Source organism: Pontibacter toksunensis, from assembly GCF_042686245.1.
GTDB classification, from domain to species: domain Bacteria; phylum Bacteroidota; class Bacteroidia; order Cytophagales; family Hymenobacteraceae; genus Pontibacter; species Pontibacter toksunensis.
Genome location: NZ_JBHUOX010000002.1, coordinates 346029 through 461371, shown reverse-complemented (window position 1 = coordinate 461371; position 115343 = coordinate 346029). Strand labels below are relative to the sequence as shown.

Annotated in this window: 97 protein-coding genes, 3 pseudogenes and 2 riboswitches (2 of these 102 cut by a window edge); of the genes and pseudogenes, 61 read left to right on the top strand and 39 right to left on the bottom strand. The window is 48.9% G+C overall.

Annotated features, from left to right (window positions below):
- The 4 genes from ACFS7Z_RS04760 to ACFS7Z_RS04745 form a co-directional block, all read left to right on the top strand.
- Positions 1-758 carry the final stretch of a DUF7133 domain-containing protein gene (locus ACFS7Z_RS04760; RefSeq protein ID WP_377481702.1) on the top strand. The gene continues 1573 nt to the left of window position 1, outside the view, so only the last 758 of its 2331 coding nucleotides appear in the window; its start codon lies off the left edge, out of view; the stop codon is at positions 756-758.
- A 10-nt stretch (positions 759-768) separates the two neighbouring features.
- Positions 769-1611 (top strand): formylglycine-generating enzyme family protein, encoded by an 843-nt coding sequence (locus ACFS7Z_RS04755; RefSeq protein ID WP_377481699.1) that lies wholly within the window; start codon positions 769-771, stop codon positions 1609-1611.
- 24 nt (positions 1612-1635) lie between these two features.
- Complete coding sequence (locus ACFS7Z_RS04750; protein WP_377481696.1) at positions 1636-2343, top strand: 3-keto-disaccharide hydrolase; 708 nt, start codon at positions 1636-1638, stop codon at positions 2341-2343.
- 167 nt (positions 2344-2510) lie between these two features.
- On the top strand, positions 2511-3320 hold the full coding sequence (locus ACFS7Z_RS04745) for a carboxylesterase family protein (RefSeq protein WP_377481693.1): 810 nt from the start codon (positions 2511-2513) through the stop codon (positions 3318-3320).
- 156 nt (positions 3321-3476) lie between these two features.
- On the opposite strand, the gene ACFS7Z_RS04740 is transcribed toward ACFS7Z_RS04745, so the two are convergent.
- The 6 genes from ACFS7Z_RS04740 to ACFS7Z_RS04715 all read right to left on the bottom strand — a co-directional run bounded on the left by ACFS7Z_RS04740 (position 3477) and on the right by ACFS7Z_RS04715 (position 10278).
- Entirely contained in the window at positions 3477-4871 is a 1395-nt protein-coding gene (locus tag ACFS7Z_RS04740; RefSeq protein ID WP_377481691.1) for an alkaline phosphatase family protein, read from the bottom strand.
- On the bottom strand, positions 4816-6099 hold the full coding sequence (gene eboE / locus ACFS7Z_RS04735) for a metabolite traffic protein EboE (RefSeq protein WP_377481688.1): 1284 nt from the start codon (positions 6097-6099) through the stop codon (positions 4816-4818). Before eboE ends, ACFS7Z_RS04740 begins: the two co-directional genes overlap by 56 nt.
- 73 nt (positions 6100-6172) lie before the next feature.
- Positions 6173-7363 (bottom strand): 3-dehydroquinate synthase, encoded by a 1191-nt coding sequence (locus ACFS7Z_RS04730; protein WP_377481685.1) that lies wholly within the window; start codon positions 7361-7363, stop codon positions 6173-6175.
- Between the two features lie 127 nt (positions 7364-7490).
- Positions 7491-8399 (bottom strand): UbiA-like protein EboC, encoded by a 909-nt coding sequence (gene eboC / locus ACFS7Z_RS04725; RefSeq protein WP_377481682.1) that lies wholly within the window; start codon positions 8397-8399, stop codon positions 7491-7493.
- Positions 8399-9343 (bottom strand): TatD family hydrolase, encoded by a 945-nt coding sequence (locus tag ACFS7Z_RS04720; protein ID WP_377481679.1) that lies wholly within the window; start codon positions 9341-9343, stop codon positions 8399-8401. The genes eboC and ACFS7Z_RS04720 overlap by 1 nt, the downstream gene beginning before the upstream one ends.
- A 44-nt stretch (positions 9344-9387) precedes the next feature.
- Positions 9388-10278 (bottom strand): EboA domain-containing protein, encoded by an 891-nt coding sequence (locus ACFS7Z_RS04715; protein WP_377481677.1) that lies wholly within the window; start codon positions 10276-10278, stop codon positions 9388-9390.
- 295 nt (positions 10279-10573) lie between these two features.
- Here ACFS7Z_RS04715 and mug point away from each other — a divergent pair, with 295 nt between their 5' ends.
- The gene (mug, locus tag ACFS7Z_RS04710; RefSeq protein ID WP_377481674.1) at positions 10574-11131 is read left to right on the top strand and encodes a G/U mismatch-specific DNA glycosylase; all 558 of its coding nucleotides are present in this window, start codon (positions 10574-10576) and stop codon (positions 11129-11131) included.
- 512 nt (positions 11132-11643) lie between these two features.
- Positions 11644-11928, top strand: a complete 285-nt coding sequence (locus ACFS7Z_RS04705) for a hypothetical protein (protein WP_377481672.1) — start codon at positions 11644-11646, stop codon at positions 11926-11928.
- A gap of 148 nt (positions 11929-12076) precedes the next feature.
- Here ACFS7Z_RS04705 and ACFS7Z_RS04700 read toward each other — a convergent pair whose 3' ends face one another.
- Positions 12077-14563, bottom strand: a complete 2487-nt coding sequence (locus ACFS7Z_RS04700; RefSeq protein WP_377481669.1) for a TonB-dependent receptor domain-containing protein — start codon at positions 14561-14563, stop codon at positions 12077-12079.
- 527 nt (positions 14564-15090) lie between these two features.
- Positions 15091-15192: riboswitch (SAM riboswitch) on the top strand.
- Between the two features lie 505 nt (positions 15193-15697).
- Between ACFS7Z_RS04700 and ACFS7Z_RS04695 the strand changes: the two genes are divergently transcribed.
- The 5 genes from ACFS7Z_RS04695 (at position 15698) to ACFS7Z_RS04675 (ending at position 22246) form a co-directional block, all read left to right on the top strand.
- Positions 15698-17830 carry a nitrite reductase gene (locus ACFS7Z_RS04695; protein WP_377481666.1) on the top strand — a complete coding sequence of 711 codons (2133 nt, stop codon included), beginning with the start codon at positions 15698-15700 and terminating at the stop codon, positions 17828-17830.
- A 135-nt stretch (positions 17831-17965) separates the two neighbouring features.
- A complete protein-coding gene (cobA, locus tag ACFS7Z_RS04690; protein WP_377481663.1) occupies positions 17966-18799 on the top strand; it encodes a uroporphyrinogen-III C-methyltransferase in 834 nt (277 codons plus the stop codon).
- A 29-nt stretch (positions 18800-18828) separates the two neighbouring features.
- The gene (locus ACFS7Z_RS04685; RefSeq protein WP_377481660.1) at positions 18829-20379 is read left to right on the top strand and encodes a TSUP family transporter; all 1551 of its coding nucleotides are present in this window, start codon (positions 18829-18831) and stop codon (positions 20377-20379) included.
- 95 nt (positions 20380-20474) lie between these two features.
- Complete coding sequence (locus tag ACFS7Z_RS04680) at positions 20475-21641, top strand: trans-sulfuration enzyme family protein (protein ID WP_377481657.1); 1167 nt, start codon at positions 20475-20477, stop codon at positions 21639-21641.
- A gap of 158 nt (positions 21642-21799) precedes the next feature.
- On the top strand, positions 21800-22246 hold the full coding sequence (locus ACFS7Z_RS04675) for an OsmC family protein (protein ID WP_377481654.1): 447 nt from the start codon (positions 21800-21802) through the stop codon (positions 22244-22246).
- A gap of 293 nt (positions 22247-22539) precedes the next feature.
- Here ACFS7Z_RS04675 and ACFS7Z_RS04670 read toward each other — a convergent pair whose 3' ends face one another.
- The 8 genes from ACFS7Z_RS04670 to ACFS7Z_RS04635 all read right to left on the bottom strand — a co-directional run bounded on the left by ACFS7Z_RS04670 (position 22540) and on the right by ACFS7Z_RS04635 (position 29925).
- Positions 22540-23820, bottom strand: a complete 1281-nt coding sequence (locus ACFS7Z_RS04670) for a sulfate adenylyltransferase subunit 1 (RefSeq protein WP_377481651.1) — start codon at positions 23818-23820, stop codon at positions 22540-22542.
- A gap of 1 nt (position 23821) precedes the next feature.
- The gene (gene cysD, locus ACFS7Z_RS04665; protein WP_377481648.1) at positions 23822-24730 is read right to left on the bottom strand and encodes a sulfate adenylyltransferase subunit CysD; all 909 of its coding nucleotides are present in this window, start codon (positions 24728-24730) and stop codon (positions 23822-23824) included.
- A 141-nt stretch (positions 24731-24871) separates the two neighbouring features.
- Entirely contained in the window at positions 24872-25591 is a 720-nt protein-coding gene (locus ACFS7Z_RS04660; protein ID WP_377481644.1) for a phosphoadenylyl-sulfate reductase, read from the bottom strand.
- Between the two features lie 344 nt (positions 25592-25935).
- Positions 25936-26038: riboswitch (SAM riboswitch) on the bottom strand.
- 146 nt (positions 26039-26184) lie between these two features.
- Positions 26185-26904 (bottom strand): hypothetical protein, encoded by a 720-nt coding sequence (locus ACFS7Z_RS04655; protein ID WP_377481641.1) that lies wholly within the window; start codon positions 26902-26904, stop codon positions 26185-26187.
- A gap of 121 nt (positions 26905-27025) precedes the next feature.
- The gene (locus tag ACFS7Z_RS04650) at positions 27026-27577 is read right to left on the bottom strand and encodes a hypothetical protein (RefSeq protein ID WP_377481638.1); all 552 of its coding nucleotides are present in this window, start codon (positions 27575-27577) and stop codon (positions 27026-27028) included.
- 27 nt (positions 27578-27604) lie between these two features.
- Entirely contained in the window at positions 27605-28849 is a 1245-nt protein-coding gene (locus tag ACFS7Z_RS04645) for a hypothetical protein (protein WP_377481636.1), read from the bottom strand.
- A gap of 146 nt (positions 28850-28995) precedes the next feature.
- Positions 28996-29304, bottom strand: a complete 309-nt coding sequence (locus ACFS7Z_RS04640) for a winged helix-turn-helix domain-containing protein (protein WP_377481634.1) — start codon at positions 29302-29304, stop codon at positions 28996-28998.
- Between the two features lie 6 nt (positions 29305-29310).
- Positions 29311-29925, bottom strand: coding sequence for a hypothetical protein (locus ACFS7Z_RS04635; RefSeq protein WP_377481631.1), 615 nt, complete (start codon positions 29923-29925; stop codon positions 29311-29313).
- Between the two features lie 507 nt (positions 29926-30432).
- Here ACFS7Z_RS04635 and ACFS7Z_RS04630 point away from each other — a divergent pair.
- The 4 genes and pseudogenes from ACFS7Z_RS04630 (at position 30433) to ACFS7Z_RS04615 (ending at position 35470) form a co-directional block, all read left to right on the top strand.
- Positions 30433-33819 carry a ThuA domain-containing protein gene (locus ACFS7Z_RS04630; protein WP_377481628.1) on the top strand — a complete coding sequence of 1129 codons (3387 nt, stop codon included), beginning with the start codon at positions 30433-30435 and terminating at the stop codon, positions 33817-33819.
- Positions 33820-34006: 187 nt separating this feature from the next.
- Positions 34007-34159: pseudogene (locus ACFS7Z_RS04625) on the top strand (SDR family oxidoreductase); the annotation flags it as partial.
- Positions 34160-34322: 163 nt separating this feature from the next.
- Positions 34323-34913, top strand: a complete 591-nt coding sequence (locus tag ACFS7Z_RS04620) for a DsbA family protein (protein ID WP_377481625.1) — start codon at positions 34323-34325, stop codon at positions 34911-34913.
- Between the two features lie 197 nt (positions 34914-35110).
- Positions 35111-35470 carry a DUF1801 domain-containing protein gene (locus ACFS7Z_RS04615; protein ID WP_377481622.1) on the top strand — a complete coding sequence of 120 codons (360 nt, stop codon included), beginning with the start codon at positions 35111-35113 and terminating at the stop codon, positions 35468-35470.
- A 497-nt stretch (positions 35471-35967) separates the two neighbouring features.
- Here the strand turns inward: ACFS7Z_RS04615 and ACFS7Z_RS04610 are convergent.
- Positions 35968-36749: pseudogene (locus ACFS7Z_RS04610) on the bottom strand (cation diffusion facilitator family transporter).
- Between the two features lie 275 nt (positions 36750-37024).
- Between ACFS7Z_RS04610 and ACFS7Z_RS04605 the strand changes: the two are divergent.
- The 4 genes and pseudogenes from ACFS7Z_RS04605 to ACFS7Z_RS04590 all read left to right on the top strand — a co-directional run bounded on the left by ACFS7Z_RS04605 (position 37025) and on the right by ACFS7Z_RS04590 (position 41487).
- Positions 37025-37705 (top strand): response regulator transcription factor, encoded by a 681-nt coding sequence (locus tag ACFS7Z_RS04605; protein WP_377481618.1) that lies wholly within the window; start codon positions 37025-37027, stop codon positions 37703-37705.
- Positions 37705-39087 (top strand): sensor histidine kinase, encoded by a 1383-nt coding sequence (locus ACFS7Z_RS04600; RefSeq protein WP_377481615.1) that lies wholly within the window; start codon positions 37705-37707, stop codon positions 39085-39087. Before ACFS7Z_RS04605 ends, ACFS7Z_RS04600 begins: the two co-directional genes overlap by 1 nt.
- Positions 39088-39227: 140 nt before the next feature.
- Entirely contained in the window at positions 39228-40793 is a 1566-nt protein-coding gene (locus tag ACFS7Z_RS04595) for a SulP family inorganic anion transporter (RefSeq protein WP_377481612.1), read from the top strand.
- Between the two features lie 151 nt (positions 40794-40944).
- Positions 40945-41487, top strand: a pseudogene (locus tag ACFS7Z_RS04590) (carbonic anhydrase).
- 77 nt (positions 41488-41564) lie between these two features.
- On the opposite strand, the gene ACFS7Z_RS04585 reads toward ACFS7Z_RS04590, so the two are convergent.
- Together ACFS7Z_RS04585 and ACFS7Z_RS04580 are read right to left on the bottom strand one after the other, a co-directional pair.
- Positions 41565-42176, bottom strand: coding sequence for a porin family protein (locus tag ACFS7Z_RS04585; protein ID WP_377481609.1), 612 nt, complete (start codon positions 42174-42176; stop codon positions 41565-41567).
- A gap of 221 nt (positions 42177-42397) precedes the next feature.
- Positions 42398-43447 carry an SWFGD domain-containing protein gene (locus ACFS7Z_RS04580; RefSeq protein WP_377481606.1) on the bottom strand — a complete coding sequence of 350 codons (1050 nt, stop codon included), beginning with the start codon at positions 43445-43447 and terminating at the stop codon, positions 42398-42400.
- 516 nt (positions 43448-43963) lie between these two features.
- On the opposite strand from ACFS7Z_RS04580, the gene ACFS7Z_RS04575 reads away from it, so the two are divergent.
- On the top strand, positions 43964-44368 hold the full coding sequence (locus ACFS7Z_RS04575; protein ID WP_377481604.1) for a hypothetical protein: 405 nt from the start codon (positions 43964-43966) through the stop codon (positions 44366-44368).
- Positions 44369-44486: 118 nt separating this feature from the next.
- On the opposite strand, the gene ACFS7Z_RS04570 is transcribed toward ACFS7Z_RS04575, so the two are convergent.
- Complete coding sequence (locus ACFS7Z_RS04570) at positions 44487-46940, bottom strand: type IA DNA topoisomerase (RefSeq protein ID WP_377481601.1); 2454 nt, start codon at positions 46938-46940, stop codon at positions 44487-44489.
- A 227-nt stretch (positions 46941-47167) separates the two neighbouring features.
- Here ACFS7Z_RS04570 and ACFS7Z_RS04565 point away from each other — a divergent pair, with 227 nt between their 5' ends.
- From ACFS7Z_RS04565 to ACFS7Z_RS04525, 9 genes are all read left to right on the top strand, one after another.
- Positions 47168-47389, top strand: a complete 222-nt coding sequence (locus ACFS7Z_RS04565) for a DUF2905 domain-containing protein (protein ID WP_377481598.1) — start codon at positions 47168-47170, stop codon at positions 47387-47389.
- Positions 47390-47545: 156 nt separating this feature from the next.
- Positions 47546-48310 (top strand): YdcF family protein, encoded by a 765-nt coding sequence (locus tag ACFS7Z_RS04560; protein ID WP_377481595.1) that lies wholly within the window; start codon positions 47546-47548, stop codon positions 48308-48310.
- 368 nt (positions 48311-48678) lie between these two features.
- A complete protein-coding gene (locus ACFS7Z_RS04555; protein WP_377481592.1) occupies positions 48679-49233 on the top strand; it encodes an RNA polymerase sigma factor in 555 nt (184 codons plus the stop codon).
- On the top strand, positions 49226-50056 hold the full coding sequence (locus tag ACFS7Z_RS04550; RefSeq protein ID WP_377481589.1) for an anti-sigma factor: 831 nt from the start codon (positions 49226-49228) through the stop codon (positions 50054-50056). The genes ACFS7Z_RS04555 and ACFS7Z_RS04550 overlap by 8 nt, the downstream gene beginning before the upstream one ends.
- Before the next feature lie 172 nt (positions 50057-50228).
- Positions 50229-50951: a TIGR04282 family arsenosugar biosynthesis glycosyltransferase gene (locus ACFS7Z_RS04545; RefSeq protein WP_377481586.1), complete on the top strand. Its 723-nt coding sequence runs from the start codon at positions 50229-50231 to the stop codon at positions 50949-50951.
- Between the two features lie 194 nt (positions 50952-51145).
- A complete protein-coding gene (locus ACFS7Z_RS04540; protein WP_115564614.1) occupies positions 51146-51481 on the top strand; it encodes an arsenosugar biosynthesis-associated peroxidase-like protein in 336 nt (111 codons plus the stop codon).
- A gap of 3 nt (positions 51482-51484) precedes the next feature.
- On the top strand, positions 51485-52552 hold the full coding sequence (gene arsS / locus ACFS7Z_RS04535; RefSeq protein WP_377481583.1) for an arsenosugar biosynthesis radical SAM (seleno)protein ArsS: 1068 nt from the start codon (positions 51485-51487) through the stop codon (positions 52550-52552).
- Between the two features lie 100 nt (positions 52553-52652).
- Positions 52653-53165, top strand: a complete 513-nt coding sequence (locus tag ACFS7Z_RS04530; protein WP_377481580.1) for a rhodanese-like domain-containing protein — start codon at positions 52653-52655, stop codon at positions 53163-53165.
- The gene (locus tag ACFS7Z_RS04525; RefSeq protein WP_377481577.1) at positions 53162-53752 is read left to right on the top strand and encodes a TIGR04282 family arsenosugar biosynthesis glycosyltransferase; all 591 of its coding nucleotides are present in this window, start codon (positions 53162-53164) and stop codon (positions 53750-53752) included. Before ACFS7Z_RS04530 ends, ACFS7Z_RS04525 begins: the two co-directional genes overlap by 4 nt.
- Before the next feature lie 31 nt (positions 53753-53783).
- Here ACFS7Z_RS04525 and ACFS7Z_RS04520 read toward each other — a convergent pair whose 3' ends face one another.
- Complete coding sequence (locus ACFS7Z_RS04520) at positions 53784-54968, bottom strand: L,D-transpeptidase family protein (protein ID WP_377481574.1); 1185 nt, start codon at positions 54966-54968, stop codon at positions 53784-53786.
- 237 nt (positions 54969-55205) lie between these two features.
- Here ACFS7Z_RS04520 and ACFS7Z_RS04515 point away from each other — a divergent pair, with 237 nt between their 5' ends.
- Positions 55206-55886 (top strand): DUF2461 domain-containing protein, encoded by a 681-nt coding sequence (locus ACFS7Z_RS04515; protein WP_377481571.1) that lies wholly within the window; start codon positions 55206-55208, stop codon positions 55884-55886.
- A gap of 15 nt (positions 55887-55901) precedes the next feature.
- Here ACFS7Z_RS04515 and ACFS7Z_RS04510 read toward each other — a convergent pair whose 3' ends face one another.
- The 3 genes from ACFS7Z_RS04510 to ACFS7Z_RS04500 are packed head-to-tail and all read right to left on the bottom strand — an operon-like array spanning position 55902 to position 59443.
- Positions 55902-57263 carry a hypothetical protein gene (locus tag ACFS7Z_RS04510; RefSeq protein ID WP_377481568.1) on the bottom strand — a complete coding sequence of 454 codons (1362 nt, stop codon included), beginning with the start codon at positions 57261-57263 and terminating at the stop codon, positions 55902-55904.
- Positions 57263-58741 carry a cellulose synthase family protein gene (locus ACFS7Z_RS04505; protein ID WP_377481565.1) on the bottom strand — a complete coding sequence of 493 codons (1479 nt, stop codon included), beginning with the start codon at positions 58739-58741 and terminating at the stop codon, positions 57263-57265. The genes ACFS7Z_RS04510 and ACFS7Z_RS04505 overlap by 1 nt, the downstream gene beginning before the upstream one ends.
- Before the next feature lie 9 nt (positions 58742-58750).
- Positions 58751-59443, bottom strand: a complete 693-nt coding sequence (locus tag ACFS7Z_RS04500) for a glycosyltransferase family 2 protein (protein WP_377481562.1) — start codon at positions 59441-59443, stop codon at positions 58751-58753.
- A 133-nt stretch (positions 59444-59576) separates the two neighbouring features.
- Here ACFS7Z_RS04500 and ACFS7Z_RS04495 point away from each other — a divergent pair, with 133 nt between their 5' ends.
- Complete coding sequence (locus ACFS7Z_RS04495) at positions 59577-60080, top strand: peroxiredoxin (RefSeq protein ID WP_377481559.1); 504 nt, start codon at positions 59577-59579, stop codon at positions 60078-60080.
- Between the two features lie 73 nt (positions 60081-60153).
- On the opposite strand, the gene ACFS7Z_RS04490 is transcribed toward ACFS7Z_RS04495, so the two are convergent.
- The 5 genes from ACFS7Z_RS04490 to ACFS7Z_RS04470 form a co-directional block, all read right to left on the bottom strand.
- Positions 60154-60720, bottom strand: coding sequence for a hypothetical protein (locus tag ACFS7Z_RS04490; RefSeq protein WP_377481557.1), 567 nt, complete (start codon positions 60718-60720; stop codon positions 60154-60156).
- 43 nt (positions 60721-60763) lie between these two features.
- Positions 60764-61726 (bottom strand): alpha/beta fold hydrolase, encoded by a 963-nt coding sequence (locus tag ACFS7Z_RS04485; RefSeq protein WP_377481554.1) that lies wholly within the window; start codon positions 61724-61726, stop codon positions 60764-60766.
- A 12-nt stretch (positions 61727-61738) separates the two neighbouring features.
- Entirely contained in the window at positions 61739-62794 is a 1056-nt protein-coding gene (locus ACFS7Z_RS04480; RefSeq protein WP_377481552.1) for a patatin-like phospholipase family protein, read from the bottom strand.
- Between the two features lie 97 nt (positions 62795-62891).
- Entirely contained in the window at positions 62892-63110 is a 219-nt protein-coding gene (locus ACFS7Z_RS04475; protein ID WP_377481549.1) for a hypothetical protein, read from the bottom strand.
- A gap of 682 nt (positions 63111-63792) precedes the next feature.
- The gene (locus ACFS7Z_RS04470) at positions 63793-65178 is read right to left on the bottom strand and encodes a neutral/alkaline non-lysosomal ceramidase N-terminal domain-containing protein (RefSeq protein WP_377481546.1); all 1386 of its coding nucleotides are present in this window, start codon (positions 65176-65178) and stop codon (positions 63793-63795) included.
- A gap of 392 nt (positions 65179-65570) precedes the next feature.
- Here ACFS7Z_RS04470 and ACFS7Z_RS04465 point away from each other — a divergent pair, with 392 nt between their 5' ends.
- Positions 65571-67826: a Tex family protein gene (locus ACFS7Z_RS04465; RefSeq protein ID WP_377481544.1), complete on the top strand. Its 2256-nt coding sequence runs from the start codon at positions 65571-65573 to the stop codon at positions 67824-67826.
- A 57-nt stretch (positions 67827-67883) separates the two neighbouring features.
- Here the strand turns inward: ACFS7Z_RS04465 and ACFS7Z_RS04460 are convergent, their stop codons facing one another.
- Positions 67884-68771, bottom strand: a complete 888-nt coding sequence (locus tag ACFS7Z_RS04460) for a phosphatase PAP2 family protein (protein ID WP_377481541.1) — start codon at positions 68769-68771, stop codon at positions 67884-67886.
- Positions 68772-69011: 240 nt separating this feature from the next.
- Between ACFS7Z_RS04460 and ACFS7Z_RS04455 the strand changes: the two genes are divergently transcribed.
- The 7 genes from ACFS7Z_RS04455 (at position 69012) to ACFS7Z_RS04425 (ending at position 75926) form a co-directional block, all read left to right on the top strand.
- Positions 69012-70193 carry a PQQ-dependent sugar dehydrogenase gene (locus ACFS7Z_RS04455; protein ID WP_377481538.1) on the top strand — a complete coding sequence of 394 codons (1182 nt, stop codon included), beginning with the start codon at positions 69012-69014 and terminating at the stop codon, positions 70191-70193.
- Positions 70194-70478: 285 nt separating this feature from the next.
- Positions 70479-71180 carry a porin family protein gene (locus tag ACFS7Z_RS04450; protein WP_377481535.1) on the top strand — a complete coding sequence of 234 codons (702 nt, stop codon included), beginning with the start codon at positions 70479-70481 and terminating at the stop codon, positions 71178-71180.
- A gap of 255 nt (positions 71181-71435) precedes the next feature.
- A complete protein-coding gene (locus tag ACFS7Z_RS04445; RefSeq protein ID WP_377481532.1) occupies positions 71436-72140 on the top strand; it encodes a porin family protein in 705 nt (234 codons plus the stop codon).
- A 147-nt stretch (positions 72141-72287) separates the two neighbouring features.
- Entirely contained in the window at positions 72288-73040 is a 753-nt protein-coding gene (locus tag ACFS7Z_RS04440) for an SRPBCC family protein (protein ID WP_377481529.1), read from the top strand.
- 42 nt (positions 73041-73082) lie between these two features.
- Positions 73083-74252: a zinc-dependent alcohol dehydrogenase gene (locus ACFS7Z_RS04435; RefSeq protein WP_377481526.1), complete on the top strand. Its 1170-nt coding sequence runs from the start codon at positions 73083-73085 to the stop codon at positions 74250-74252.
- A gap of 421 nt (positions 74253-74673) precedes the next feature.
- Positions 74674-75267 carry a hypothetical protein gene (locus ACFS7Z_RS04430; RefSeq protein WP_377481523.1) on the top strand — a complete coding sequence of 198 codons (594 nt, stop codon included), beginning with the start codon at positions 74674-74676 and terminating at the stop codon, positions 75265-75267.
- Between the two features lie 35 nt (positions 75268-75302).
- Positions 75303-75926 (top strand): hypothetical protein, encoded by a 624-nt coding sequence (locus tag ACFS7Z_RS04425; protein WP_377481520.1) that lies wholly within the window; start codon positions 75303-75305, stop codon positions 75924-75926.
- 6 nt (positions 75927-75932) lie between these two features.
- Here the strand turns inward: ACFS7Z_RS04425 and ACFS7Z_RS04420 are convergent, their stop codons facing one another.
- On the bottom strand, positions 75933-76388 hold the full coding sequence (locus tag ACFS7Z_RS04420) for a hypothetical protein (protein ID WP_377481516.1): 456 nt from the start codon (positions 76386-76388) through the stop codon (positions 75933-75935).
- A 120-nt stretch (positions 76389-76508) separates the two neighbouring features.
- Entirely contained in the window at positions 76509-77900 is a 1392-nt protein-coding gene (locus ACFS7Z_RS04415; RefSeq protein WP_377481513.1) for a sodium:solute symporter family protein, read from the bottom strand.
- A gap of 189 nt (positions 77901-78089) precedes the next feature.
- On the opposite strand from ACFS7Z_RS04415, the gene ACFS7Z_RS04410 reads away from it, so the two are divergent.
- From ACFS7Z_RS04410 to ACFS7Z_RS04370, 9 genes are all read left to right on the top strand, one after another.
- The gene (locus ACFS7Z_RS04410) at positions 78090-79007 is read left to right on the top strand and encodes a membrane-binding protein (RefSeq protein ID WP_377481510.1); all 918 of its coding nucleotides are present in this window, start codon (positions 78090-78092) and stop codon (positions 79005-79007) included.
- A gap of 128 nt (positions 79008-79135) precedes the next feature.
- Positions 79136-79849 (top strand): head GIN domain-containing protein, encoded by a 714-nt coding sequence (locus tag ACFS7Z_RS04405; RefSeq protein ID WP_377481507.1) that lies wholly within the window; start codon positions 79136-79138, stop codon positions 79847-79849.
- Between the two features lie 19 nt (positions 79850-79868).
- Entirely contained in the window at positions 79869-80450 is a 582-nt protein-coding gene (locus tag ACFS7Z_RS04400) for a hypothetical protein (RefSeq protein ID WP_377481504.1), read from the top strand.
- A 258-nt stretch (positions 80451-80708) separates the two neighbouring features.
- Entirely contained in the window at positions 80709-80918 is a 210-nt protein-coding gene (locus ACFS7Z_RS04395; RefSeq protein ID WP_377481501.1) for a hypothetical protein, read from the top strand.
- A 58-nt stretch (positions 80919-80976) separates the two neighbouring features.
- Positions 80977-81891 carry a M28 family peptidase gene (locus ACFS7Z_RS04390; protein ID WP_377481498.1) on the top strand — a complete coding sequence of 305 codons (915 nt, stop codon included), beginning with the start codon at positions 80977-80979 and terminating at the stop codon, positions 81889-81891.
- A 203-nt stretch (positions 81892-82094) separates the two neighbouring features.
- A complete protein-coding gene (locus tag ACFS7Z_RS04385; protein WP_377481495.1) occupies positions 82095-82856 on the top strand; it encodes an outer membrane beta-barrel protein in 762 nt (253 codons plus the stop codon).
- Positions 82857-82983: 127 nt separating this feature from the next.
- Positions 82984-84006, top strand: a complete 1023-nt coding sequence (locus ACFS7Z_RS04380; protein WP_377481492.1) for an SDR family NAD(P)-dependent oxidoreductase — start codon at positions 82984-82986, stop codon at positions 84004-84006.
- 313 nt (positions 84007-84319) lie between these two features.
- Positions 84320-84835 (top strand): NUDIX domain-containing protein, encoded by a 516-nt coding sequence (locus tag ACFS7Z_RS04375; RefSeq protein ID WP_377481489.1) that lies wholly within the window; start codon positions 84320-84322, stop codon positions 84833-84835.
- Positions 84836-85173: 338 nt separating this feature from the next.
- Positions 85174-86310, top strand: a complete 1137-nt coding sequence (locus ACFS7Z_RS04370) for a serine hydrolase domain-containing protein (RefSeq protein ID WP_377481486.1) — start codon at positions 85174-85176, stop codon at positions 86308-86310.
- 168 nt (positions 86311-86478) lie between these two features.
- Here the strand turns inward: ACFS7Z_RS04370 and ACFS7Z_RS04365 are convergent, their stop codons facing one another.
- On the bottom strand, positions 86479-87354 hold the full coding sequence (locus tag ACFS7Z_RS04365; RefSeq protein WP_377481483.1) for an AraC family transcriptional regulator: 876 nt from the start codon (positions 87352-87354) through the stop codon (positions 86479-86481).
- Positions 87355-87957: 603 nt separating this feature from the next.
- Here ACFS7Z_RS04365 and ACFS7Z_RS04360 point away from each other — a divergent pair.
- The 5 genes from ACFS7Z_RS04360 (at position 87958) to ACFS7Z_RS04340 (ending at position 95198) form a co-directional block, all read left to right on the top strand.
- A complete protein-coding gene (locus ACFS7Z_RS04360) occupies positions 87958-89124 on the top strand; it encodes a glycoside hydrolase family 26 protein (RefSeq protein WP_377481480.1) in 1167 nt (388 codons plus the stop codon).
- 92 nt (positions 89125-89216) lie between these two features.
- A complete protein-coding gene (locus ACFS7Z_RS04355; RefSeq protein ID WP_377481477.1) occupies positions 89217-91088 on the top strand; it encodes a sodium:solute symporter family protein in 1872 nt (623 codons plus the stop codon).
- A 138-nt stretch (positions 91089-91226) separates the two neighbouring features.
- Positions 91227-92435, top strand: coding sequence for a glycoside hydrolase family 130 protein (locus tag ACFS7Z_RS04350; RefSeq protein ID WP_377481474.1), 1209 nt, complete (start codon positions 91227-91229; stop codon positions 92433-92435).
- A gap of 13 nt (positions 92436-92448) precedes the next feature.
- Positions 92449-93672 (top strand): AGE family epimerase/isomerase, encoded by a 1224-nt coding sequence (locus ACFS7Z_RS04345; RefSeq protein WP_377481471.1) that lies wholly within the window; start codon positions 92449-92451, stop codon positions 93670-93672.
- Between the two features lie 176 nt (positions 93673-93848).
- On the top strand, positions 93849-95198 hold the full coding sequence (locus ACFS7Z_RS04340; RefSeq protein WP_377481468.1) for a sialate O-acetylesterase: 1350 nt from the start codon (positions 93849-93851) through the stop codon (positions 95196-95198).
- 357 nt (positions 95199-95555) lie between these two features.
- On the opposite strand, the gene ACFS7Z_RS04335 is transcribed toward ACFS7Z_RS04340, so the two are convergent.
- On the bottom strand, positions 95556-96593 hold the full coding sequence (locus ACFS7Z_RS04335; protein WP_377481465.1) for an SDR family oxidoreductase: 1038 nt from the start codon (positions 96591-96593) through the stop codon (positions 95556-95558).
- 180 nt (positions 96594-96773) lie between these two features.
- Here ACFS7Z_RS04335 and ACFS7Z_RS04330 point away from each other — a divergent pair, with 180 nt between their 5' ends.
- The gene (locus tag ACFS7Z_RS04330; RefSeq protein WP_377481462.1) at positions 96774-97253 is read left to right on the top strand and encodes a vitamin K epoxide reductase family protein; all 480 of its coding nucleotides are present in this window, start codon (positions 96774-96776) and stop codon (positions 97251-97253) included.
- 199 nt (positions 97254-97452) lie between these two features.
- Here ACFS7Z_RS04330 and ACFS7Z_RS04325 read toward each other — a convergent pair whose 3' ends face one another.
- Complete coding sequence (locus ACFS7Z_RS04325) at positions 97453-98088, bottom strand: hypothetical protein (RefSeq protein WP_377481459.1); 636 nt, start codon at positions 98086-98088, stop codon at positions 97453-97455.
- 187 nt (positions 98089-98275) lie between these two features.
- Here ACFS7Z_RS04325 and ACFS7Z_RS04320 point away from each other — a divergent pair, with 187 nt between their 5' ends.
- From ACFS7Z_RS04320 to ppk1, 6 genes are all read left to right on the top strand, one after another.
- Positions 98276-99889, top strand: coding sequence for a vitamin K epoxide reductase family protein (locus ACFS7Z_RS04320; RefSeq protein WP_377481456.1), 1614 nt, complete (start codon positions 98276-98278; stop codon positions 99887-99889).
- Between the two features lie 241 nt (positions 99890-100130).
- The gene (locus tag ACFS7Z_RS04315; RefSeq protein WP_377481453.1) at positions 100131-100352 is read left to right on the top strand and encodes a hypothetical protein; all 222 of its coding nucleotides are present in this window, start codon (positions 100131-100133) and stop codon (positions 100350-100352) included.
- A 597-nt stretch (positions 100353-100949) separates the two neighbouring features.
- Entirely contained in the window at positions 100950-101774 is an 825-nt protein-coding gene (proC, locus tag ACFS7Z_RS04310) for a pyrroline-5-carboxylate reductase (RefSeq protein WP_377481450.1), read from the top strand.
- Positions 101775-102159: 385 nt separating this feature from the next.
- A complete protein-coding gene (proB, locus tag ACFS7Z_RS04305; RefSeq protein WP_377481447.1) occupies positions 102160-103251 on the top strand; it encodes a glutamate 5-kinase in 1092 nt (363 codons plus the stop codon).
- 3 nt (positions 103252-103254) lie between these two features.
- Positions 103255-104502: a glutamate-5-semialdehyde dehydrogenase gene (locus ACFS7Z_RS04300; RefSeq protein WP_377481444.1), complete on the top strand. Its 1248-nt coding sequence runs from the start codon at positions 103255-103257 to the stop codon at positions 104500-104502.
- A 510-nt stretch (positions 104503-105012) separates the two neighbouring features.
- Entirely contained in the window at positions 105013-107115 is a 2103-nt protein-coding gene (ppk1, locus tag ACFS7Z_RS04295; RefSeq protein ID WP_377481441.1) for a polyphosphate kinase 1, read from the top strand.
- 224 nt (positions 107116-107339) lie between these two features.
- Here ppk1 and ACFS7Z_RS04290 read toward each other — a convergent pair whose 3' ends face one another.
- Both ACFS7Z_RS04290 and ACFS7Z_RS04285 read right to left on the bottom strand, forming a co-directional pair.
- Positions 107340-108239: a Ppx/GppA phosphatase family protein gene (locus ACFS7Z_RS04290; protein WP_377481438.1), complete on the bottom strand. Its 900-nt coding sequence runs from the start codon at positions 108237-108239 to the stop codon at positions 107340-107342.
- Between the two features lie 167 nt (positions 108240-108406).
- The gene (locus ACFS7Z_RS04285) at positions 108407-109765 is read right to left on the bottom strand and encodes a peptidoglycan DD-metalloendopeptidase family protein (protein WP_377481435.1); all 1359 of its coding nucleotides are present in this window, start codon (positions 109763-109765) and stop codon (positions 108407-108409) included.
- Positions 109766-109934: 169 nt separating this feature from the next.
- Here ACFS7Z_RS04285 and ACFS7Z_RS04280 point away from each other — a divergent pair, with 169 nt between their 5' ends.
- A complete protein-coding gene (locus tag ACFS7Z_RS04280; RefSeq protein ID WP_377481432.1) occupies positions 109935-110768 on the top strand; it encodes a murein L,D-transpeptidase catalytic domain family protein in 834 nt (277 codons plus the stop codon).
- On the opposite strand, the gene ACFS7Z_RS04275 is transcribed toward ACFS7Z_RS04280, so the two are convergent.
- The 3 genes from ACFS7Z_RS04275 to treY form a co-directional block, all read right to left on the bottom strand.
- On the bottom strand, positions 110765-111325 hold the full coding sequence (locus tag ACFS7Z_RS04275; RefSeq protein WP_377481429.1) for a thioredoxin family protein: 561 nt from the start codon (positions 111323-111325) through the stop codon (positions 110765-110767). The two genes, ACFS7Z_RS04280 and ACFS7Z_RS04275, sit on opposite strands and share 4 nt — an antisense overlap.
- Before the next feature lie 103 nt (positions 111326-111428).
- On the bottom strand, positions 111429-112952 hold the full coding sequence (gene malQ / locus ACFS7Z_RS04270; protein WP_377481426.1) for a 4-alpha-glucanotransferase: 1524 nt from the start codon (positions 112950-112952) through the stop codon (positions 111429-111431).
- Positions 112949-115343 carry the 3' portion of a malto-oligosyltrehalose synthase gene (treY, locus tag ACFS7Z_RS04265; RefSeq protein ID WP_377481423.1) on the bottom strand. Its footprint extends 314 nt past the window's final position, so the window shows 2395 of its 2709 coding nt (coding positions 315-2709); its start codon lies off the right edge, out of view; the stop codon is at positions 112949-112951. Before treY ends, malQ begins: the two co-directional genes overlap by 4 nt.

Sequence of the window (115343 nt, the reverse complement as noted above, 5' to 3'; positions counted from 1 at the left end):
TTTTGTTCCAGGCATTGAACGACGCTGACCCCGACATCAGGAAGACGGCGGTTTGGATGAGCGAAATGTATATCAGTAAAAATGATAGGGAGGTGATAGAGAAGCTCAGTGCGATGCAGAATGACCCAAGCCCGGATGTGCGTATTCAGCTGATGCTGTCTTTGCGCGGGAATGAGACAGGTAAGGCCCAGGAAACTGTGAAGGCGCTGTTGGCAGCCAACCCGCAGAATGAAGTGATGCAGGCTTCTTATAAATCATTTATAGATACGCGTGAGAAGAGAGCAGCAGAGCAGGAGCGGATCAAGAACATCAGCCCCGAAGATAGAGTGCTTATCACGAAAGGAGCCGTTATCTACAAGCAGCTTTGCGCCACCTGCCACGGTCCGGATGGTAAGGGAAGGCAGTTGGGCGGAGGCCAGATGCCAGCTCCGCCGCTTGCCGGTTCGCCACGCTTGCAGGGCACCGACAGAATAATGCCTATAGAGATCATGCTGCACGGACTGAAAGGGCCTATAGATGGCAAAGAATACCCGGACATAATGCCCTCCATGGCAGGCCAGAGCGATGAATGGATTGCCGCAGTGCTCAGCTATGTGCGCAACAGCAGCGACTTGGGCAATAATGCCTCTGTGATAAAACCGGAAGAGGTGAAGCAGGTGCGGGAGCGAATAAAACTGATTCCTGGTGGAGCCACCATGCAGTATCTGGAGGTTCACAAAGGGTATCGCAATACACAACGTAACTGGGTAGAACAATAAAGCAGCGTTCATGAATAGAAAACTAACATACTTCCTGCTGCTGTTGCTCTTTGTTTCATCTGAAAAGGAGCTCCTGGCCCAGGAGGCGACAGTGAAAAACAACATCGGGATGGAATTTGTGCTGATAAAGCCGGGCAGCATGGTGGTAGGGAAGTACCAGCCTACGGTAAGCGCCTATGTGCCGCCAAAAGAAGATCCCGATGGTAAGGCCAGAAAGGTGTTGCCTAGATCGGCTTATAAGGTAGCAGAGAAAATGGCCGAAGATGCTTCTATGCCAGGTTTTAAGGTAAGTATAGAGCATCCATATTACATCGGCAAGTATGAAGTAACGCAGGAACAGTGGAAGAAGGTAATGGGCAGCAACCCGTCCTTCTTCCAGGGCGGCAAAGTAGAGGGAGACTCCAGGCAGCACCCTGTGGAGAATGTGACATGGAAGGAGGCACAGGCATTTATTAAAAAGCTGAATAAGCTGGACAAACAATACACTTACCGCCTGCCAACGGAATTCGAGTGGGAATATGCTGCCCGGGCAGGAGCAGAAGATGACATTCCGTGGGGGGAGGCACGTACGATGGCTGTGTTAGGTGGAACCACTACCAGTGCCATCGGGCAGAAGGAGCCGAACGCCTGGGGGGTATATGATATGCTGGGGAATGTGTGGGAGTGGGTGCAGGATTACTACAACGAGGAGATCTTTGCCGATCCGGTACCGCCACGTTCAGGAGAGCAACATGTACTCAAAGGAGCTTCCTTTACGGGCGATGCCAAAAACGCCACCTATATGACGCACGCCGCTGGCCCTGGGAATGGGTTCGATGTTGGCTTCCGCGTGGTGATGGAAGCCAGAAAATAGGTATAAACCTGCTAAAATGAGCTTATGCAGCTAAAAAATATACTACCATTTTTACTGTTCACTTTTTTACTCCATGCGGCGGCTGCGCAGATTCCGGAAGGGTATAAGCCTATCTTCAATGGCAAGAACCTGAAAGGCTGGCACATTAGCCGTACCACCCACCAGGGAACAACACCGGATGTAAAGGTGGAGGATGGTGCCATTGTGCTGAGACAGAACCCTTACGGACAGGGAGGCGTGCTGCTATCAGATAAGAAATACAAGAACTTCGACCTTTACCTGGAAGCAAAGATAGACTCTTTCACGAACGGCGGTATCTTTCTTCGTTCCTCCGAAAGCGGCATCGCCTACCAGATTGAATTGGATGATGCTGCCCAGAGCACTGGCAACCTCTATGGAGAGCGTATGCCGGTCAGTGAAGTTGCCTTAGCGACAGACCGGGAAAAGGTATGGAAGCCAAACGACTGGAACTCGTTCCGGATACGCATGGTAGGCGAAGTGCCGCGCGTCACACTTTGGATAAATGGGGTGCAAATGTGGGACGTGGTTCAGCCCAAAAACGATTTCATCGCTGGCGCAACCGAAGGTATGATTGGCTTGCAATCGCACTGGACCTCCTTGTTCTCGCCCACTGCCGGCGACTGCTGCGGTTTAAACTCCTGGGCACCAGGAGCAGCACATCGATTTCGTAATATTGCCATAAAAGAGCTGGATGATGACTTGAAAGAATAGTTCTGTCCGATGCTCAGCTTGCGGTCCAGCTCCAATCTTATTTATATCTGTAGGCTTCTTAAGATTAAACTCCTATTTTGTGCCTGCTAACAGCGGTGTTCATAGCTGATGTGAATAATTAAAAAGCTGATGGAATAATGAAATTTATGTTAAGGTAAAGAGAAGTAATGCTACCATCGCAAAAATACAGGAGGCTTTCTAAAGTAGTGCTGGCCTTTCTGCTTATTACGGCAGCTATTTCAACGAAAGCACAGGGAAAGCTGGAGGCTTACGAGCGAAAGCTGTACATCCAGAACAACGACACGCTGCCGTACCGCATCCTGTATCCCAAAAACTTCGACTCTTCAAAAGAATACCCTCTCGTACTGGTGCTGCACGGTGCCGGCGAGCGTGGTGATAACAATGAGGCGCAACTGGTGTATGGCGCTGATTTGTTTTTGGAGAAACAGGAGGAGTATCCGGCCATCGTGGTTTTCCCACAGTGCCCAAAGGATTCCTATTGGTCTAATGTAAACATTGTTCCAGATGAGAATGGCAAGCGCATGTTCAACTTTCGGAGAGGCGGCAAACCCACAGCAGCCATGGATAACCTGCTGGGCCTGCTAGGTGACTTAAAAGATGCTGATTACGTGGATAAGGAACGCATCTATGTAGGTGGCCTTTCGATGGGCGGTATGGGTACTTTTGAGATACTGCGCCGCAAGCCAAATACCTTTGCCGCGGCTTTCCCGGTTTGTGGCGGAGCCGCTCCAGCAACAGCGAGGAAGTTTGCGAAGAAGGTACCGCTTTGGGTTTTCCATGGAGAAGTGGATAGTGTGGTGCCGGTGGAGCATTCTCTTGTGATGGCAAAAGCAATAGAAAAGGCAGGCGGTGAGGCAAAGCTAACTGTTTATCCGGGGGTAGACCATAACAGCTGGGTAAACGCATTTAATGAGCCGGAGCTGCTGCCGTGGCTATTTACTCATCAGAAGAAATAGTGTGTTTTAACGCCCTGGTTCGTCACTTGCCGGTATTCCAATGCTCTTTAGCTCTGCTAGTATAAGCCAATACCGGTACGCTTGAAGCTGTTTATGACTTGAAGAGGCCTTTTAAATAAAAGAGAAGGGACCGCAAAGCATGTGGTCCCTTCTCTTTTATTTAAAAGCTATTTCCTGCTTCTGCACCTGGAGATGTGACAGGATAACATTGTACACATCGACTGCCAGTATTTCCTGTGGCAGCTGCTGCTTGTTCTTGGTGAGCAGCACCGGCCATTCGCTTTTGTCTTCAGGTATGCGCCCGTGCGAGCCTTTGATAAGGGTAGCATCCAGCGGGATAATGTCCATCACCATCCGGAATCCCAGCTTTTTCTTCAGAACTTTACCCGCCACTTTCGGTATCAGGAACTTGATTTTTGGGTCTGCAAACATTTCTACCGGATCAAAACCTGGCTTTTTGTGGATGTCCACCATGCGGGCATAGTCCGGTGCTTTGCTGTCGTCGAGCCAGAAGTAGTAGGTAAACCAGGAGTTCTGATCGGCCACCACCACCAGTTCACCACATCGTTCGTGCGCCAGTCTATACTTATTACGCTCGTCGCCAGCCAACACCTCCTGCACCCCCGGCACCTGTTGCAGCAGCTTCTGCACCGCCGCTATATCAGCAGGGTTATGAATGTAGACATGTGCTATCTGATGGTCGGCCATGGCAAAAGCCTTGCTCATGGCCATGTCCAAAAGTTCCGTTCCTCGTTCGTTGCGGACAGCAATGTAGCCGTTCTTGCGCAGCACCCTGTTCAGGTGCACCGGCTGGCTCACATCCGAGATACCATACTCAGACAGCACAATCACCTGCGCACCCTTCGCCTCATAAAACTGAATCAGGTCACCTACCACGGCATCAATTTCCTGCAGGTCTTTCGCAACGCGCGGGTCACTGGGGCCGAAGCGTTGCAGGTTATAGTCCAGGTGTGGCAGGTAAATGAGCGTGAGCGTCGGGTTGTACAAGTCATCTGTTATTTTACTCGCGTCCGCTATCCACTTGCTGGATTTAATAGAGGTTTTCGGGCCCCAGTAGTTGAACAACGGGAAAGTGCCCAGCTTCGCCTGCAGCATGTCCCGCAGATCAGCAGGCTGTGTATAGCAGTCGGGCATTTTACGGCCATCGGCCAGGTACTGCGGGCGCGGCGTCAGGGTATAGTCGGCGGAGGTGTTCATGTTGTACCACCAGCCCATGTTGGCGACGGTGAAGTTGGGGTCCTTTGCGCGGGCTACTTCCCACACTTTCGGCGCCTGCACCAGCTTGTTCGACTGGCGCCACAGCTTCACTTCATCCTCGTCCCTGAAATACCAGCCGTTGGCTACAATGCCATGCTCTTCCGGCCATTTGCCCGTAAGGTAGGTGGATTGCGCCGTGCAGGTAACAGCGGGCAAAACAGGATGCACCACTGTGTTCTGCGCTTCTGCTGCCCATTTTGCCAGAAAAGGCGTGTTTTTACCGAGGAGTGATTGTGTGAGCCCGACTACGTCCAGCACTACCGTCTTCTGCATTTTCAGTGGTTTTTATGGTTGCAAGAACCCACTCCAGCTCCCGCTGGATAGATTCTGATAGGTCTTTTTTCATATCCTCCGGCAGTACGTCCCAGGTATAGGTCTCTACCTCGAGGTGAGCGGTCAGCTGCTTTTGCTGCATTAGCCTGAGTACCTCCGTAATATCCTCCTGAGTAGACTGAAGGCCCCCGTACTGTTGTGTGAACAGCGGCACATGGAAATGCATGCGCCACTCCGTAGCATTCGGCTTGCGGATGTGCTGCAGCGCGAAGGTCAGGTCGGGATAATGCGTCAGTTCGCCGTCTTCATCAAGTTCCACCACCTGGTGCAGGTAAGTGGATTCTGCAAAGCAGGCAAACGTTTCTGCCAGCTTGCCGCGGGTTACCACATCGTTTTTCGGTAAGCTTGTTTTGAGGGCTGCGCTGAGCTGTATTTTCCCTACTTTGATGCCGGCATGAGTGAGTTTTGCAAAGGCCTCGGCAGGTTTTTCATAGGCCAGCGCAAAGTGGCACACGTCGTAGCAAACCTGTATGTGGTGTAGCACTGCCTCCCGCGCATCGTCCTTGCTGAGCCCCTCCAACTCGTGCAGGGCCTTTACGCCGGCAGGAATAAGCCACTCCTGATAGAAGTTGATAACCTCTTTGCTGTTTTCCAGCAGTCCGTCCGGCTCCGGTTCTATATCTATATGGATGGTCTTGCCTGTTTCCTGCTTCAACTGTAACAGTTCAATTACCAGGGATACAAGCTTCTCTGTCGACTGGTTGAAAACAGACTTCACTTTAGAATCATCTGACTCTAAAAACCAGGGCTTGTAAGAAAGAGGAGAGGTAGAGATGCCACCCTCCATGCCATCCGGCAGGAGCTCTGCCAGAATGCGGGCCAGGCGCACCGTGTACATCAGTCGTTCGTTCGTAGTCCAATCCGGCTTGTGCACGTCGTCTTTCACTGATTGCTTATGGAAGCCACCGTACGGAAAGCCGTTCATCGTGAACACATACAAATCCTGATCTTGCAGCCACTGCTTAAACTCGTTCAGGTTATTTCCCTCCAGAATCTGCTCACTGGCTTTGTTCGAGAGGCGCAAACCAATGCCGAAACGCTGGTCCGGGGACAGCTTTTTCTTGAGTGGCGGGAAGTAAGTTTGAAGCTGTTGGAATACATCTTCCCAAGTTTCGCCAGGGTGAATGTTGGTGCAATAGGTAAGGTGATGACCTGTGTTCAGATACATGTTTTGCCAAGTTAAAGTAAGAAAACAGCAGCCTACAAACCATAAAATGCTGCTGTTTACTTAAGGATTTTGCTTAAGCCGCAGGCTGAGGGTGGTGGCGCTTTTTTAATTCTTCTACGGCCTGTAGCAAGAGCGGTTCTTCCATGTGGTGTACTTCCACACCTTCGCCTATTTTGTTCAGCAGCATGATCGTAAGCTTGCCACCCAGGTGCTCCCTGAATTCCTGAAGCCCCTTCCATATACTAAGTTGCTCAATACCTGGTTCCTGCTGCGACAGCTGCGGCACGTACAACTCAAAGCCCAAGCTTTCCAGTAGTTCCAGCACATTTTCATGTTCCTCCCTTGTTAGCATGCCTTTGAGCATAGAGTAGGTGGTGTCGAGGGCAATGCCAATGGCCACTGCCTCACCGTGGCGCAACTCATAGTTGGTGAGTTGCTCCAGCTTATGGGCAGCCCAATGGCCAAAGTCGAGTGGCCGTGAGGAACCTGACTCAAAAGGATCTGCTCCGCCAATGTGCTCCACGTGCATTTCTGCACATCGGTGAATAAGCCGCTGCATGGCAGGCATATCGCGCTGCGCCAGCTTGGTAGCATCCTTTTTTATCTCCTTGTAAAAAGCAGCATCCTTTATCAGAGCCACCTTTACGGCTTCAGACATGCCGGCCCTCCAGTCGCGGTCGTGCAGCGTGAGCAGGAAATCACTGTCGTTGATGACCGCAAAAGGAGGGACAAAAGTACCGAGGAAGTTCTTTTTGCCAAAGAAGTTGAAGCTGTTCTTTACACCAACCGCAGAGTCGTCTTGCGCCAACACGGTGGTGGGGATGCGGATATGACGGATGCCCCTGTGCGCAATAGCCGCCGCAAAACCAGCCATGTCCAGTACTGCGCCTCCACCCACTGCAATAAAGTAGGAATGGCGGTCGATGCGGTGGTTGTTTACAGCCTCCAATAGCTTTTGCAGCAGTTCAGTACTGTTTTTCACTTCCTCACCACCCTTAATCAGCATCGGCTCAGCCAACAGTTTCATTACGTCCTTGTGGCGGGATGTATAGTTCTTTATGTCTTCTACAAGGTGCGGGTGAGCGTCTGCCACACCACTGTCTATCACGAAAAACACTTTGCGGGGGGCAGTGCCTTTGTCCTGCTGCAGTACCTCCGAGAATAAGTTATTCTCAGGCTCAAAGAGGCCTTTGGTAAAGTAAATTCCATACCTGTACTGCACTGAAAAGGACTGCTCAATCGCCTTCATATCTTTTTGAAGCATCTAATTATCGAGTTGATGAATTCTCCATCTTGCATGGCAAAGTAGGAATTCAATTTCATTTTGGCCTAAATAGTATCCAATTTACGCCTTCTTTACATTTAGAACACCGGGTAAGGCTTAACAATTCTCAGGTAACAGCAAATTTCTTTGCAACATAAATCGAAACCGGTAAAAGGAGCAATACCAGTAGCCCATACTGCCAGCCGGCAAAGCCTGCGGCCATACTGGCGTTCATCACAATCAAGGCCAGAATACCGGCTTTAACCGCTTTTATTATAAGCTTCGGCTCTCTGGCAGGCATCGCTTTAACGAGCGGCGGAATAATGAGGTAAGCGAACAGCAGTAAAAAAGGAATGCTGTACCACAGGTTAAAGTGCGGCAACAGCGACAGGCTAATGATACCGGCAAACACCAACGCATACATAAACGCAGCTCCCTTCAGAGCTGCTGTGTTACCACCATGCACCTCTCCACGGCTCACCATCGTGATGGCAGCAATGTAGACAATAGGAATGAGTGCCATAAACCATAGTTGCCCTACAGCAGCAGGCACAGCACTTATCCCAAGAAGTAGGTTGCCACCCCGGCACGCTCCCATGTTGATAGGGCCTAGTAGCGTGTTATGCTTGCCCTGGTAATCATAGAGCAAAGCGAGAAAGGCTATGGCCAGCGCAATAACAGCACTAAGCAGCGACACCTGCCAGGCTGCCAGCACACCACTCAGTAACAGCAGCGCCCCTAAAGTAGCGGCTCCTGCTACAGAGGCTTTTCCACTTGGGATAGGCCGCTCCGGGCGCTCCACCCGGTCTAGCTCTGCATCAAACACATCGTTAAACACCACACCGCCGCCATACAAACCAATCGTGGAAAGCACGAGCCAGCCCAGTGGCTGCAGCGTTTCAGCATTCAAGCTACCCTCCCAGAATGGGCGCGAAAGTATAGCACCTGAGGCTGCAAAACCCATCATGATATCCGCGATAGCAGTAATGATATTAGCAGGGCGCATGAGCCGCAGGTAAGCCCAAACTTGCGTCATTAGCGTACAATGTTAGAGCCGAACTCTCCCTCGTCAGCACCCATGTCACCGACTTTAGGTGTTTGTCCTCCTCTTAAAACAGAATTGTCTGAGAACTTCTCGCGCTGGTCTACATTATTTGGTGTAAGCCAATCAGATTCATGCATCTGGCCGCTCTTGCCAAAGGCATCGAGGGCGTTCTGGTAACAAGTTTTGCGTACATCTTCTAAGGAAATACCACGCTCCAGCATCAGGGAGGCTGTCTTTGGTACAGAAAGCGGGTCACTGATGCCCCAATCTGCGGCGCTGTTCACAATAATGCGCTCAGAGCCGTACTGCTTCACGATTTCAACCATGCGCTCGTTGCCCATTTTAGAGTTCGGGTAGATGGTGAAGGCACACCAGAAGCCCCTGTCCAGCACGTCTTTCACCGTTTCCTCGTTGTTGTGGTCCACAATCACCATGTCCGGGGCAATGCCATGCTCCAGGCTCACCTCCATGCTTCGGATGGTACCGGATTTCTTGTCGCGGTGCGGCGTATGGATCTGCACCGGCATGTTTGTTTCCTTTGCCAGTTCCAGTTGCAGACGGTAATATTTATCCTCGGCTTGTGTCTGGTCGTCGTAGCCTATTTCGCCAACACCTACCACACCCTCTTTATAGACGAAGAGCGGCAGCAGCTCCATTACCTGCTCTGCCAGGGCTTCGTTGTTTGCCTCTTTTGAGTTAAGGCCGATAGTGCAGTAGTGCTTGATGCCGAACTGGCTTGCCCTAAAACGTTCCCAACCTACCAGGCTGCTGTAGTAATCTTTAAAAGAGCCGACCTCTGTGCGGGGCTGGCCCAGCCAGAAAGCAGGTTCTATAATAGCCACGATCCCCGCTTTGCGCATGCGCTCATAATCGTCGGTGGTGCGGGAGGTCATGTGTATGTGCGGGTCAATCAGCATCAGGTTCTGGGTATCCATAGGTTTTATTTTTTTGATGATGTCTTCGTTTTTCTGTTTTTACGCTAAGCCAGGGCTTTGCTGCCAATCTGGCTCCAGTTTATCTCGCCGTTCTTTACTTTATGCTTCAGCTCAGGGTGTGCCTCCAGGAGTTCTCTGGCTGGCCCGTAGCTGCTGTGTGCGCAGGCCAGTGCGGCTGCTTCACGCTCTGTCTCATTTGGTTGAGAGAACAGCTTTTGAATATCTTTGATATTAGTTTCATCTATGAAAGGACCCACCGGGCGCCATAGCTCCGGAGATACCGGACGGCCAGCTGCCCACCGCTCATGGGCATAGTCTGAAAGCATACGTGTTAGTTTCGGATTACTGCGCGAATCGATGCCGTAAATGCGATAGAGTGGCTTTCCAACAAATAGTGTCTTCAGCACCAGTTGGTTCCAGGGGTCTTCCTCCATAAACTCGGCAGGGTACGGGTTCTCCAGCGCTACGGCTTCATATACGTCGCCCATATTGGTGCGCACGCCTTCGGCTGCTCTTTCCCTGAACTTATCCGGGTAAGGCAGCAGCGGCAGGCTGCCATACAATGCCACCAGTTCTCCCATGTCGGCGGTACTAAACAGCGTCTCTACCTTCTTTACAAAAGCATCGGCGTCCTGAGCAGGTAGCGAAAGTAGCAGGAGGGTACGGGCAGCCTGGTCGGCAGTCCAGCGGCTTGGGTTAAAGCCCTTGCGAATCGTATCGGCCTGTTTTAGGTCTTCCTCATTTACGTAAAGTGTCTCTTTCCCGACAAAGCGCGTAGCAGCGCTGAAAGCAAGAAACAGGTCTTTGTCTTTAGCGGAATCAGAAGCTAGCTGGTTCATCTTTTGGGTGAGCCATTCCATGCCCTGGTCCGAAGTGCTGTTCGCGAGAAGTTTTTTAAGAAAAGCTTTGCCTGCGTTTATGTCTGCCTGATACACGAGCGTATAGTTTAAGATAAACAATTTTGAACCTTATTCTTTGGGTACTACAGCCGGTCTGTTAAGACTGCTTTTGTCCTGTTAATGCCTTTACGCTTTTAACGTTGCAGGAACCATATGTTCAGCTTTACAAAAACTGAATAGTGTGTACACTGCAACAGGAGGCAGTGCTGAGCCAGCATTAAGTTTAAACATCTTTTTTCTGTTGAACAGGAAAAAGGAGCGGCAGAGGGTGCGGCACCAGCATGCCAGCCTCCATACTGCAACAAAACACCCAGAGGTAAAGGTAAAAAGAATGATGCATATATATAAACCTTCAAAAGAGGAAATATTGGCTGCAGCAGGAAAGACTGTGCGGGATGTAATAGCACCCGATTTACTGGTGCTTTTCTGCGGCATTAACCCCGGCCTCTATACGGCAGCGACCGGCTATAATTTCGCTCGGCCCGGCAACAGGTTCTGGCCTACTTTGCATGCCGCAGGCTTTACGCCGCGCCTTTTAAAGCCGCAGGAGCAGCAGGAACTCCTTACTTACGGCTGTGGCATCACCAACTTTGTAGCGCGCGCCACAGCCACAGCGGCAGAACTCAGCACGGAAGAACTGGTAGAAGGAGGGAAGCTGCTGAAAGAAAAGGTGCTGCAGTACAAGCCGCAGGTGGTCGCTTTTCTTGGTATTACGGCTTATCGAGGTGCGTTTAGTTTGCCTAAGGCTATACTGGGGCCGCAGCCGGAAACCATAGGAGAAACCCAAGTTTGGGTATTGCCCAACCCAAGTGGCTTAAACGCGCATTTTCCTCCGGCCGCGCTGGCACAGGTGTTCCGCGAGTTGCGGGAAACGTTAAGTATGAAATAAAGCAGCATTAGTATGAGGCTGACAAGGAGTATGTTGTACTCAAGTTTCTTCTCCTACTACTGGCATAGTCCTTTCGATCTATACTCTGGCTTTCATTCGGAACTATGTTCTAAAATATATTCGCCACAAGTCGTTTTTGTAAGTGGTTGCTAGATGAAAGCAGGTGGAAAAATTGGGTGGAGGGGAAAATAAGTTTTTCCCGAAAAAATATTAACCTAAAATCTAACCTTATTAATAGAATGGGCGTAATAGGCACCGGAGCCTTTATATAGTAAATATTATATGTATTAAAGACTTAACGATCAGGTAAAAAATCTGCTGTGTAGATTAATGATACATATTTATAAAACACTCGTTTACCCTTGATATAGTGCTGTTTACACTATTATTGAAAATAATTGCAGTTATTGAGTATACTTTTGAACTATAAGACTTTGCAAATTGTCAACCCAATATAACTGAAACCTCAGAACCAAAATCAAACCTAAAAGCAAAGAACTGTAAAAAACACTATGAAGGATTATTTAGAGAGATTAGAGAGCGGACTTAATAAAAGCAAAACTTTACTTTATAAGCCTGATCAAACTGGCTTAGCGTGTTCCTTTGTAAATGGTGGATTGGTGGTAGATACTTTCATCATAGAAGATGATGTGATTGCCGATGCACTTTCCAAGAAAGGATTGAATGGTGTGGTGGAAGGTTCTAATTTTGAGATGCTGAAAAGTAATTACTCCTGGTTCTCACTGCATGTTAAAACAAAGCAGGTATACCGCGAGCTTGAAAAAGAGACAGTATAAATAAATACCAGTAGACTTTATATACAGCCTCTCCAGACAACCTTAAACAGGAAGTTTGGAGAGGTTTTTATGTACCTCATATATAATCATCAACAGAAAAGCCTCTCCTGATCAGGAGAGGCTTTTCTGTTGATGATAAAAAATAATTTTACTGTACACCACCGGCACCATTGCCGTCGCCTTGCTTCGCATCGTCGTTGCGAATGCTTTTCTTGCGCTTCGGTGCTTTCTTCTGGTCTAACTTGCCAAAGCGGTAGTCGAAGGTAACGCGGGCACCACGGTTGTAGTTGTTGATGCGGATATGCTGCTCATAGTCGATGGCATTCACATCAATTTTCATGATCATACTTTCACGGAAAGGGTTATCCAGGCCCAGGCTGATACCGCCTTTTCCAGCGAACAGTTCCTTCTTGAAAGCCAGCGTGTGGTAAGAGAAAGAGGCAAAGTTACCCTGCAACTGCACTCTTCGTGAGTTAAAGCCACCGTTGAACTGAGCACTGAATCCTTTTCCTAAAGTATAAGACGAGTTCATGTTAATGTTATACATCCAGCCGCTATTCTCATACTGGCTGCTCTTCAGGTCCACGAAATAAACGTTAGAGCTACCCCCGATGGTCCAAGCTTTCACGGGCTTCACAGATCCGAAAAGACTCATGCCATAGGTCTTGTTCACTGCCACGTTTGCAAATGTCAGCACAGTGGTGTTTCCTTCCAGTTGCGGCAGTGTTTCAATGGCATTGTCAGTCTCGCGCATATACAGGTTGGCGCTGATAGAGGAAGTATTGAAAAAGGTGCTGTACCCCAATTCCACCAGGTTCGTTAATTCGGCATCGAGGTTTGGGTTGCCACGTACTACAGTGCCTGGTGCCTGCTCCTGATCATAAGGGTTCAGGTAGAACAGCGACGGGCGCTGAATGCGCTGCGTGAAGTTTGCCTTTAGCGTGTGCTTTTCCTTTAAGGTGTAAGAGAAGGCAATGCTCGGGATAAAGTTTTCATAGTTATCAGAGAAGGCCTGCCCGGCGGTGATGAGATCAGCATTGATTTCCGTGTGCTCATAACGGCCACCCAGCTTCACGTTCAGCTTCTTCTTCACAGTAAAGCCATAGGTCAGGTACGAGGCGAGTACATCTTGCCCGTATTCAAAGACCTCCCGCTCGGTTTCTTCTGTGTCAGGATAGATGGCCTTGTAGAAGGCATCGCTGCTTACATCTCTGAAGATGGATTTTGCCCCCACTTCCAGCGTCGTCTTGTTCTCAAACGGGTGCACATAGTCTAGTTGAAAAGTGAGTTCGTCGTTGCCGCCGTCGTTGTTGTTGCGCTGCAGGTAAAAAGGAGCCTCGCCGGCGTTGTAACGATCCTGGTAGTTGCGTGTGTCGGCATCCGTGACAGAGTACTGCGACAGGAAAGTAAGTTCCTGCTGCGGCTTGTTAAAAGTGTGCACAAAGTCCAGGTTCAGGTCAGTGCCCTGGCGCTTGTTACGATTCTCAACGTCAGTATTGAAGGTGAGGTCATTCACGGGCACACCGTTGGTGGTGAAGACCTGGCGTTGGTCGTTCTTCATCCTGAACTCTCCACAGTTTCGGCGTATGCTACCTGAAAGGCTGTTTTTTGGCGTAATATCATATTCAAAGCCAAGTTGGGCATTCAGGAAGCCGCCACGCATTTTGGTGTCGCCGAGTTGCTCCCGTATGCTTCGGTTATCAGACGCAGTACTATACTTTGGCAGGATGGTGATGTTGGTCATATCGCCATGGTTGTAGAACTGCACTGTGCTGGCGTTGGCGTTGATGCCGAACTTGCCGTTGCGCATGTTCAGGCTGCCATTCCCGTTGCTGGAGCGTGTACCTGCTGTCGCACTCACAGAACCGTTTACCCCCTGTAGTCCGCTATTTTTTTTCGTGATGATGTTGATGATACCTGCTGTTCCTTCTGCATCATACTTGGCAGACGGGCTGGTGATTACTTCCACGGACTTTATCATATCTGCCGGAATCTGTTTCAGTGCATCTGCCACATTGCCTGCCATAATAGAGGAAGGCTTGTTGTTGATAAGCACGCGTACGTTGGAGCTTCCGCGCAACTGCACGTTTCCATCGGTATCCACACTCAGCGACGGTACCTTCTGCAGCACATCAGCTGCGTTTCCGCCTGCGTTGGTGATATCTTTCTCAGCGTTATATACTGTGCGGTCAATCTTTTCCTCCACGAGTGGCTTTTCGCCCGTTATCACCACTTCGCTCAGCTTCTTCACATCGGAGGCAAGGCTAACTGTTCCGATGTTCACTTCGGCATTGTCGTTGGCTATTGTAACGTTCTCGACAGTTCGGAGCTGGTAACCCAGGAAAGACACGTTGATTTTGTAATGACCGGCTGCTACTTTCTGTATTGTGAAGCGGCCTTTATCATCCACCATCGCACCATCAACTGGCTTGTCCGTGCTCAGGCTGATGAGAGCTACTGTGGCAAACTCAATGGGCTGCTTTGTTTCGGCATCCAGTACCATGCCGCTTATTGTCGCATTACCCTTAGCAGGTGCAGCCATTTGTTTCTGTTGCAGGGGGCCGCTTTGAGGTGCCTGGGCCAGCACTGTGGTGGTGCTCAGACCCAGTAATATAATGAGTAGATTCTTCTTCATAGTTTAGATAAGATGGTCTTGTGAAAAAACAGGTAAAGTGGGTGTGATGGGGTGCGTGGTCATTATTTTTTCTAGTCAGGCACAAAGTAAACCTGCTTTTCCTGACTGCTGAAACAGATTATACCAATGCATCTCATTTCTATATGAATAGGCAGGAGTTAACGACAAGTCATTCGTCGTTAGAAAGGGCTGCTTTATCGGGGTTTAAAAAGAACAGTATAAACAGCACCGGGAAAGTATAAAATCCGGAGCGGCAAAGAGAAGGCAGAGAAAGCGCGGGGCGTGCAGGCCACACCGCTATACATTAGATTGAAACAAGAACGAGTTGCGGCTGTTTATAGACTTTCAGGACCTGCTAGCGCTAAAAGAATTCAGGTAGTCAGGGCCTTATACAGCTGCCTGTGCTGCAAGGGAACTTTGGGGGCCTGACTGTTGTATAGAAAATAATCTCACATATTTGGCAATATGGTATACTATGTGAGATATATTTTCTATTTTTGCAAAGAATACTATTGCTATCCGCAAGAAATTTATAGACGAAGAGGCGAGAGAACAGGCTCCCAGACCCTCTGGCAACCATCCGAATGGAAAGGTGCCAAGTCCTGCCCAACGAAGGGGAAATATAAATTAAAGAACCATGAACAAGACATCAGGCATATTACAACCCACCAGTTTAGTACTTTATTCTGACAGCTTTACCCCATCCCTGCCTGAGATGCGCTGTTGTTGCTGTTGTTCCTGTTAAAGGATACACCCTCTCTTTCCTTAACCAGGCTGACATAGCTTTTGGCGGTTTTATAGGAACAGTCATTCTTCTTGAACTTTAATAGCGCAGTCTGCGGCATATCAGGTATATGTACCGTTAGCTGATTTGCAGAGCAACAGGTTTATGTCTTTTACCACTACTTCATATTTAACATACAGGGCCATCACGCTTTTAAAAGGTGCCTTTACCAGCAGTATTCCTTCTGACAGGAGGCACTTACGCTGTTGTTGCGCGTGGGCATGATGAATCACCCTCCTTTTGTGCAGTTTTTCTGCCCTGTGCAGCAGCTGTTGAACGTATAAACTAATTCATCACTTAATTATTGAGCAGAAGCCTTTACAGGCTCTCCCATAAAACAAAACATTTGTATGCAAAGCTTTAGATCTGAAATAGAGAACCCGATAGTAGAAAAGGATATCATTGACCTGGAAAAGAAAATCAGGTTATACCGTGAGGGCAAGTTGCAGGAAGATAAATTCAAGAGCCTGCGCCTGGCCCGTGGCGTTTACGGGCAGCGTCAGCTGGGCGTACAGATGGTGCGTATCAAGCTGCCGTTTGGCAGAATGACCACACAGCAGTTGGTGCGCATTGCCGCTATTTCTGATGAGTACTCTACCGGGAACCTGCACCTGACCACGCGCCAGGACATCCAAATACACTTTGTGAGCCTGGACAGAACGCCTGAGCTGTGGGCAAACCTGGAGAAGGACGATATTACGCTGCGCGAAGCCTGCGGTAACACGGTGCGTAACGTGACAGCTTCACCGGAGGCGGGGATAGACCCGGAAGAGCCATTTGATGTGTCGCCTTATGCCGATGCTACTTTCCGCTATTTCCTCCGCAATCCTATTTGCCAGGACATGGGCCGGAAGTTCAAGATCTCTTTTTCATCCAGCGACTCCGACACGGCTATGTCTTACATGCACGACCTTGGCTTTATACCGAAGGTGAAGGAGGAAAACGGTGAAACTATCCGTGGCTTTAAAGTAATGATTGGTGGCGGACTCGGTGCGCAACCTGCACTGGCACACACAGCATATGAGTTCCTTCCGGAAGACAGGGTGATTCCGGTGATTGAGGGTGTGCTCCGCATTTTTGACCGCCATGGTGAACGCAACAACCGTAACAAAGCCCGTTTTAAATACCTCATTGGCAAACTAGGTCTGGAAGAGGTGATGCGCCTGGTGAACGAAGAGTACAATGCCCTGAAGTCGCATTCTTTTGAGATTGACAAGAATGTCAGCTTTGAACCGGCTTTGCCTGAAGTAAAGGAAATTCCTGACTATGTTATCGAAGACACAGATAAGTATAACAAGTGGCTGAAGACGAATGTGTTTCAGCAAAAGCAGGAAGGCTACTACGGGGTGTATATCAAAGTGCTTATCGGAGACATCAGCAGCGATGCAGCAAGGGAACTGGCTCCTTTGGTGCGCGATTTTTCGGCCGATGAAATCAGGGTAACGCAGGGGCAGAACCTGTTACTTAAGTACGTGACAAAAGAGGCGCTGCCTTACGTTTACGCAAGGCTGGATGAGATAGGGCTTGCTGAGCCGGGCTTCAACAGCGTGGCGGACATTACTACCTGCCCGGGTACTGATACCTGTAACCTTGGTATTTCTAACAGTATGACCACAGCCAAAGTGCTGGAGAATGTTATTATCACAGAGTACCCGGAGTTGCTGTTTAACACCGATATCAAAATTAAGATAAGCGGCTGTATGAACTCCTGCGGCCAGCATGGTATGGCCAACCTGGGCTTCCATGGTTCTTCCCTGAAAAGCGGAAAGAGCGTATTGCCAGCCCTGCAGGTGCTACTAGGCGGAGGCACGGTGGTGAACGGAGAAGGCCGTATTGCGCAGAAAGTCCTGAAGGTACCGAGCAAGAGAGGGCCTGAAGTGGTGCGCCTGGTGATAAACGACTACCTGGCGAACAAGGAGGAAAACGAGCGCTTTAACGAGTACTTCGACAGAAACGGCAAGGACTATTTCTACCAGATGCTGAAGCCGCTTGCTGACCTGACCACCATTACGGCAGATGACTTTGTAGACTGGGGACACCAGGAGCAGTTTGAGACTGCCATTGGTGTGGGTGAGTGTGCCGGTGTCATGATTGACCTGGTGGCGACGCTGCTGTATGAGTCGGATGAGAAACTGGAGTGGGCGGCCGAGGCAATGGAAGACAAGCGCTATGCTGATGCCATCTACTATGGCTATGCTTCTTTTGTGAGCACTGCCAAAGCACTCCTGCTGGATAAAAATGTGAAGTGCAACACCCAGGCAGGCATCATTCAGGATTTTGACACACACTTTGTGTCAGAAGGACTTTTCAACTTTGCCCCTGACTTTAAAACAGAAGTGCTGCAGATAAACCAGCATAAACCGGGCGAAGCTTTTGCAAAAGAATACCTGAACAAAGCCTTACTGTTCCTGCAGGAAGCCACCCAGTACCGAAAAGAGCAGCGTGACTTAACTGCTCCTGCCAGGCTAAAGCACGAGGCGTAGAAAACGAATTTTGAATAGCTGAACTATGAATAATTGAATAGGTGCGGGAGTGAGTTCAACAAGTATACATGAACTCCTCTTGTACTTAAATCATCTTCAGAACCCAATTATTCATTTATTCATAATTAAATCAAGATGACATTCAGAAATAAAGAAATAAAGCAGGAGAAAGGGCATGTACTAGCGGAGACGGCAGCACAGAAGCAGCCGAGGCTGACGCTGGTTGGAGCCGGACCCGGCGACATAGACCTGATTACCCTGAAGGCAATAAAAGCGCTGCAGCAAGCCGATGTGGTGCTGTATGATGCGCTGGTTAATCCGGAGTTACTGCAGCATGCACCTGCCGACGCACCAAAGCTATTTGTAGGAAAGCGCGCCGGGGCACACAGCCTGAAACAGGAGGAGATAAACGAATTAATATTGGAGTCTGCCCTTGCTTACGGACACGTGGTGCGGCTGAAAGGCGGCGACCCCTTTGTGTTTGGCCGTGGGTATGAGGAACTGGCGTATGCCGATAAGTATACTATCCCGACAGCAGTAGTACCGGGTATCTCCAGTGCTATCGCGGTACCGGAATTGCAGCAGATTCCGCTGACGATACGGGGCGTTAACGAAAGCTTCTGGGTGATAACAGGCACAACTAGGTCTGGTGATATCTCCGCAGACATCCAGCTGGCGGCACAATCCAGTGCCAGTGTTATCATTCTGATGGGAATGGGTAAGCTCGCGCAGATTGCTGAAATCTTTACCGCTACCGGCAAGGCCGACACTCCCATCGCTGTTATCCAGAACGGCTCGCTGCCTGACGAGAAGATTGTGTTCGGCAACGTGCATAACATCGTGGAGCGGGTAGAGACAAAAGGCGTGGGTGCACCAGCCATCATCATTATCGGAGAGGTGGTTTCTTACCATCCGTCGCTGCGCTACACCCTGGATCTGCAACAGGTGCAGGAACTGGTAAAAGCGTAGGCCTATATTCCTGAAGCATCGAAAAATAAATGAGTAGCTCCCCGAACACAACCACTATTCCTCCCGCTGCAACAACACCAAACGCTACGAATCCGCTATTCCCGGTTTTTCTAAAGCTGGAGCAATTGCAGACATTGGTAGTAGGCGGAGGCTATGTAGGCCTTGAAAAGCTTTCGGCCATTCTAGCCAACAGCCCGCAGGCGCAGGTGGTGCTGGTTGCCCCTGAAATTCGTCCTGAAATAGTAGAACTGGCCGCCAGCCACCCCTTGGTGACACTGGTAAAGCGTGAGTTCCTTGAGGAAGACCTGGCTGGAAAGGACATCGTACTAGTTGCCACTAACGATAATGTCCTCAACGTAGCCATACGTGACCTGGCAAAATCGCATAAAATATTAACCAACGTAGCCGATACACCGCAGCAGTGCGATTTTTACCTTGGCTCCATTGTACAGAAGGGAAGCCTGAAGCTGGCTATCTCCACCAACGGCAAATCCCCAACGGTAGCCAAGCGCATAAAGCAGGTGCTGAACGAGGGCCTGCCTGAAGAACTGGAGCAGGTGCTGGACAAAATGACGCAGCTACGGGCTACACTCAAGGGCGACTTTGCCTATAAAGTGAAGCGCCTGAACGAGGCAACCGAAGTACTCGTGGAGCCAAATGTTGCGACTGCTTCTGCCGTTAGGGAGAAGAAAAAGAAAGGAAAGTACAGCCTGAAAGTAGTGCTGATGCTTCTGCTCGCATCACTCTCTCTCATGGTGACGGGCCATATTCTCTTCAGCTATATTCCGTTCAGCACCATTGGTGCAGTGGCACTGGATGTGGCCGGACAGGTGGACAGGGAAATTTTGATTTTTATACTGGCTGGCTTTGTAGCACAGATGATTGATGGTGCCCTTGGCATGGCTTATGGTGTGAGTGCCACGACGTTCCTGCTCAGCTTTGGCGTATCGCCGGTAGCGGCGAGTGCGAGTGTGCACGCCTCCGAAATATTCACCTCCGGCGTTTCCGGCTGGATGCACCTTAAGTTTGGTAATGTAAACAGCAAGTTGTTCAAAACCATTGTGTTTCCCGGTGTTTTAGGAGCCATTGTGGGTGCTTTCCTGCTTTATACCCTGGAGGAATACGTCTACCTTATTAAGCCGCTGGTGGCCTGCTATACCTTGTTCCTGGGTATTCTGATTATCCGGAAGGTGCTGAAGAAGCACGTAAAGAAGAGCCCTGTAAAAAGGCTGGGCATGCTGGGTGCTGTCGGTGGCTTTATGGATGCGATTGGCGGTGGTGGCTGGGGACCCATTGTTTCCTCCACCCTGATAGCGAAAGGCAGACACCCGATGTATACTGTGGGTTCAGTAAACTTAGCGGAGTTCTTTGTGTCCTTTGCCAGTTCCGTTGCATTTATCTCCCTTATAGGTATCACGCACTGGCAAATAATCATAGGTCTAATATTAGGCGGCACAATTGCAGCCCCTTTAGGAGCGCTGCTGGCCAGAAAGCTGCCGGTTAAAACTATGATGATTATTGTCGGTATTGTCGTTATCATCGTCAGCCTGCGCCTTATCTTTATGGCCTTCTTTATGTAATAAGAGGACACCGGATTTTAAAACATTAATAGTTGATACGGCTTGTAGTTGCCTATAGAATCAACTACCAACGCAGCAAGCAAGAATTATTTAACATGTCTGATAAAGAAACAAAAGCCATCAGGTTGCAGGCAAAGCGCAGCCATAACCGGGAGCACTCGGTGCCACTATACCTTACCTCCAGTTTCACCTATGAAAGTGCCGAGCAGGCACGGGCAGTATTCGCCGACGAAGAGGCAGGCAATATCTATTCCCGTTTCTCTAACCCGAACGTGGATGAGTTGGTGGAGAAAATGTGCTATTTAGAGAAAGCGGAAGATGGGTTTGCTTTTGCCACAGGCATGTCGGCGGTATTCACGAGCATAGCTTCGTTGCTGAGTGCAGGAGACCACATATTGGCGGGTCGCGCTGTTTTTGGCTCTACGCACCAACTGCTGACTACCATTCTGCCGCGCTGGGGCATCACCCATTCCTACGCCGATGCCAGTAAGCCCGAAGATTGGGAAAAACGCATCACACCGCAAACGAAAATGATTCTGGTAGAGACACCCTCTAACCCAGGCCTGGAGCTAATTAACCTTGAGTTTCTGGGGGAGCTGAAGCGGAAGCATAACCTGCTTTTAGTGGTAGATAATTGCTTCGCCACACCACTTCTCCAAACTCCTGTCGACTATGGTGCTGACCTTGTTGTGCATTCTGCCACGAAGTACATTGATGGCCAGGGACGCGTATTAGGCGGACTAGTAGTGGGCAGAGCCGACTTGATAAAAGAGATTCGCTTCTTCTCGCGCCACACAGGTCCTGCTTTGTCCCCTTTCAATGCCTGGGTGTTGTCCAAGAGTTTGGAAACGCTTTCGTTGCGCATAGATAAGCATTGCGAGAACGCACTGAAGCTGGCACAAACGCTGGAAGGTAACCCGGCGCTGGAGGTGGTGAATTATCCTTTCCTGCCGTCTTTTGCGCAGTATGAGCTGGCGAAGAAGCAGATGAAGCAAGGCGGTGGCATCGTCACTTTTGTGGTAAAAGGCGGTTATGAAGCTGCAACACGCTTTATCGATAGCCTGAAGATAGCTACCATCACCTCCAACTTAGGTGATACCCGCACCATCGTCACGCATCCGGCTTCCACCACACACTCAAAACTCTCCCCCGAAGAAAAGGCGGCTACAGGAATTTCCGAAGGGCTTATTCGTGTATCAGTTGGCTTAGAGAGTCTGCAGGATATCATTGAAGATATAGAGCAGGCGTTGGCGGAGGTGTAATTGTTTGTTCCTATTCGAACAGCTGATTTTTGCAGTTGCGGGTCTGCACTTCAGTAGGAGGGTGGAAACAGCTGGGCATTCATCTTTTTGCATATAGCATATCAAACCAGTTACCTGAACCCTTTGTGGATTCTGAGTACTATATAAAATCAAAACACATGGAAGTAAATTTAACGCGCGTCGATCAGGATTTTCATTTTGCAGCTAAAGGTGCCTCTGGCGTGGAGGTGCATATAGACGGGTCTCCAGAGATTGGCGGCCACAACGCAGGTGCCAGACCAATGGAAATGCTGCTCATGGGCTTAGGTGGCTGCAGTGCCATCGACATTATTCAGATTCTGAAAAAGCAGCGCCAGCAGATAGATACATTCGATATAAAAGTAACAGCAGAACGGGTGCCGGGAGAGGTGCCGTCTTTATTCAAGGACATCCACGTTCACTTTATACTAGGAGGGCCGCTGGATGAGGAGAAGGTGCAGAAAGCAATAAACCTTTCGATGGACAAATACTGCTCCGTAGCAGCCATTCTATATAAAACATCCACCATCAGCCATGCCTTTGAATTAACTGCCGGAAAGCTTGGCATGCCTGGTGATTTGGTGTAAGATGTAGATTGTGCAGGATAAAACACACTTCCTGCCCTGCTGTGCTTAACGAGTAGCAAGCTGTTGGTGAAAACACACAACAGCGGCGTTTTGAGGAGAAAATCAGCTAATTGAGATACAGCTGTAGTTCCAGCGAGTCTGGAGACTCGCACCCATAAAATGTCACGGGATAGATTCCCGCCAGGTTTAAAAAAGGAACAGCCGCTGCGGGTATACCCGCAGCGGCTGTTCCTTTTTTAAATTACTATAGTATCAGAAAGTATTATGTCTTACGTCCTGATACTTGTGTGTTTTTATATCATGTAATTCAGTTCACTCTCGTGGGTTATGCTTTCAACCATGCCAGCGCCAACCGTCGTGAACGAAGTTTCATCAATTAAGATAAAGCCGCCATTTGCGCGGTTGCTCTCATACTTGTCCAGCAGCAGGGGGGTAGCCGTCTTAATCTGCACACGGCAGATATCGTTTAGCTGTACCTGGTCTGCATCCAGAATATTGTCCAGCGAGTTAACATCCACTTTATACTGTATCTGTCTTACAACCGCACGTGTTTCGGTGGAATTGTGGCGCAGCAACAACTTGGCACCCGCCTTAAGCGGCTTGTTGTTCATCCAGCAAATAAGTGCTTCAAACTCTTTCGTTACGTCCAGGTCTTCCTCCTGCTTCACAATTACATCACCACGGCTGATGTCTACATCATCCTCTAACTGCAGTACCACAGACATAGGCGCAAAGGCTACTTCCAGTTCCTTGCCACCTAACTCTACTGATTTAATAGTAGAAGTCTGGCCGGAAGGCAGCACCGTAACATTGTCACCTTTGCTGTATGTGCCGCTGATTATTTTACCGGCATAGCCTCTGTAATCGTGGTGCTCATAGGTATGAGGGCGGATAACGTACTGCACCGGGAAACGGGCATCGTCCAGGTTGAAGTCGTTGGATACCGGCACCTTCTCTAAATGCTCCAGTAGGTTAGGTCCTTCGTACCAGGGCATGTGCTCCGATCTATCTACTACGTTATCCCCTTTCAGGGCGCTGATTGGAATAAAGGTAATGTCTTTAACATTTAACTTGGAGGCGGCGAACTGCTTGTAATCTTCTACAATCCGGTTAAAAACGTTTTCATCGTAACCTACCAGGTCCATTTTGTTGATGCAGATAACTAGGTGCGGAATACCCAGCAGCGAAGAGATAATAGAGTGGCGGCGGGTTTGCTCCTGCACCCCATTCCGGGCATCTACTAGAATAATAGATAGGTTAGAGTTGGAGGCTCCCGTTACCATGTTGCGGGTATATTGGATATGACCAGGGGCATCGGCGATGATGAACTTGCGTTTTGGTGTGCTGAAGTACTTGTAGGCCACATCAATCGTAATACCCTGCTCACGCTCGGCCTTCAAACCGTCCGTCAGCAGCGACAAATCTACCTGCCCGTCTTCGTTTACCCTGCCGGAGCTTTCAATAGCCTCCAGCTGGTCGATGTAAATCTGGTTTGTATCGTACAGCAACCGGCCAATGAGAGTGCTTTTACCGTCGTCTACGCTACCTGCTGTTATAAATCTTAATATATCCATGTTAAAAGTATCCTCCTTTCTTGCGGTCTTCCATGGCAGTCTCCGATAACTTATCGTCGATGCGGGTAGCGCCGCGCTCACTTATTTTTGAATCGATGATTTCAGCAATCACAGAGTCTATGTCATAGGCCACCGATTCCACGGCAGCGGTACAGGTCATATCGCCCACGGTTCTGAAACGTACATTTCGTTTCACGATTTCATCTTCCGGGTCGCGGTAAATAAAGTCTGAAGTGGCCATCAGCTTTCCATCGCGGATGAGGCACTCCCGCTCATGGGTAAAGTATATGTTGGGAAGAGAGATTTCCTCCCGCTTGATGTAGTTCCATACATCAAGCTCCGTCCAGTTGCTGATAGGGAAGGCGCGTACGTTTTCGCCTAAAGAAATGCGACCATTGTAGGTGTTCCAAAGCTCCGGGCGCTGGCGTTTCGGGTCCCACTGACCAAATTCGTCTCTTACTGAAAAGATCCTTTCTTTTGCACGAGCCTTTTCTTCGTCACGGCGGGCACCGCCAATACAGCAGTCAAATCCGAATTCCTCTATCGTCTCCAGCAAGGTATAGGTTTGCAGACCGTTGCGGCTGGCGTAGCGGCCGGTTGGCTCCGAGAGGTTTTGCTTTTTGATCGTATCTTCTACGTTGCGTACAATCAGCTTCTCACCTAGTCGATCAGCCAGTTCGTCGCGGTACCGGATAGCTTCCGGGAAGTTATGCCCCGTATCGATGTGCACCAGCGGGAACGGGAACTTGCCCGGGCGGAAAGCCTTTTCAGCTAAACGCACCAGGGTAATGGAATCTTTACCGCCCGAAAACAGTAAGGCCGGCTTTTGGAACTGGCCTGCTACCTCGCGCATGATATGGATGGCTTCCGCCTCCAGCTGGTCGAGGTAATCAAGGTATCTTTTAGTCATTTCTTGTATTGTTTATTCAAATCGTGTTTCAGCGAAACGATTTTAAATTTGGGTGCAAAATTAAGGGAACTTAATAGTAAAAGCATGATTTAAATCAATTCTTTGCATCTGAAGAACAAATTTAAATCATGCTTTATGTTTTTACCTGGCGTGCAGTCCGCACTCTTTCTTAGAGTTGCTCTCCCACCACCAGCGGCCTGCCCTAAAGTCTTCGCCTTCGGCAATGGCGCGGGTACAAGGGGCGCAGCCAATGCTAACGAACCCTTTGTCGTGCAGCGGGTTGTAAGGGATGTTGAGTTGGCGCACGGCCTCACGAACCGCGTCCAGCGACCAGTTCTTGAGCGGGTTGTACTTGATAACCTGAAAACCCGGGTCCCACTCAATCAATTGTAAGTTCTGACGTGCATCAGACTGCTCGGCCCTGATGCCTGTTATCCAAAGCTGTACCCCCTGCAGTGCCCGCTTCAGGGGCTCTACCTTGCGTACAAAGCAGCACTGCTTGCGGTCTTCCACAGAGTTATAGAAACTCAGGGTGCCTTTTTCAGTCACCATCTGCTCCACAGCCTCATGCTTCGGGAAGAGTACTTCTATTTTTTTGCCGTAGTGCTGGTTGGTTTTATGCAGCAGGTTATATGTCTCGTTAAAAAGACGGCCTGTGTCCAGCGAGAAAACGCGGATAGGCAAGTTATTTTCAAATATATAATGCGTTACAAGCTGATCTTCGATGCCAAGGCTGGTAGAGAAGGCAACATGCCCCTCAAATTGTGAGGCCAGCAGTGCCAAGCTTTCTTCAATGCCTTTACCCTCCAGAAGGGCAAGCAGTGCCGGCACTTTGGTTTCTAAAGCAGATATATCGTTCATGTATACTAAATTAAAATCTTGGGAAAATGGAATTTGTTGTTTGTCATTGCTCCCGGTCTACAACTATTCTTCTCTTCTTTTTGTGCCCGCTGCAGCAGAAAATCTACTAGAGTGCGGACAACAGGGTGTCAGAATGATAAGATAAAGAGAAGTGGATACAGGAGCGCCTGACACGGCAGAGGTGCAGATATGATAAATCTATAGATCAGACTTAAAATCTAGCACATTGTACAGCAACAACAACAGCAACCTGCAGGCATAGTGTGAGCAGGAACTGTGGCAGCAGAAATGCTACCGGAAAAAGAGGACGATGTGTAGTAAGCTGTTGTTTGCATTTTCTTGTAAATTTATATGCCCCGGTCTGGCGGGATAGGACTTGGCACCTTCCCAAAAGGGTGGTTGCCAGAGGGTCATAGAGCCTATTCTCTCGCCTCTTCTCTATAAATTTTTCTTTTGACGGTTAAGCCAATTCGTATTAAGTATACAAATTTACATCAAAAAATGTTTAACTGCCTACTAAATAGGTTAAAATAAATTTGTGGAGCAGCAAAATTATACCCGCAGCTGCTCCGATTTTAATAATAAATTGCCGCTTATGCTGCCAATTTAGTCACATATTTCACCAGTGAGCGCTTCGCTATGGGCAGCAGCGCGTGCTCCAGCGGCACTGGAATCCGGGACACGACGGCAAAGGTAGCAGGGTTGGGAAACTCCTGCCGTTGCCGCAGCAACTGCACCTTCAGGTGCTCATGTGTCTGCGCCAGCCCACGCCGCACCGTTTGCAGGTGCTCAGTGTTAATGCCCCTGTACTTCTCGTAAGTGTTTTCAAATACTGTGATGCGGAATACATACACCTGTGTCTCTTTGCCCGGAAAAGCCTCCAGGAAAAGGTAGCCTTCGTTGTGGTACATGGGCGTGATTCCGATAGGGGTGATTTCGAGGTGGCGCTCCACAAAATCGTACAATTCTTTCCCTTCAGAGAGGGCTTCGTTGAAGAGAGGGGCAGCATACTGTATGATCTCTTCTATCTGCTGCATCGTCTCGTCGTCCTGCACAATTTTCTCATATACCAGCTCCAGTTTTTCAAAATCTGCCCTACTGATGCGCTGTGGAAACGATTCGTACACCAACTGCTTGTGTGCCTTTACATGTTGCAGGTTGCGGTAGTGCATGATTAGGTCAGAGAATACAGGATAGAGGCGCTGCTTGCCAAATTCATTTCTGGCGGCTTTTAGGTAAGCCAGCAAAAGATATTTTTTGTACTCAAAATCAAGAAGCCCTTCAGTGAGCCAGTTGGCAGGTAGGGTGTTCATAGGCTTTTACATTATAAAGCATAGGTTGGAATATCAGTAATATAACGCTTTATCGCTTTTCCTGTTGATACCTGTTAGGGGAAAATTCTGACTTTTTCTAAGCACAGAATGCATGCCAGGTTTAGAAAGGCCATTCTTTGGGCAGCTTCGCTTTATGTGCCTGTAGGGGAGCCACCTTCTGGTGCAGCTGCTGCAGGATGTAATTGACATCGTCCTCATACTCTATATATAAGTCCTCATGCAACTTTCTCAGCTTTTGCAGTACCGCCTGCATGCGCTTTACCATGTAATCCTGCAGGGAGTCGGCGCGGTAAAGGTAAGCTATAATAAAGTCAATGTGTTCTGACAGGTAGCGGCGCAGCAGGAGCAAGGTGAGTTGTATTTCTCCTTCTTTGTCTTTGGTGTACTTCATCTGGCGCGTAATGTCTCCACTCAGGGAGCGCATATCCATCATCAGGTAACCCGGAGAGTACGCCTCATATTTTACCTGCCGCTCTATTTCTGCTGCCACTGCCTCCCGCCTTTCCTGCAAGGTCTCACCTTGCTCCACCAGCTCGAACTGCAGGCGCTGGCACAGGTCCGGGTCTTTTTTGAGCAGGCGGAAAAGCAGCTTGTCCTTCTCTTTGTGAGACAGGTGGCTGATGGCCTCTTTCAACTCAGAAGATAACTGCATTTAACTGGTCTATACATTTACAGCTTTTCATTTAAAGCCAAACAGCAGCGGAAACAGGAATATGACAATAGTAACCCATACACCATAAATGGGCAGGAATAGGGCAATTGATTTTCCGACTCCGGCAATGTTTGACTTCTTTGTCAACGATTTGAAAAGCCTGGCTGTTACGATTAAAAGGTTGGTCAGGATAAGAAGGTTGCCGCCCAATACGGCCAGCCTGTTTGGTGTAATGCCCCATTCTGCTATCCGGAACAGGATGGCCGATAGTGCAATGCCATTGACAACTATAGTTATAATTGACAGGAGAAAGAGTATCCAGTTAGCTGTGTTGTTCTCAGTCTTTTTGGAGCTTTCTGCCACCGAAAAGAAGATAATGGCCATCACGCCAATCAGGAGTAAATTAAAGATGAGAAGAAACTCCCGGTCGTTATAGGGATCTTTGCCGGAATAGAGGATGGCAACCAGGTAAATAACGAGCATGATTAAAACCAGCGGGCTGAATATCTTAGCTATCACCGGAGAGACTTTATTCACCAGCTGCGGGTTGGTCTGTGTCAGGTAAGTGCCTACTATGGGCGCTCCTGCCAACCCGAAAATGGCGACATACTGAAAATAAAACTCCTCAATCTGAAATCCGATAAGCGAAAACAGCCCGATGGTAAGTCCTGTCATGATTCCACCGGCGATCAGTATTAGGGTTGTCATGACAATCAGGTCGCCGTTGTAGCTTAAAAACTCGAGCCGTTTGTTATAGTCTGTCAGGCTGTTGCCTACGAAGGCGGTGCCCAAGAGTACCCAGAGCAGCAATGGCAAATGAATACACGCCTGGAGCAATGTGTCGCTTGTGGTGGATACCGGGAGCATGTTAATATAGATGAGTGAGACGAGCATTACGCCGCAGATAGTAGCAACCTGCTTGAACTGCAAGTTGTTTTTCCAGGCAAAATAGGCTGTCAGGAGTGGTAGAAAGATAAAACCAATGTTCCTGGGGTAAAAGAAATCCTCCTCAATGGAAAATATACCAGGTAGCTTGGCTATGAAGCCGGCTATCAGTACAGCAATTATCACAAATAGCAGCTCCCTGCCGGTGCCCCAGTTAATGTCGTCGCTTTCGTAGTTCAGTCTTTCGTTCCAGAAATCAGCGAGCACGGTGCCTTTAAGTTCCGGATATATGGTGCTGAACTCCCGCTTGAAATGCACCTTGTTACTACGGTACAATTTTTCGAGTTGACCCGGATCGTTGAGATGTGTGAGTATTTCGTCTTTCATGGTTTTTTACTTTAAGATGTTTTAGCCGCTATTACCTGTTCTGCCCAGTCAGTGCCACCTGCTGCCGATGCTGCAGGTTTGTCTGTGTCTTTCTGTTAGTTTACCTAAAGTACTTTGAATTGCAAAGTAGTGGCGCAAAAAAAATATCAGTTCTCTTTCCTGTTATTTAAAATAAGCTGCTCCAAGGCGTCCAGGTGCTCTTGAAAAGCCTCACGACCTGTCTCTGTGGCCTGGTAGGTGGTGTTGGGCTTGCGCCCCACGAACTGCTTCTCCACCTGCAGGTACTCAGCCTCCTCCAGGGCCCGCAGGTGGCTGGCCAAGTTGCCGTCGGTGAGTTGGAGCGTGTCCTTGAGCGTGCTGAAGTCCACACGCTCCTCCACCATCAGCACCGACATGATGCCCAGCCGTGCCCTGCTCTCGAAGGCTTTGTTGATATGCTCCAGGTACGCTTTCACCCGCCTCTAGCGCTCGTGCCTGTAATACATTACCAGCCCGTAAACCACGTGCAGCACCCCGAAGCCCAGCGTCCAGGCCAGCAGCCCGTAGCCCACCCAGAAGCACGCCGCCAGCCCCAGCCCCATCTCCAGCAGGCCTAGGTAGCGGATCTCGCCCAGGGTGTACTTGCTGGCGCTGAACAGGGCGCAGCCGTAGAAGACCAGCATGGCCGGGGCCACCAGCAGCGCCAGCCCGTGGTAGAGCAGCGCTGCGCAGAACACGCCCCCCGCCCCCAAGGGGATGAGCAGGTTGGCCAGCAGCCGCTCGCTCCGGCTGTCCCAGACGCGGTGGTTGGCGCGGCGGGCCCGGCAGGCGGTGAAGTAGGTGGCCGAGCACAGGGCCACCAGGAAGACCAGGCCGGCCGCAGCCAGCAGGAAACGCCCCGCCTCCCCGTCGCCCAGGCTGCGGGCGTAGTCGGTGCCGCGGGCCAGCAGGTACCACTGAACGGCGCCGGCGCCCAGCAGCGCCGACACCCCGGCGGCCACGCCCGAGAGCCCGCTGAGCGAGATGAAGCGCGAGGAGCGGTCCATGATGCTGCGTATCTCGTGCAGGGCGGCTAACTGGTCTTGCTGTTGGTTCATACTAAAGTACTTTGTGTTCCAAAGTTAATAAGCCTTTACTAATTGCCAAGAAAATGGTGCTAAATTTTTTGTTCACCAGAATTCATTCAGTTCCTGATAGATTTCTGAAAGGAGCTACTGTGGTTTTAGGTCGCAGTTAGTGTGGTACCGAGTGTGTTAATCTACAATTCTGGGAACAGTTAATAAAGGGTTAGCTGCGCATCCTGCAGTAGTTACAGTGTTGGCACTTCAAGAATATTTCCTTAAACTTATAGCCTGTTTCACATTGAACTAAGGCGTCTTGTTTTGTGGTTAAGGAAGTGATTACTCAGGTAAATCGTGTAACCAGTTGTGCAAAAGAACTTTATCCCTTCTGCAGACAGATAAAATAAACTCTTTACCCACTGCGTTTTCAGTTCGTTTCACTTTGTCTTTGCGTCAGAAGAACACATTTGAATATATCATAACATCCCTACAGAAAAATAAATGATAAAGAAGATCTCCCTCCAACAGATTTTCTGCTTATTTATGATAAGCAGTTTTACGCTCTTTTCCTGCAGCGACAAACGCTCTGGTGAACCCCGGGTGCTTGTCTTCAGCAAGACCAGTGGCTTCCATCATTCCTCTATTGCGGCTGGCAACAACGCCCTCATGCAGTTAGGAGAGGAGAATGGGTTTATAGTTGACACAACCACCAATGCAGCTCTTTTTAATGAAGATTCTCTGAAGAAGTATTCGGCCGTTGTGTTTTTGAACACGACCGGCGATGTGCTGAACCATTACCAGGAAGCGGATTTTGAGCGATACATACAAGCGGGTGGCGGGTTTGTGGGCATACACGCCGCAACAGACACTGAGTACGACTGGGGCTGGTACGGCAGGCTGGTAGGTGGCTATTTCAACGGCCATCCGGAACCACAGAAGGCGGTTTTAAATGTAGTAAACACGGATCATGCTGCTACAGAGCACCTGCCGAAGGAATGGGAGAGAGCCGATGAGTGGTACTCGTTTAAAAACCTGAACACAAACGCCAACGTGCTGCTCACTATAGATGAGAAAACTTATAAAGGTGGCACAAACGGCGACAACCACCCGATGGCCTGGTTCCATGAGTATGACGGCGGCCGTGCCTTCTACACGGGCTTAGGCCACACAGAGGAATCTTTCAGAGACCCACAGTACCTGAAGCATGTTGCGGGAGGTATTAAGTATGCCATCGGTGAAAACCAGGAACTGGATTACGAAAAAGTAAAGACACAGCGTGTACCGGAAGAAGACCGCTTTGTGAAGGTGCAACTGACCCAGGGGCAATTCTTTGAGCCAACTGAAATGGCCATTCTGCCGAACCTGGACATCCTGGTGGCGCAGCGCCGTGGTGAACTGATGCTGTATAACCAGGAGACGGGTAATGTGAAACAAGTGGGCGCTTTGAATGTCTACCATAAAACTACAGTGCCTGATGTGAATGCAGAGGAAGGCCTGATGGGACTTGCCGTTGACCCGAATTTCAGCAAGAACAATTTCATCTATATGTTCTACAGCCCGGCGGATACTTCTGTAAACCGTTTGTCGAGGTTTGTGTACAAGAACGGGCAACTGGATGAAAGTTCAGAGAAGATCATGCTGGAGTTCTACTCACAGCGTAATATCTGCTGCCATACCGGTGGCTCTATCGCCTTCGGTCCGGGTAACGTCCTATACTTATCTACAGGCGATAACTCCACACCGTTCAACGAGAAGGGGCAGCCTTATGTAAACAATGGTTTTGCGCCTTTAGATGACCGTCCGGGACATGAGCAGTACGACGCCCGCCGATCTTCATCCAACTCAAACGACCTGAGAGGTAAAATCCTTCGAATCAAAATAAACGAAGACGGTACCTATACTATACCAGAGGGTAACCTGTTCCCGGGTAACAACCCAAAGGCACGCCCTGAAATTTATACTATGGGTCACCGTAACCCATACCGCATCTCAGTAGACCAGAAAAACAGCGCCCTTTACTGGGGCGAGGTAGGACCGGATGCCGGGGCTGACAGCCTGCAGGTGCGTGGCCCTAGAGGGTATGATGAAGTAAACCAGGCGCGCAAGGCTGGTTACTACGGGTGGCCTCTGTTTATCGGGAATAACTACCCTTACCACCGGTATGATTATGCCAAAGGGGAGACAGGACCACTTTTTGACCCTCAGAAACCGGTTAATAATTCGCCTAATAACACAGGCTTACAGGAGTTGCCGGCAGCTCAGCCAGCCTTTATCTGGTACCCATACGCCGAATCACCGGATTTCCCGCAACTGGGCACCGGCGGGCGTAATGCCATGGCTGGCCCTGTTTATTATTCAGACATGTTCCCGGAAGCGACGCGCTACTCCTCTTACTATGACGGCAAGCTCTTTATTTATGACTGGATGCGTGGCTGGATAAAAGCCGTTACCATGGATGAGAACGGTAAGTTCGAGAAGATGGAGCCGTTTATGTCCACCATAGACCTGAATGCACCCATAGACATGGAGGTAGGCCCTGACGGCAAGCTTTATGTTCTGGAGTATGGCTCCGGCTGGTTTGCGAAAAACGAAGACTCGGGCCTGTTGAGAATAGATTATTTAGCAGGTAACCGACCTCCGAAAGTAGCTGCTGTAGAAGTTGATAAGATAAGCGGAAAAACCCCGCTTACTGTTACCGCAACAGTGGAGGCCACAGATCCGGAGAATGACAAGCTGCGCTATGTGTGGACTGTTGGTGACAAGAAGAAAGAAACAACTGAGCCAAAAATCAACCATACATTCGCTGGCAAGGGAGACCACAACATCAGCGTAGAAGTGTTTGACCAGCATAATGCATCTACCAAGAGTAACGTAGTGTCGTTGTATGCCGGAAACGAGCAGCCGAAAGTAAATGTTGCCGTGCAGGGTAACCGTAGCTTCTACTTCGAAGGACAGCCTGTGCAGTACCAGGTGAAAGTAACCGACGAAGACGGCACAGTGGATGACAGCAACCTGTTTGTTTCTGTAGATTATGTAGAAGGCACAGATATGGCAGGGGCCTCTATGGGCCACCAGGTGGTGTCGGCGGAGATGCTGGGCAAAAACCTAATGCTGAGCTCTGACTGTAAAGCGTGCCACGCGATAAATGAGAAGTCTATCGGACCGACCTATATGCAGGTAGCGCAGAAATACCAGAAAGACCGGGATGCCATGCAGCACCTGACAAACAAGATAATCAAAGGCGGAAGCGGGGTGTGGGGCGAAGCAGCCATGCCTGCTCACCCGAACATGGCGCCAACAGATGCAAAGCAGATTGTGCAGTGGATTCTTTCATTGGGTAACACCGCCAACGCACGGAAGTCGCTGCCAGCTAGCGGGCAGGTAGTGCCGAAACTGGACCCACAGCAGAAAGACAACACGGTGCTGAAACTTGTTGCCACCTATACCGACCAGGGCGGAACTGGCATCAAACCATTGGCTGGCTCTGACGCCGTTTACCTCAGAAGCAGTGCAATGGACGCAGCTGACTTCGCCTCTGTCAACGGGTTTAACAAGGTAACCTTCGAAGGAGCTACCTACCTGATTTTCCCCGGCACGACAGGTTGGGTGAAAGGCAACCAGCTTGACCTGACCAACATCGGCAGCATTGAACTGACAGGCATCGGAAACGGTGAGGCAAGCCAGTACAATGTGGAAGTGAGGTTAGACAAGCCGGATGGCAAGAAAATAGGAGAAGGGCAAATCAGCCTGGCCGGTGAAAGAAAGCCTACATCTGCCACTCTCACGTTACAGAATGTGCCGGCTAACAAGTTACAGGATGTCTACATTGTTGTGAAACACGCTGGTGGTGCAACTGGCCAGAACCACGTGCTGAAGACGGTAAAGTTTGTACCTAACTCGAACTCAACAACTGCCATGAATAAGAAATAAACTTCTGGCGATAACATGCTTAAAAGAGGCTCCCTCCAAAAGGGAGCCTCTTTTTATTTTAAACTATGTACTTCCGGAGCTAGGCCTTTTCAACTTTGTGCCAGCGCCTCCGGAGTTATTTAGCCACTGTACTTTTCCTGATTGAGCCCTTTAAAGAAGCCAGCACTACACGCCGCAGCATTCTGAAGAAGACAAGGAACAGCATCCTATCGGGCGAGTTGGCACGCCAGAAGATATAGCAGAGGCCGCACTGTTCCTATGCTCCGACAAGACCGGATTCATAACAGGTCAGAGCCTCACCATAGATAGGGGTATGTCGGTGAAAATGATCTATAACTAATTTAGGGTGCGTAAAATTGCTCCCACTCAACAAAAGAATCAATAAAGAACAGATAAAGCAAAATTAAAACTCTTAGCCGCTACCTGCGGTAAAACAAGAGCAAACTTTGATGCCTATGGTATATGCACCTCAAGCTCCTTCTTTAATCTACGTAACTAATCCCATGTGCCCTTGGAGCTATGGATTTACTCCTGTGGTGCGCCGGCTGCGTGCGCTGTGGCATGGCAGGCTGATTGTGCAGGTGTTGCTGGGAGATATGTACGCGCACGCTACTGAGCCGCTATCTCCTGAAGAGAAGAGTAACCTGGCTGTGAGCTGGCACCGGATACAGGAATATACTTTTCAGCCGTTCGATTACCGTTTTTTCAAGCAGCGCGACTTTATATACAATACAGAGCCTGCGTGCCGGGCACTCTTGTGCGTGCGGTTATTACGCCCCAAGCTTCTGCTGGAGGTCCTGCGCGCCTTTCACTCTGCCTTTTTTGTTGATGGCCACGACCTGAAAGACCCGGGGGTACTGGTGCGGCTTGTTGGGTTGTTCGGTATAGAAGAGAATCTGTTCCTGGCCCTGTTTGAATCTGAAGAAATAGCGCGGCAGATGGAAGAGGAGTTTAGCTATGTGGATAGCATTGGAGCCACTTCGTTTCCGAGTGTGCTGGTACAGACAGGGCAGGGGGTAGAAAAAATTGCGCATGGGTATGTGCCGCTGGATCAGTTGGAGCAGCGTATGTTGCAGGTGCTGGAGAGAGCTTAGTCCGTTTCCTGCCGTTTCTGCAGGCAAACAGCTGATTTGCAGCCTGACGACAGTAGTGGGGGATATTTATGTAAAAAATATTTATATATTTTAATAAATAAATATAGGATAACAAGAAACATAAGAGGCTGGTTTGAGTATATATTAAAATATTAGTATATTTAAGTTATTATCTCCTACCAGTGACATACATCTTTATGAGAAGCAGAACTACAACCAATCAAGTAGACGAGTACATTGAGTCCCTCGCGCCTGAAAAACAAGTGCTGGCAAAAGAAGTGAGGCGTATTGTTGCCGCCTCTGTAGCACACCTGGAAGAAACTTTACGGTGGAATTGCGCCTGCTATTTCTTCTATGGCCCTGTTTGTTATTTTTCCTCTTCGCGTAGTGGTATTCATTTCGGGTTTTTCCGCGGCAAAGAACTCACAGACCCGAAGCGCCGGCTGGTTAGCCGCAATGGTCAGTACCCGCATGTAAAAGTGCGCTCTTTAGCCGATATTGATGAGGTTTACTTTGGCGAACTGATAAAGGAAGCTGTACACCTAAACCAAAACTAGCCGCCAAAAAGCCTGCAAAAAAACCTACATTCGTTCAAGCTCTAATCAGCTCACACATCATTGCTTCCGCTATCCTCTACAAGAGCAGCGGAAGCAATTTTTAATTACAGCAACTTTCGTTGTATGGAAGGAGCTTTGTATTATGCCTTGGCACGGAGTGAAACAGATTTCAGTCTTTAGGTTGAGCGCCTGGAGGGAGGGGCTCTCTATTTGGAGATTTTTCGGTGCCGCATCTTCGGGCAGCGCTCTGGCGCAGAAAACTCCAAGTGCGATTCTCTCAAGAGGGCCCTCGGCTTGGAGAGCACAGAGCAATAGCTATAGAACAGTGGGGTTAATGCCGCTGGTTGGGCTGTTACTACGGCAGCTCCGACAAAAAAAGTTCTTATTTCTATGGAATACTCTTTATCCGACTTGGTAATAGTAGCTACAAATCACTATCAAGTGCTGCACTAAGCAAAGAAATATGCCTCATAACAGTGTTGCCTTTGCCTGCTTACCTAAACAGCTTCCTCATGGCTACATGCTTCACCGGCTGCTTCTAGCTCCACCGTAACATGTTGTATACCGATGCTGGCCATAGCCTCCCGCACCTTTTTCTTCAGAACCTCAGCTTGATGCAACTGCATATCCGGCGTTATCACAGCATGTAGCGTCAGCACGTTATAGGTACCATCCAGGGGGCAGATGTGCAGGTCGTGTATGGAACTGATTCCAGGCAACTGCACCAGCTTATCCTCTACATCCTTTGGGGCGATATGCGATGGCCTTGCCTGCAAAAGTATCTTCATGCTTTGGCGCAGGTTACGCACCACGTTGTAAAGCACGAACTCTGTAATTCCAACGGAAAGGGGTAGGTCGATGATCCAGAAATCAAAGAAGTACAGGATAATGCCGCCTATCAATACAGCTACCCAACCCATCACATCCTCTAAAAGATGAAGCCTTACAGTTTTCTCATTCAGTGACTTTCCGCCTTTCAGGCGCGGCACGGCTGCTCCGTTTGCAGCGATACCCAATATGGTAAAACCCACCATGCCGGCGGCATTCACGGGTTCTAGGTCCCAGAGGCGTGGTATGGCCTCTGAAAGCACAATGAAGGAGCCGACGAGCAGGATAACAGAATTGATGACAGCACCTAGCAGGGAAAAAGGCTTATAGCCAAAGGTGTACTGCTGGTCGCGGGGCCGCTTTGCCACTTTTCGAAGTACCAGGCGAGTATTAGGGAGAGAGAATTGCCCAAATCGTGGAGGGCATCTGAAATGATGGCGACACTGTTAATCCAAAGCCCGCCGAAAATGTCGAGGATGGCAAAACCTAAGTTCAGAGAATAAGCGACTTTTATATTCTGCTGGCATCGTGGTGGTGGTGACCTGCATGATTATGTTTTTCTTGTGCCATCCCTTTAAAACGAATAACGGCATAATGGATATTTAATGTTACACTGCTGTCTGACTGTGGCTGTATTTATGTTGCAGTGATGCTTTTCAGATAACGGTGTTTTCCTCTTACTTTCGTATCATAACACACAGAATGAATTCCGGTTGAAAGAACGTTATGAGAATATTGTTGATAGAAGATGAACCCAAAGTTGCCTCCTTCATAAAAAAGGGCCTGGAAGAGCAAACTTATGAGGTGGACCAGGCGTATGATGGTACTTTTGGGGTGAAGCTGGCACTGCAGAACGAATATGACATTGTGATCCTGGACATCATCCTGCCCAATATGAACGGCCTGGACGTGTGCAGGGAAATCCGCAGACACAACAGCGGTGTCTCTATTGTGATGCTGACGGCATTAGGCAGCACCGATGATAAAATAGTGGGTCTAGATGCGGGTGCGGACGATTACCTGACGAAACCCTTTGAGTTTAAAGAGCTGCTGGCGCGCATCAGGGCGCTCACACGCCGCGGCGGGGAAAACGCATCAGGGGAAAAACTGGGTATCGCAGACCTGGAGATGGACGTGGCCAGGAAGTCGGTGCACAGGGCGGGAAAGGCGGTGAGCCTCACAGCCCGTGAATTTTCGCTGCTGTACTACCTGCTGCGCAACCGGGGAAGAGTTGTGTCGCGGATAGATATAACAGAGCAGGTGTGGGAGACTTCCTTTGATACGGGCAGCAATGTAATTGATGTATACATTAACTTTCTGCGTAAAAAGATAGACAAAGGCCATCCCATCAAACTGATTCATACCCTGGTGGGCATGGGCTATGTGCTGAGGGAACAGGAAAACTAATGAAAATCAGAACCAAGCTTACCCTGCAGTTTGCCAGTATCTCGGCCCTGATACTTTTGCTGTTTTCGCTGGTGGTCTATTATTTTACCTCACTCTACCGGCAGGACGATTTCTTTAACCGGATTGACAGAAGGGCCTCTGTTGTGGCGAGCCACCTGCTGGAGGCAGATGAAGTAGATGCAAGACAGCGCCACCTGAATGAAATAAGCTATTATCAGGAACTGCCTTATGAGGCTATCCGGGTTTTGCGGGCTAACGGTGAGCTTCTTTTTGCGAAGGGAGATGGAAGGCTTGGGGCTACCCCCGAGGTAATAGATAAAATAAAACAGCAGAAGCGGCTACAGTATGAGCAGGGCACCCGGCAGGTGGTGGGAATCTACTATCCCGACAACCAGGGCGACTTTGTAGTGCTGGCCTCCTCTGTGGATGCCTATAGCCTGCGAAAGCTGCAACACCTGAAAGTGATTCTTATCGTGGGCTTCTTTGGCTCCATGGTGCTGGTGCTGGCAGCAGGCTGGGCTTTCTCCAAACAGGCCATGCTCCCTATTACCGAAGTGGTGCGCGAAGTAGAGCGGGTGAGCGTAAAAGACCTGCACCTGCGCCTGAGCAATGCAGACGGTAAAGATGAAGTATCGGAGCTGGCGAACACATTCAATAAAATGCTGGACCGACTGGAGCTCGCCTTCGAAATGCAGCGCACCTTTGTGTCCAATGCCTCGCATGAGCTACGCACCCCCCTCACCGTGATGATAGGGGAACTGGAGGTAGCCCTGATGAAGCCCAGGGAGCAGCAGGAGTACGAGCGCGTGCTACAATCTGCCCTGGAAGATGCCCGCCTCCTGGCCGAACTCCTCAACGGTTTGCTGCACATTGCACAGGCCAGTATAGACTCCTCCAAAGTAGAAAAAGACTATCTTCGCTTTGATGAACTGGTTTGGATGGCCCGGGACCAGGCCCTGAAGCGGCAGCCTGATGCCATCATCAACATTGATTTTGCAAACTTCCCGGATGATGAGAACCGGCTGATTGTGAAAGGCAATGAGGCACTCCTGCTTGTTGCGGTGCTGAATGTGCTGGAGAACGCTGTTAAGTTCTCACCATCTGGTAAAGTGGCAACAGGGCGTATAATTGTGCAAAAGCAGGAGGTGTGCCTGGAAGTAACAGATAAAGGAATCGGTATTTCAGAGGAAGACCTGAAGCATGTGTTTGTGCCTTTTTTCCGGGCTGAGAACGTGCGCAGTATTACAGGCCATGGCATTGGCCTTCCGCTGGCAGAGCGGATACTCAAGCTTCACCAGGGCACTATTAGTGTTAACTCAAAAATAAACGAGGGTACCGAAGTATGGCTGAAGCTTCCGCAGGCGTACCTTTTTATTCCTTAACACATCATTTTAATCTCATTTTAATCTCCCTTTAATTTCAGCTTAATAAGGCGGCTGTACCTTTGCAGTTCGATTGGAGAGATACGCCTTGTGCTCCCGCTTCTGACACAAAGAATTTAGAAAGAATCACTGAGATTAAAATGAGAGAAAATCCGAACAGTTTAACAGGAAATTTAGGAAAAGACATACCCGCGGGCCTGGTTGTGTTTCTTGTTGCCCTCCCGCTTTGCCTGGGTATAGCCCTTGCGTCAGGGGCTCCGCTTTTTTCCGGCCTGATTACCGGTATAGTTGGTGGCCTTGTAGTGGCTTGGCTGAGTGGTTCTCAATTGAGCGTTAGTGGGCCCGCTGCCGGTCTGACTGTAATAGTACTCAACGGGCTTGAAACCTTGGGCACGTTTGAGGCTTTTTTGCTGGCAGTAGTAATAGCGGGTATTCTGCAGTTGGTGCTCGGGTTTGTGAAAGCAGGGGTAATTGGACTTTACTTTCCTTCCTCCGTTATCAGGGGGATGCTTGCCGCTATCGGACTGATCCTGATCCTCAAGCAGATTCCCCATTTTATGGGTGCTGACGAAGACTTCTTTGGAGATATGGAGTTCTTCCAGCCGGATGGGCGCAATACCTTCTCTGAAATAGGGTATGCTTTCTCTTCGGTACAGCTAGGGGCCCTGATTGTGGGTATCGTGTCCCTCATCATCCTGATAGCCTGGGATAACCAAAAACTCAAGCGCTATAAGTTCTTTAAGCTAGTGCCAGGCGCCCTTATTGTGGTGTTACTTTCCATTGCCCTGAATTTCCTTTTTGCAAATTACTTCCCACAGCTTACCATTGCAGACTCGCACTTGGTGAGTATACCGGTTATCGGTAACATGCAGGAGCTTGGGAACGTGCTGATGCTGCCAGACTTTGGTGCATTCGGAAATCTTGATGTGTACATAGTGGCTTTTACAATAGGCATTGTTGCCAGCCTCGAAACGTTGCTGAGCGTCGAAGCTGTGGACAAACTGGACCCACATAAGCGCCGAAGCGATACCAACCGTGAGCTGAAAGCACAAGGCGTTGGTAATATTGTGGCTGGTATGCTGGGTGGTTTGCCGATGACTGCTGTGATTGTGCGTAGCTCGGCGAACGTTGCCTCTGGTGGCCAGACAAGGGTTGCAGCCTTTGTACATGGGGTGTTCCTTGCTTTGTCTGTGTTTTTCCTTGCAACGTTTCTTAACCACATACCACTCTCTGCCCTTGCCGCTGTGCTGCTGATGGTAGGATTTAAGCTTACCAAACCAGCCTTGTACAAAGGGCAGTTCAAACTGGGGCATGAGCAGTTCATACCGTTTATTGTGACCATCGTTGCCATTCTTTTCACCGACCTTCTGATAGGTATCTGTATTGGCCTGGCGGTAGGCGTGTTTTATATTCTGAAGGCGAACTACAATTCTCCTTACTTCTTCCACAAAGAAGAATCTGCCAACCGTCATATCATCCGCATCCGGTTAAGCGAGCATGTGTCTTTCCTGAACAAGGCCAGCATTATCATGACACTGGACCAACTACCTTCAGACAGCCACGTTATTATTGACGGTGAGAACACGGAATATATTGACTATGATGTGCTGGAGGCAATCCAGGAGTTTAAAAAGACAGCGCATGAGCGCGACATCACAGTTGAGGTGCTCAATATTAAAGAGGTGAGCGTACTGGAGATGCACTAAGTCTGCACAGAAAAAATTGAGTTTGTTGCTTTAAACTTTTATAAGAATAGAAAAAATATTTGAGGACAATAAAAAATAGGTTGCTGATAAGCTGGCTCAGGACAGTGAATACTTCAAGAACCTGGCGAAAGGGCAGGAGCCGCGCTACCTGTTGTTTATTGGTTGTTCCGATAGCCGCGTGCCGGCAAACGAGATATTAGGCACAGGTCAGAGCGAGATGTTCGTGCACCGGAACATTGCTAACATGTTGGTGCATTCAGACATCAACCTGTTGTCGGTGCTGCAGTATGCGGTATAGGTACTGAAGGTGAGAGATGTTATTGTGTGTGGCCACTATGGCTGTGGCGGCGTGGCTGCGGCCAGCAACAGGCAGTTTGGACTGATAGACAACTGGCTGCGCAATATTAAGGATGTTATGCGTCTGCACGAACAGGAGTTATTGTCTATCGATGAAGAGGAACTGCGCCTGCGCCGCCTTGTGGAACTGAATGTGATGGAACAGGTACACAACCTGTCCAAAACCTCCATCATCCAGAATGTCATGCAAACAGATACTCCACCGAGGCTTCATGGGCTGGTTTACGATATCAGAGAAGGCCTGCTGAAAGACCTGAATGTGAACGTAAACTCTTTTGAGCGTTATGAACACATCCACAATGTGAAGGATGAAACTGTGGAACAGAAAGTTTCATAAGACTTTCAAAACTCAGCTATAAAAGAAGAGGCCCCTGCATAACAGGGGCCTCTTCTTTTATAGTTTTATTATAAATATTAATGGCCAAGGAAATAGCTCAGCATTAAGCTAAAACCGGAGTTACGGCGCTCCTTGCCGGCAAAGGATCCTTCATCATCAATATTTTTTAAGCCGCCATTGTACCTTACCTCCAGGCCAATTCCATTGTCTGCGCGGTAACCGATACCCGCTACATAACCAAAATCTATGGTATAGGGTTGGTCTGTGATGTCTGTTTTATAGGAAGTGGTCGTGCTGCCGGATGTAACCTCCCGCACTTGGCTTGCACTTGAAATAAAGGACACCTGCGGTCCCAAGTCAAAAAACAAGCCGCTGGCAGATACGTGAAACAGGACGGGCACATCGATGTAGTTCAGGCGGAAAGACTCCTGTACTTCAGTGTTGCCGGAATTGCCCTCTATCTTAGCACCCTTCGCTGTATACAGCGCCTCTACCTGAACACCTATTAGGTCTGTGATATGCCGCTGAAGTACTAGTCCTGCCGTGTAACCAAAACGGTACTCATAGTCCTGTGCATCATTCCCTTTAAAAGTGGTGTACGTTGCACCTGCTTTTACGCCGAGGCTTTGGGTGAATCCTGTGGTAGTAGCAAAAGCCAGAACCAAAAGCAGCATCATTTTCTTCTTCATTTCGGTCGTTCTTGTTGTTTAATAAGGTTGAATTTAACTCTGTCCTGAAACACGTATAAAGCAGTATAGTGGCCTGTAAATATAGGAATAGAACCTTAAGTTTAGTATAAAATAAAAACCCCGCTGCAAATAGCAGCGGGGTTTTCAGTGGAGATTCATCCACTATTCTCAGGTAGTACTACCATAGTTAGCGGTTAGCATAGGGCCTCTTATAGGAGTTTCTACCACTCGTAGTCTCTTCTCGAAGATGATCCGTAAGAGTAGGGAGGTCCGCTATAGGAGTTTCCTGTTGACCGACTCCCATATCTGTCGTTGTCGTAGTCGCGGCTACCATAACGGCTGTCGTTCGAGTGTCTGCCGCGGTTGTCGTCATCATCACCAAACCAAGACTTTACTTTTTCAGTGGCCTTGTCAAAGAATCCACGGTCCTCGTCATTGTCTCTGTTTCTACCGTAGCTGCTTCTATCGTAGTCAGAAGAGTAACGGTTTCTATCAGAGGATGAATAACGGTCCCTGTCGGAAGAACCATAAGATGATCCGTAGTTAGAGGTGGTATACCCTGTGCCGTAGGTTGAACTACCATAATTAGGGGTGTTACCCAAAGAGGAACCTGAGCCGTAGCCGGTAGAGCCTGAGCCTAAAGAACCTGAACCATAGGTACCCGATCCGTAGTTGCTCGAAGAACCGGAACGGTAATTAGATGACCCATAATCATTATCAGCACCATAGCGGCCTGAGTAGCTTGAACCAGAGCTGTATCCTCCAGAAGAACCATAGTTACGGTTTCTGTAGTTATCATTGTCGTTATCGTTTGTTGCTCTGTCCCAAGCATTAGATGCTTTGTTTTTTGTTCTCTCCCAGGTATTTTCTAACTGGTCACCCCAACTGTTGTCGTTGTCATTACGGTTTCTGTCATTGCCGTAGCGGTTAGATGAGCCGTAAGAACTGCTGCCGAAACCGGAACTATAATTGTCTCTGTCGTTACCATAACGGTTTCTCGTAGAGCCATAGTTATAGTTGTCGTCAGAATTCTGGTATTCTCCTCGTGAACGGCCGAAGTCGGATGAAGAATTGCTGTAGCCTGAGTTAGAAAAATTGTTACGGCCTGAGCCGCTGTTACCTAAGCGTGCATTTCTTCTTTCTCTGTCTGCTGGACCAAAGTCACCGGAATAGATATTTCTATCATATCCTCCTGTCTGTCCTCTGTCATTGCTGTTATATGGGTTATTGCCTTGAGTTCTATAGCCTCCTGAATTTTCATAGCTTGTCATAGTTCTAATAGTTTTTAGTTAAAAGATTATTTTCACATGTAGAATGCTGTTAAAGGCAACATTCTCTCTATTTTTTTACGGTTATAAACTCTTAAAGTTATAAAACGGGTGCTATTCCAGATGTAAAGCTGTAGTGGTTTCTTTATGTATTTGAGTTGAATTCTAATCTTACTTTCTGTGCAATTTCTGCTTGAACCAGATTAATAAAGGGGTGCAAATAAAAAATTAAGTGATTGTACTTTAATTTATAATTTTTAGAAGAGCCAACTCGTTATAGCAAAAGTCTTCCTTTTTATTTAGTTGATGTGCAATGCTGTAAAGATGTATTTGCAGGTGCAGGTCTTTAATATAGTATATTGTAAATTATAAATTTTTATGAAAGGAATCTTTGACTTGTAAACATTGTTTCTAAATTTGCATCATGCTTCTGGTAAGGGTGCCGCTGGAGGATAAAGTCAGAGAAGTACAAATTTATACTGCCTCTAGAGGTGGTCTTTATAACTTTTAGCCAATATTATGAAATTAAGATCAATGCTCGCCTCTATGGCAGCGCTATGCTTACTTACAGCATGTGAGGATGTGTTTGAGGACAATAGCCTGGAGCCAGATGGATCTGTTCCGAGCGTAAAGGTGAATAGCCCGACGAAGAACCCAACCGTTACAGCCTCTCAAGGTTTACAGGTGTATGTAACCGTAGTGGATAAGGATAAAGTAGACAAATTAGACTTCCAGGTTTTAGGCGCCAGTGGTGAGAAGCCTCTGATTGATTTCAGCAAAAAGCCTAACAAATCTGTGGTGGAGTTTGATACCCTGGTGTCCCTGCAAGGCATCGTGCCCGGTACCTATACCTTGAAGATCAGCGCCAAAGACATGCGCACGAACTTGTCAGAAAAAGAAGTGCAGTTTACTGTTGTTAAATAAATATAGGGAAAGACAAACAAAGAGCGGCCACTGTAGCATAACAGTGGCCGCTCTTTGTTTATATAAGTGCGGTTTTAGAATAATGTTCGCGCTTGTGTAGAGAACCAATCAGGCTTGGTTAAAACTGGTAGACCACCTGCCATTGATCATTCAGTTTTAAAGCGGCATCGAAAGGCTCACCTGTTTTTTCAGAGATGAAGCCTTTAATCTTCGGCGTTTTGCCTTTAAGAACAAGTGCGGCAATTTGCTTGTCCGTTAATTGCCTGCCGCCCATCTCAAACGGCACCAGGAACCGGCATCCTTCCCGAAAACGGCTGCAGCCATAGGCGGTATTGCCTTTCAGCAGCTTGCCTTGCTTGCAGCGCGGACACTGGTCGAAAGGATCTGCAGCAGGCGCTTTCTCTACTTTCTCCAGTACCAGTTGGTTTTCCCTGCCAAGCCTGACAACTGCATCAAAGCTTTCACCCAATTCATCTTTGAAACCCTTTATAGTAGGTGTTTTGCCTTTGCTGAGTAAGGCTTGTACCTGCTTTTCAGTAAGCTCCCTGCCTTGCTGCTCAATTGGGATCAGAAAGCGGCAGCCTTCCTTGTAACGGATGCAGCCGTACGCTTTAGAGCCCTTGAGTATGTGGCCTTCTTTGCAGGCAGGGCAGGAGCCAAGCCAGGCGACTGTAGCCGTCTCCTTTGCTGGCTTTGGTGCAGTGGAAGCCTTTTTCTGGGGCTTCGCCTGCTTCGTGTCTTCCTGCTGCGGCTCCAGAGTCACAGTGGCGGCATGGTCGTACTTTACCTCCTGCACCAGGCTGATAACAAAGTCCTGTAGCTCCTGCAGGAAAGCCTCTGCCTTGAATTCTCCTCCTTCAATCTGGCGCAGTTTGCGTTCCCACTGCCCCGTCATCTCCGCCGATTTCAGCGTCTGGTTCCGGATAACACCAATCAGGTCGATACCCATCTGCGTAGGCACAATCTTCTTTTTTTCTTTTCGGATGTACAGGCGCTTATAGAGGGTTTCGATGATGGCGGCCCGCGTGGAGGGGCGGCCGATGCCGTTTTCCTTCAGCGCCTCTTTCAGTTCATCGTCTTCTACCTGCCGGCCGGCTGTTTCCATGGCGCGTAACAGCGTCGCCTCGGTATATTCTTTTGGTGGGCTCGTCATCTTCTTGTCCAGCAGCGGCTCGTGCGGGCCGTGTTCTCCCTTTTCAAAGTTTGGCAGCACACCGGCGGCCTCCTCTTCTTCTTTGTTTTCGCCTTCTTTGCCAGTAGGTGCATCAGAAGATTTTACGTCGTCGGCTCCATACAGCACGCGCCAGCCCGGTTCCAGTATCTGCTTGCCCCGCACCCTAAAGGTATAGCCTGCTGATTCGGCCATTACCGTGGTGTTGCTCACAATACAGTCGGGGTAAAAAGCGGCGATGAAACGGCGCGTGATGATGTCGTACACATCTGCCTCGCGGCCATATAAGCTGCCTGCCGCTGCGCCGGTCGGTATGATGGCGTGGTGGTCGGTGACTTTGTTGTTATTGAATACCTTCTTCGTTTTCCGGATTTTGCTTTGCAGCAGCGGTGCCACCTCCTGGCTGTAATTGCTCAGGCCCTGCAGGATACCGGGTATCTTCGGGTAAATATCATCGGGCAGGAAAGTCGTGTCTACACGAGGGTAGGACACTACCTTTTTCTCGTACAGGCTCTGCACTGTCTTCAGCGTCTCGTCAGCAGAAAGGCTCAGCTTGTTGTTGCACTCAATCTGCAGGGAGGTCAGGTCGAATAGCCTCGGCGGCGACTCCGTGCCTTTCTTTATCTCAACATCCGTTATCGTCAGCTCCTCCTGCCTGATGGCATCCAGTATCTTCTGCGCCTCTTCCTCTTTCTGAAAGCGGCCGTTGGTGCTGGAGAAGGTGGTGTCGCGGTAAATTGTCTTGAGCTCCCAATAGGGCTGCGGTACAAAGTTAGCAATTTCGTGGTGGCGGTTTACCAGCATGGCCAGCGTTGGTGTCTGCACCCTGCCAATGGACAGCGTCTGGCGGCTGCCGTTCGCATATTTCAGGGTAAAGAGGCGGGTGGCATTCAGGCCTAGCAGCCAGTCGCCGATGGCGCGGCTTTTACCTGCCTGGTAGAGCGAGTCGAACTCAGAACCCTCCCGCAGCTTCGCAAAGCCCTGCCGTATGGCGTCCTCGGTGAGCGACGAAATCCAGAGGCGCTTGAAGGGTTTGCGGTAATTTGCCTCCGTTAATACCCAGCGCTGTATTACTTCTCCTTCCTGGCCCGCATCGCCGCAGTTTATCACCTCATCGGCTTTTTCAAGCAGCTTTTTAATGATACTGAACTGCTTCTGAACCCCACTGTCCTTCATTAGCTTGATGCCGTAGCGCTCGGGCAGCATGGGCAGGTCATACATGCTCCAGCGCTTCCACTCGGGGCGGTAATCGTCTGGCTCGCGCAGGGTGCAGAAGTGGCCGAAGGTCCAGGTTACCTGATAGCCGTTGCCTTCATAATAGCCGTCCTTCTTCGATTTGGCGCCTATTACCATGGCTATCTCACGGGCTACACTCGGTTTCTCAGCAATGCAAACTTTCAAGTAATTCAGAATTTAGTTTTTCCTACAGAAATCAAATTTACGACTTTTGGGGCTTATATACGAGGCGCAGCAGCTATAATATGCTGCCATATCATTTGTTTCAGCTACTTTAAAGTGCGTGCACAGGATAGCCGAAACATTCAGGCAGAACAGGAGGTAGTGTAAGGTGAGAAGGGAAAGAAATCCTGCTCAACAGTTATCTGAACTACATCAACCTGAAATAAAAGATGCAGCCGATAGGAAAGACAATCGTTATACTTGGCGTAATACTGGTGCTGGTTGGGCTGGTGGTGTGGATGGCAGGAGACAAGTTCAGCTGGTTCGGTCATTTACCCGGCGATATACGCGTGGAGCGGAAGAACATGCGCTTCTTTGCGCCCATCACCAGTATGATCCTGCTGAGCATTCTTTTCTCGCTCCTTATGTGGCTTTTCCGAAAATTCTTTTAGCGGGATGCTTTTTATGCTTTGAGCATAATGCCTAAATTGCCACGGCCAAAGGATTATCCATTTTATAAACAAAGACTCCATAAAGGTCTGCTCGTCCTCCTGACGGTCGGCGAGGGTTGTCTGTTGCTTTGGCTTTTCTTTAAAATTCGCAGGGCAATGTTTTTCATCCTTTCCAAAACACTCCATTTTTTCCTGATGCCTTTTATATGGGTGCTGGTCCTTCTGCTGCTGGCGGTGTTCCTGAAATCTTTGAAGTGGAGGCGCATCAGCCTGTTCGCAGCGCTGGCCATACTTTTTATATTCTCTAACCCTTTTCTGGCAAATGAAGCCTGGCGGGCGTGGGAGGTGGAGGCAACCCCGGTAAACCAACTGGAACAGTATGATGTTGCGGTTATCCTGACAGGCGTAACGGCTTTCAGAGAAGATATCCCGGACAGGATCCATACCCACAAAGGAGCAGACCGCTTCCTGCACCCGCTGCAGCTTTACCGCATGGGCAAGGTGGAAAAGTTTCTGGTTACAGGTGGTAGCGGGCGCGTGTTGGCTGGGTTTGTGCCGGAGGCAGAGCAGGTGGAGAAAGTCCTGCTCATGGCTGGTGTCCCGGAAGAGGATATACTGACGGAAGGCAACAGCCGGAACACGCATGAAAATGCTGTCAATACAGCCGGGCTCTTAGAGCAGCACCCGGAATGGCAAGACTTGTTGCTCGTTACTTCTGCCTTTCATATGCGCCGCTCAGTTGGCTGCTTTGAAAAGGCAGGTGTACATACCACCCCCTTTAGCACCGACTTCTATGCCTCAGAGCGACGCCTTACGCCTGACGAAATCATTATACCCAGTATCTCCGCCTTCAGCAACTGGCACCTGCTTATACACGAGATAACTGGTTTTGTGGTGTATAAGATTCTGGGATATTGTTAGCGAACGTACTAAAATTTGAGAATGAGTACTGAATCCAGATTTAGCTACTAATGTTGGTGTATTAGTCAAGAATTGAGTAACAGTGAGATAAGACATTCCATTTCAATAAATTACAAGTGGTTCAGTACTAAGCTTCTGACTCAGCCGGATATTTCAGAAAGTGCACAGGTCTTTCTCTCTTCAGGTTTAACTACACCCAGGCAGTCAACCAACCTCCATCTGTGTCAGAACACCAAGCTGTTGCCTTGTATTATGATTTGCTGCAGCAGAAACCTTTTAGGTCAGGAATAGTTAAAAGATAAGTTTTCCGAAATATTCTTTACATTCAAGCACCTGATTACCCCAGGCAGCGCCCTATTTATAAGACATTGCAAAACCAACCAACCCACAAAATTACGGAGGAGGAACTGGTAGCCCGTCTCCGATCGCAGGATACCGCTGCTGTGTCAGTGCTGTATGACATGTACAGCCCCACGTTATTCGGGGTGGTTTTGCAGATAGTAAAAGAAGAGGAAACAGCTGAAGATGTGCTTCAGGAGGCATTTGTGAAGATCTGGAGCTCTTTCCAGAGTTATGATTCCTCTAAAGGCCGCCTTTTTACCTGGATGATCAACATCTGTAGAAATCTTGCCATCGATAAAATCCGCTCCAAGCAGTACCGCGTAAGTCAGAAGACAAATGAAATGCCTGCCTCGCTCCGCGCAACTTACGGCTCTGATGGATTTAAGCCGGAGCACATTGGCTTGCGGGAAGTAACTGAAAAGCTAAACCCGGATCAGAAGCAGATCATCGACCTGATGTACTTTGAGGGTCTGACGCAAAGTGAAATTGCGGAGGAGTTCAATATCCCATTAGGCACTGTAAAGACAAGAGCGAGAAGTGCTATCAAAACACTAGGAAAACTGTTTAAAGGACGTGAATAGCGAAGATGTTTACATAGCGTCCGGAGTGCTGGAACTATATGCTGCAGGTGCACTAAATGAGGAGGAGCGACTGGATGTGGAGCGAATGGCTGCCAACTCACCGGCCGTGCGCACTGCGCTGGATGAAGCCTGTGCTGTGATGGAGCAATATGCCACTTTGCATGCTGTACAGCCGTCTCCTGCCTTAAAGGCGAGGGTGCTTGATACAATTGTACCCCATACTCCTGCCGCAGCAGGAGAAGAGCAGTCTTTCCGGCCGCTTTACCCTGTGGAGGATGAGCGCGAGGGTTCTGCCTATAAATGGATGTTTGCCGCAAGCATCGCCCTGTTTCTTTTGTCGGGCTTCATGAGCATTCGCTTTTACCAGAACTGGCAGGAGGCAGAGGAAAAGCTGGCGCAGGCCTTGGTTTCCCAGCAAACGCTCGCGCAGAATTTTCAGACTACCTCTTACCGCCTGGAGCAACAGGAACAGGTCCTGCGTGTGCTCCGGGACGAAAGTTTTCAGTCTGTCAGGCTGCAGGGAGTGGAGGCACACCCTGAAGCAAATGTGCTGGTATACTGGAACCCGGAGCAGCGGGAGGTATATGTAGATGCTGTTCAGTTACCAGCGCCCCCTGCCGGGAAACAGTACCAGCTGTGGGCCATGCTGGATGGTAAGCCCATCGACGCAGGTCTGATCAACCTGAAAAACAACCAGCTTTCGATGCAGCAGATGAAAGAGATAGGTGCCGCACAGGCTTTTGCCATAACACTTGAACCAGCCGGAGGCAGCGTAAATCCAACGCTGGAGCAACTCTATGTAATGGGAGAGGTGAAGTCCTGATTCCTTTACATAGATAAATCATAAAATCATTTGAACTCTCTGGAGCAGGACAAAACTCAACTCGTGAATTCTGAACTTATTATCTTTATTTGAGAAAGAATTTGGCTGCTTTTATGAAAATCGCAACAAAATGCCGTGGAGCAGGTAAAGCATAAGCAAAGAAGAGCAACTGTTGTTTACTGCACCCACCGATACCGCTATCCTTCTGTTTGCACATGCAGCGGAACATGAAGTAAAGTCTAAAACTTTTTCTTCGTGCCACAGCGCGCAGGCAAACAAAAGAATTGCCGGTGCCCTGCTCAGGCACACGCTAAAGACAATCAAAAAGTCAGGGATTCCTTTTTTTACTGTTTTCACAAACCAGCAAAAGGGGAGAACCTTCGGCGAGCGTTTGGCCAATGCGTTTCAGGATGTCTTTCAGGCGGGGTACCAGCGGGTGATTTGTGTGGGAAGCGATTGCCCGGCCCTCACTCCGGCCGACCTGCTGAAAGCCAAGTATGCCCTGCAGGGGCAGAGTATGGTCATTGGGCCAGCCGCTGACGGTGGTGCTTATCTGATTGGCATGCACATTGAAGCTTTTGATCCGGAAGCCTTTGGTATGCTGAACTGGCAGACGGAGCAGGTCATGCAGGAACTCACGATGTATTCTTACCGGCAGGAGGTGCGCCTGAACGCTTTTGAGCTGTTGCAGGAGAAAGCGGACATCGACACCTACGAAGATCTGGGTATTATTTTACAAAAACTTCCAATCCTGAACAGGCTGAGAATACTCATCCTTTCTATACTATCAAAAAGCATAGCGCGGGCACATGCACTTCGTGGCTTTATACTGGAGCCACGAGATAAATACAGAAATGACCTGCTGTTGCGGGCACCGCCATTTCAGCCGCTATAAATTCTCTTTTTTATTCTGAACAATGCAGTAGCTCACAGGTTGCTGCTGTAAACACGTTTACCTTGCAGCTAGGGTAGCACGAGGCGAAACGTATTTGTTTCTACTTTTCAAAAAATAGAAAGCTAAAAGGCAGGAGCTATCTTTCGCTGCCTCCTTGTTATCACTATATATTACACTACATAAATTCAATAACCATGGATAAGACATACTACAACCCGGCTGACTTATCAAAGTTTGGCAACATCTCAGAACTGCAGCCAGAAATGGGGCGCAAGTTCTTCGACTATTATGGCGAAGTCTTCAAAGAAGGTGCCTTAACAGAGCGTGAGAAGGCGCTGATAGCGCTGGCTGTGTCGCATGCCGTGCAGTGCCCTTACTGCATTGATGCCTACAGCACAGATTGTTTGGAGAAAGGAGCCGATGAGAATCAAATGATGGAGGCGGTGCATGTGGCTGCAGCCATAAAAGGCGGCGCAGCATTGGTACACGGCGTGCAGATGATGAACAAGATCAAAGAGTTATCCATGTAGCCAATGGGATCTACAGTAAAGTCATTAAAAGGGCGGCAGCACGAGCTGTCTGACTCTTCTTTTCAGTTAAATGTGCTGCAGGCGCCCACACAGCACGGGGAGCAGTTTCCGGCTTTTGCGCGGCGCCTGCAGGAGCACGACCTTTACCCCCTGAAGCCAACAGGCACCACTATTCTGCAGGTAAACATGGGGAAGATGTGTAACCAGACCTGCAAACACTGCCATGTGGACGCCGGCCCTGACCGCAAAGAGATAATGACGCGCGAAACCATGCAGCTGTGCCTGGATGCGCTGCAGCGCTCTCCACAAATTGCTACCGTAGACCTAACAGGCGGAGCACCAGAGATGAACCCGGACTTCCGCTGGTTTGTAGAGGAACTCTCGAAGCTTGGACGGCAGGTGATGGTGCGCTGCAACCTTACCATTATTCTGGCAAACAAAAAGTACCACGACCTGCCGGAGTTCTTCAGAAAACATGGGGTGCACGTGGTGTCTTCCCTGCCATATTTCCAGGCTTCGCGCACTGATGCACAGCGGGGTGACGGGGTGTTCGAAAAATCAATAAAAGCTTTGCAGATGCTCAACGAAGTAGGGTATGGCCTCGAATGCAGCAACTTGCACCTGGACCTGGTTTACAATCCGTCAGGAGCCTTTATGCCAAGTGCCCAAGCCTCGCTGGAGGCGGAGTTCAAGCGCAGGCTAAGCAAGGGCTATAACATTGCATTTCACAATCTCTTTTGCATCACAAACCTGCCCGTTAGCCGCTTCCTCGATTACCTGGTGCAAAGCGGCAACTACGATGGCTACATGGAGAAGCTGGTGAATGCCTTTAATCCTGTGGCTGCAGCGGGCGTAATGTGCCGCAATACCATTTCTGTAGGTTGGAACGGCTACCTCTACGACTGCGATTTCAACCAGATGCTGGAGCTGAAAGTGGAGCAGAACTCTCCCCGCCATATCCGCGATTTCGACGCAGCAGTTTTGGATGGCCGTAATATTGTGCTGAACCAGCATTGTTACGGCTGCACTGCAGGAGCCGGATCCAGCTGCGGGGGCGAAACAGTAAAGTAGGTGATTTTGATCGCTAATCCTTTTTCGAGAGGATGAGTACAGCAGCTTTTAGCGCATCAGAAAACGTTTAAAATAACACCAGGTAGCAGAAACAGCTGATTTGAAAAAGAAACTGTATGTAGCGTCGGCTATGGTGTGGCTGGTGGTATTGAAGGCATTCGGGCAAACGACTGATAGCGCCTATGCCTTGATGCTGAAAGGCATGTACAATTATTCAGTGCCTCAACTAAGTCCTACAGAACTGCTAGGGCTGTTGCAGCGTGTGAAATACAAACCCTTACTACTGGACACACGCAGTTTGCAAGAGTATAAGGTGAGCCATTTAAGCGATTCCTGGTTTATTGCCTACGATGACTTCCATGTTTCCCAGCTGAAGGACGTGCCGAAAGATACACCCATCATCCTTTACTGCTCCGTTGGCTACCGCAGTGAGCGGATAGGGGAGCAACTGCAGCAAGCAGGTTACCATAATGTGAAAAACCTGTATGGAGGCATTTTTGAATGGATAAACCAGGGATACCCGGTATACAACAAAAAAGGCAAAACAAACCAGATACACGCTTACTCCAGCACATGGGGAGTATGGCTGCAGAAAGGGGGAGAAAGTATATGAATGATAAACAATTGCTGATGCTGTTTGTGCGCAATCCGGAGCTGGGCAAAGTAAAAACCCGCCTGGCAGCAGCCGTTGGGCCGGAGAAGGCGCTGGAAATCTACCTGCAGTTGCTTCAGCACACTTATAGCATAACAAAGGAACTGCCCGTGCAGAAACTGGTATACTATTCTGAGGCCCTAGACACCAACGACCTGTGGCCGAATGAGCAGTACCACAAGCGGGTGCAACCAGCGGGTGACTTAGGTGAAAAAATGGCCGATGCTTTTGCCGCTGCCTTTTCAGAGGGCTATACCTCCGTCGTGATTATCGGCAGTGATTGCCTGCAGCTAACTCCAGACATTATTTTGCAGGCGTACCGGGAACTCGAGGAGCATGATGTGGTAATTGGACCTGCGCTGGATGGCGGCTATTACCTGCTGGGCATGAACCGACTGCACCCGGAGCTCTTCCGGAACAAACGCTGGAGCACAGCGGATGTTTTTCCTGCTACCGTACACGATATTCACAACCTCAGGCTGTCATACACCTTGCTTCCGCGCCTCTCGGATGTAGATTACGTGGAAGACCTGGAGGCAACACTTTAAAGTAAGTATACAGCAACCTTATCTCTCTTCTTTATTTCTCCTGCGTCAGAGGAGGCAGCACATCATAGCCGTATATATCGTCTCGGAACTGCACCTGCATGTCCGCATTGGCCCAGGCTGTGAGGTACACAATAAGCAGCGGCAATGGCTCGTGCACGGCCAGGTAGTGGTTTGGCTTAAACTTCTTCCAGAGCCGGTCAACTTTTTCTGTCGTATAGCCGGAGCCTCTTTCCAGCAGATAGTAAGCGAATTCAACCGGTTTCTCCAGCCGGATGCAGCCGTGGCTCAAGGCACGGTGGGGGTAATCAAAATATGCCTTGTCAGGAGTATCGTGCAGGTACTGCGGCAGGATGTTCGGGAAGGGAAATTTCACCTGCCCCAGTTCATTGTCGCTTCCCTGTAGCTGAACAATCCGGTAGTTAAAATTAGAGCTGTTGATGTTATGCCAGTTCACGCGCCATGGGTTTACCCGCGCCCAACGGTCACCAGAAAGCCTTTCCAGCTTCATCCTTTTACTGGCGAGGTAGCCTGGGTTTCTCCGGAGCAGGGGCACTATTTCCTCAACAGCTATGGAAGTGGGAAGGTACCAGTAAGGGTGCAGGACCACCGTGGTCAGCTCACTTCTCACAGGAAAAGTTTCCAGTTCAGGCTTCCCAACAATTACGCGCATCTGAAGCACTGTTCTGTTGCTGTCTATAACCTGCAGGGTATAATCCGGAAGGTTGATGATAACATAGGGCTGCGTAAGGTCAGCAAAAGCAGTGTCCCGGCGGAAGAGGTTTTGCTGCAACTGCCAGAGGCGGTAGGCAGGTGGTACATTGAGTGCTGCAATGGTAATTGGCCCCAGTACTCCATCTGCCATTAGCCCGTGCCGTTGCTGGAAGTTTCTGACTGCTGCCGTTATCGCTGGCGTGTATAGGCCACCAAGTGTATCCGAAAATGCAGCAGGTTTGTATAAGGCAGGGGGTAAATCACCAGTGAGCAGGAGGTTCTCCTGAAGCTGTAACACAAACCGGCTACTGTCTCCGGGCCTCAGCAGCAATGTGTCCGGGAGAATGTGCCACTTTCCTGCCTCGGTTATGGCTTTATACTGGCTGATTGCCTGCAGCAGGTGCGTGCGGCTATAAGCAGGCGGCTGTTGTACCACCTGCTGCTCCTGCCCGTATCCTGCCCCTGCTGCTAAAAATAAAGACAAGAAGAAGAGAAACCGCGCCATAGAAACTAAGATCAGGTGCTTACCTTAAACTATACGCGACCAACTCAGTTATGGACAAAACAGCTTTTTAGAAGAAATTAAGCGAGATTTGTAAGTCTTTCAAAATGAATTCCGTTGTTAAACAAACGCAGGTCATAGCAGTTTATCTCTGAACCTGCACCTGTTGTAATCAGTAAATGCAATGTGCCAGCTTTTCTGAAACGAAATCCGGCGCTCCTGAAAATGTAGCATCATCACATGTCAACAATCATACAAAAAAGTACCCTTCATTTTTTAGCAGAACTGGCAGAGCATAACACCCGCGAATGGTTTGCAGAGCATAAAGGCCGTTATGACACTGCCCGTAAAAACTACATCAGCTTTCTGGATGAGCTGCTGCAGGAGATGCAGCACTTTGAGCCGGCAGCAAGAGGGCAAAAAGGAAAAGACCTCGTATTCCGTATATACCGCGATGTACGTTTCTCGAAAGACAAGAGACCTTACAAGGACCATTTTGGAGCCTATGTGGCAGAGGGCGGAAGGAAATCGACTTTGCCCGGCTACTACCTGCACCTGGCGGGCAACAACAATTCGTTTGTTGCCGGAGGGCTCTGGATGCCACCGGCAGACCAGTTGAAGGCGGTGCGGCAGGAGATAGACTATAACCTGGACGCCTTCAAAAGCATCGTGGAGGCATCAGGCTTCAAGAAAAACTTTGGAGAGCTGCAGGGGGAGCAACTTAAAACCACACCCAAAGGCTACGACAAAGAGAATCCGGCTATAGGCTACCTGCGCCATAAAAGTTGGAACGCTGTAATGCCCATACCAGATGAGGTGGTGCTGCAGGATAACTTTATGCAGGTGGTGCTGGATGCTTTTCAGGACCTGAAACCCTTTAACGATTTCCTGATGCAGCCGCTGCAGGATATGGAGGAGTAGGCGGGGTGGAGCATCTCAGGCCCTGCCTGATTTTTCTTTAATTTCCTCTTCTGTTATCAGGTGGCGCTGCCGCTGTCGGTAAAGGTAAAGCTCTACCATAAGCCACAGAAAAACAAGCGCGTACTCCAGCACAATGAGTCCATAGCGCTCGCTGTTTGTGCTGTTCTGGTAAGCGGCATACGACAGTATGGCCAACCCGGACCAGGCAAACGCAAAGCGGAAGCGGCTCATAGTGGTTAAGGCCAGCAAGGTAGTAATGTACCAGGGGTGTACAGTAGTTGCCAGGAACAGGTAAACTGTTAAGGCGGCTGCCATATAACCCGCTAATCTCCGGATAGAGCCCAGCCTCTTTTTAGTGGCTAAATATACTATAACAAAGAGGGTAGTCAGTGAAAGCAAGGGTCCCAGTACCCAAATGATGTTAAAGCCCGCCAACTGAAATCCAATCCAACGCAGGAGGTAATAGACGCTGGCATTAAACTCAAATTTCTGAAAGTATAAATCCAGGCTCTGGAAAATATGCTGTAGCACCTCCACCGATAGCAGCGGAATGAAAACTACCAATATAGTTGCCAAAACTGCTCCCCCAAATTTCAAGAATTTGTGCAGGCCCAGCCTGCGGAGCACGAAAGGCAAAAACATGAGCGGAAGGAGTTTGGTGCCGATGGCCAGGCCAAAGGCTATACCTGAAAATAAATAGCGCTGGTAGTACATCTGGTGCAGGGAGATCAGCAGAAAAAAAATCATCAGCGCCTCGAAATGCAGATTGCCTGTTAATTCCAGTATCACGAGCGGGTTCAGGGCATACAGCAGTACATCTTTATCCGGGAGCGCCATCCTGCGGAGCAGGCGCAGCAGCAACAGGATGCTCCCCACCTCAGCCAACAGCAGCACCAGGCGTATCACCAGCGCACTGCCCACCAGGTTCTTTGTAAAGAGCGCAGCAGACAACCAGAACACTGCCTGTGTAACAGGCGGGTAAATGCTGTAATAAGCAGGGGAGTTCAGCTGCTGGTAAAGCTCAGTGGTAATACCTGCCAGCGGCGGAGCATCACCGGAAACAAAGTACTGAGGCAGGTGCAGGTAGGGGTTCTGACCTTCGGCCAACAACCTGCCATCCCATATAAACCGTACATAGTCATCAGACAGGGCGGGCTCAGCGAACAGAAACAGGAGCCGGAACAGCACCGCTGCCCCGATACCATACCATACATTCAGGCGGGAGTTGACAAGGTAAATGTAGCAGCCAAAGGCCACCGCGAACAGCATCAGCAACTGCGTAAACTCATAGCGTGGCGTAGCATAGGCCAATGCAAGGTAAGCCAGTGCCGAAACGCCAATCAAAAAATGGCTCGCGGTGTTACTTTTTGTCATCATCAGGCACGCCTGCTGTGAAGGATGGAATAAAAGAACACGGTGCCAAACCCGTAGGCCAACAACACATGAAAGGGCAGCTGCCCATAGTCCTGCAACCTGAACGCTGCCCAGATACCAAACAGGAAGTAGAGCGCCAGCAACCCCTCCAGTATAGTAACAGGACTTATACTTTTCATGCTATAGCCTTGTTTCCGCCAAGAATCCTTTGGGTGCAGGATGTTGTATTTCGGCGTCCGGATGAACGGCGTTTTTTTGCCTAAATAGCCCTCTATTACGGCAATGCTGTTGTGCAGCGAGAGCCCCATTGAGATAGACAGGAACAGCAGGAATTCCGGTATAAATTGAACAGTTGAGCGCCAGGCGGAGGCACTGTGGGAAAGCTGCGCCGACCAGTAAAAAGCAACGAGCGCTGCTAAGCTGAGCAACAGAACGTACCCTAGCTTAAACAGAAAGGCCAGGTCTGGAACTTCCTGCTTTAGGAACAGCACAGGTATACTTAATACTGCCGTGAGCAGCACACAGATAAAGATGGCACTGTTGAGCAAATGAAAGAAAGCGTGAAACTTGGTAGGGAGCGATACATTCGAGTGCAATACCCGCCACAGGTGCTTACGGGCAGTTTCCGCTGCTCCCTTCGTCCAACGGAACTGCTGCGATTTCAGGGCTCCCATAGCAGCGGGCAATTCAGCCGGGGCCTCCACATGCTCCAGAAACAGGAACTGCCAGCCACGGAACTGTGCACGGTAGCTGAGGTCAAGGTCCTCAGTGAGCGTATCAGCCTGCCAGCCACCGGCATCCATAATGCAAGCCTTTCGCCAGACACCGGCTGTGCCGTTGAAGTTCATGAAGTGGCCCCCGCTGTTGCGCCCTGTCTGCTCCACTGTAAAGTGGGCATTCAATCCAAAAGCCTGCAGCCGCGTAAGCAGCGAATAATCTTTATTTAAGTGGCTCCAGCGGGTTTGTACCACGCCGACCTGTGGATTGGCGAAAGGGGCTAAAGACTGCTTCAGGAAATCAGGTTTGGGTAAGAAATCCGCATCAAATATAGCGATGTATTCTCCTGTAGCCTGTGCCAGCCCATGCTGCAACGCGCCGGCTTTGTACCCGGTCCGATCCGGCCGCCGGATGTGCTGGATGTTCAGGTGCGGGTAATCTTTTATCCTGCCATCGATAATGGCTGTGGTGTCATCTGTAGAGTCGTCGAGGAGCTGGATTTGCAGGCGGTTGTGCGGGTAATCGAATGCGGCCACCGCCGCTATGAGCCGTGCCACAACATAGCGTTCGTTATAAACCGGTAGCTGCACTGTTACCGCAGGCCATTCCTTATGCTGAACAGCAACGCTTTTGAGATTTCGGGTGCGGCTCCTGCCGCGCGTCCAGTAGAGAATGGTGAGGTGCAGTTGGGCCATGCTATAGCAGAAGATGAAGGCAAGGCTTAAAACATATACAACCAGCATCAATCCTTCTGCAACACTCATACCTGTGGTTTATAGATACTTAAATATAGTGAGAATGATTTTATAACCTGCCATGACGGTGCCCTTAACAGTGCCCGATACTTTGGAGACGCCAATCCGCTTCCGGTAAGTTACGGGAACTTCCGTATAGCGGATTTTCTGCCTCGCTGCTTTCGCCTGCATCTCCACGGTCCAGCCGTACGTACGGTCGCGCATCGAGAGCGCCAGCAGCGTATCCAGCTTTATAGCCCGGAAAGGACCGAGGTCGGTAAAGCGGGCTTTGTAAAACCAACGCAGCAGGGACGTTGCTAGCCAGTTGCCGAATATCTGCTGGGGCAGCATGGCCCCCGTTGCGCGTTTGCCTAGGGCCCTGGAGCCAATCACCATCTCCGCCTGCCCCTCCACAATAGGCTGCACCAGTTGCGGCATCTCCTCCGGGTAATCAGAAAAATCGCCATCCAGAAAAACAATGATATCAGGGCGGGTATCAGCAGGTTTGGCAGCAGCGTAGGCTATTCCTTTTAGGCAGGCGTTACCGTATCCGGGGGTTGGCTCTTCCAGCACAGTAGCACCGGCGGCGGCCGCAACTTCAGCTGTGTTGTCTTTGGAGTTGTTGTTCACCACAATCACATCCGCTACAAACCCTGACGGAATGGCATGCAGTACGTTGGCAATGGATCGTTCCTCGTTATAGGCAGGAATGATAACGTTGATTCGGGGCATAACTTAAATGTGGGCACAAAGATGTCCAATTTCTTTTTCTGATGCTACTAATGCCGCGCTTCTTTGGAGTTTTGCCATAACACAAGTTACCTTTGTAAACTTAATTCTGCATGAAGTTTGTTATTAGCTAGTTATGTTACTTGAAGCACTTATAAATGAGGATGCGGTGAAGGAAGGGGATATAGCCCCTGACTTTGAACTGCAGCGGCAGGATGGCGGTTTGTTCCGCCTGCACGACCTGCTGAAGGAGAAGAATGTGGTGCTATACTTTTACCCGAAAGACAGTACCTCAGGTTGCACCAAACAAGCATGTGAGTTCCGGAACCAGTACGAAGTCTTTAAAGAATACGGCGCTGAAGTGGTTGGCGTGAGTTCTGACAGCCTGCAATCGCACAAGAAGTTTGAGCGGGTACATCACCTCCCGTTCACGCTGCTGAGCGACAAGGGCGGCCAGATTCGAAGTATCTATGGGGTGCCACGCAAGTTGGGTGTTTTTCCGGGACGTGTTACCTATATCATAGATAAATCGAAACGGGTCCGCGCTATTTACAACTCCATGTCTAAACCTCTGGAGCACATCAGTACAGCAATAGAGGTACTGCGTAGCATCAATGAGGAGCAACAGTCTCCACAATAGACAGCTGTTATTCTATAAACGAAAGAGGGGCGCCTGCATATGCAGGCGCCCCTCTTTCGTTTGTCCTTTTTTACTAAGTATTTTTTAGCTGCAGTACTTTACCGCCATTAAATTCCAGGCGCAAAAAGCCAAAAGCTTTATTAAAAAGAATCCGATTCACATCACCTGCTTTGGTGCTGTTCGTTACCACCTCATACACATCATTGTAGACCTTGCCGTTTACCTCATAGGTAGCATAGGTTGGTTGCTGTTCATCTAACTCCCAAACGCCCTGTTCTGCTACACCTATTTCAACTAACAAGTCACCTGGCTTGGTAAAGATGCGTGTAGAGAGGGAGGGCTGTATGTCCTTCACATCTTCTATGACGGTCCTTATCTCAATATTTACTTTTTCAATGCATTCGTCTGTAGCAGTATAACCTTCACCCGCAAACTCATTTGCAAAAATGCCGGAGCGGGCATACACCACGTTATTGCCTTCTGTGGATACAAACCTGATGCTGTCTTCCCTTTTATAGACCAGCCATGCTGCATCTTCCGGCGTTGGTTTTGTAACGGATATTTCACCACACTTCTCACAGGATGTCAGCACAGCGGTTGCAAAGAGGAGTACAAAAAAGGAAAGGAGACTTATTTTCATCTTTTATTTAAATTCTGTTTTGTATTTTCTGCAATAAATAAGGTTATGTATTTGCATTATAGTGACCCGCTGGTGTTGTATGGGGTTGCACCTGACCAGCTTCTTTAAACCATCTTACTACCATCGGAAAATGATCACGCACCGCATCCTGGTGTGTCAGGATGTTGATATGGTCATAATCATGCAGGTGGCCGTTGGCTTTGCCCAACACCCGGAAAGCAGCATGTTCGCTACCTGTTTCCAGCAGCAGTTTCTCTACATCCACCGGGTTGCCCAGCACATCATCTTTAACACCGGTTATATACAGGGTAGGAGGTACCTCCATTTGCTGCAGTGCTGCTGCGTAGTCAAACTGGTCGTGCCAGTGGAGCCAGTTCTTTCTTACAACCCAATCGTTTGTTTGGCGGTGGGTGAGGCGTGTTTCATTATCGGAACCCATCTTCAGCTTTTTGGCGGGCAGTGCACCGGTTGTTGCCACCGCTGCTCTGGCGACCCAGTTCCACATCACGTCAATCATAAAAAACTTCTTGGGGCTCCAGATGCTGATGCGGCGCTTGCTCGCGAAGAAAGCCATCGCCTGTACCTTTACAGGCACCACGGGGCGCGCAAGATAGGCCAGCATGAGCACACCGCCCCACGAGTGCGCACCCCAGAACTGGTGAACATCCCCCTTCAGTTCTTTTATTTTATTTATGAACGCAGGAAAATCTTCTTCTAAGGTATGGGTTAATCCGAAATCTGATTTACCAGAAATGGCAGGTTTGCTTTTACCCCGGCCCCGCAGGTCAGCTACAAATACATCATACCCTTGGTGCGCCATATAGGGTGCAAATCCCTTGTCGGACTTGGAGTAGAAGATGTGGCCATTTTCGATGGAGCCATGCACCAGCAGCACCGGCGGCCCCTGCTGGTTTTGGCTGAAACGCTTCAGGTGCAGGGTATCGGTGGCGGTAACAGGTATGTAAATAGATTCTTTTTGCAGGGAAGTAGTAGCAGCTTCTACCATGTGGGGTAAAATCTAGTTTGGGTTGATAAATGCCTGAACGCCTCTCTGGCCGCTCCTGAGCAAGGCTACTTTATCATCTTCGGTTAATTTACGCACGCGTGGGCTGTAGCCCGCTGTGCTCACCGAGATAGTACGAGCCCAGTCGTGTGTTGTTAGTCCCTGCCTGTTCAGGTTCTCTTTTACGATGGCATAAAAGGCACCCATATAGTCTCCAAACTTATCTATTTTGTAAGGTGCCAGGCCTGCCTGCTTCCTGTCGTAGGCAATCTGCTCGTCGCGGTCCAGGCGCAGGCCCAGCGTTTGCGGGTTATGAAACCTGCCAGCGGCATCGTAGTTTTCAGGCCGTGGCTGTGCTTCGTGCAGGTATTCTTCCTTGTCAAAAACATCTAACGGAAAGTTAGCCAGTACACCACCATCAATCAGCACATCCACGTCCAGCCCTCTCCTGGCTTTAGTTACTATCTGCCCCTGCTGGTCAAGCAACACAGCGCGGTAGTACAAAGGCACCGACATGGAGATGCGCACCGCGTGCTTCACCTGCATGTTGGGGTAAGTTTCGTGTGAGAAAATAACAGTGCACTGGTCTGTCAGATTGGTTCCTGTTACGTAAAGGTCGCGGAAGTTCTCCTTACCATTTAAGGCATGCAGTTCTGCAAAGGTGATGTCTGACTTGCCTGTTTTGGCTTTTAGCTGTTCCCCCAGCCACTCTGTGAACTTGTCGCCACGGTACCAGCCGTATTGCTTGAAGAGGCGATTGGTGCCGCCGAAGAAAATAAACCTGCCGTCGTTGAACTGCTGTACTGGTGTCCGGAATGTGATGTCTGTAATTTCATCAGGAGTATACCCTACTGCCAGGAGGGCAGCCTGTATGGCTCCGGCCGAGGTGCCAGCCACGCGTTTGATTCCCGGTAAAATATGATGGTCTTCCAGTTCAGTTAAAGCCCCGCCGTAAGCAATGCCGCGAATGCCTCCACCTTCCAATGCCAGGTTATAGTAGCGGGTCTGGGTTTGGCCAAAAACAGTTGTGCCAACCAGCAGGCAAAGTAGGAGCAGGTTAATCTTTATCATGGAAAACTCACCTTAAGGTATTGTTATCTCCAAAGATAAAAAATAGCTGCTATACTTTTGTGGCAGGTTGGCACTTTCAGGATTTACTTAAAAGCACTTAGCTTCTTACCGGTACAGGCTGTGGTTTCAGCTTTGGTCTTAGTACCAGCCAGGCCAGTGTACCGAAGATGGTGCCGGAAAAGAAAGCCAGCGCCGTCACCAGAATACCATTCACGCCGCGTTGTTCTGCATCATAATATACCCATGTCTGGATAAACACAAGCAGCATCATGTATACACCAATAATTGTCAGAAATAGAAAGTTTGATATGTCCATTGTTCGTAGTTCTTTAGGTTAGCTTACTATTTGTATTGATTCGGAAATGCTATACACTTCTATACTCTTATATAAACTCTTTCTGTGGCACTATGTTTTTAACTATATCAAGAATAGCGTTGCAATATTAGGTTTAGCTAAATAAAGATTTGTATTTTATCTACCGGTGTGCCTAACAAGCAACCTGCATAAATTGTATTGCAATAGGTGAAGTGTACTCTCTTTTATTTTGCCTGACCTAAGTGACTCAGACAAAGGGTATGGTATTCTTCTGCCATTACTGTTTCTCGACCTGGTGCGGTAATTTATCTTATTACTTGGTGTGGGGGGAGTCTCCAGACTCGCTTTTCAATGTAAGGTGAACTAAGGTACTGTATATATATACTTAGCAGAAGAATGGAAAAGCAACATCAAAGGATAGAAAACATGAATCATCCTGAATTTTAGAATTTGGAATAAAACAGGAGGTACTTATGTCTACTGCCTGTTTTAACGCCCCCGACGAAGCTGATGTTCTCTCACTGGCCAACATCCTCAATGAGTTTACCTACTACTCCCGATTAATAAGTTCGGGATGATTCATGTTTGATGAAGATGTACATTATTATGAAAGGCTAAGGTGATAATGTGCTGATGCAGCTCTGTTTTACTAAAAAGCCTTGCTCTATGAATGAGGAAAAAATCATTTCGGCTCTGCGGAAGGGAGAGCAGGGGCGGTTTTATCGTGCTGTCGAAGCAGCAGTTGTAGCACTTCCGTCAGGTAATCTCCACTGTGTGGACCGAAGAAACTCATGCTGCGCGTCTCATACTTGTCCAGGTTATAATGCTCTGCAGGCGTTACATAGCCAATGTAGCCCCCGTTAAAACTGGTAGCTATCACCTGCAGTCCCTCCTGCGTGGCAGTATACATTAACTCATCCATAAACTCACCGGAATAATCAGCAGGGGCACCGAGCAGCACCACATCGCCAATCTGCAGACTGGTAACATAAGCCGGATGCTTTCCGAAGAGCCAGTTAAAGAGGGTTGGGGCAAGGCGCAGGTTCTTACTGATGCGCCATTGTGGCTCCGGCAACAGCAGGGGAACCCTGTTATAGCCAAGCGTGCGGATGAAGGATGTTTCTACCTGGTGCAGTTCATGCCGCAGGAGGGCAGCCAGCCGTTCCCCAACCTCCTCTGCGCCTTCAAAAGGTTCACGCTGAAAGTAAACAGGGCTGTGGCTACCTACTGCCCCGGCCGAGAAGGCAGCGAATTCCACCCTTTCTTCCAAATCATCTACCAGCACACCTGGGTAATCACGGGAGAGAATGGGCTGCATGGAGGGCAGGGTAGTGGGGTGGGCTGAGAAAAAGGAAAGAATGGCAATTGTGCCATCCGGCCGCTCAAACTTCAGGAAGCGCAGTTCGGTGTCCCGGTCTTCTCTCGATTTGGTGAGGCGGTTGTTTACCAGGCTGGCCGCGTTGGCGCTGCCGTAGCCTATCCGTGTGGGCTCCAGGTTTTTCCGGGCCAGTTGTATACTTTGCACAATCTGCTGCGTCAGCTGCTGCACAATTTCTTTTTCATAATCCCCGGCCAGCAGCTTGATGCCGATTTTACGGCCCCAGCCGCCAAAGCTGGTGTGGCTGTGGGTGGCGGAAAGGTATACCTGCTCTGGTTTCAGCCCCAGTTTCGGGTATTCTTTCTCCAGTTCCTGCAGTATCAGCATGGGCACAATCAGCAGGTCCAGTGACACAAAGTATGCCTCTGTCTGGCCGTTGTCAAAGGCAAAGGTGCGTACCCATGCGGTATCATGTACTTCCTTGTAGTCCATGCCCAGTCGCTTGCCGTAGCCGGCCAGCGGGGCAGGTGCCGGCGGTGTAATGTTTACTTTCGCCCAGCCAACTTCCAGTGTATCACCGGTTGTAACGGTGGCCGGGCCACTGTTCAGGTTGGCAAGTGTCTCTTTATAGTAATCAGTTTCCTGGTAAGGCGTACGGTCTATGCGCTGCACAATACAGGCAGGAAACAGCAGGAGCAACAACAGCCAGTACCAGCTTCGGGAGACTTTCTTTTTTGATGCAGTGTTCAATCCTGCGCAGTTTTGATTTGGTAATGGATGAATTGGAGATTTTACTAAAGCACTATGGCTAAACAACATAACAAACCGATGTGTTAGCTGATGCTCTAAATTTTTTACAAAGCTACAATCTCATCAGGTTAATCTTTCTACTTATGGCAATATACTTTAAATTTGACCTTTCGATAACCTACTGATTTCAGAACATGACCAGGAGAACGACAGCAGGGCAGGTACCACAACTTCATTCAATCAGACCCACAAGCCCTGACGCGGCATAACTTCTATCGCGCTGCTTCCTTATTATACATCATAAAGAAGTAAAGCACCTATTTAAATTTCCGGCATTCTAAGCCTTGCTGCAAGTATCCCATTTATAACCGCATTCAAGTATTTCTAAAAATATGGAACAAAATATTGATCATCTCTTAAAGATTGCCACTGAGCTTACCATCACCATCAAGCAAGTGGAGGCTACGGCCACCTTGCTGGACGAGGGAGCGACGGTGCCTTTTATTTCCCGTTACCGCAAAGAAGTGACCGGCTCGCTGGATGAAGTGCAGATTGCCGCCATCCGCGACAGGATGGAGCAGCTGCGCGAACTGGACAAGCGCCGTGAAAGTATCCTGAAATCCATCCGTGACCAGGAGAAGCTGACGCCGGAGTTGGAAGCACGCATTATGGCGGCCGAAACCATGGCTGTGCTGGAGGACATTTACCTGCCATACAAGCCAAAGCGCCGTACCCGTGCCACCATTGCCCGCGAAAAGGGACTGGAGCCACTGGCGGAGCGTATTTTCCAGCAGGAGAACTTCGACGTAACGGCAGAGGCTGCCAACTTTATCTCTGAAGACAAAGAGGTAAAGGACGCGGAGGAGGCCCTGGCTGGTGCCCGCGATATTATGGCGGAGTGGATGAACGAAAATGCCGAAGCACGTGCCACGATGCGTCAACTCTTTGAAAAGAAGGGCATGTTTAAGAGCCGCGTGATGATGGGTAAAGAGGAAGAAGGGCAGAAATTCAAAGATTACTTTGAATGGGATGAGGCGATAGAGAAAGCTCCTTCGCACCGTATCCTGGCCATGCGCCGCGGCGAAACCGAAATGGTGCTGATGCTGAGTGCACAACCTGAAGAGGAAGCAGCGCTTGCGAAGCTGGAGGATATGTTTGTGAAAGGCAATAGCGCTGCTTCAGAGCAGGTGCGCCTTGCAACCAAAGACTGTTATAAGCGCCTGCTGAAGCTGAGCATGGAAACAGAGGTTCGCCTGAGTTCCAAGAAGCGCGCTGATGAGGAAGCCATACGCGTTTTTGCGGATAACCTGCGCCAGTTGCTCTTATCCTCACCACTTGGTCAGAAAACAGTGCTGGCGTTGGACCCTGGATTTAGAACAGGCTGCAAGCTGGTGGTGCTGGACAAGCAGGGCAAGCTGCTGCACAACGAAACGATTTACCCGCACACTGGCCAGCACAAGGCGCAGGAAGCAGGTCAGAACGTGAAATACCTGGTAGATAAATTTAATGTAGAAGCCCTTGCCATTGGGAACGGTACGGCCAGCCGCGAGACGGAAACTTTTGTAAATAGCCTGAACCTGCCGAAAACTGTGCAGGTGGTGATGGTAAACGAAAGCGGTGCCTCCATCTACTCAGCCTCTGATGTAGCCCGCGAAGAATTTCCTGACCAGGATGTGACCGTACGTGGTGCCGTGTCCATCGGTCGCCGTTTGATGGACCCGCTGGCGGAGCTGGTGAAAATCGATCCGAAATCCATTGGTGTTGGCCAATACCAGCACGACGTAGACCAATCTGCGCTAAAGCATACGCTGGACGACGTAGTGATGAGCTGCGTGAATGCGGTGGGTGTGGAAGTGAATACCGCCAGCAAGCAGTTGCTGACCTACGTATCTGGTCTTGGTCCGGCGCTGGCGCAGAACATTGTGGAGTACCGCAACCAGAGCGGCCCTTTCCAGACACGGACTGAGCTGAAAAAAGTAGCCCGCTTAGGTGATAAGGCCTTTGAGCAGGCGGCAGGCTTCCTGCGCATTCGTGACGCCAAAAACCCGCTGGATGCTTCTGCAGTGCACCCGGAAAGCTACCCGATTGTAGAGCAGATGGCAAAAGATTTAGGTGTAACGGTGCAGGACCTGATCAAGAGCGACGAACTGCGCAAGAAAATCGAGCTGAAGAAGTACGTGACTGATACGGTTGGTTTGCCTACGCTGAAGGATATTGTGAGCGAACTGGCAAAACCAGGCCGCGACCCGCGTGAGACGTTTGAGGCATTCAGCTTTACAGAAGGAGTGAATGAGATGAGAGATCTGCGCGCCGGCATGAAACTGCCGGGCATCGTGACCAACATCACGGCCTTCGGTGCTTTCGTAGACATTGGGGTGCACCAGGACGGACTCGTACATGTGAGCCACCTTTCCGACCGCTTTGTGAGCAACCCGCATGAAGCCGTGAAGGTAGGGCAGAAGGTAGAGGTAACGGTGCTGGAGGTAGATGAGAACCGCAAGCGGATTTCGCTTAGTATGAAAAGCGATCCTGCTGCTGCCAGACCGGCAGGTGGCGGTGGAAATAAGAAAGGCGGTGCCAAAAAAGAAGCAGAGCCAATGGATGATTTCCAGGCGAAGCTTGCCCAGTTAAAAGGCATGTTCAAATAAGAAAAGATAAAAAAAGCGGCTTGTACCATATACAGGCCGCTTTTTTTATGTCTTTAGCTAAAAAGTAAGGGTGGCACTAAGTGAGCCGGATTGCAGCCCCACCTGTGGTGTCAGCAAGAGCCGATGCCTCCTGTTCTTCAGTTTCTGGTTTACCACATCGTAAAGCCGGTTTATACTTTTAGAAGTTAAGTACCCAACTGCCGCACCCGCCAGCACATCTGTTGCCCAATGGGCGTTATCATGGATGCGGGAGAGGCCAACAAGTGTAGCGGTACCATAAGCCAGTGGCGGTACCCACTTACTGTCTTTGTACACCGTAGCCACCGATGTAGCCATGGCAAAGGCGGTAGCGGTATGTGCAGAAGGAAGCGAGGTGTTTTTACCCTCTGCCAAACCATCAAAATGATGGTTTTCTGTGGCAGAACTAGGCCTGTGCCTCTGCAGGGCCTGCTTCAGGGTGTTGGTTACAACTGCAGTGGCCATAATGCTCCCCAATGAGGCAAAGCCTGCTTTTTGCAGCTTAGGGTCCTTAAATAGGATTCCCGCTAAAGCTGCTGCTCCTGCAAAATGAGCCAGGTTACCAGGTTTTCCCAAAGGCTCTACTGTACGGGCTACAGCAACAGTAATCCGGCTGCGGTTGCTCTGCGAAAATTCCTGCAGGGGCTCATCCGCTATTAAATAAGTGCCGGCAAGAATTCCCATTCCGGCACCTACTTGGGCGGCAGTTTTTCTGAAAGAAGATTTCCTGGCATCAGCCTCCTGTAAAGACAGGTCAGGCAGGCTTAGCGCTGTGTCAAGAGGCTGTGTATTGTGCTGCAACAGGTTTGCCTGGTCTGACAGGGGAACCTGTGCCCAGGATATTTGCTGGAGAAAGAGAAGAAAGAGCAGGGGAAAAAGGCTGCTGTGCTTCCATTTTTTTGGAGAAGCACTGTAATGGTCTGACATAAAAGGTCTTACAGGAAAAGGTGAGTGTTTAAAAGTTATTTTCAAACTACACACTTTCATAGTAGAATAGTTTCTTGCTGGTTGGATATCCGCTTTATATTATAATTATTGTACGCGTAGTGCAGCAGTGGCGTGTGCATTTTCATGAGTATGCTTTTAGCACATCCTAATGCAGCCATTGCCGCTGCGAAGCCGTATGACTGGCTAATGTTTTTGTTTAAAAATCAAATGCTTACGAATATGCGCTTATACTATTCATGCTACCTCTTGGTCGTGCTGCTGCTCGCTGGCTGCGCTGAACCTGCCGATGCACAACTTCCGGCCGATGCCAAGTATGAGTTGGAGGAAGCCTATCCATCGGTAGAGTTTAACAGCCCGGTAGAGGCCGTGTGGGTGAAGGAGGGACAAGGGCGGCTGTATGTGGTTGACCAGGAGGGAAAGATTTTCTGGCTACCGGGTACGGCAAGCGCGGGTACAAAACAAAACCTCTTCCTCGACATCTCCGACAGGGTAGTGGCAGGCGGAGAAAGAGGGCTGCTGGGGCTGACGTTTCACCCTGACTTCCAGAACAACGGCTATTTCTATGTCAACTATACGGCAGGAAATCCGCTGCAGACACGGATATCGAGGTTTAAAGCACCAACTGGCAACTCGGGGCAGGTGGACCCGGGTAGCGAAACAATTCTGCTGACATTTCAGCAACCCTATGGCAACCACAACGGGGGCAAAGTAACATTTGGCCCCGACGGCCACCTGTATGTAGCTGTAGGGGACGGCGGCAGTGGCGGCGACCCACAGAACAATGCGCAGGACAGGTCCAACCTCCTTGGCAAGATACTTCGCCTCGACGTGAACAACACCTCCGGCAACCGCACCTACGGTATACCGGCCGATAACCCGTATGCAAATAACCCGGAGGGCTTCCGGGAGGAAATCTTTGCCTATGGCCTCCGAAACCCCTGGAAGATTTCCTTTGACCAGGAAACTGGCCGCTTATGGGCAGCGGATGTGGGGCAGAACAAAATAGAAGAAATCGACATTGTTGAGAAAGGCGGAAACTATGGCTGGCGCATCATGGAAGGATCAGACTGCTTTAAGCCCTCCTCCAATTGCGACGAGAAAAATCTTATTAAACCAGTACACGAGTACACGCACGCAGATGGCGTTTCCATAACTGGGGGCTTTGTATACAGGGGCAAGGCCATGCCGGAGCTGCAGGGCAAATACATTTATGCAGATTATGTCAGTGGGAAAGTATGGGCCTTATCACTGAACAAGGATGGCACAAAGGCCGACAACGCACTGCTCCTCACAACAGGTTTCCCTGTTTCTGCCTTCGGGCAAGATCAGAACAACGAGTTGTTGGTGCTCAGCTATGGCAGCGAGGGCAAAATTTACAGGCTGAACCGGCAGGCAAAATAACGATAACTCGCAAGCAGCACAGGTCATTCCAATTATTACATTATATTAGAGTGAAGATGGAATAGGGAAGAAAGCCAATCTTTTGATTACCAGTAGAGTAAAAGTATCTATAAATTTCTTTTTAACAGCCCTTGCAGCTAGCTGCAAGGGCTGTTATTTTGATGGATAAAGGTATAGGAGGTGGTATAACGTAGCCTTTGTGATGTAAATAAACTGTATTATTTAGTTAAAAATTATTGATATTCTGTGTGGTATAGTACCTTTAGAATATAAAGCATCAAAGCTATGAAAAAATTCTATCTATTTTTAGTGGCTGTCATGGGAATGGCGGTTGCTGCTGAGGCACAAAGCGTGTCTTTTGGTCCACGGATAGGGGTGAACTTCGCCACTGTTCGAGCTGTAGAAGGTGATGACGATTTTCGGGAGGAGTTCAATGATGAGATGGAGTTTTCCACAGGGGCACAGTTTGGTGCAGTAGTCAATTTTGGTATTTCTGATGTGTTTTCTATTCAACCGGAAGTGCTGTATTCTCAGAGAGGTTTTGAAGCAAATACTTCTTTGCTTGAAGATGATCCGATGGGGGATATAAGTGTGAAATTTAAGATGAATTACCTGGAGGTGCCGGTGCTGGCTAAAATCTCGTTTGGCGGCGATAAGGTGCAGGGCTTCGTGACAGCTGGTCCGACAGTTAGCTACTGGATGAACGGTAAACTTAAAACCTCTTTTGCCGGGGAAAAGGAAGAAGAGGATATCGAGTTTCAGGATGACTATGAAGATGGAGCAAAGCAAAACCGGTTAGACTTTGGAGCCAGTGTAGGCGTAGGTATGGCCTATCGTCTGGGCGCTGGTGCCCTTAACTTAGATGTGCGCTATGGCCATGGTTTATCAGATATGACCAAGTATGAAGAAGACCGACCGAGCGAAGAGCCTAAAAATGCTCATCGGACAATTGGTGTGTCTTTAGCCTACCTGTTTGGCGGAAAGTAAGGCACCAGACCGAATTTAGAAAGGCGTCTCCGGCATGTGCCGGAGACGCCTTTTTGTATCTGGAATGCTTGATCACATTACAATCTTTATTGCCCATCTACCCAAACGCAAGGAGCACATAGGATGATCGGGGACAGACTAATTAAGAGCGGTAGAGTAGGTGAAGAAGCGTTATAATGCGGGGGAAATAATTATTTATATATCAAAAAAATTAAATGATAATATATAGTATATTAAGTGTATAAAAAATAAAATATGAAAAGTAAAGTTTTGATGGTTTTGATTGTTGCCATAGGTATGGCAATCGCTGCTGAGGGACAAAGTTTGTCTGTCGGCCCACGTGTAGGTGCCAGCTTCACTACATTTAGAGCTTTAGGTGGTAATGACTCCTACCGGGAATCGTTTAACGATGAATATGATTATGCTATTGGGGCCCAGTTTGGAGCAGTGTTCAATTTTAGTGTTTCAAAAATTGTTTCCATTCAGCCGGAGATTCTCTATTCCCAGAAGGGCTATGAGACACACCAACCATCAGTTGCAGGAGATCCTACCGGAGACATAAGTTCAAAGTTACGCATGAACTATCTCGAGGTGCCGGTAATGGCCAGGATCTCCTTTGGGGGCGAAAATTTTAAAAGCTTTGTTACCGCCGGCCCGTCCGCAGGTTATTGGATGAACGGTAAGTCCTGGTTTTCTTTTGCTGGTAGAGAGGAAGAAAAGAGCTATGAATTCCAGGATAGGTATGTAGATAGCATGAAAGACAACCGATTGGATATAAGTGCAAACGTTGGCGTTGGTGTGGCTTATAATGTAGGTGCTGGTGCGCTGAACCTAGACATACGGTATGGCTTTGGCTTATCAGGTATCTCTAAGTATGAGAATGATCGCCCTAGCGATGAACCTAAAGTAGGGCACCGAACCTTTGGCGTATCTCTGGCTTATCTGTTCCTGGTAAAGTAAGAAACCTGCGCTTGCGTAAAAAAGGGGGCTGCGGCATGTGCCGCAGCCCCCTTCTGTCTTCAAAAAGAAGTGAATATAAAGATTTAAGAAGTAATAAAAGTAACTTGAACAGTAAATGAATTCGTATCCATTAAAAAACCTTTACATATGGATACTTATAACTCTAAAATGTCTGATGTGCTTGATACACAGTACATCTCCCCGCCTGCAACTGGCTCCAGCCACATAAATGTAGGAACAGCGGAGCGGATCGCTTCCTTGGTGGGAGGTGCTTTGCTGGCCTATTATGGGTTGCGCAAGCCAAACCTGGGCGGTCTTGCTATGGCTGCTGCCGGAGGCGCTATGTTGTATAGGGGTTCTACCGGCTTCTGCCCGTTAAACAGCACCATCGGCCGCGACACCTCCAACGGCACAAAAGACATTTCCATTGAAATTACCCGCAGCCTGACTATCAACAGGTCCCGCAACGACGTGTTCCGGTTCTGGCGCCAGCTTGAGAACCTGCCGCAGTTTATGAAGCACCTGCAGGAGGTACGCCAAATGGGCCCCAAGCGCTCACATTGGGTAGCTAGAGTTCCGAAAGGCGTAGGCACGGTGGAGTGGGATGCAGACATTGTGAAGGAGGAAACCGACGCCCTTATCTCCTGGCGTTCTTTGCCTGGCTCTGATGTAGATAATGCCGGAGAAGTCCGCTTTACGGATGCCCCTGCCGACAGAGGGACGATAGTGCAGGCCACTATCTCTTACAGGCCACCTGCCGGGGCCGTGGGAGGCCAGATTGCCAGGTTGCTAAACCCCGCTTTTGAGCAGATGGTGAAGAACGACCTTCGCCGCTTTAAGCAACTCATGGAAACAGGTGAGGTGACTACCGTAGAAGGCCAGCCGGCCGGGGAGCGCTAAAGAGCCAGAATTCCTTGTTCTTATCTAAATAAAAACAACACTATGAAAGCACTTTGTTGGAATGGCATCAACGACCTTCGGGTGGAGCGTGTGCCGGACCCGGCTATTCTGAATCCGGGCGATGCCATTGTGAAAGTAACCATGTCGTCGGTATGCGGGTCTGACCTGCACCTGCTTGATGGTTATGTGCCCACTATGAAAGCCGGTGATATTATAGGCCATGAATTTATGGGAGAAGTAGTGGAAGTAGGCCCTGCCGTAGCGAAAATAAAAAGAGGCGACCGTGTGGTGGTGGGCTCTGTACTGGGCTGCGGTGGCTGCGAATTCTGTCAGACTGACCAATGGTCGCTCTGCGATAATTCTAACCCAAACCCGGCGATCCTGGAAAAAGCCTACGGTTACTCCGGAGCAGGTATATTTGGCTACTCCCATGCCTTTGGCGGCTATGCCGGCAGCCATGCCGAGTATATACGCGTGCCATATGCCGATAACGGAGCCTTTAAGGTGCCGGATGGGGTAACGGACGATGCGGCCGTATTTACCTCCGATGCCTTCCCGACTGGTTTTATGGCAGCTGACATGTGTGGTATAGAGCCCGGCGACACAGTGGTGGTATGGGGTGCCGGCGGTGTGGGCCAGATGGCCATGCAAAGTGCCTGGCTCCTGGGTGCCGGCCGCGTTATTGCCATAGACCGCTTTACAGACCGGCTGGCAAAAGCAAAAAAGCATGCGAAAGCGGAAGTTCTGAACTATGAAGAAGTAGATATACTGGAGGCGCTGAAAGAAATGACCGGCGGGCGGGGACCGGACCGTTGTATAGATGCCGTGGGCATGGAGGCGCATACTACTGGTGTGGAGCAGTACTACGACAAGGCCAAGCAGTCGCTAAGGCTGCAGACAGGAAGACCTGCTGTACTCCGCCAGGCTATTGTGGCCTGTCGCAAGGGAGGTACGGTATCCATAGTAGGGGTATACGGTGGCCTGCTCGACAAATTCCCGATGGGAGCAGCCATGAACAAAGCCCTGACCTTGAGAATGGGGCAGATGTTTGCCCAGAAGTACATTCCGCAACTCCTGGATAGAGTAGCCTCAGGGGAGGTAGATCCGAGTTACATGCTCACTCACAAATGGGGCCTGGAACAGAGCCCTGAAGGCTATAAGATGTTCAAAGAGAAAACCGACAACTGCATGCGGGTGGTGTTCACACCTTAAGTTGATTGAGAACTATCATAGTGTATTTATAAGTACCTTCAGAGCGTTTGCTAAGATTCGCTAAGAAGTGTTTGTCGGTGAGAAGATACAACTACGGCACTTCTATCTGAGGCGGAACTATACTTTAAAGTGAGATTAAAAAGGAGCCATCTGTACAGTTGGCTCCTTTTATTTTATACCAGTTTCTCTGTACCAGAAAGCATGCCGTTCTGGCTCATGACTTTGCGCGGCAATCTTACACGTGACGCACCGTGGGCATGTTTTAAGTCTCGCTTGTGAAAAACAATTTTTTGGATACCTGTTAAGTAAAATGAAGTATGGCACAAGCGCGTTGATATTAAAATGTTTTATTTAAAAGTGGTATCTCATTTATCAGCTGGTGCGTAATTTGCTTATTTAGAGGGGAATAATTTAAAGGGGGATGAAAAAGTACACATGTTTTTATAGCCTACTTTTGGTAGTGGCTGTGCTGTTTTCAGGGTGCAAGCAGGCCAGTGATTTGAAGGCATTTACAGAGGCAAACTATTCCTTAAAAGAGGTGCAGGACCTGCAGCTGAATGGCGTAGATGTAATGAAGAAGCGCGGACCCAACGACTTCACCACCAGCGAAGGCGACAGTCTGTTAGCCTCCATATCAGATAATACGCTGCGCGCGAGCACTACTTTATACTTGCAGGTGCAGATGCAGGAGCCGGAAGAGGTGCGGCAGATGACCATTACCGAAATGAAGTGGCAGCTGCTGGTGGACGGCGAAGAAACGCTACAGGGCGTGGTACAGGAACCGATGTACCTGCACCAGGGCCTGAATGAACTCCCCATCCAGACTTCCGTGATGATGTCGGAACTGGAAGGAATGCGCAACTACGAAGGCCTTTCTAAACTAATGACACTGCTCTCCCAGAAAAAGGACCTGCGTCAGAACCTCATCTTTCAGATAAAGCCAACAGTGCAGACGCCAGTGGGAGAGGTAGAACTGCCAAACTATATTACCGTTTCTGGTCCGAAGAATAGTTGAGGCTAAGAATGAACAATTTGTTAAGACTAGATTTTATGGAATCAACAGAAATAGAAATAATTCCCACAGATTCTTCAGGGGAGCTTGGAGATTTAAATGCTGATGTTTTTTATAAAGGAATAAAATGTGAAATAAGGATTGTTTCTGATAAAGATGCTTTAAGAGTAAATGCCTATAAGTCATTTAAAACTGATTTGATTGAATGTCTAAATTATATAGAAGAGTATGAGCATCAATCTTCTAAAATAATTAAAACAGCTTTATTTAAAAGCCTAGTTATTACTTACGGGAGATGCTTTGCAGAATCAAAAGAGCGAGGAGGGATAAAGCTAGAGCCCAATCATATTTTTAAACGATCGGAAAATGTAAACCATAAGGTTTCACACAATTATATCATAAAACTAAGAAACGATCATATAGCCCACCATAGTGACATGGATGCCGAAAAGAGTAAATTATTTTTCGTTATTCCGCCTACAATCTGTCCTGATAAAACACCTGTAGTATTAACAACTTCAGGTAAAATAAACATAGACGACATTTCAGAACTAACTACTCACAGGATCAAAGAAACAATCAATTTTGTCTTAGAACATGTGACCAAGCAGGTCGATAGGTTTTTAGAAAAATTAAAAAGAAGCCAATTTGACTCTCTATAAATCAAATCACTTTTTATCTGTAGGTGTAATAGCAGGCGGTGTAGTACGAAACACTGTAGCCTCTGTATCCCGGAACCAGGCATGTGCACTTGGAACATCCTCAAAAAACTGCATCTCAAAGGGATAGATGTCTCTTACGTTGTCCATTAAGTCTTCCAGAATAAGCTTGCTGTGCAGGTCCTTGGGTTCAATCAAAGCCATTTTCCTGATAGCGGATTCTTCGGCGAGTCTGGGAGCATTTACCTCTGTTGCCCATATCTGGTCTTCTGGTGTTATGATGCCGCCCTCCCGGTTGTTCACCAGCCAGAAAGGGAACTTCCTCTCAATAGCAATTTCAGTAGCAAGGGAGAGGCCGTGGCGATAAGTAGCAGTGGGCACAGTGCCATTTGCCTGTATAACTATAAGTTGAAGGGATTCGTCAGCGTATACCTTCAACGCTGGTGTATCAAGATACAAAGTCATTTGTTGCAGTGCTCTTTGCAAAGGCACATTGGCGTACCTTCACTAAAGCTCCCGACAAGGTACTAACTTTAGGATTAATCTACAAAAGAGGGGAGAAAAGCAACATGGCTATGTACTATTTTAATGAATCTTCCTTTTCCTTATGAGGGTTTCATTTATTACCTGCCCCAGCAACAGACCGGCTATACTTCCTGCCAGGCCATACAGCATCGGGTTTACCTCAGGCTCGAGGTACAAAGCCAGTAGCCAAACACCCATCCCAGCCAGCATAGAAGCAATGGCAGCAGCTGAACTGGTTCTGCGCCAGAACATGCCAGCCACCAGCGGCATAAAAAGGCTTACCAGACTCAGCGCCGACGACTCACTGACTAACTCATAGATATTGCTGTGCAGCAGCGCCATCGCCAGAGAAACAGCCGCTACCACCAGTACACTGAAACGGGAGAGGCGCAGCAGCTTGGCATCCGTTACGTTCTTCAGCAGTGGGCGCAGCATATTTTCACTCAGAATAGAGGCCGGAGCCAGGATACCGCCGCTGGCCGTGCTGATAATAGCGGAAATCAACGCCCCAAAGAAAAGCACTTTCACGAGCATAGAAGAAGACCGCAGGATAAGCCCTGGCACCAGCAGTTGTGCGTCCTGCTGCATCAGCTCCGGGTACAGGTGTTTGGCGTAGGTGGCTAGCAGCAGCGGCATAAAAGCCACCGTCAGGTAAAGGAAGCCGGCACTGATGGAAGCCGCCACGGCCACCCGCTCCGATTTTGCCGACATCACCCGCTGAAACACGTCCTGCTGCGGAATGGAGCCAAGCCCGATCGTAATCCAGAGGCCAAAGTAGTTCAGCCAGCTGACGGCATCGCGTTCTTCGGGTACAAAGCGGAAGAAGTCGCCCGGGAGGCCGGCCTGTACCTCTTCCAGCGGCACCTCCTGCAACAGGTTCCAGCAGATAAAGATCAGGCCACCGATTATCATGACGGTCTGTACAAAGTCTGTGATGGACACCGACCACATACCACCCAGGAAAGTATAGCCTATCACGATGCTGCTTCCAATTAGTATTCCTGCTATGGTGGAAATGCCGAATACCTGGTTCATCACAATACCCAGGGCCACCATCTGCGCGGCAATCCAGCCGAAGTATGAGATAACCATAAAAAAAGCAGCAATCTGTTCGGTGGTTTTATTGTAGCGCACCCGGTAGTAGTCGCCCAGGGTGAGCAGGTTCATGCGGTAGAGGCGTTTGGCAAAGAACAGCCCCACCAGCACCAGGCACAGCGCCGCCCCAAAAGGATCTTCAATCACACCCAGTAAGCCATGCGAGGCAAACTCAGAGGAGGCACCTAAAAGGGTTTCGGAGCCAAACCAGGTGGCAAACACCACGGTAGTAGAGATGTAGAACGGAAGTCGGCGGCCTGCCAGCAGGAAATCGGTGGTGTTGTGCACGCGGCGCGATGCCCAGTAGCCAATGCCAATGTTAAAGAGCAGGTAGAGCAGCACAAACAGGATGAGCATAACGAGCGTAATTTCCTGCTAAAATAGGAAGGAATGCTGAATGTGAGGGAAACACCCGAGATTCAAGCTAAAATAGCATAGCAAAGTGGTCTGAGATAGCACAATGAAACACTTTGGCAAAGTACTTGCATGTAAAATATCAGCTGTGAAATATCGTTTTACTTTAACAGCGCACCTACAGATCTGACTATGCTAAACATAAAGAAACTTGCAATATCACTGGGACTGGTGTTAGCCCCTGTATTGGGCTATGTAGCTACTGCTGCTACTGACGCTACCCCGACTCCTGAAACAACCGAAGTTGCTGATACCCGCGACATTGTGCAGGAAATTATCAACGTGGTGGGGTTAAAGCCCCGCTTCGAACTGCGTGCCGCTGATATAGATAATGCCGTTGCCGTAGTTTACAACGGCAAGCGCTATATCCTGTACAGCGACCGCTTCCTGTCCAGCATCAACAACGCCGTGCATACTGATTGGGCTGGCGTAAGCATCCTGGCGCACGAAATCGGGCATCACCTGAACGGACATACCTTGTCGGGAGGTGGCAGCAACCCGGCAGATGAACTGGAGGCCGATGAGTTCTCTGGCTTTGTGCTGCGTAAAATGGGAGCAAGTATGGCAGAGGCACAGGCTGCTATCGATTTACTTTCAGAAGAAGAAAACTCCCGGACACACCCTGGCAAGAGGTACCGACTGGCTGCCATCAGCAAAGGCTGGAAAAGCGCCAACGACCAGTTACTGGCCAGCGCCCAGGGGCCACAGCCTGACCAGCGTGCGATAGTGCCGAGTACCAGACCGGCTGAACGCCAGGTTGCTACCGCACAACGGCAGAACACATCTCAACATCGGGTTTCAATGGACAGCAGAAGTGTGCTGACCCGGGTGAATTTTACCAAAGCTCCCCGCGAGCAGTTTTACATCACTACTCGTCTTTACCTGGTGCACATGAGTGAGGATGGCGTGAGAGTGATAGGAAAGCTGGCGAAGACAAATAACCCGGATTACCCATACTATTTCGAGAGTGAGATTATGGATACTATCTTCGTGACGGATGAAGGCTATCTTGTGAACAAGCGTGGCCAGCGTGTAGGGCACCTTTCTTAAGCCAATCCTCCTTTTTAGAGGAGTACAGAGGCCACACCTTTCAGAGGGTGTGGCCTCTGTACTTTAGGGATATATGTTTTTTCAATATATTGCTGCATCAAAGTCTGCCTATCTCTAAATTCCAGAAAATGAAAAATATAAAATACCTTCTCGTCCTACTGGTTCTATTTCCGCTCTTTACCTCCTGCGATAGTGAAGGTTTATGTATGAAGGGGGAGGGAGACACCGAAACACGTTCTCTGGATATAGCGCCCCTGGAAGGAATTGATGTGAGTGGCAGTATGCGCGTGTTTATCCGCAAGGGTTCTCCGCAGCGCGTGGAGGTGGAGGGGCAACGGAATGTGCTGGATGAACTGGGAACAAAGGTGCAGGACGGTGTCTGGGACATCGAATTTAACCGCTGTATACGCGACCATAATCCGGTGATGGTGTACATTACCACACCGGAAATAAGACAGGCGAGTGTGGGAGGCTCGGGTTATGTGGAGCTGGAGGACGTTTTTGAAAGCGAGGAGTTTGATGCCAGCGTCTCCGGCTCCGGCGACATGAAGCTCAGGCTGGCGACCAACCGCCTGAACTCCCGCATCAGCGGATCTGGCACAATTACTGCAGCAGGGGTAGCCAGCCGGCACGATATTTCTATTTCCGGATCTGGCAACAATCAATCTTTTGACCTGACGACGAGGGAGGCCGAAATAGATATTTCAGGCTCCGGTAAAGCCGAGGTAAACGTAGAAGAAAGGATGGATGTTGAAATTAGTGGCAGTGGGCGCGTATACCACCAGGGTAGCCCTACTATCAACGCTGATGTATCCGGCTCCGGAAAGGTTATCAGGAAGTAAAGATTAAAAAGAGCAGAGCATGATAAAAAAGTTCGCAAATTTTACGCTGTTGCTGGCCCTGCTGGTGCTGAGCTTTGCGTGTAAAACCAAAAATGATGTAGAGGCTTTTAAAGAGGCAGAATACAGCCTTAAAAGCGTGGATAGGGTGGAAGTAAACGGCATTAACCTGCTGGAGAAGAAGAACCCACAGGATTTCTCTTTTAGTGAGGCTGCCAAATTGTTTTCGGCTGTCTCCAATAATGATTTGAAGGCCACCTCCACCCTGGGGCTGAGCGTATCGCTCGGGGAGGGGCAGGAAGACCGCACCATGACTGTGACGAAGCTTAAGTGGCAGTTGCTGGTAGATGACCGACAGGCACTGAGCGGGTTGGTAAGTGAACCTGTAGAACTCAGGAATGGCTTAAACACCATCACTGTAAGCTCGCCCCTAAAGCTTGTAGAACAGAACGGCAGCCCCGATCTGAACAGCCTGCTGCAACTGGCAACCCTCCTGAACCAAGACAAAACAGCCCGGCCAAAAGTAACCCTGCAGATAAAGCCAACGATTCAGACTTCCATTGGGCCATTTGAACTCCCTTCGTTCATCAACATAAAAGACTAAAGAGAAAGCCAGGCGTAACGCCTGGCTTTTTTGTGCCTGAGCTATAGCGTTTTGACCAAAGGCCATTTTCGTAAGGGTTGTGCAGCGTATCGAAGTGTAAATGACTTTTACTGCTCCAGGGCTTTCACGCACATCTGGAAATTTAATTCAGCATAGATAAAAAATGTAAAAACATTTCAGAAAAAACGGCGTAGCTGGCATGCTGCTTGTTTTAGTTATTCCGTCGACAGTTGTCGAGATAACCTAAACCGCAAGACGATGAACTATAGCCACAACCAACCCGGAAGCCCTTTGTGTCAAGCTGATGTAGCTAGAACCTATATTCGTAATGGCTGGATACCTGTTGTAATACAGGTACTGGACAGGGATAGCAGAAGACGGCAGGAGGAGCACCAGCCTGGTTATAACAGGCCGCGCAACAGAAACATGAAACGAAAGTGGAGCTGGATAGCCTGGCCTTGGAAGTAGCCTTCTCCCGTATGGCAAATACAGCCACTTGTATTACAATAGAGTTTTAAATTCAAGGATGAAAAAATTATTTGCGCTCTCACTAGTTCTTGCTATACCATTTGTAGGAATGGCGCAGCGCCCGAAGCTCAACAAAGAACAGCTGCTGAGAGATATCAAAGTGCTGTCTGCAGATTCTTTAGAAGGACGCCTGAGTGGCACCAAGGGGAATAAGATGGCGCAGGAGTATATCCAGCAGCGTTTCAAGCAGATTGGACTTACACCCTTTGGGCAGGAGTATAAGCAGCACTTCAGGCTGGAGACAAAGCGAATGGTGGTAGAGCAGGCAACCAACCTGGTGGGGTATATACAGGGCAAATCAGATAAAGCCATTGTTGTTACCGCTCATTATGACCACGTGGGCCAGCGGGATGGAGAAATCTATAACGGTGCCGATGACAACGCCTCAGGTGTTGGCGCTTTGCTGGCGGCGGCCTCTCATTTCTCAAAAAGCAAGCCGGAGCATACCCTTGTTTTTGTGGCGCTAGACGGCGAGGAGCTGGGACTGCAGGGGGCAAATGCTTTCCTGGAAAATCCGCCTGTGCCCTTGCAGAACATCCTGCTGAATGTGAACATGGATATGCTGAGCATCAATAACAAAGGCGAGCTCTATGCCAGCGGAGCCCACCATAACCCAAAGCTAAAGCCATACCTGGAGCAGGTAAAGCCACAGCCGCAGGCTAAACTGGTGCTGGGCCACGACAGGCCGGAGCAGGGCCACGATGACTGGACTTCGCAGTCAGACCACTACCAGTTTCATAAGCGCAAAATCCCTTACGTGTACTTCGGGGTTGAAGACCACCCGCATTACCACAAACCCACAGATGATTTTGTGAACGTCAACACGAAGTTTTACCCGGATGCAGCAGCTCTGGTGATTGATTTCATCAGCCTGATGGATACTAACCTGGATAAACTGGAAACTACCAAATAAAAGATAAAATTGAAGGCAGGTATTAACTCTTAGGAGAGCAGATGCCTGCCTTTGCTAGTATTTGAGCAGTATCAAAAATTAAAGCATAGCTGTCTCCAGCTAACGATCAGTAAACTTTTGCTTTTGAATCGAGTTGAACGTAAACATAAAGACAAGTTCGGGTTAGCGTAACAGAACGCTCTACATACAATCCACCTTTACCTATGAATGGTAAATCTTACCTTTTTCTCTTAATATGTTTCCTGTGGCTGTTAATCATAAATACAGCTGAAGCCCAATCTATATTCAACAAGAGGGAAGGCGTTAGCAGAGTACCGGATGAGCGCGGTGTAGTGCTTGCCGTGGGCGGTGGTTTGGCTGCCGTCAGAAGTGATATTTGTGGCCGCCCTGGCTGCAACAGGTTTGGCCCGAATGTGCGTATCGGGGCGCTTTATTACTTCACGAATTACCTGGGTATTAGCGGCGGCATCGGTTATTTGCGCTTAGGTGCTACCGAAGGCTCTCCACATCGTCCCCTAGATGTTTCTTTTCGGTCTGAAGTAGTTGAAGTGACCGCAACCGTGGTGATTAACTTGCTGGACAGCTATGCTGGCAGCGCAGGCTATCGCTCCCTGAGGAAACGCTTCCTGGTGCCATATATCCGGGCTGGCGCTGGTTTAGTGTATTATACGCCCACCTCGTACCCTGGTCAGGGTAAGTTAAATGAATCTCAGACTACTTATGAGCCGGCGCGCAGGTATCCTGCCATTGCCGCTGTCATTCCCTTTGGAGGAGGCCTGCGCTTTCGCATTAACAACGAATTCAGCATAGCACCCGAGCTCATTTACCACATCACCACCACCGACTATTTAGACAACATCGGACCAGCGCCGGGATACCCAAACAGGGATGACCACTATGGCATTGCCGTTGTGAATGTGCTCTACACACCCGTGCTTCGTAACAGGCTTTTCTCCCGGAAATAATACGGCAAAAAGCATCATCAGCAACTTTAGTTTTAACTACTCATCAATTGGTGTCGTAAAGGTGTGGGCGGATGCTCCTGCATTAACGGGCGTGGTGTTTCCCATAAATTCTTAATTGACCCTAACTATGAAAGCGAACGACACAAAAAAACTATGGTGGGTGGCCGCCGGTGCAGGAGCCATTATGGCAGCGAGAGCCGCCATCAGGAATTTAGGAGCCTATGACTTCAACCATAAAGTAGTACTGATAACCGGAGGCTCCAGAGGCCTGGGCTTGGTAATGGCGCGGCAATTGGCCGAAGAAGGTGCCCGACTGGTACTTTGCGCCCGCGACGAGTTTGAACTGGAGGATGCCCGCATGGAGCTGGCAGGCAACGGTGCTGACGTGCTGGTGCAGAAATGCGATGTAACGGTAGCACAGGAAGTAAACGATATGGTTACGAATGTGCAGAACGAGTTCGGACCGATTGACGTGCTTATCAACAACGCCGGCATCATCCACGCCGGTCCCGTGGCAGAAATGAATCTGCAGGATTTCGAGGAGGCCATCAACACCCATTACTGGGGACCTGTTCATACTATCATGGCGGTACTGCCAAGCATGAAAGCTCGTGGGGGCGGGCTTATACTTAATGTTTCTTCTATTGGGGGAAAAATAAGTGTGCCGCATCTAGTTCCTTATAGTGCCAGTAAGTTTGCCCTGACGGGGCTGTCGGAGGGGCTACGAGCAGAGTTAAAGAAGTATAACATAAATGTAACCACTGCTACACCAGGCCTGATTCAAACAGGAAGTCCCCGCCATGCGTTTGTGAAAGGTCAGCACAAACAGGAGTATGCACTCTTCAAAATTATAGATTCCAGTCCCTTAACCTCAATGAGTGCGGAGGCTACAGCCAAAAAGATATTGGATGCCCTGCGCTTCGGAGATGCTGAAGTAACGACTACACTGCCTGCTAAGTTAGCGGCTCTGCTGCACGGCCTGTCGCCGGAGTTCATGACCAACGTCTTTGGCATGGTAAACAAATTACTTCCTGGCGAGGGCGGCATCGGCAACAAAAGGGCGAAAGGCTACGAGAGCGAAACAGCCTTGTCAGAATCCTTTCTTACAGAGCGGACGCAGGAGGCAGCGCAGCGCAATAATGAGTTATAATTCTGTTACGGGGCTTAGTAAGGCTTTTTCTGCAGTTGGCGTACTTTTGCTATCTTGTCTAATGACAATAATCTCCCTTAAAAGCTAGAAATGTTTATGCTGTAAATGCCTTCGCTCGCGCCCCGCGAGCGTGAGTCATTTCTGGGCCTCTGTCCAAGCCGGTACAGACAAGACTTCCTTTTAAGCTAAGTCTGAAATTTGCGCAGTGTAAGAGAGATTAAAACGAATCTGCCTCCAAAGGGAAAAAATGAAGCTTGTCTTATAGTATGATTGAAATTTGAGAGCCATACTCTTGGCAAAAAACTTGAAAACAATGAAAATAAAGAAAAGAGAAAAAGCCTATGACGGCTATTTTAAGATAAATAAAATAACTGTAGAGCAGGAAGGGCAGACTTTCACCCGAGAGCAGTTCGATCGTGGAAGCGCCGTGTGTGCCTTAGTATACGATACAGAAAAACACCAATATATTCTCACAAAACAGTACCGGATTGGATCTGAATCGGAACTGGTGGAAGTAGTGGCAGGTATGATAGATGAAGGAGAACAGCCGGAGCAAAGTATCAGAAGGGAGATAGAAGAGGAAATTGGTTACCATGTGAATAAGCTGGAGCATCTGTATACATTTTATTCTTCTCCGGGCGGCACTACAGAACAGGTATCTTTATTTTATGCAGAGGTGTCGGAGCAGCACGGTGCGGGCGGTGGAAGTGCGCAGGAACACGAGTATATTCAAATTGTGCGATATTCAGCTCAAGAATTAATAGACTTAGAGACACATGATGCTAAAACGATTATCGCACAGCTGTGGCTAAAGCTGCAACAGAAATAATTTGTTTTTATGGTTAGAGGGGTAAAACAGCTTCTCAGGGGAGGCTGTAAGCTAAACTGCGTTGAGGGTGTTTATCAAAACCATTGACAGAGTTAGGTTTACAGCCTCGGGAAAAAACGCTATTTTAGAACCATTCATCCTGTTTCTCCGGAAGTCTGAAAATATTTAAAATTTTACTTTAGAATACTGAAGCTGACCGCTTATATTTAAGACTCACTTACATGTTGGCGGCTTCTGTTATGACCTTCTCTAAAGTACAAATTCTATTGCTTCGATGTATCACCGCGTGCGTCTTCTGTCTTTACCTTGTTTCTTGCCAGGAATCGAATACAGATGGCTTGTTTAACAATATATTAACAGACAGGGAGGAGAGGCAGCAGGTGGAGGTCCCGGCTTCGTTTACCGCAGCCAGTGCCCAGAAGCTTGGGCATCAGGTAGACTCCATTTTTACCTACTTGCATAAGAGAAGAGGCTTTAACGGAACGGTGCTGTATACAAAATACGACCAGGTGATTTACAAGGGGGCGTATGGCTATGCCGACTTTTACCGAAAAGATAGCCTGACCACGCAAACGGCTTTTCAGCTGGCTTCTGTATCCAAGCAATTTACGGCCATGGCCATCATGATGCTGAAGGAGCAGGGCGAACTAGATTATGATGACACTGTGCAGCAGTACATCCCCTCGTTTCCTTATAAAGGAGTTACCATCCGGCATTTGCTTACCCATCGGTCTGGCTTACCCAACTACACGTATTTCAGCGATGAACTTTGGCCCGATCGCAAGAAGTCAATCACAAACGATGATGTCCTAAACCTGATGGCGGAGCATAAGCCACGCGTTTTTTACAAGCCCGATACTCACTTCAATTACAGCAATACCGGTTACTTTCTGCTGGCCTCTATTGTAGAAAAGGTTTCTGAAATGTCCTTTGCCGCCTTTATGCACCAGCATATATTCGAGCCTTTGCAAATGACAAACACCTTTATGTTTCATGACCTGGAAAGCCAGACCGGGAAAGTAGCCACCGGCCACACCCGGGCCAGGCAAAAAAGAACCTCAGATTATCAGGATACTGTGCTCGGAGACAAAGGAATGTTTTCTACGGTAGAAGATTTATACAAGTGGGACCAGGCCCTGTACACGCAAAAGCTGGTAAGGAGAGAAACTCTTGAGGAGGCTTTCAGAGGCTCCCGCCCTGAAGAGAAAAAAGACGAGGACTATGGGTTTGGCTGGCGTATCAAAGCTGTTGATAGCGGTGATACTGTTGTATACCATGCCGGCTTATGGCATGGCTACACGACCTATCTGTTGCGAAACCCAAAGGACCACAGCGCGCTTATCATTTTAAGCAATCTACCCAATGGTAGCCTTCAGCATCTGAAAGAAGTCAGAAGCTTCCTATATCCCGCCCAGCCCGTTACCATTGCCAATAACGAGAAAAAGCAAGGTAAAGCAGCCGGTGCTAAAATGTAAAAGTCTTAATCGTCAGAAAGAAATTTGCAACTGCGCTTCCGTTCTAGAATGGTTGTTTAGTGTCAAAACCATTAGATAAGATGTTTTATACTTCTTATACTTTTGACAGACTACTTGTGGGCTGCTTCGACTGCTTATTGATGCAGCTAAATTCTGTCAGTTTATGGTTTAAATAATCACACAGGAACTCGAGTAATTCTGTCTGAACTCTTTTGGAGTGCTTCCTTTTTCCCTTTTAAACACCCTGTTAAAGTAGGAGAGGTTATTGAAGCCGCATTTGTAGGAGATTTCTGAAATAGTTTCGGTGGTGTCAATCAGCATACGGGAGGCATGGCCGAGGCGTATCTCATTCAGGCTTTCCACAAATGTTTTACCTGTGCGCTTTTTTATAAAACGGCTGAAGGACACCTCCGGCATGTTCACCACTTTCGAGATATCAGCCAGCGTAATGTCTTTGTCATAGTAGGTTTGCATGTATTCAAAAGCTTTTTCTATTCTTCTGCTGTAATAGCTGAACTGATCTGAAGTAAAGGTGCTGTTGGATAAAGTCCGCATGTTGCGTGACGTAGACAGGTCATGCAGAATAGAGATGAGTTCCAGCACAGAGTCGAAGCCGCTCTTCTTAGCCAGTTGCTCAAGGCGTGGCTTAAAAGCTTCTTTTGTTTCCTGAGAAAAGGATATTCCCTTGGAGGAGCGTTCCAGCAAAGAACGGATAAAGCTGAGTTGGTTGCGCCTCAGAAATTTCTCGTCGAACAGGTCGCGGTGAAACTGGATGGTTATTTCGTTGATGCTCTCGCTTTGGCACTGGTGCGTAAACCAGCCGTGCGGCAGATTGCTACCTACCAGCACCAGTTCAAGGTCGTCAATCAATTCAATATTGTCCCCCACAACGCGCTTGGATCCGGTTGCATTCGATATCAGGTTCAGTTCATATTCCTCATGATAGTGTAAAGGGAACTTGAACTCTTTCTTCGTCCTGGAGAAAACGGTAAAGCAGTCATTCTGGGTTAGCGGGGTTATCTCTCTGTAAGCAGCAGTTGTCATGGGTACTATTAATTTAAAGCTAGTGCTGATTTTGTACTACTGAGTATTATGATAGCGGAAGGTAAAAAAAGTATTGGTGCTTTTGTATGCCTGTCCTATCTCTTCTTTTGAATTGATTCTGTCTAATTAAATGACGTGCATCAACTCGGGTATTATCTTATGTCCAGGAGCTATCACTTCAGGCCTACCTGCTTGGTAAGATGAAGCATGTTTTAATGATGGGCTGCTAACTATACACTAAGTTCCTTTTTAATTGAGGTCACCTTCAAGCCTGTTCACATCCTCCTGTTAAAAGACAGCGTGCCGAATAGGAAGTAATTTAGTCAAAGTTTTGGTAAAATAGTATTATAAACCTGAGAACAATCTATTTAGTTTTGTAATTAAGAAACAAAGTTGCTGATTACTTACTTATTACCCTTCGTTGTTATTCCGACCTGTTTGTATTGAAGTGCTCTTTATATCTTTTCTGTTACGGAAAATACCCTCTAAGTGGCTTCTTTAAGGGTCTATAAGCAATGTTGAGGAACTGGGAGAGCAGCATATCTTTGGTTCTGATGCATAGATGTTTAGGTGAAAAGAACAGACCATCTTATTTGATCCTGTATGGCCCGTATTGTCCTCTTTGGTTTTCTTGCTTTCCTCTTCCTGCAAGCGTCCTGTTCTCAGAAACTGCAGGTAACTGATACTCACATCCTGCCAGTAGACCCGAAGGCAACACAGGAAACAAAGAACCTTTACGCCAACATGAGACGCCTCTCAAAAGAAGGCATCATGTTTGGGCACCAGGATGACCTGGCTTACGGCATCGGGTGGAAGTATGAAGACGGGCGCTCTGATGTAAAAGAAGTAGTGGGAGCATATCCTGCCGTGGTTGGCTGGGACCTGGGCCATTTAGAACTCGGAATTGTGACCAACCTTGATAGTGTACCTTTCGACAGAATGCGTGCCTACGCACAGCAGGTGTACGAACGGGGTGGACTAAACACCTTTAGCTGGCACCTGAACAACCCGCTTGATCCTTCGAAAACAAGCTGGGACAAGATGGACTCTACCATTCAGCGCCTTTTCAACGACCCTGTGGCCCTTAAGCGCTACGACTCCTGGCTCGACAATGTGGCAAACTTTATGACCAGCCTCAAAGGGCCCAAAGGAGAGTTAATTCCAGTCGTTTTCCGCCCGCTGCATGAGCATACCGGCAGCTGGTTCTGGTGGGGTCGTGACCATGTTTCTCCTGAAGATTATAAGAAAATGTGGCGCTACACCATCGATTACCTGCGAAACAAAGGAGCCAATAACCTCCTTATTGCCTACTCCACCGACAGGTTTATCTCCCCCGAAGATTATATGGAGTGCTACCCCGGCGATGACTACGTGGATATTGTAGGTTTTGACCTTTACCACCGCCCAAAAATAGACCCAGCTGTTGCTTCCCCCGCACCTGACACGGCTTTTATAAAAGATGCCAGACGCATGGTGGAAACCGTGGGCCAGATAGGGCAGGAGAAAGACAAAGTATGGGCTTTTACCGAAACAGGTCACGAAAAGGTTCCGCTGACAGAGTGGTGGACGGACACCCTGCTTCCGGTAGTGGAGAATGCCGGCCTCTCGTATGTGCTAGTCTGGCTAAATGGGCGGCTAGACCACTATTATGCACCTTATCCGGGGCATAATAGTGTAGAGAACTTCAGGGAGTTTTATAACCGCGACAATGTATTTTTTATGAAGGAGGTGGATGCTAGGAACATCTATAGTGCACCTCCGGCAAAGTAATAACAGACGCTTGCAGGTTTAGCATAAGCCATACTTGTTCTTCCTAAGAATTACTCTCCCATAGCCTTAGACAATCAGCCAAAAATATATAAATGAGATTAACTGCAATTGATATTGGTATAGTTGCCTTGTACCTGGTAGCCGTGGCGGCTATAGGATTGGTGATGCAGCGGAGGGCAAGGGTAAACAAGAATGCCTACCTCTTGGGTGGTAACACCCTGCCATGGTACGCACTGGGGCTGTCCAACGCCTCTGGTATGTTCGATATCTCGGGTACCATGTGGATGGTGATGCTGGCCTTTGTCTATGGTCTGAAAAGTATCTGGATTCCGTGGCTGTGGCCATCCTTTAACCAGGTTTTCCTGATGATGTTCCTGGCAGCCTGGTTGCGACGGTCTAACGTTACTACTGGTGCTGAATGGATGCTGACCCGTTTTGGTAGAGGGAAGTTTGCTGATAAATCACATGGCATCGTCGTGGTGTTTGCCCTTATAAGCTGCCTGGGCTTCCTGGCGTATGGCTTTATAGGCCTGGGTAAATTCGTGGAAATATTTGTGCCGTGGTCTTACGTGCAGCCTTTCCTGCCGTTTGATCTTCCTGCTGAATTTGTGCCGCACTTCTATGGCCTGCTGTTTACTTCCTTCGCTGTCTTTTATTCTATTTTAGGTGGTATGTCCAGTATTGTCTGGGCCGATGTGCTGCAGTTTATCATCATGACAGTAGCAGCCGTTGTGATTGGGGTAATGGCGATGAACAACCTGGAAAAAGCTTCTTTGAATGTGCCGGAAGCATGGAAAACTCCCTTTTTTGGTGCCACGCTGGAAGACCTGAACTGGACAGGAATTATAGATGAAGTGAATGATAAAATCCAGTCAGATGGTTATTCATTGTTTGGCATCTTCTTCAGCCTGATGGTTTTTAAAGGAGTACTGGCCAGCATAGCAGGGCCAACGCCAAACTACGACATGCAGAAAATTCTTTCAGCGCGCTCTCCGCAGGATGCCGCTAAGATGAGTGGTTTTGTGTCACTGGTGCTTATCCCGACGCGTTACCTGATGATCATTGGTTTTACTGTGCTGGCCTTGCTGAATTACGAGCAGCTCAACCTGGAATCGGCAAGCGGTATCGACTTGGAAAGAATTCTGCCTTCTGCCATTCAGAACTTTGCTCCAAATGGATTGATGGGCCTGATACTAGCCGGGCTATTAGCTGCCTTTATCGGTACATTTGCCGGTACGCTGAACGCCGCCCAAGCTTACCTAGTAAATGACATCTACCTGAAGTACGTAAACCCGACGGCAACAAACGACACCGTAAGCCGCATCAACTACACCACGGGTGTGGTGGTCGTGCTGGTGAGTGTAGTGATTGGCTTCTTCGCAGAAGATGTAAACAGCCTGTTGCAGTGGATCGTGGCCGGACTCTACGGCGGCTATATTTCTGCGAACGTGCTGAAATGGTACTGGTGGCGCTTTAACAGCAGCGGTTTCTTCTGGGGCATGCTGGCTGGCATCGTGCCTGCGCTTGTCTTCCCTTACCTCTTCGACGGTCTGGATTTATACTACTTCCCGCTGCTGCTCCTTATTTCGCTGGCAGGGAGCCTTATTGGCACGTTTACGGCACCTCCTACCGACGAAGAAACCCTGCAGAGCTTCTACAGAAATGTGCGCCCGTGGGGATTCTGGGGACCTATAGCTGAAAAAGTGAAAGCAGAAAACCCGGAAGCAACAGAAAACAAGAACTTCTGGCTCGACGCCTTTAATGTGGTGATTGGGGTGCTGGGGCAGATGTGCTTAACGGTTCTCCCGATATACCTGGTGATTGGAATGGATACGGAGCTGTATGTGACCATCGGTATTTTGCTGGTGGTGTGCATTATCCTCAAAAAAACCTGGTGGGACAAGCTAAATACACACAATGCCGCTATTCCGAAGTCTGAAAAGGAACCACTTATTACACATTAAGCGGCGGCTCTTGCTGTGCATGTGACAGCATTGTTGTTAGCCTGGCCAACTGACAACAGCGGATAATCCCGCTGTGTCTTGGTAAAAAGAGGAATTACCCTGGTAGATAGATCAAAATAATTTTAGTAAAAATTTCCGATGAACACTGCATTTAAAGAACGACTCAAACAATTAGAAGAAGCACATAATAACCTGATTACACGGCAGAACAAAAAGGAGCCGCTGGGGAATGGTATCTATGATCGTTATACGAATCCTATCCTGACGGCGCAGCATGCCCCGCTCTTCTGGCGCTACGACCTGAACTCGGAGACAAACCCTTACCTGATGGAGCGCATCGGCATCAATGCTGCTTTCAATGCTGGTGCCATTAAACTGAACGGCAAGTATCTGCTGGTGGTGCGGGTAGAGGGCGTAGACCGTAAGTCTTTCTTTGCGGTGGCTGAAAGCCCGAACGGCGTGGACAACTTCAAATTTTGGGACCGCCCCATCACCTTGCCTGAGACAGATGAGCCGGACGTAAACGTGTATGATATGCGCCTGACGCAGCACGAAGACGGCTGGATTTATGGCCTGTTCTGCACAGAGCGCAAAGACCCCAATGCGCCGCAGGGAGATGAGTCTGCTGCCAACGCCCAATGCGGTATTGCCCGCACAAAAGACCTGGTGAAGTGGGAGCGCCTGCCAGATTTAGTAACAAACTCTCCGCAACAGCGCAACGTGGTACTTCACCCCGAGTTTGTTAATGGCAGGTACGCCCTGTATACCCGTCCGCAGGATTCCTTTATTGAGGCTGGTACGCGCGGTGGCATTGGGTGGGGCCTGGTAGATTCTATGGAAAACGCGGTAGTGCCAGAGGAAACCATCATCGATGAAAAACGCTACCACACGGTTTATGAAGTGAAGAACGGACAGGGACCGGCTCCGCTTAAGACTGACAAAGGTTGGCTGCACATGGCCCATGGCGTGCGTAACACCGCTGCTGGCTTGCGTTACGTGCTGTATGTTTTCATGACCGACTTGCACGATGTGACAAAAGTGATACACAAACCTGCCGGTTACTTTATTGCCCCGGAAGGCGAAGAGCGTGTAGGTGATGTATCGAATGTAGTGTTTGCCAACGGCTGGATACCGGAAGAAGACGGTACCGTGTATATCTACTATGCCTCATCTGACACCAGGATGCATGTGGCCACTTCCACTATAGACAGGCTTTTAGATTATGCCATCAACACCCCGGAAGATCAGTTCCGTTCAGCTGCCTCTGTAAACCGGATCAACCTGCTGATTGACCAGAACCTGGCCTACCTGCAGGAGCAGGGAAAGGTATTGGAGGTGAATGTGTAAGAAGCGTTTGAGAATGAAGTCAGAAGGAAAAGAAGTTAAAAGCAGGCTCAAGATTTACAAGGAAGAGGCGGAAGCAGAACTGGAAAATATCCTCTCTTTCTGGATGCAGCATGCACTGGATGAAAAGCAGGGCGGCTTTATCGGGAAAATGGATAACAGGGGAAATGTTGTGCAGGATGCTCCGAAAGGGGGTGTCCTGAATGCCCGCATCCTGTGGACCTTTTCGGCCGCTTACCGACATACTAATAATGAAGTCTACTTAGAGGTGGCTGATCGGGCTTATAACTACCTGATGCAGCATTTCTGGGACTATACCTATGGCGGCACTTATTGGTCTGTAGATGCGAAAGGAAATCCCCTCAGTACGCGGAAGCAGATTTATGCCCTCGCTTTTGTGCTATATGGCCAGAGTGAATACTACATGGCGACTCAAAATGAGAAAGCGCTGGAGGGCGCAAAGGCGCTGTTCCGGTGGATAGAAAACCAATCATTCGATCCAAAGCAGGGCGGCTATTTTGAGGCGTTCAGCCGGGAGGGAGGCTTGCTGGACGATTTGCGCTTGAGTGAGAAGGATCGAAACGATCCAAAGACCATGAACACGCACCTGCACATACTGGAAGCCTACGCCAACCTGTACCGGGTATGGCCCGACCAGCACCTGGGGCAGCAGTTAGAAAGGCTACTGGAAGTGTTCCTGCAGTACATGGTGGGAGAGGATGGCCACTTGATACTGTTCCTGACAGAAGACTGGAAGCCAACTGCAGACCTTGTTTCTTTTGGGCACGATATAGAAGCTTCGTGGCTGCTGCAGGAAGCGGCAGAAGTACTGGGCAGGCAGGAACTGACAAAGAAAGTAAAAGCAGTAGCCGTGGCTATGGCAAAAGCTACTTCCGAAACTTTGCAACCGGATGGCAGTCTTTACCATGAACTGAATCGTGAAAACAATCACTACGACAAGCACCGAGAATGGTGGGTGAGCGCCGAGACCATGGTAGGTTTCCTGAATGCATATGAGTTGACAGATAATGAAGCTTACCTGCATCACTCCTGGAATGCCTGGCAGTTCTCTAAAGACCATTTATTAGATAAGGAAAGGGGAGAATGGTTCTGGGGCGTAAACGACGACTACAGTTTGATGGAAGCGGAAGATAAAATCGGTTTCTGGAAATGCCCTTACCACAACGCCCGCGCCTGTCTGGAGGTGGTGCATCGTTGTGAGAAGATGATAAATAAATAATTTTTTCAAAAAGCTGGTTACAAAAACTGGCTTTTTGTTTTCTTACCGTGCTGGAAAAGCTGGCATGAGTTTATTTAATAGAATTACCCGTTAATCCAAGACAACCTAAAGTTTTACTTACATACCTATACATGACAAAGAATCTCATCCTTCAAATCATTCTAGCATTTAGTTTAATGCATACTGCGTGGGCTGTGTCTGTCCCGGCCATTTTCAGCGACCACATGGTATTGCAGCAAAAAGCAGAAGTAACCGTATGGGGCTCGGCCAAGGCGGGCGAACCAGTTACGGTGGTAGGCACCTGGAATAACAAGCCTGTGACGACTAAAGCCAGCAACCTGGGCAAATGGTCTGTTAAGCTGAATACTCCTGACGCAGGAGGTCCTTATGTGGTGACCGTGAAGGGGTACAATACCATAATAATCAATGATGTGTTGATTGGCGAAGTATGGCTTGCCTCCGGACAGTCAAACATGGAATGGTCGGCTGCGGCGGGTATAGAAAGCGCCGAAGTGGAAGTGCCAAAAGCAAGTTACCCTGAGGTACGCTTTTTCAATGTGGCGCACCAGACAGCCGACGGTCCGCAACTCAACCTGCAGGGCGATTGGGTAGTGAGTACTCCTGAAACCATGAAACACTTCAGTGCTGTAGCCTACTTTTTCGGGAGGGAGTTGCACCAGGAGCTTAGTGTGCCGGTAGGGCTCATTAACAGCAGTTGGGGTGGTACACCCGGAGAGGTGTGGGTAAGCCCTGAAACCATTGCCAGCGACCCGGTATTGGTGGAGGCTGCAGCAAAGCAGAAAGAAGTAGAATATGGTCCTTCACAACCTGGCAAAGCCTACCATGCCATGATAGCCCCGCTGATTCCGTACCACATTGCCGGTGCCCTCTGGTACCAGGGTGAATCTAACACCGTTGCTCCGGAGGCCTATGAAACCCTGCTGCCAGCCCTCATAAACAACTGGCGCAGTGAGTGGGGCTATGAATTTCCTTTCTACTTTGTACAGATTGCCCCTTATAAGGACTATGGTCCCTATGCCGGCGCATTATTAAGAGACTCACAGCGCAAGAGCCTGAAAGTGCCGGATACCGGTATGGTGGTGGTAAGCGACATCGGCAACAACGACGACATCCATCCAAGAAACAAGCTGGACGTAGGAAAGCGCCTGGCTAACCTGGCATTGAATAAAACATATGGCAAAGAAAACCGCCCTGCCTCCGGCCCTTTGTTCCGCGAGATGAAAGTGGAAGGCAGGAAAGTAAGGCTGTACTTTGACTATGCAGATAAAGGACTGGTGAGCGAAAGCAAAGCGTTGCCAAACTTTGAAATTGCCGGCGAAGACCGCAAATTTGTGAAAGCAGATGCCAGAATAGACGGAAACACGGTTGTGGTGCAGGCTAAGTCGGTGAAGAACCCTGTGGCAGTACGCTATGAGTGGAGCAATACGGTGAAGCCAGGTTTATTTAACAAGGCAGGGCTGCCCGTATCTTCCTTCAGAACAGACAACTGGCCGATGCAGCAGTAGCCTAACCTGGAGCAATTCTCAAGGTTCGTGACGCAAAAAGAATGTTGAGTCTCCGGCTTAACTGGGCCGGAGGTCCAAAAACAGTAAGTCTGAAGAGGACACTCGTACCAAATTGTATGAATCAGCGAGAGGAGCATAGATGTTAAGAAGGCTGTCGGTAAAACCACACAACAATGGCAGCAGTGTTCTTCTATTCCTCAGGTTTGGAGGTAACAAGTGATAGGGTGAGTTAACTTTCCTGCTCCATAGTAAACACCACTTTCCTTTAAGAACCAAAGACAGAAGAGCCATTCACTTTTATGAATGGCTCTTCTGTTTACCAATAATGTCTAATATCCAACCTGAGTTTAGTTTCTGCTAATCATCGTATTCATCTCTGTCCTCCCACTTCTTCATTAACATACCTCCAAGAACAATTCCCCCAAGGGCCAGTGCGCCTTTCAGGATATCATCGCGGTGGAGACTCAGCCATACCTGCGGACTGGAATAAGTGGCCTGGTCGTCGAAGGTTCCGTGTGCGCCATGGTCTCCTGGTATAGGTTCATAAAGATTGTGTTTTCGGTTAGGATCTTCCGGCACGTCTGTCTGCTGCCCCTCAATACCGTTTTTAGCTAGAACATAATCTGCAAACCAAGGGGCTATTTTGTTCCCGATAATCGCCTGCAAGGTAGGATACCCTACGCGGTATTCCCGGCGTTCATGTTCCGCGGCGTAAACAATTACCTTTGCAGCTACCTCTGGCTGGTATATTTTACCCATTGGCTTCGGTTTGTTTGGCAGGCGGGTCTTTACAAAGCCAAACTGTGTTGTGTTCATGGCAGGCAACTGCACCATCGTTACTTTCACGTTGCTGTTGTCGTGCATCAGCTCTGTGCGCAGTGAGTCATAGAATCCCTGAATGGCATGTTTAGACCCACAGTAAGCAGACTGCAGCGGAATACCACGGTAAGCCAGTGCGGAACCAACCAAAACAATGGAGCCCCGGTCGCGGGGCAGCATGCGTTTGAGGGCAGATAAGGTGCCGTACACCTGTCCAAGGTAGGTTACCTCCGTTACACGCTTGTAATCATCCGGCGTCATCTCCTTTACCGGGCTGAACACACTGTTCATGGCGTTGTTCACCCATACGGTAATCTCCCCGAGTTCCTCTTCAATTTTGGCAGCAGCGTTTTCTACGGCCTCGGCATCAGCTACGTCTACCTGTACATATACCGCTTTGCGGCCTAAGGCTGCTATTTCTTTCTTTGCTCCTTCAAGTCCTTCAAGTCCACGGGCAAGCAAACCTACGTCGTATCCCTCCTGAGCAAATTCACGGGCAATGGCCCTTCCCAAGCCAGCTGAGGCACCGGTCACAACCGCTACGCCTTTGTAGTTACTGTTGTTGTCTTCATTCATATTTATGGCAGGTTAAGTATAATTTTCTCCTGCTGTTGGTACGCCTCCTTTACTGACTTAGTTATATTCAGAGCAACTAGTATTAATAGTATAACTAAGGCTTTATGTTTGATCTGCTGCAGGTAGTTCAGGAACCCATACCCTGATGGCGCGTAAATCAAAGTGACAAACGAAAAGACTATGAAAACAAAAAAAACAGTAATAGACAAAATCAGAGAAGACAACACAGAGATAACCCGGTACCGGCGTCTGATTGCAGCCCAGTCTGCCCTGGGTTTGATAGACTTTAGCCTGATATCCCTGTTCCAACTGGGCTTTATCAAGAGCATGCCTGACCTGCCCGGGAAAGTATTTGACACAGAGAAAGTAAACTCATCACAAGATGCCGTGCTACTGGGCATGCCGGATGGCTTTGTAAGTTTAGGAGCTTATACGGCTACCATGCTTTTGGCCACCGCCGCTACCCGCTTCAAAAAGCAATCGCGCATACTAGATGTGGCCATGGGTGCAGTTATATTAGGGCAGGCTGCCGGTGCTGCGCAGTATCTTTACAAAATGGCCTTTGTTCAGAAGAAGGTATGTATTTATTGTGTGGCTGGTGCTGTTATCAACTTCTCTTCTTTAAGCCCCATGCTTAAAATCCTGAAGCGTCGGGATTAGTAGTAGCTGGCAAAGCAACCCGTGGCTGATGCGGATTTTCCATCCTGCTCAATAGCATATATTTAAAAGTAGAACAAAACAAAATGGCAGTGAGAAACCTACATCGGGTCTCTCACTGCCATACTTACCACCAGTCATCTCATCTAATCGGTGTGGCTGGATAAGCCGCTTGCAGCAAAGCAGCCAATTCTAATAATCTTCAATCAGTTTCCTTTGCCTCATCCAGGTGCACCAGGTAACGCGTCAGGTTATCCCATTGCAGAGCCTGCACGCCGGCCCATCCGCCTTCAGCTACCAGCGTATTCAGCAATGCCCGGTCGCCGGCCTCTTCTCCCTGGTTGTTGATGCCTTCGTTCTTTCCAATCTCATATGCCCAGATGGTTTTGCCCTCACGCACCACCCGGAAGGTACTGCTAGCCTCCTTAATGAAGAAGTGCTTGATCTCTTTCTCTTCCTGGCCGCGCTGCTCGGGTTTTTCACTGGGGTGCACCACAAACTCCGCCATATTCTCCTCTTCCCTGATATCCGTTACCTTTACCCAGTTTTCTATAGTTGAGGCAGGGAGTATAATTTCAATGTAATAGCCTATTTCAGGTTTTTGGGCTGTGGTACGGTGTCCCCGGCTGTCATAAAGACGGAAATCGGAGTTAAAGCTGGCCATTTTTGTCCACATATTTACATCAAAGAGTTTCTGCTTCGACCGTTCAAACTCCTTTATGGCTGTGGCTTCATCAGCAAACTCCTTGTGGTTGTTGTAGACTTTGTCTTTGGTCTCCTCGCCCTGCACCACCTTCACTTCCTTCTTCAGGTTCTCAAACATATCTTTCAGTCCCATATCGCTGCGCTTCCTCCTAAGCTTTAAATTCTAGTTGTTTCACTCAGAAGCAATACGGTCCTCATGGCCAGATGTTGGTGTAAAGGCCTGCTTTAGTGGCTTTAGGAGGTGAAATATCATTATAGTTCTGTCGGCGTATAAAAAATCTGTGACTCATAAGAGTATTTCTTAATCCTAACAGAGAACAATGGAGGACGATAAGCACAAAGAGAACGGAAAGCACGAGATGGGTATGCGCGGCGTTACCAGGCCAATGGCTGAAAAAGAGGTGCGGCAGCATAATGAGAACATGCACAGCGACGGGCAGGACGAACATAACCAGCACCAGCACAAAAGAGGAGACTATCAACATGAAGAGCAGCAGCACAAAAACGGCGGCAGCCATGATATGAATATGTCGGAGGAGATGCGCGAGAAAATGCTGCACATGCACCACATGCAAACGCTGTGGGTGTATTGGATGATAATCATACTAGGAGCCTGGGTGCTGCTCTCGCCGTTCACCTTCGACTACGGCATCGGTACGGTGCAGCCATCGGGTGGCAGAACAGTATGGCTCACCCTGGACCAGCGTATCATTTTCATGAAGTGGAGCGACATTATCAGTGGTGCACTCCTAATCTTTTTTGGCTGGCGCGGCCTTACACCTAACCGGCCTATAAGTATTTGGATCTGCTGCTTTATCGGCGTCTGGCTCACCATGGCACCGATTGTTTTCTGGTCTCCTACAGCCGTAGCTTACCTTAACGACACCATGGTGGGTGCCCTACTGATAGCGCTGACCATTCTGATACCAGGTATGCCCAACATGATCATGTACATGAAGATGGGACCTGACACACCACCCGGTTGGAGCTACAACCCCTCCAGTTGGCCGCAGCGGTGGATTATGATGGTGCTGGGTTTTGTGGGGTGGATTGTGTCCCGCTACCTCGCCGCTTTCCAGCTAGGGTATATTGAGTCAGTCTGGGACCCGTTCTTCGGTTCGCAAAGCGAGCAGGTGCTGAATTCTGCTATGTCGCATTCACTGCCCGTCTCTGACGCAGGACTTGGTGCCCTGGCTTATACCTTTGAGTTTTTGATGGGCTGGATGGGAGCCCCCACCCGCTGGCGCACGATGCCCTGGATGGTCGCTTTCTTTGGCATACTCGTCATACCGCTGGGGATGGTGCATATTTTCCTTGTCATCAGCCAACCGGTGGTGGTGGGAGCCTGGTGCACCTTCTGCATCTTAGCCGCTGTTATCATGATTCCGATGATTCCGCTGGAGGTAGATGAGGTGATTGCGATGGGGCAGTTTATGAAGCGGAAGGTAAAGCAGCAGGGAGAAAGCTTCTGGAAGATATTCTGGAAAGGAGGAACAGTGGAAAGCGACGAAAAAGATGAGGCTCCAGCCATGATGAAATTCCCGCAGCAGCCGGGCGCTGTTTACCGTTCCTCCATCTGGGGCATCAGCTTTCCCTGGACGCTGACAGTGGCGACGCTGCTGGGAGCAACTGCCATGGCGGCACCGGGTGTGCTGGGTGTGAGCATCCATGAACCAGTAGCTAATGTGTTCCACCTGGGTGGAGCGCTAGTGGTGGTGGTATCGGTTTTTAGTATGGGGGAGCCGTTGCGTCTCTGCCGCTACTTTAATATCCTGTTGGCTTTGGTAGTAGCTGCGGCACCATGGTTCATGCAAGACAGCCCGAGCAGCCTTAGTATAACCGGCTTGATTCTAGGGTTGGCGATAGCAGCATTGTCTTTGCCACTGGGTCCGAAAACGCAGCGCTATGCTGGCTGGGACGAGTACATCAAGTGAAAGTATATATGAAGTGGATAGACAGAGATAACTTTAATTCCTATTGGAGGTAGGGCGTTATAGAGCACTATGAATGAGAATGGCGAGTATGGCAGTGCGAATTTTTTGGTGACTTCCTGTCGGAAGCTTATGCCTCGTACTTCATGCTAATGAGGCGTAAACAATTGATAATTAACCTTAAATATGCTGGCCCCGTTAAAAAGTACAAGTAACAGGTTCAAACCACTATAAAATAAACACTATGGAAGAGACACTTTTAGGATTAGGTATTTTCGGCATTGTACTGGGGCTGGTGGTGCTGGTTCTTTATTTATGGAGTATTGTTTGGTCTTATAAAGATGCGGAACGAAGAGGAAAGCCGGGTTGGCTGGTAGCCATTGTCGTAGCGTTTCTTGCGTGGCCAATCGGATTGCTCCTGTGGCTCCTCGTTCGGCCAAGCAATACAACCACATATCGGCACTAGAAAAAAGTATATAAGTATAAACTGTAAAACCTGCCTTTGTGCTACTCGCGCACGGGCAGGTTTTACGGTTTAGTAATGAGATGAACTTCCTGTCATACCTGCCGCTCCCGCCATACAGGTAAAGGAAATATCATATGGTTTACGCATGCCAGCTTTTAACATTTGAGACAGATCGATTCCTAAATGGAGAAGGTTGAAGTTTAGTAAGTCAGGTATAAATATTCATTCTAAAAGCGAAGAATAAGCAGGAGCCATACATTTGTGCCTCTCAAAACAAAATAGAATTACAGCAGTGTATTTTGATGGATTTATAACTTTTCCGATCTGTATTTTTGCTGGCCTGGAATAAGAGGTAAAACCCCTATCAGAAAATATTTTGCAAGTATTTAGAATGCGATCGTTTTATGTATATAATTTATTGATTTACAAAGCATTGCAAAGTGTGGTTGCGCCTTGAACAGCCCCTTGTGAAGCAGGAAAAGGAGTGCCTGGCTTTTTATTAGTAAAATGGATTTTGTACTTTTGTGGTTCAGTTAATAATGTTTCAATGTAAACGCTCTGAAACCAGAGTCGTAAAAACCACAAGTAATCAGAAGAATGAATAATAGCAACGTAGCTATCCTCGGAGCAGGAAATCTCGGAATCGCCATTGCAGAAGGCCTGATAAGCAACGGCCAGTTTAAGCCTGAAAACGTTTTTGTAACTAGAAGAAATACCAAGTCTATTCAGTTTCTCAAAGACAAAGGACTGCAGGTAACAAACAGCAACAGCGAAGCCGTGAAGCAGTGCCGTTGGATCATGCTGTGTGTGCAGCCCGCACAGTTAGATAACGTGCTCAACGACATAAAACCACACCTGAACCCGGAGCAGCATGTGTTGCTAAGCGTGATAACAGGTGTAACCATTGATAAAATAGTGCTGTCGGTAGGGGAGTTCCCCATTGTGCGCAGTATGCCGAACACCGCTATTGCAGTACAACAATCCATGACTTGCCTGGCCTTTAACGGGATGGCTGCACAGGTAGAGAACGAGGTAGTGGGTATTTTTAACTGCCTGGGCGAGACGCTCATTATCGAAGAAGAACTGATGGCAGGAGCTACCGCCCTTTGCTCCAGTGGCATTGCGTTTAACATGCGCTTTATCCGTGCGGCTACACAAGGCGGTATTCAGCTGGGATTGGATGCTGAAGATGCGCAGAAGATTGCTGTTCAGGTAAGTAAAGGAGCCTCTACTTTGCTTGCAGTAAACGAATCGCACCCTGAGCAGGAGATAGATAAAGTAACAACCCCTGAGGGTTGTACCATTGCCGGCCTGAACGAGATGGAGCACCAGGGGCTTTCCTCTGCGGTTATCAAAGGCTTAGTTACCTCTTATGATAGAATCCGGATACTGAAAGAACAGCGGGAAGCTGAGTCAGTATAGTGGCTTAGCTAATGCTTGTTGCTGCTCCCATACTTTAGCATGAAGTGTTATTGGTGTGGGAGCAGCAATATTTTATTTCAGGTGCCCGGCTACAAAAGCAGTTCCACATCATTTCTCTTTACTCCTTTTGACGTTCATAAGCCATCCTACTAATAGTAAACTATAGCAGCTATTTGTGTAGGTATGCATGATCCCGTTTTACAGTGAGCCTGTCTTTTAGTTCTGAATCAAATACCGGCAGCATTTGCGCTTGCAAAAATTAGAAGGAAGCGTTTTAGCCTTTGCTAAACCCACAATTTTGGCCACAGAATACCCAGGAGCAATTCAAGGGAGGAATGCCTGCGTTTAGCCGAAAATCAATTTTTTTATTAAGAAATAATCATACATGGATCACCAGGCGCAGCTTGTTGTTGTAAAAATAGGCTCTAATGTTCTTACTAAAGACGATGGCTCACCAGACAGGGAACGCATGGCTTCCCTGGTAAAGCAACTCGTCTTTCTGAGGGAGCAGGGGCTGCAGGTGGTATTGGTTTCGTCAGGGGCAGTGGCCTTTGCCAGAAAGCACATCACCTTCGACGATAAAACAGAATCAGTAGTAAGAAAGCAGATATTGGCCTCCGTCGGGCAGATAGACATCATACATGCTTACAAAGACCTCTTTCAGAAAGAGGGGCACCAGATCGCCCAGATTGTAGTAACACCACAGGACTTCCGGTCCCGCAGACATTACCTGAACATTAAAGACTGCCTCCTGGGGCTGCTCAACCACGACATCATACCCATCGTCAACGAAAATGATGCGGTAGCTGTAACCGAGCTGATGTTCACGGACAACGATGAACTTGCTAGCATGACGGCCGCCATGATTGATGCCGATACCCTTATTCTGCTGACCAACGTGGATGGTATCTACAAAGGGCATCCCAATGACCCTGCCTCTAAGCTTATAGAGCGGGTAAGCCGCAGGACCTCAGGAGTCAGCCGTTATATTGCTACCTCAAAGTCTGCTTTCGGAAGAGGCGGTATGCAGAGCAAAATGAAGATGGCAAAAAAGGCAGCTTATCTGGGGATACATGTTTACATTGCAAACGGAAACCGCGAGAACGTGCTGCATGAATTTTATCATAAGAAGCTGAAGGCAACTTATTTTGAGCCGGATTCATCTAAGCCAAACCCGCGGAAGTGGGTGGCGCACAGCGACAATTTCACCAAAGGGGAAGTACACATAAATCAGGGGGCAAAAGAGGCTTTATACTCTGATGAGGTGACTAGCTTACTGCCGGTGGGAATAAAACATATCACCGGAGATTTCACCAGGGGAGACATCATCCGGATCAGAGATGCGAATGGGGAGAATATTGGGCTGGGTAAAGCGGAATACTCCTCCAGGACAGCAACCGATAAAGTAGGACTGAATAACCAGAAACCGCTCGTTCACTACAATTACTTATATTTATTTAAATATCATAACGTCTAAACTATGGCATTGCAACAGGTTTTCAAAAGCGTGAAACAGGCTAGCAGAAAGCTAAACCTGCTTTCAGAGGAGAAGGTAGTAAAAGTGCTGCAGGACCTGGCCGCCAGGGCCGTTGAAGCCACCGAATTTATTCTGTCTGAGAACCGGAAGGACCTGCAGCGCATGGACGCCAGCGACCCGAAGTATGACAGGTTGAAGCTGTCGGCAGAACGGGTGGAGAGCATAGCCGCTGACATCAGCAATGTAGCCAGTCTACCTTCTCCGCTGGGAAAAGTGCTGGCTGAGCGAAAGCTGGAAAATGGACTGGAGCTAAAGAAAGTGTCTGTACCCTTAGGTGTTATCGGTGTAATATATGAAGCGAGGCCTAACGTCACCTTTGATGTTTTCAGTTTGTGCCTCCGTTCAGGAAATGCGCTGCTGCTAAAAGGAGGCAGTGATGCAAAGGACTCTAATACAGCCATAGTTAGCCTGATACATGAGGTGCTGGAAAACAATGGCGTAGGTAAAAACATTGTACAGCTCCTGCCGCCAGACCGTGAGGCCACACACGAGATGCTGCATGCCGTGGATTATGTAGACATCATCATTCCGCGCGGGAGCCAGGGACTTATAAACTATGTACGCGAAAACTCAAAGGTGCCGGTTATTGAAACAGGAGCCGGTATAGTTCACACCTATTTCGATGAGTTTGCTGACCTTGAAAAAGGTAAAGACATCATTGTGAATGCCAAAACAAGAAGGGTGAGCGTGTGCAATGCCCTGGACTGCCTGGTGATAAACAAGAACCGGGTGCAGGATTTAGCAGAGATAGGAAAAGGCTTGGCACAAAAAGAAGTGGAAATATATGCCGATGCTCCTGCCTATAAAGTTCTGAAAGAGAGTTACCCGGAGGAGAAACTGCACCAGGCAACGGACGAACATTTTGGAACAGAATTCCTGTCGCTAAAAATGTCTGTGAAAACAGTTTCTGATTTGGATGAGGCTATTGAGCATATCAACAAGTACAGCTCCCGGCATAGTGAAGCCATTATTTCAGAAAACGAAGCGCATACAGAGCACTTCCTTAGAGCGGTAGATGCCGCTGCTGTGTACGCCAATGCCTCCACTGCCTTCACTGACGGTGCCCAGTTTGGACTTGGTGCCGAGATAGGCATTAGTACCCAAAAGCTGCATGCCCGTGGCCCGATGGCTTTAGACGAACTCACCAGCTATAAGTGGATAGTGAAAGGAAACGGACAGGTAAGGGCTTAGAAACAGAAGCACTAAAATTTATCTGGAGCCGGCTGATGTTTTAGAACAGCAGCCGGCTCTTTGGCGTTTTTTGAGCGGCTTCTGTCAACTTATAGTGGTGGAATGTAATTGGATACTGCTGCTTGATAGTATGACATAAGGTATTACTTACAGTTTCGAAGCAGCTCCGATCCACCCTTTCCCCACGGAGGAGGTGAATATTTACTGTTGCAGAAATTCCCCCCTTCGAAAGGGTAGGGATGGGTCTTTTATGCGCACTTTAACAGTTACAGGATGCATGGCATTCACCAGTGCTTGAAACTACAGCCTGTATGCTGAATATGCCAATTCCGGCAGAAATGCGTAAACTTAGTTAAGCTACAACGCTATGGATAATAGCGCATTATATTGTGTATGAAAAATATTGTTGGCTTTTTGTATACTTCAGCATCAAATTATAGTTATATTTTGTGGTAAGGCAGGGGTATAGCAGCGTCTAGCGCTTCTTTATCCTTTAAAAATAATGGGAGCATGCTTATAAATAAGGTTTCTGACCAGATTAAGAGGAGTAAATACATTAGCCGTGACCTGAGCTGGTTGCGTTTCAATTACCGTGTGCTGGACCAGGCGCGGGATACAAACAAAAGCTTCTTCGACAGGTTAAAGTTTCTGGCAATCACTTCTTCCAACCTGGACGAGTTTTTTATGATTCGGGTAGGTAGTTTGTACAACTACCTTGACTACGGCAAGGAGCGTACCGACTATTCAGGGTTGCGGGAGCTGCCGTTCCGTAAGAAGCTGCTGGATTATGCACATCGGTTCGTGAACGACCAGTACCTGACGTATAATAACGAGTTGAAGCCGCTCTTTGAAAAGCACGGCTGCGACATTCTAAAGGTAAGCGAACTGACAGAAATCGAACAGAAGAAGGTTGACTCCTACTTTAAGAACACTATTTACCCGCTGCTCACGCCTATGGTGTACGACAATTACCATGGCTTCCCGCTGCTCATGAACCAGCTCCTTACCTTTGGCGTTGTAACCCGCACCACAGAAGAGCAGAAGGCGCAGGACCGGGTAACTTTTATTCAGATACCGCAGAACCTGGCCCGTTTTTACGAAATTAACCGCAAGGACAGGATTATTTTTGTGCCCATAGAAGACATTATCCGCTGGAAGATTAAAAAGTTTTTCAGGAACGTGGAGATTGTATCTGTTAACCTGTTCCGGATTACGCGCAACGGCGACTTTACACTGGAGGAGTCGGATGATCTGGAGGCGGATTTTATACAGGAGATAAAGTCAAAGCTGCGCACGCGAAAGAAGGGCCGTGTGGTTCGTCTTGAGGTGGAGCGTAATCCATCGCAGTTCATGATGAAGATCCTGAAAGAGCGCTGGACTATAGATAATGCGAACGTATTCACCATCAACTCCCTGATAGACCTCAGGGCTTTATGGCAGATCATCAATCACCGGCATTTCAAAGACAAGGGATTCAAGCAGCCATCGGCGGTGCAGCCGCTCAGCCTGCCCAGTGATGGCGTGGATATGTTCGAGTACCTGAAGGAGCACGACGTGCTGCTGCACCACCCTTACAACAGCATGGAGCCAGTGGTGAGCCTGCTGGAGCGTGCCGCTGAGGACCCATCGGTGTTAGGTATAAAGCAGACTATTTACCGGTTGGCAGACCAGTCGCGGGTAACGGCGGCCCTGCTGAAGGCCGCCGAGAACGGCAAGCACGTATCAGTGCTGTTTGAGGTGAAGGCTCGTTTTGATGAGGAACGTAATTTACGGGAAGGGGAGCGGCTGGAGAAAGCCGGTTGCTTTGTGATTTACGGCATCAGCAAGTATAAAACCCACACCAAGATGCTCATGATCATCCGGAAAGAAGGTGAGAAGGTGACGCGCTACGTGCACATTGGCAGCGGGAACTACAACGAGCAAACCGCCCGCCTCTACACCGACGTGAGCCTGCTGACAACGAATGAAGTGTATGCGCACGACGTGTCCGAGTTTTTCAATGTTATCACGGGCCACTCCAGGCCGAATGAATACAAATACCTGATGACTTCGCCAAAAGGAATGCGCCACCACCTGATTGAACTGATTAGGAGCGAAGCCCGCAATGCCAAAAAAGGCCTGAAGAGCGGCATCGTGATAAAGATTAACTCGCTGGAGGATAAAGAGGTAATGGATGAGTTTTATAAGGCATCTAAAGCAGGTGTGCCTATTAAGTTAATAGTGCGCGGCATCTGCTGCCTGCGTCCCGGCCGCGAAGACCTGAGCGAGAACATTTACGTGAAGTCTATAGTAGGAGAGTATTTAGAGCACTCGCGCCTGTATTACTTCCACAACAACGGAGAGCCGAAGGTATACAGTGGCAGCGCCGACATTATGGTGCGCAGCTTCGACAGGCGTATTGAAGCACTGTTCCTTATTACGAACGAGGAACTGAAGAAGGAGGTCATCAATATCCTGTACTACAACCTGCAGGACAACCAGAACTCCTACATCATGCGCGAGGATGGCACGTACGTCAAAAAACGAGCAGGGACAAATGAAGAAGTGGTAGACATTCATAAACTGTTCTTCAACAAAGCCTGTAACGAGGTGCCGGAGTCAGAACTGGTTTAATGAGATGCCATTTAACATTTATGATTTAGCAGTTCTGGTTTATGCCATTTGCAAGAAGAAAGTGAGTTCGTGCAGTATGGCAGAGCAGAGAATAAAATTTGTCTGTCTTCTTACCTAAATTGAGTAAGCCTACAATCAAACCGGCTGCAGCCTCTTCTGAAAGAAGAGGCTGCAGCCGGTTTGATTGTAGGCTTACTGCTAAATGCTAACAGGTAAATGTATTGCTAGGATATGTTGCTGATGATGAAGCGCTCCGGGTGGTGCTGTTCATAAAGAGCGTGCAACATGCCATCTTTCAGGCCCACGGCAGGTACAATCATCGTTTCCAGTTTAGCCCACTTCATTGCGGAAAGGTAAATCTCTGATGCCGGCACAATCACGTCAGCACGGTCAGGGTTTAAAAGAAGCTCTGTTATACGCTCCTGCATGGTCATGGCGCTGATGCGTGCTGCAACCTCTTCAATTTGCTTTCGGAAGATAGCCTTGCCAGGTACTTTACCGGCAATTTCAAATATTTTATTAATGTTACCACCTGTACCTATAGCGCGTGACAGGTGGTATTTTTTTGAATTCGTCTCAATCCATTCGCGCATGGTGTTCCACAGTTCCCTGGACTCGCCACCGTGCATGTGGCGGATAGAACCCTGCTCAAACGACTGCGAAGCTTTTTTCTCGCGGTTAACATAGATATTGAATTCTGTGCTGCCGCCGCCCACATCAATGTGCAGGTAATTGCGCTCATCCAGGAAATTAAAGATAACCTTGTTTATCAGGTAAGCTTCCGTTTCACCATCAATCACCTGTATCTCCATGCCCAGTTCGTTCTTCACCCGCTCCAGTATCTCAGGTGCATTCAGCGAAGAACGCATGGCAGAGGTAGCGCAAATCATATGGTGGTTCACATCGTGTACATCCAGAAGCAGTTGGAAAGCTTTCAGTAGCTTAATGAACTTCTCAATCTTAACATCAGGGATATAGCCGGAGTCAAACACATCCTCCCCGAAGCGTATGGCATAACGTATATACTCGACTTTTTTAAAAAATACATGACCGTTCTGGTTCAGCACACTCGAGATTTGGCATCTCACCGCATTCGAACCGATGTCTATGGCTGCTAATTTCAAAGGCTTGCTGTTAATAATTTTTTATAATGTCTGAAGGGTAAATATAAGCAGAAATTATTTTTATGGCAGGTTCTGTGGCAACCTGACTGCTATCCTAAGATGGCAGCCGCCTTTCCATGAGCGGCTATCGCAGGTTATATCGGGTTTATAACCAAGGTTACAAAGCGTTATTTACTTTCGGTGTTAATCCAGCCAAGCTCGCCGGCGTCGTTCCGAACTAGCCTGAAACCCTTGTAGTTGCCCAGTACTGCGACACTGCTTCCTGCTTTTATGCTGTCTTTTGCCGCTGCCAGGGGATGTGCCTCATCCAGCAGGTTTGTCTCAGCGGCTACCTTCTCATACGCTACCGGCGATGTGGTGGCTTCTACCAGGCTGCTCGCAATGTAGGCTTCCGTACCATCGGGTAAGGCGATGCGGTACCATGTGCCTGTACCACCTTTTACATGCAATGGCGTGTGCTGTGGCAGCCTGGCATATACATTTGATTTAGTGCTGGGCTGTAGCCTGATATTAGCCTCCCTGGCAGTTATCCGAACCCAGTTGCCTACCAGAGAAGCATTGATCTCCACTTCCGGAACAGATTCCGTAGGCTCATAGAGGTAAGGGAAAGGATTGGTGGCACCATAGCCAAAGCGGTAAATTCCAAAGTGCAGGTGGGGGTTTGTTGTGATGGCGTTACCTGTGTTACCCACAAAACCAAGCGTATCGCCAACCTTAACACGTTGCCCCGCTGCTACCATTTGGCTGTCGAGGTGGGCATAGTAGAGGCTCTGCCTTCGGTTTACGTCTGTGAGCCATACCACCTTGCCGCCTCGTGGTGTCACGTTCACGCGCGATACAATGCCCTCAACAGAGGCAACAGCCGGTGTACCCCTTTTCGCAAAGATGTCCACCCCTTCGTGCCGCCGGGCGCCGCCATCGCGTGGGTCTCCCCAGATGCTGGCAATATGACGGCTTGTCTTGCCTTGCACTGGAAAAGACAGCGTCGGTTCAGCCTGTATTGTAACGGTGTATTGCCCGCTGCGCAAAAGCTCAGGCTGTACCCGCAGAATATGCTGTTGGTCTTCCTCTACTTCATAGCGCAGGGTGGTAGAGGCGGTGTCGGCAAAAGCTACATGCCGGGCTTCCCCGGTGAATATAGCCGGAGCCTCAAACAGGTCCATAAAGACCTGTGCCTGCTCTCTTGCCTTCATTTCGAGGTTCACCACCAGGCGTTCACCACGCTTTGCAGCTACCCGATATCCCAGTGCCTTGGGCTTATCCGCAGAAAAGTATCCTGTTTCCTTAAACGGCAGGCTCACCGTAATAGAGTCCCTTAGTGCCTGTTGTCCCGCCTGCAGCCACTCCTGTCCTAAGGCAGTCTCATCGAGCCTGGCATCTTTCAGTTTGGCGGCATACTTTTCGTAGGGTGCCTGTTCTTTGTTAAAAACGCCACGCAGTGTTTGTTTTCCGCTACAGGAAGCAAGGAACATACCCACGAAAATGTACAAAAACCAGGTAAGCTTATTTTTATCCTTAAATCTCATGTTTCTCTCCGGGAAATGTCTCGTTTTAATAACAGCATTCATGTCAAAAATGATGCCTCATGCCGGTAAAAATTGATTTTTAGGGAGGTGCTGCCTTTTAAAGTGCTATTATATATTAACCGGAGAGGCTACTATACGTAAACTGTAGTTGAACAACCAATTGACAGAGATGAGATTACACTCCTGGAGACATACCCGACGTAAGCTGGCACGTGGCCTTTTGCCACTATTCGCCCCCCTGGTGCTGACGCCACTGGCTACTCCTGTCAACAAAGGTGCTGCTATGTCCAAGCCTGATCCAAGCAAGATCAGGGACAGAATCACCAATTATAAATTAATGCGCTTCAACCAGGTTTCCTTTAACCTGTACAGCTACATGAACCTTCAGGAAACAGGGCTCAAGTTCGAGGTGTTTGACAAGGCGCTGACCGGTTATTACAACATGAAGCGCAACAACAAAGTCGCTGATAAACCCATCATCACCATCATTGATTTTACAAAATCATCAAACGAAAAAAGACTTTGGGTTGTGGACGTGGAGAAGAAGGAAGTGCTTTTCAATACCTACGTTTCGCATGGGCGCAACTCCGGAGAAGAGTTTGCAGAACATTTCTCTAACGAGAATGAATCCTTCATGAGTAGCATCGGGTTTTATGTTACCGACAAAACCTACTATGGCAAACACGGGCTTTCGCTGAAGCTGGAAGGACTTGACGAGGGCTTTAACACGAATGCGAAAGACCGCTGTATTGTGATGCACGGTGCAGAGTATGCCACAGAACAGTTTATACAGCAGGCCGGTCGGCTGGGGCGCAGTTTAGGTTGCCCTGCCGTCCCGATGGAGCAGCACGATGAGATAATTAAAGCAGTGATGGGAGGGACAGCCCTTTACGCACACGCTGCACACGATGCCTATACTTCGCAGTACCTGGACCACATGACAGCTATGGCGGAACTGGTGCATGAAACAAAAAAGGAGATTCCCGCTCCTGTTAAATCCTAAGAATCGCGCCACTTAATGCTGCAGCCTACACTGGGCACCTGCTCCTTTGGCACAGGCTGTTTAGATAGCAGCGCATCCAGGACGGCACGCAAATCATTGCCAGTGATAGGCTTGCCATTGTTAGGCCGGGAATCGTCGAACTGGCCATGGTAGGCGAGTCTCATTTTGCTGTCGTACACAAAAAACTCCGGCGTACACTCCGCTTCATACATGCGTGCTACCTGTTGTGTCTGGTCGTAGAGGTACGGGAAAGAAAAATCATAATCCAGCGCCAGTGCCTTCATTTGCTGTGGCCCGTCCTGCGGGTACGTCATGGCATCGTTCGAACTGATAGCCACAAAATTCACACCTTTGGCTTTATACGTCGCCGCTACCTCCACCAGTTCTTCTAAAATGTGCTGCACATAAGGGCAGTGGTTGCTGATGAACATGATAACAGTAGCTTTAGAAGAGGCTACATCTGTAAGGGAGACCAATGCGTCAGAAGCAGTGTCTAAAAGAGCAAAGTTATACGCTTTGGTGCCCAGGTCGAGGTGGGCGTTGGAGTATGCTGCCATAGGTTTAGGTTTTCGGATGAGCCCGTAGCAGAAGGCTACGGGCTATAGATTCCAAAATAGGTATTTTTATGGCAGATAGCAAACGTTTCCCGGGCCACTGCTGCTATCTGTCCACATAACGCCCGTATAGCTTTGTCAACTCTCCCAGTTTTCTTGCTTCTTCTTTTGAAAACTGGTTCTTCTTAAGTCGCCATTCCCAGTTTCCCCTGGAGGTGGAAGGTTTGTTCATGATGGCTTCTTTTCCCAGCCCCAGCACATCCTGCACGGGCAGTACTGCCAGTTGTGCCACGGAAGAAAGCGCCAGGCGGCCCATTACCTCGTGCACGTTTTCTTCTGACAGATCATGAAAAGCGTAGTCGCTGAGGCTCTTCCTGTCGCCTTTCCTGGCGTCCTGGTACCAGGCCAGCACGGTGCTGTTGTCGTGTGTGCCGGTATACACAATGCTGTTGCGCGTGTGGTTGTGCGGCATAAAAGAACCTTCAAACGCTTTCTCATCCGAGACAAAGGCAAATAGGAGTACTACCATTCCGGGCAGGTCAAACTGCTGCATCAGGTCGCGCACTGGCTGGTCTATCTCTCCCAGGTCTTCTGCGATGATTGGCATTTTCGGGTGCCGCTTCTGCACCAGGCGCAGGATTTCAGCACCCGGTGACTCTTTCCATTTTCCGTTCATGGCGGTTTCTTCGCCGGCAGGTACTTCCCAGTAGGCAGAGAAGGCACGGAAATGGTCAAGGCGCAACAGCCTGAAGAGGCGCAGGTTATGGTCGATGCGGCGTATCCACCAGTCGTAGTTGTGCTTCGCCAGTTCTTTCCAGTCGAACACAGGCGTGCCCCATAACTGCCCGGTCTCGCTGAAAAAATCCGGTGGAACCCCGGAAACTCCGGTCGCATTTCCTTCTTTGTCCAGCTTAAAATACGCACGGTTCTGCCATACATCCGCACTGTCGTGGCTCACATAAAAGGGCATATCCCCAAAAAAGTGAACATCCTTCGAGTCGCAGTACTGCTTTAGCTTTTCCCACTGCCTGTAGAACAGAAATTGCATGAACTGCTCAAACTGCACCTCCTCCTCCAGTTCTCTTTCAAGCTCCTTTACAGCTTGTTCCTCATGGTTTTTTATCTCCTTTGGCCACTCTACCCAGCTTTTGTCTTCAAAGCGCTTTTTAAAAGCGGCAAACCGTGCAAAATCTGGCAGCCATGCTTTTTGCTCATTCAGGAAAGCCCTGTATTCCTGCTGCAGGCCGGAATCAGAGTCCTCATTAAATTTACCAAAGGCCTGCTGCCAGAGCCTTAGCTTTAGCTTCGTGACTTTCTCATACTCTACCTTGTCCTCTTTGAATTTTATATCTGTGTCTAAGTCGCTTTTTTGCAGCAGGCCATCCTCTACTAATAGCTCCGGGCTGATGAGCAAAGGGTTTCCGGCAAAGGCGGAGTGGCTGCTGTAGGGCGAATGGCCATAGCCACCTTCCGTTGGGTTAAGCGGGAGGATTTGCCAGTACCGCTGTCCCGCCTCTTTCAGCAGGTCAGCGAAGTGATACGCTTCCGGGCCTAAATCCCCAATGCCAAAGTGGGAGGGGAGTGAGGTAATGTGCAGCAATAGTCCTGCACTTCGTTTTGATATAATCATAATGTTGTTGCGGTTATAAATGCTACTGGGAAAGTTTTCAGCACCTCGGCGAGCGGCAGGCTACCATTTGCCTGCAGGCTGCTCTGGCCAAACACGTGTTGCCATGCTGCGGGTGCTCCTTCAGGAAGCACAATAGCGGTGTCTTCCCATACCTCCTCCCCAATCGGTAATTCCTGCGCGCTGATAAGGTTTACGAGCAAAAGCGGCACCACCACGATGCCCCATTGCCCCTGGTGGTGGCGGGCAAACGCCAGGATACGGTGCTTGTGCGTTCCCTGCACCTGCAGTGGTACGTAGTCCCCAAAATCAAACAGCGGCTGCAGGTCGCGGCGCCTGTTCAGTACTTTGTACAGCAGGTATAGTTTCACCTTACCATCGTCCGGGTTTTCGAGCAGTTGCTGGTGCAGGCTTTCCGGCCCTTGCTGTTCCTGTTCTTTCAGCTCTTTCAGGTACTGCTGGCGTAGTTCATAGTCTACAGGGCGACGGTTGTCAGGGTCTACCAGGCTAAGGTCCCACAGTTCGCAGCTCTGGTAAATATCAGGCACACCAGGGCAGGTTACTTTCAGCAGAGCCTGGCAAAGCGCGTAAATCCAGCCATAGTGTGCCACTTTCTGGAAGAATGGCCGGAAAGTGTCCATGAACTCTTTGTCCTCTAGCAACAGTTGCCGTACTAGGTCCTGTACTGCCTGTTCGTATTCTTCGTTCGGCTCAGACCAGCCTGTTTTGACTTTTGCCTCCCGCAGTGCCTTTTGCAGGTACTCCTGCACCCGCTCTACTATTGATTCATCTGCCTGGCCATTCAGCGGCAGCACACCAACGAGCGTCTGAAAGAAGAAGTACAGGTCGTTGATGCTTGGCTTGGTCGTGTACTTTTTACTTCGCTCAATCCAGTCCTGCACATTTGTTTCCCACTCGTCAGGCAGTTCGCTCAGCACATTCAAGCGGATACGGGCACCTTCCCCGCGCTTGGTGTCGTGTGTGGCCGTGGCGTTAATGGAGTGCGGGTACACCCGCTGCCGGTACAGCATGCGCTCATGAAACTCGTCGTCGTTGAGGTGGAAAATGTCCGGGCTGTTGCCTACCTCGTTAAGGGAAATAAGGCGGTTATAGTTGTAAAAAGTGGTATCCTCCACACCTTTGGCAGCCAGAGGGCCAGTGTACTGCTGGCTCCGCATCACAAAGTATAGCTTGTCGTGGATGGCTTGTTCTGTATCGCCGGGCTGTAGCGTAAAGAGCTTGTGCAGCTCCTGGAAATACTCCTGCAGTTCCGGTGCCTGAAGATGCGCCTCCTCAAAAGCTTTGTCCACTACCTGCATTTCGTCTCTGGAAAGTGGCAGGCGATTGCCGTAAATACAATATACCGGCCAGGCACACAGCAGTATGGCCAATGCCCTGCGCCATTCGTCCTCGGGGTCGAGCGGAATCAGGTGACGCTCCTGCAACAGGCGCATCAGATTTTGAAGCTCTCCCTGCATCTGGTCTTTCAGAATAAACATCTTTTTTTCAAAAACCAGCTGCTCGTAATTTTTGGCGGCACTTGGTACGAGTCTGCTATAAATCTGTGTCAGCTTTCTACGGCCAGAGCCGGAGGTATACAGGTTACTCACCCAGGCCAGAAAGTCGTAGCCGCTGTTTCCCTCTATAGGCCAGCGCTCCGGTAACTGTTCCTCACCCTCCAGTATTTTCTCCACTACAATATAGGCTTCGGGGCCTGCCAGCTTGCGTAGTCGCTTCAGGTAAGTGGAGGGGTCAAACAGTCCATCCACGTGGTCTACCCGAAGGCCCTGCAACATCCCCTGGTCTACCAGTTGCTTGATAAACTGGTGATACTGCTCAAACACCTCCGGGTGTTCCATGCGCAGGCATATCAGGTCATTTACTGTAAAGAAGCGGCGGAAATTGATGCGCTTCTCTGTTTCCTGCCAGTGGCAAAGGATAAAATGCTGCTGCTGGAGGAGGAGCTGCAGTCTTCCGGAATCGTTGCTGATATTTTGCACAAACCCCTGCAGTTCCTGCCTGAGCTGCTCATTGTTATAAAGTTTCTTTTTGAAGTTATTCCAGGCGGCAGGGGAGATACTGTCTTCTGATTCAAATAATGCCAGGTCGTTGAGAAACTGCTGTACCAGGTTGCTTCTATCAGACTCTCCTGAAGCCGGCTGTATCTCCTGCAGCAGCGTTCTGTAGCTGGAAACGCTTAAAGGGTAGGCACTATCATAGTAGTTGATGGTGATTCCTTTTTCATTTAGCTTCAGTTGCAGCTGGTTTTGCTTCAGCACCTCTTCTAAAGTGTCTCCTAAAAAAGGTACCATTACTTGTCCTGCAAAGTCCGGGTGGTGAAAGTCGATGTCGAAGAAAGTATAAAAGTGCGACTGCGGACCTTTTTCCAGCACA

What these genes read in the sequence shown, in the direction of transcription:
- ACFS7Z_RS04365 (WP_377481483.1), bottom strand. Translation starts at nt 87,354, where the DNA reads ATGACAACTGCTGCTTACAGAGAGATAACCCCGCTAACCCAGAATGAC.
- ACFS7Z_RS04705 (WP_377481672.1), top strand. Translation starts at nt 11,644, where the DNA reads ATGAAGGATTATTTAGAGAGATTAGAGAGCGGACTTAATAAAAGCAAA.
- ACFS7Z_RS04525 (WP_377481577.1), top strand. Translation starts at nt 53,162, where the DNA reads ATGAATGATAAACAATTGCTGATGCTGTTTGTGCGCAATCCGGAGCTG.
- ACFS7Z_RS04645 (WP_377481636.1), bottom strand. Translation starts at nt 28,849, where the DNA reads ATGAAAGACGAAATACTCACACATCTCAACGATCCGGGTCAACTCGAA.
- ACFS7Z_RS04685 (WP_377481660.1), top strand. Translation starts at nt 18,829, where the DNA reads ATGAGTAGCTCCCCGAACACAACCACTATTCCTCCCGCTGCAACAACA.
- ACFS7Z_RS04650 (WP_377481638.1), bottom strand. Translation starts at nt 27,577, where the DNA reads ATGCAGTTATCTTCTGAGTTGAAAGAGGCCATCAGCCACCTGTCTCAC.
- ppk1 (WP_377481441.1), top strand. Translation starts at nt 105,013, where the DNA reads ATGCTTATAAATAAGGTTTCTGACCAGATTAAGAGGAGTAAATACATT.
- ACFS7Z_RS04325 (WP_377481459.1), bottom strand. Translation starts at nt 98,088, where the DNA reads ATGGGACTGAAAGATATGTTTGAGAACCTGAAGAAGGAAGTGAAGGTG.
- ACFS7Z_RS04465 (WP_377481544.1), top strand. Translation starts at nt 65,571, where the DNA reads ATGGAACAAAATATTGATCATCTCTTAAAGATTGCCACTGAGCTTACC.
- ACFS7Z_RS04620 (WP_377481625.1), top strand. Translation starts at nt 34,323, where the DNA reads ATGTGCCCTTGGAGCTATGGATTTACTCCTGTGGTGCGCCGGCTGCGT.
- ACFS7Z_RS04565 (WP_377481598.1), top strand. Translation starts at nt 47,168, where the DNA reads ATGCAGCCGATAGGAAAGACAATCGTTATACTTGGCGTAATACTGGTG.
- ACFS7Z_RS04755 (WP_377481699.1), top strand. Translation starts at nt 769, where the DNA reads ATGAATAGAAAACTAACATACTTCCTGCTGCTGTTGCTCTTTGTTTCA.
- ACFS7Z_RS04355 (WP_377481477.1), top strand. Translation starts at nt 89,217, where the DNA reads ATGAGATTAACTGCAATTGATATTGGTATAGTTGCCTTGTACCTGGTA.
- ACFS7Z_RS04560 (WP_377481595.1), top strand. Translation starts at nt 47,546, where the DNA reads ATGTTTTTCATCCTTTCCAAAACACTCCATTTTTTCCTGATGCCTTTT.
- ACFS7Z_RS04500 (WP_377481562.1), bottom strand. Translation starts at nt 59,443, where the DNA reads ATGCCCCGAATCAACGTTATCATTCCTGCCTATAACGAGGAACGATCC.
- ACFS7Z_RS04575 (WP_377481604.1), top strand. Translation starts at nt 43,964, where the DNA reads ATGAAATTAAGATCAATGCTCGCCTCTATGGCAGCGCTATGCTTACTT.
- ACFS7Z_RS04490 (WP_377481557.1), bottom strand. Translation starts at nt 60,720, where the DNA reads ATGAAAATAAGTCTCCTTTCCTTTTTTGTACTCCTCTTTGCAACCGCT.
- ACFS7Z_RS04425 (WP_377481520.1), top strand. Translation starts at nt 75,303, where the DNA reads ATGGAATCAACAGAAATAGAAATAATTCCCACAGATTCTTCAGGGGAG.
- ACFS7Z_RS04675 (WP_377481654.1), top strand. Translation starts at nt 21,800, where the DNA reads ATGGAAGTAAATTTAACGCGCGTCGATCAGGATTTTCATTTTGCAGCT.
- ACFS7Z_RS04280 (WP_377481432.1), top strand. Translation starts at nt 109,935, where the DNA reads ATGAGATTACACTCCTGGAGACATACCCGACGTAAGCTGGCACGTGGC.
- cobA (WP_377481663.1), top strand. Translation starts at nt 17,966, where the DNA reads ATGACATTCAGAAATAAAGAAATAAAGCAGGAGAAAGGGCATGTACTA.
- ACFS7Z_RS04680 (WP_377481657.1), top strand. Translation starts at nt 20,475, where the DNA reads ATGTCTGATAAAGAAACAAAAGCCATCAGGTTGCAGGCAAAGCGCAGC.
- ACFS7Z_RS04350 (WP_377481474.1), top strand. Translation starts at nt 91,227, where the DNA reads ATGAACACTGCATTTAAAGAACGACTCAAACAATTAGAAGAAGCACAT.
- ACFS7Z_RS04390 (WP_377481498.1), top strand. Translation starts at nt 80,977, where the DNA reads ATGAAAAAATTATTTGCGCTCTCACTAGTTCTTGCTATACCATTTGTA.
- ACFS7Z_RS04430 (WP_377481523.1), top strand. Translation starts at nt 74,674, where the DNA reads ATGAAAAAGTACACATGTTTTTATAGCCTACTTTTGGTAGTGGCTGTG.
- ACFS7Z_RS04540 (WP_115564614.1), top strand. Translation starts at nt 51,146, where the DNA reads ATGGATAAGACATACTACAACCCGGCTGACTTATCAAAGTTTGGCAAC.
- eboC (WP_377481682.1), bottom strand. Translation starts at nt 8,399, where the DNA reads ATGACGCAAGTTTGGGCTTACCTGCGGCTCATGCGCCCTGCTAATATC.
- ACFS7Z_RS04380 (WP_377481492.1), top strand. Translation starts at nt 82,984, where the DNA reads ATGAAAGCGAACGACACAAAAAAACTATGGTGGGTGGCCGCCGGTGCA.
- ACFS7Z_RS04515 (WP_377481571.1), top strand. Translation starts at nt 55,206, where the DNA reads ATGTCAACAATCATACAAAAAAGTACCCTTCATTTTTTAGCAGAACTG.
- ACFS7Z_RS04505 (WP_377481565.1), bottom strand. Translation starts at nt 58,741, where the DNA reads ATGAGTGTTGCAGAAGGATTGATGCTGGTTGTATATGTTTTAAGCCTT.
- ACFS7Z_RS04360 (WP_377481480.1), top strand. Translation starts at nt 87,958, where the DNA reads ATGGCCCGTATTGTCCTCTTTGGTTTTCTTGCTTTCCTCTTCCTGCAA.
- ACFS7Z_RS04700 (WP_377481669.1), bottom strand. Translation starts at nt 14,563, where the DNA reads ATGAAGAAGAATCTACTCATTATATTACTGGGTCTGAGCACCACCACA.
- ACFS7Z_RS04475 (WP_377481549.1), bottom strand. Translation starts at nt 63,110, where the DNA reads ATGGACATATCAAACTTTCTATTTCTGACAATTATTGGTGTATACATG.
- ACFS7Z_RS04445 (WP_377481532.1), top strand. Translation starts at nt 71,436, where the DNA reads ATGAAAAGTAAAGTTTTGATGGTTTTGATTGTTGCCATAGGTATGGCA.
- eboE (WP_377481688.1), bottom strand. Translation starts at nt 6,099, where the DNA reads ATGTATCTGAACACAGGTCATCACCTTACCTATTGCACCAACATTCAC.
- ACFS7Z_RS04580 (WP_377481606.1), bottom strand. Translation starts at nt 43,447, where the DNA reads ATGACAAGCTATGAAAATTCAGGAGGCTATAGAACTCAAGGCAATAAC.
- ACFS7Z_RS04495 (WP_377481559.1), top strand. Translation starts at nt 59,577, where the DNA reads ATGTTACTTGAAGCACTTATAAATGAGGATGCGGTGAAGGAAGGGGAT.
- ACFS7Z_RS04415 (WP_377481513.1), bottom strand. Translation starts at nt 77,900, where the DNA reads ATGCTCATCCTGTTTGTGCTGCTCTACCTGCTCTTTAACATTGGCATT.
- ACFS7Z_RS04460 (WP_377481541.1), bottom strand. Translation starts at nt 68,771, where the DNA reads ATGTCAGACCATTACAGTGCTTCTCCAAAAAAATGGAAGCACAGCAGC.
- ACFS7Z_RS04740 (WP_377481691.1), bottom strand. Translation starts at nt 4,871, where the DNA reads ATGCAGAAGACGGTAGTGCTGGACGTAGTCGGGCTCACACAATCACTC.
- ACFS7Z_RS04595 (WP_377481612.1), top strand. Translation starts at nt 39,228, where the DNA reads ATGAGAGAAAATCCGAACAGTTTAACAGGAAATTTAGGAAAAGACATA.
- ACFS7Z_RS04320 (WP_377481456.1), top strand. Translation starts at nt 98,276, where the DNA reads ATGGAGGACGATAAGCACAAAGAGAACGGAAAGCACGAGATGGGTATG.
- ACFS7Z_RS04520 (WP_377481574.1), bottom strand. Translation starts at nt 54,968, where the DNA reads ATGGCGCGGTTTCTCTTCTTCTTGTCTTTATTTTTAGCAGCAGGGGCA.
- ACFS7Z_RS04750 (WP_377481696.1), top strand. Translation starts at nt 1,636, where the DNA reads ATGCAGCTAAAAAATATACTACCATTTTTACTGTTCACTTTTTTACTC.
- ACFS7Z_RS04745 (WP_377481693.1), top strand. Translation starts at nt 2,511, where the DNA reads ATGCTACCATCGCAAAAATACAGGAGGCTTTCTAAAGTAGTGCTGGCC.
- ACFS7Z_RS04285 (WP_377481435.1), bottom strand. Translation starts at nt 109,765, where the DNA reads ATGAGATTTAAGGATAAAAATAAGCTTACCTGGTTTTTGTACATTTTC.
- ACFS7Z_RS04450 (WP_377481535.1), top strand. Translation starts at nt 70,479, where the DNA reads ATGAAAAAATTCTATCTATTTTTAGTGGCTGTCATGGGAATGGCGGTT.
- ACFS7Z_RS04485 (WP_377481554.1), bottom strand. Translation starts at nt 61,726, where the DNA reads ATGGTAGAAGCTGCTACTACTTCCCTGCAAAAAGAATCTATTTACATA.
- malQ (WP_377481426.1), bottom strand. Translation starts at nt 112,952, where the DNA reads ATGATTATATCAAAACGAAGTGCAGGACTATTGCTGCACATTACCTCA.
- mug (WP_377481674.1), top strand. Translation starts at nt 10,574, where the DNA reads ATGATGCATATATATAAACCTTCAAAAGAGGAAATATTGGCTGCAGCA.
- ACFS7Z_RS04720 (WP_377481679.1), bottom strand. Translation starts at nt 9,343, where the DNA reads ATGGATACCCAGAACCTGATGCTGATTGACCCGCACATACACATGACC.
- ACFS7Z_RS04300 (WP_377481444.1), top strand. Translation starts at nt 103,255, where the DNA reads ATGGCATTGCAACAGGTTTTCAAAAGCGTGAAACAGGCTAGCAGAAAG.
- ACFS7Z_RS04455 (WP_377481538.1), top strand. Translation starts at nt 69,012, where the DNA reads ATGCGCTTATACTATTCATGCTACCTCTTGGTCGTGCTGCTGCTCGCT.
- ACFS7Z_RS04375 (WP_377481489.1), top strand. Translation starts at nt 84,320, where the DNA reads ATGAAAATAAAGAAAAGAGAAAAAGCCTATGACGGCTATTTTAAGATA.
- ACFS7Z_RS04340 (WP_377481468.1), top strand. Translation starts at nt 93,849, where the DNA reads ATGCATACTGCGTGGGCTGTGTCTGTCCCGGCCATTTTCAGCGACCAC.
- arsS (WP_377481583.1), top strand. Translation starts at nt 51,485, where the DNA reads ATGGGATCTACAGTAAAGTCATTAAAAGGGCGGCAGCACGAGCTGTCT.
- ACFS7Z_RS04630 (WP_377481628.1), top strand. Translation starts at nt 30,433, where the DNA reads ATGATAAGCAGTTTTACGCTCTTTTCCTGCAGCGACAAACGCTCTGGT.
- ACFS7Z_RS04400 (WP_377481504.1), top strand. Translation starts at nt 79,869, where the DNA reads ATGATAAAAAAGTTCGCAAATTTTACGCTGTTGCTGGCCCTGCTGGTG.
- ACFS7Z_RS04600 (WP_377481615.1), top strand. Translation starts at nt 37,705, where the DNA reads ATGAAAATCAGAACCAAGCTTACCCTGCAGTTTGCCAGTATCTCGGCC.
- ACFS7Z_RS04670 (WP_377481651.1), bottom strand. Translation starts at nt 23,820, where the DNA reads ATGGATATATTAAGATTTATAACAGCAGGTAGCGTAGACGACGGTAAA.
- ACFS7Z_RS04730 (WP_377481685.1), bottom strand. Translation starts at nt 7,363, where the DNA reads ATGCTTCAAAAAGATATGAAGGCGATTGAGCAGTCCTTTTCAGTGCAG.
- ACFS7Z_RS04585 (WP_377481609.1), bottom strand. Translation starts at nt 42,176, where the DNA reads ATGAAGAAGAAAATGATGCTGCTTTTGGTTCTGGCTTTTGCTACTACC.
- ACFS7Z_RS04655 (WP_377481641.1), bottom strand. Translation starts at nt 26,904, where the DNA reads ATGAACACCCTACCTGCCAACTGGCTCACTGAAGGGCTTCTTGATTTT.
- proB (WP_377481447.1), top strand. Translation starts at nt 102,160, where the DNA reads ATGGATCACCAGGCGCAGCTTGTTGTTGTAAAAATAGGCTCTAATGTT.
- ACFS7Z_RS04435 (WP_377481526.1), top strand. Translation starts at nt 73,083, where the DNA reads ATGAAAGCACTTTGTTGGAATGGCATCAACGACCTTCGGGTGGAGCGT.
- ACFS7Z_RS04315 (WP_377481453.1), top strand. Translation starts at nt 100,131, where the DNA reads ATGGAAGAGACACTTTTAGGATTAGGTATTTTCGGCATTGTACTGGGG.
- ACFS7Z_RS04330 (WP_377481462.1), top strand. Translation starts at nt 96,774, where the DNA reads ATGAAAACAAAAAAAACAGTAATAGACAAAATCAGAGAAGACAACACA.
- ACFS7Z_RS04335 (WP_377481465.1), bottom strand. Translation starts at nt 96,593, where the DNA reads ATGAATGAAGACAACAACAGTAACTACAAAGGCGTAGCGGTTGTGACC.
- ACFS7Z_RS04345 (WP_377481471.1), top strand. Translation starts at nt 92,449, where the DNA reads ATGAAGTCAGAAGGAAAAGAAGTTAAAAGCAGGCTCAAGATTTACAAG.
- ACFS7Z_RS04605 (WP_377481618.1), top strand. Translation starts at nt 37,025, where the DNA reads ATGAGAATATTGTTGATAGAAGATGAACCCAAAGTTGCCTCCTTCATA.
- ACFS7Z_RS04615 (WP_377481622.1), top strand. Translation starts at nt 35,111, where the DNA reads ATGAGAAGCAGAACTACAACCAATCAAGTAGACGAGTACATTGAGTCC.
- ACFS7Z_RS04395 (WP_377481501.1), top strand. Translation starts at nt 80,709, where the DNA reads ATGAACTATAGCCACAACCAACCCGGAAGCCCTTTGTGTCAAGCTGAT.
- proC (WP_377481450.1), top strand. Translation starts at nt 100,950, where the DNA reads ATGAATAATAGCAACGTAGCTATCCTCGGAGCAGGAAATCTCGGAATC.
- ACFS7Z_RS04385 (WP_377481495.1), top strand. Translation starts at nt 82,095, where the DNA reads ATGAATGGTAAATCTTACCTTTTTCTCTTAATATGTTTCCTGTGGCTG.
- cysD (WP_377481648.1), bottom strand. Translation starts at nt 24,730, where the DNA reads ATGACTAAAAGATACCTTGATTACCTCGACCAGCTGGAGGCGGAAGCC.
- ACFS7Z_RS04480 (WP_377481552.1), bottom strand. Translation starts at nt 62,794, where the DNA reads ATGATAAAGATTAACCTGCTCCTACTTTGCCTGCTGGTTGGCACAACT.
- ACFS7Z_RS04275 (WP_377481429.1), bottom strand. Translation starts at nt 111,325, where the DNA reads ATGGCAGCATACTCCAACGCCCACCTCGACCTGGGCACCAAAGCGTAT.
- ACFS7Z_RS04405 (WP_377481507.1), top strand. Translation starts at nt 79,136, where the DNA reads ATGAAAAATATAAAATACCTTCTCGTCCTACTGGTTCTATTTCCGCTC.
- ACFS7Z_RS04440 (WP_377481529.1), top strand. Translation starts at nt 72,288, where the DNA reads ATGGATACTTATAACTCTAAAATGTCTGATGTGCTTGATACACAGTAC.
- ACFS7Z_RS04510 (WP_377481568.1), bottom strand. Translation starts at nt 57,263, where the DNA reads ATGATGACAAAAAGTAACACCGCGAGCCATTTTTTGATTGGCGTTTCG.
- ACFS7Z_RS04660 (WP_377481644.1), bottom strand. Translation starts at nt 25,591, where the DNA reads ATGAACGATATATCTGCTTTAGAAACCAAAGTGCCGGCACTGCTTGCC.
- ACFS7Z_RS04420 (WP_377481516.1), bottom strand. Translation starts at nt 76,388, where the DNA reads ATGACTTTGTATCTTGATACACCAGCGTTGAAGGTATACGCTGACGAA.
- ACFS7Z_RS04635 (WP_377481631.1), bottom strand. Translation starts at nt 29,925, where the DNA reads ATGAACCAACAGCAAGACCAGTTAGCCGCCCTGCACGAGATACGCAGC.
- ACFS7Z_RS04410 (WP_377481510.1), top strand. Translation starts at nt 78,090, where the DNA reads ATGCTAAACATAAAGAAACTTGCAATATCACTGGGACTGGTGTTAGCC.
- ACFS7Z_RS04695 (WP_377481666.1), top strand. Translation starts at nt 15,698, where the DNA reads ATGCAAAGCTTTAGATCTGAAATAGAGAACCCGATAGTAGAAAAGGAT.